This is a genomic window from Sporosarcina pasteurii (assembly GCF_041295575.1).
Classification (GTDB): domain Bacteria; phylum Bacillota; class Bacilli; order Bacillales_A; family Planococcaceae; genus Sporosarcina; species Sporosarcina pasteurii.
In genome coordinates this window covers 1,441,787-1,557,129 of sequence record NZ_CP160452.1, presented here as the reverse complement: position 1 = coordinate 1,557,129, position 115,343 = coordinate 1,441,787, and the positions used below count along the sequence as shown (strand labels likewise).

The following is a 115,343-nucleotide window of genomic DNA, read 5'->3' as shown; positions in this document are numbered from 1 at the left end:
AAGTGATTGGAAAACCTGCAACAGCGGATATAAGTGAAGGTGAGAGTATTCATATGAAAGTGTTAGAAACAAAAAAGCCAGTTCGTGGGGTCAATATGCGAATCGGCGAAAATAATAATGAAGTTATCGTAAATGTTGCACCGATACTAATGGATGATGAATTAAAAGGCAGTGTTGGGATCATTCATGATATCACTGAGATGAGAAATTTGATGAATGAGCTTGATCAAGCAAGAGCCATTATTAGAGAATTAGAATCGACAAATACATTTAACGATATACGTGGTGATTCTGCGGAGATAAAAATTGCGATTGAGCAAGCACGCATTGCCACCGATAATGATTTCACTGTATTACTTCGCGGGGAAGTTGGAAGTGGAAAAGCATTATTTGCACAAGCAATTCATAGTGAAGGTACGCGAAAGTTTAATAAGTTTATTCGGGTAAATTGTACAGCCATTCCCCCTGATGTTCTTGAAGCAAAACTTTTTGGGAAGTTTTCAGAAGGTGAAAAAGGAAAGAAAGAAAAAACTGGGTTATTTGAGGAAATAGACAATGGAACATTATTTTTAGATGAAATTGCTGATTTATCGCTTTCTACCCAACGTAAACTGCTTCACTATCTAAAAACGGGAGAGTTTTATGCAGTAGGCAGCGCGCGACCGATTCAGACATCTGTTCATATCATCACAGCAACGTGCCAAAATCTAGAAAAAGCAATTCACGACGGTACATTTTTAGCAGAACTTTATTACTTATTAAATCGTATTGCCATTCAAATTCCGCCACTTCGCAGTCGGAAAGAAGATATCGCACCAATCGTGCAACATTTACTAGTCAAATTAAACAATGAACTCGGCATGAACGTAGAAGTGATATCCTACGAAGCGAAACGATTGCTTGAGCAATACGATTGGCCTGGGAATATTAGGGAACTAGAAAACGTTATAAATCGGGCAATGATTTATATGGAGCAAAGCGAAATGATACTGGAAGCAGCCGATGTGAAAAAATCTCTTTTCTCATCCAATAGGAGTAAAGAGAAATCTAGTTTGCCAGCTAAAAGTACATTGACTTCGATGATGGATGACTATGAACGTTCTATCTTGGAACAAGCGCTGACCGAGAATGAAGGGAATAAATCAGAAACGGCTAATCGGTTAGGGATTTCACTCCGTTCTTTATATTATAAACTCGATAAATATAATCTTGCCTAGTTTGGAGGACAGAACATGGTCAGTCTCAATTCTTTAATCAATAAGGCTTCTTCTTCAAGTGTTAGTCCAACAGTTGCCGTTGCTGCTGCATGTGACAAAGAAGTGCTTAAAGCAGTGCATCTGGCAGTGGAGAAGTCACTTGCATCCTTTATATTATTCGACAATCAAGACGAATTAACACAATTGATGGAATTATATTTTCCGGACTTGCTTGATAACAAGCATGTAAGTATACAACATAGTGCGACAAAAGAAGAGGCTGCTCGAGAAACTGTGAAAGCGGTCGCTAGTGGTGAAGCACATGTTGTTATGAAAGGAAACTTACCAACTTCTGTTATTTTACAAGCTGTTTTACATAAAGAATATGGCTTACGAACGGGAAGGGTTCTTTCTCATGTGGCAGCATTTGAAGTGCCTAACTTTGAACAGTTATTTTTTATTACAGATGCGGCGATGAACATCGAGCCTGATTTAAAAGCAAAGGCAGAAATTATTCAAAATGCAGTCGAAACAGCAAGAGCATGCGGCATTGAACAGCCAATTGTTGCGCCTCTTGCTGCGGTTGAGACGATTAATCCTGCAATGGAACCCACAATTGATGCTGCCGCACTAGTCGCGATGAATAAACGAGGCCAAATAAAGAATTGTATTGTAGATGGACCACTTGCACTAGACAATGCCATTTCAATTGAAGCAGCTGCACAAAAAGGGTTAACTGGAAACACAGCGGGTAAAGCTAATATTCTACTCGTTCCCAATATAGAAGCGGGAAACATTCTTTATAAGTCACTCATTTATTTTGCAAAAGCTAAGGTTGGCGCGATCATCCAAGGAGCAAAAGCACCCATAGTTCTAACTTCAAGGGCGGATCGTGCTGAAAGTAAAGTTTATTCACTGGCACTTGCAATATTAGCTGCACAAAATCAAACAATCCTTAGGAGGAATATATAATGCAAATTTTCAAGTATATGGAAACTTACGATTTTGAACAAGTAGTACTATGTCAGGATAAAAATTCAGGATTGAAAGCAATTATTGCGATTCATGACACGACACTTGGACCAGCACTTGGCGGAGCTCGTATGTGGACTTATGCATCTGAAGATGAAGCAATTGAAGATGCATTGCGTTTAGCGCGAGGGATGACTTATAAAAATGCGGCTGCTGGCCTGAATCTGGGCGGAGGTAAAACAGTGATTATCGGCGACCCGAAAACAGATAAGAACGAAGAGATGTTCCGTGCATTTGGCCGTTATATTGAGAGTTTAAATGGCCGCTATATTACTGCAGAAGATGTGGGAACAACGGAAGCAGATATGGATTTAATTCATTTAGAAACAGACTATGTCACAGGGGTATCTGCCGAATTTGGTTCATCAGGAAACCCATCTCCAGTAACAGCTTATGGCATTTATGTCGGAATGAAAGCAGCGGCAAAAGAAGCGTTCGGATCTGATTCGTTAGAAGGTAAAACAATCGCAGTTCAAGGTGTCGGAAACGTCGCTTATACACTATGTGAGCATTTATACGAAGAAGGCGCCAAATTAGTCGTGACAGATATTAATGAAGAAGCTGTCCAACGTGCTGTTGATGCTTTTGGTGCGACAGCAGTTGGCATTGATGAAATTTATTCTCAAGAAGTAGATATTTTTGCACCATGTGCACTAGGCGCAGTGATCAATGACGATACAATCCCACAGTTGAAATGTAAAGTAATCGCTGGTTCGGCAAATAACCAATTAAAAGAAGACCGCCATGGCGACCAAATTCATGAAATGGGCATTATTTATGCACCAGATTACGTGATTAACTCAGGTGGGGTAATTAATGTTGCCGATGAACTTGTTGGCTATAATCGTGAGCGTGCGCTAAAGCGTGTTGCTGGTATTTACGATACTATTGGTGAGATTTTCAAGATTTCAAAACGCGATAATATCCCAACTTATAAAGCCGCTGATCGTTTAGCTGAAGAACGTATTGAAAGTGTACGAAGATCACGTGGCCAATTTTTAAAACAAGAAAAAAGCATTCTTTCTAAAAAAACAATAGAATAAACAAGTATTGATAATGGAATGAGGAATGACTGTGCAAACAACAAGTTATAAAGTGCTAGTCATCAATCCAGGTTCAACATCTACCAAAATTGGCGTGTTTCAAGGTGCTTCTTTGGTGTTAGAACATACCATTCGTCATGCAACTGAGAGAATCGCACAATTTCCTTCCATTATTGACCAGTATAACTTTCGTAAAGATGCGATTTTGAAAGTGCTTGATGATCATAAAATTGCACTCTCGACATTGGATGCAGTTTGTGGACGCGGTGGCTTACTTCGACCTATTGAGGGTGGTACGTATGAAGTAAATGATAAGATGATTGATGATTTAAAAGCAGGTTATTTTGGACAACATGCTTCAAATTTAGGCGGTATATTGGCTCGTGAAATTACAGCGGACTTAAATATCCCTTCCTTCATTGTAGATCCAGTTGTCGTAGATGAACTTTCACCGATAGCAAGAATTTCGGGTTCGCCTCTAATTCAACGAAAATCAATTTTTCATGCACTTAACCAAAAAGCAGTAGCCAGACGGTACGCAAATGAAGTGAATCAATCGTATGACCAATTACGGCTCATTGTTACACATATGGGCGGAGGAATCACTGTCGGCGCACATATCGGCGGAAAAGTAGTTGACGTGAATAATGGGTTGCACGGAGATGGACCATTTAGCCCTGAACGAGCAGGTAGTGTACCAATCGGGGATTTAGTTGAATTATGCTTTTCAGGAAGGTACTTTAGAAAAGACGTAATGAAATCGCTCGTTGGTGAAGGTGGGCTTGTAGGTTATCTGGGAACAAATGACGCAGTTCAAGTTGAAGAGCGAATTGTATCAGGAGACGAGGATGCAAAGCTCATTTATGATGCTATGGCCTATCAAATTGCTAAAGAAATCGGAAGTGCTGCAACAGTCCTAGAAGGGGATGTGGATGCAATTATTTTAACAGGCGGGTTAGCATACGGAAAAGAATTTATTGAACAACTATCCTCTAAAATTAGTTGGATAGCTGACGTGGCTGTCTATCCTGGGGAAGATGAACTGCAAGCTCTTTCTGAAGGGGCTATACGCGTGCTTGCTGGAGAAGAGTTAGCAAAAATCTACCCAAACGAAACGGTAGCATTTAAAGGAGGCAATTGATGTGGGAAGAGAATATGACATCGTCATTTTAGGCGGCGGAACAGGCGGTTATGTTGCAGCAATCCGTGCAGCACAGCTGGGTTTAAAAACCGCATTAGTAGAAAAGGAAAAGCTAGGCGGTACATGTTTGCATAAAGGATGTATTCCAAGCAAAGCATTGCTGAAAAGCGCAGAAGTTTATAACACTGCCAAGCATCATGCTGCAGATTATGGCGTACATACAGAAAAGGTCACGCTCGATTTCAAGCGTGTACAAGATAGAAAAAACGGCATAATTAAGCAATTACATCAAGGTGTTCAAGGTTTGATGAAAAAAGGAAAAATAGATGTCTTCAATGGATTTGGAAGAATGTTAGGACCATCTATATTCTCCCCAATGCCAGGGACCATTTCAGTCGAGATGTCAAATGGTGAGGAAAATGAAATTTTAATTCTAAAACATTTAATTATCGCGACAGGATCAACGCCAAAATCTCTACCAGGTCTTGAACTAGATGAAAAAACAATTATGTCTTCAGACGGCGCACTTGAAATGGAAGAGCTACCAAAGTCCATAATTATCATTGGCGGTGGAGTTATTGGAATTGAATGGGCTTCTATGCTGAATGACTTCGGTGTTGAGGTAACAGTTCTTGAATACGCGGACGAGATTATTCCGACTGAAGATATCGATATCTCTAAAGAAATGAAGAAGTTATTATCTAAAAAAGGTGTTAAGTTTGTAACAGGTGCAAAGGTACTTTCAGAAACTGTTGAAAAAGAGGAAGGCTCTGTTACAATTTCGGCTAAAGTTGGCGGCAATACTGAGACTTTCACTGCTGAAAAAATGCTGGTTTCTGTCGGTAGACAAGCAAATATTAATGACATAGGCTTAAACAACACAGAAATTGAAGTTGAAAATGGTGTCATTAAAACAAGGCCGACTTACCAAACGAAAGAAAATCATATTTATGCTATTGGTGATGTAATCGGGGGTCTACAACTCGCACATGTTGCCTCGCATGAAGGGATTCAAGCAGTAGAACATATTGCGGGTATCAAACAACAGCCAATAGATTATTCAAAAATTGCACGTTGTATTTATTCTAGTCCTGAAGTTTCAAGTGTTGGGATTACTGAACAACAAGCGAAAGACCAAGGCTATAAAGTGAAAACAGGTAAGTTTCCATTTATGGCTATTGGTAAATCCCTTGTAAACGGAAATTCGGATGGTTTTGTAAAAATCATTGCGGATGAAGAAACAGATGATATTCTAGGTGTGCATATGATTGGCGAGAATGTAACCGAGTTAATTTCTGAAGCAGGGCTCGCAATGGTATTAGATGCTACACCTTGGGAAATTGCTACGACAATTCATCCACATCCTTCTCTTTCAGAAGTGATGGGTGAAGCGGCGCTAGCTGTAGATAAAAAAGCAATTCATATGTAAAAGGGGGACTTTTTAATGGCAAAAAACCGTCATCAGGAACTAGGCTTAACTGACAAAGATGCTTTACAAATATATGAGACAATGGTCCGTGCACGTAGAATTGACGAGCGAATGTGGCTATTAAACCGTGCTGGAAAAATTCCATTCGTTATTTCATGTCAGGGACAAGAAGCGGCACAGGTAGGGGCTGCTTATGCGTTAGATAATCAAAAAGATTGGATTGCACCGTATTACCGTGATCTAGGGGTTGTTCTTCATTTCGGAATGACAACAACAGAATTAATGCTTTCCGCATTCGCAAAAGCGGAGGACCCAAATTCAGGTGGGCGTCAAATGCCTGGCCACTTTGGTCAAAGAAAGAACCGTATTTTAACAGGATCTTCTCCAGTTACTACACAATTACCGCACGCAGTTGGTGTTGCATTAGCAGCGAAGATGAAAAAAGAAGATTTTATTACATTTGTAACTTTAGGTGAAGGGTCATCTAACCAAGGGGATTTCCATGAGGGAATGAACTTTGCAGGTGTTCATAAATTACCTTCAATTATTATGGTTGAAAATAATAAATATGCAATTTCAGTACCGTATGAAAAACAAGTTGCGGCTGAAAATGTTTCTGATCGTGCGATAGGATACGGCATGCCTGGCGTAACAGTTGATGGCACAGATCCTTTAGAAGTTTACAAAGTAGTAAAAGAAGCGGCAGACCGCGCGCGTAACGGGGAAGGTCCAAGCTTAATTGAAACAATTTGTTACCGACTCACTTCACACTCTTCTGATGACGACCAACGTCAATATCGTCCAGCAGAAGAAATTGAGAAAGAGAAATCCAAAGACCCAATCGTTACATTCTCTGCTTATTTAAAAGAAGCAAACGTGCTGACGGATGAATTGGAACAAGAAATTGAAGAACGAATTATGAAAGAAGTAAACGAAGCTACTGACTATGCTGAAAATGCTCCATACGCAGAGCCTGAGTCCGCGCTGCTTCATGTTTATGCTGATGAAGGGGGGAACGAATAATGACGGTTATGTCATTTATCGATGCAATTACACTTGCAATGAAAGAAGAAATGGAAAGAGATGATCGTGTTTTCGTAGTAGGTGAAGACGTTGGATTAAAAGGGGGCGTCTTCAAAGCAACACAAGGCCTCTATGATCAATTCGGTGAAGACCGAGTCATTGACGCGCCACTTGCGGAATCTGCAATTGCGGGAGTTGGAATTGGTGCAGCTATGTATGGCATGCGTCCAATTGCAGAAATGCAATTCGCTGATTTCATTATGCCGGCGGTAAACCAAATTGTATCTGAAGCTGCAAAAATCCGCTACCGTTCAAATAATGACTGGTCTTGTCCGATTGTTGTTCGTGCCCCGTTCGGCGGCGGTGTCCACGGTGCTCTTTATCACTCTCAATCGGTTGAATCGATGTTTGCAAGTACACCAGGGTTGAAAATTGTGATTCCTTCAACACCATACGATGCAAAAGGACTATTAAAAGCAGCGATTCGTGATGAAGATCCTGTACTGTTTTTTGAACATAAACGTGCTTATCGTCTAATTAAAGGTCAAGTGCCTGCTGATGATTATGTTTTACCAATTGGAAAAGCAGATGTGAAGCGAGAAGGCGATGACATTACAATTATTACGTATGGACTTTGCGTTCATTTTGCATTGCAAGCGGCTGAAAGACTTGCGGAAGATGGCATTTCAGCACATATTCTTGACTTACGTACTGTATATCCGCTTGATAAAGAAGCGATTATTGAGGCAGCTTCCAAAACTGGAAAAGTACTTCTCGTAACAGAGGATAATCTAGAAGGAAGCATTATGTCAGAGGTTGCAGCGATTATTTCGGAAAACTGTCTATTTGATCTAGATGCACCGATTAAGCGTCTTGCTGGACCAGATGTACCTGCAATGCCATATGCACCTACAATGGAGCGTTTCTTTATGGTAAACCCTGACAAGGTTGAAAAAGCAGCACGTGATCTTGCAGAATTTTAATCGAGACGGAGGTAAATGTATTGGCTATTGAAAATATAACTATGCCTCAACTTGGGGAAAGTGTAACTGAAGGTACAATTGAAAAATGGTTAGTAAAACCTGGAGATAAGGTTAATAAATACGACCCATTAGCTGAAGTAAACACTGATAAAGTGAATGCAGAAATCCCTTCTTCATTTAGCGGAGTTATCAAAGAGCTTGTTGCTGAAGAAGGTGAAACATTAGAAGTTGGCGCTGTCGTTTGTACGATTGAAACGGAAGGAAGCGGAGAAACTTCTGAGAAACCAGTTGAAGCAGCTCCAGCAAAAGAAGAACCTGCGAATGAAATGCCCGCAGAAGGTTCATTAAAACCGCAATCACCAATTAAGCGCGAAAAAGGCGCAGCGAGCGGACGTTTTTCACCGGCTGTTCTCAGACTTTCACAAGAACATGACATTGATCTGTCACTTGTAGAAGGGACAGGGCGCGGTGGACGTATTACACGTAAAGACTTACAAGCGATTATTGATAGTGGGGAAATCCCTGTAGCAAAACCAGCTCAAGAAGAAGTTGCCGGAGCGAAAGAAGCTGTAAGTACTCCAGCAGCTGAACCAGCAACATCTGCAGTCTCAGCACCGAAAACTGAAATTCCAGTTGCTACAGGAGATATTGAAATACCAGTATCGGGTGTACGCCGTGCGATTGCTAATAACATGTTAAAGTCAAAACATGAAGCTCCTCATGCCTGGATGACGGTAGAAGTAGATGTGACAAATTTAGTAGCTTACCGAAATTCATTGAAAAATGATTTCAAACAAAAAGAAGGTTACAACTTAACTTATTTTGCATTTTTCGTAAAAGCTGTTGCACAAGCTTTAAAAGAGTTCCCGATGATGAATTCTATGTGGGCGGGCGATAAAATCGTTCAAAAGAAAGATATTAACTTATCAATTGCCGTAGCAACAGAGGATTCTTTATTCGTACCGGTCATCAAGCATGCTGATGAGAAAACGATTAAAGGCATTGCTCGAGAAGTGAATGAACTTGCCAGCAAAGTACGTTCAGGCAAACTCGCAGCTGCAGATATGCAAGGTGGTACATTTACAGTGAACAATACCGGTTCATTCGGTTCTGTTCAATCGATGGGTATCATTAATCACCCACAAGCGGCAATTTTACAAGTAGAATCGATTGTTAAGCGACCAGTTATTTTAGACGGCGGCATGATTGCACCACGTGACATGGTAAACTTATGTTTATCGCTTGACCACCGTGTATTAGATGGACTCGTCTGCGGTCGTTTCTTAGCACGTGTGAAAGAAATATTAGAAAATGTATCAGCTGAAAATACGTCTATTTATTAAATAGAACTAAAAGTACAATCATTAAACCTGGAGCCAGTATTGGTTCCAGGTTTTTTCACACTTACAAATTTAGTGAGTTTCATGTAAAATAGAAGTTGAAAGATTTGTAAAAGTTTGTAGGAGGGGGAGCGAGAAGTGCTAATTAACGATATAAAACAAGCAACGTTTGAGAAAAGTACATACGAAGAATGGCAAGATGTTGCCGTAAAATCATTAAAGGGGCTGCCTTTTGAGAAGTTAATTTCCAAAACGGTAGAAGGCATTAATTTATATCCATTGTATACAGAACATTCCTCAAGACTAGAATCGCTTGACCCGATCCGTGATGCGAAACAGAGACCGGGTTGGACAATCGCTCAACAACAATATACTGATGATGCACATTCATTTTTACAAAGTTTAAGAGAGTCAATTGAACGTGGTAACGAATCGATAGTTTATGATGGAAGTAATCCAATTAATTGGCATGATGATGTAATCATCGAACTAGCAAAACTTGCTATTCAATATCCTATTTATTTCTATCGTGTTTCCAAAACTGATGAGATTCTGAATGTATTCAGTCAAATCTCAGGGGAAGACAAAAAGAAAGTTACAGGTGTCGTAGAAACTGAACAGACAAACTTACTTGAAGGATTTGTGAATGTACGAACGGTTGGAGCAGATGTAATTGAAGCACATCATTCAGGGGCTGATGCTGTAACTGAATTAGCACTTGCGCTAGCAAAGGCAGCTCATCATGCAAATGATATAGATAGTTTTAAAACGTTAAATGAACAGTTTTTTGTACGTTTTGCGATTGATACACATTTCTTTATGGAAATTGCAAAACTGCGTGCTTTTAGAGTTTTATGGGAAGCGCTTTCAGTTGCATATAGCAAAGAAGATGTCGAACACATCCCAATTTTATCTGAAACATCAATGCGTTCTTATGCAACACTGGATCCGTACGTTAATTTGCTACGTGCTGGAAATAGTGCCTTTTCAGCAATTCTTGGAGGAACCGATGTTTTAACGGTACATCCGCATGACGTATTAATAAATCCAACTCCAACTTCTATTAGACTTGCTAGAAATGTTCAGCTCGTAATTAAAGCAGAAACACAAGTAACGGAAGTAATCGATCCTTCTAGTGGCTCTTACTTTATTGAATCATTAACGAAAGAATTAGTTGAAAAAGCTTGGCAACTTTTCGTAGAAATTGAAGAGTTAGGCGGATATTCAACTTATATTAACAGTAATGCGTATTCAGAACGACTAGAAAAGCTTTATACGGAGCGCATTGAGTCCATTTCGAAAGGTACTCATTCTCTAGTAGGGACGAATGTGTATGCTGATCTAGGCGCAAGTGATGAAAAAGAAGCGAAATTATCAGTTAGAAATAGACTCGCTGAACCGTTTGAGAAATTTCGAATGCTATTTGAAAAAGATCAGCCTAAAATTGGACTTCTTACATTTGGCGAACTAAAAGATTTTAAACCGAGAGCAGATTTCATTAGTGGATTTTTGGCGACTGGTGGTCTAGAGACAAAGTGGAGTTCTGAACTTTCAACAGTTGATGAAGCGATAGATTGGGTCAATGGAGAACAATTAAATTATATAATTATCTGTGCAACAAATAAAGTGACGCAAGAACTTATGATACCTTTACTTGAAAAATTACCTTGCGAAATTACGACAGACGTGGCTGGGAAATATGACGATGAATTATCAAAACAATGGATAGAAAAAGGCTTGAATGGCTTTGTTTATAAAGGACTGGACAAATTAGAGAAGTTTACTGAAATTTTGAGTCGTTGGAAAGGAGATGCGGACATTGAAAAAACCTAATTTTCGAGATATTAATCCATTAAAAGTGACAAGCCAGGTGAAAGCGACAAGCGCTTTGGATAAGAAAGCATTTCTAACGAACGAAGGCATTCAGCTTCAACCAGTTTATACAAAAAAAGACATTGAGGGTGTCAATCATTTGAATGACTTCCCGGGAATTGCACCTAATACAAGAGGACCTTATCCAACGATGTATGTAACAAGACCTTGGACGGTTCGTCAATATGCTGGTTTTTCAACAGCCGAAGAAAGTAACGCGTTCTATAGACGGAACCTTGCAATGGGGCAAAAGGGGCTATCTGTTGCCTTTGATTTAGCGACCCACCGCGGTTACGATTCAGATCACCCACGTGTTACTGGCGACGTTGGAAAAGCAGGTGTTGCAATTGATTCTGTGGAAGATATGAAAATTTTATTTGATCAAATTCCGTTGGATGAAATGTCGGTTTCGATGACGATGAATGGTGCTGTACTGCCAGTCATGGCATTTTATATTGTGGCAGCAGAAGAGCAAGGTGTTTCCCCAGAAAAATTAGCTGGAACGATTCAAAATGATATTTTAAAAGAATATATGGTACGTAACACATATATTTTCCCACCAGAAATGTCGATGCGTATTATCGCAGATATTTTCGAGTATACGTCACAAAAAATGCCGAAATTTAACTCCATTTCGATTTCGGGTTATCATATGCAAGAAGCAGGAGCGACAGCAGATATTGAACTTGCTTATACGCTTGCGGATGGACTTGAATATGTTCGAACTGGGTTAAAAGCAGGGATTGATATTGATTCATTCGCACCGAGATTATCGTTCTTCTGGGCGATTGGGAAAAATTATTTTATGGAAATCGCTAAAATGCGTGCAGCACGTAAAATGTGGGCACAACTCATGCAGTCATTTGAACCAAAAAATCCAAGGTCATTAGCACTTCGGACGCATTCTCAAACTTCTGGATGGAGTTTGACGGAGCAGGATCCTTTCAATAACGTGACGAGAACGTTAATTGAAGCGAACGCAGCAGCGATGGGGCATACCCAGTCTCTACATACAAATGCTCTCGATGAAGCGATTGCTTTACCGACAGATTTTTCAGCACGGATTGCAAGGAATACACAATTGTTTTTACAGGAAGAAACCTCTATGACGAAGGTGGCTGATCCGTGGGGCGGTTCATACTATGTTGAAAAGTTAACGGATGAGTTGATGGAAAAAGCATGGGCATTAATTGAGGAAATTGAAGAACTTGGCGGTATGGCAAAAGCGATTGAGACTGGATTGCCAAAGATGAAAATCGAAGAAGCAGCGGCAAAGCGTCAAGCGCAAATTGATTCGAAAGCTGAAATTATTATTGGTGTAAATAAATATCAATTAGATCAGGAAGAACCAATCGATATTTTAGATATTGATAATACAGTTGTTAGGCAGAAACAAATCGACCGTATTCAGCAAATGAAACAGTCGAGAGATGAAGAGAAGGTTCAAGAAATGTTAGTAGCTTTAACAGAAGTGGCACGCTCTGGACAAGGAAACTTGTTAGAAAAGGCTGTGGATGCAGCTCGAGTTAGAGCTACGATTGGGGAAATTTCAGATGCGATTGAATCAGTTTCCGGTCGACATAAGGCGGTGATTCGATCTGTGAGTGGTGTATATAGTTCTAACTTCTCGAATGAGGAAGAAATCGTGGAAGTGAAAGCAATGGCTGATGAGTTTTTAGAAAATGAAGGAAGGCGTCCTAGAATTCTGATTGCCAAAATGGGACAAGATGGTCATGACCGTGGTGCGAAAGTAATCGCAACTTCGTTTGCAGACCTTGGTTTTGATGTAGATATTGGCCCTTTATTCCAAACTCCTGAAGAAACTGCGATGCAAGCAGCAGAAAACGATGTTCATGTAATTGGTGTTAGTTCACTTGCTGCTGGACATAAAACGCTTGTTCCAGAACTTCGAAAAGCTTTAGAGAAAATTGGACGCGAGGATATATTAATCGTCGTTGGTGGTGTTATTCCGGCGCAAGATTATGAGTTCTTGAGAGAAAACGGCGCTGCTGCAATCTTTGGACCAGGAACGGTCATTCCTGTTTCTGCACAAAAAGTCATTGAGAAAATTTATGTACAACTTGGATACGAAGAAGTGACGGAAGTATGAGTCACAAAGGTGATTCAAAAGTAGATAGTGCAATGAATATTATGGATGGGATTGACTCCCAACATGATGGAATGATTGGAACGCCGAGAAAACGATTTGTTAAAAAGGATAAAAATTTATCCATTCCGAATTTAGCAGAAAAAATTTCTAGCGGGTCACGACTACATCTTGCTAAAGGCATTACACTTTTGGAAAGCATAAAATCGGAAGATCAAAAAGCAGGTCAGGAATTATTATTAAGCTTGCTCCCAAAGACAGCAAACAGCATTCGCCTCGGAATTACAGGTGTGCCTGGAGCTGGAAAAAGTACGTTTATTGAACAATTTGGCCTTAAACTTGCTGAAGCTGGGCATAAGGTTGCCGTACTGGCGATAGACCCGAGTTCAACAGTAACAGGCGGTAGCATTTTAGGTGATAAAACGCGTATGGAATCATTAGCGAAACATCCAAATGCTTTTATTCGTCCCTCGCCATCAGCGGGAACATTAGGCGGCGTGCATAAAAAATCTCGTGAAACGATGCTTTTATGTGAAGCAGCCGGTTATGATATTATTTTGATTGAAACAGTAGGTGTTGGACAAAGTGAAACAATCGTTCGCGGCATGGTTGATATGTTTATTTTGCTTGCCCTTACTGGAGCCGGTGATGAACTTCAAGGAATGAAAAAAGGCATCATGGAATTAGCCGATATGATTATCGTTCATAAAGCAGACGGAGATAATATCCCGCTAGCCAAAAAGACGGTACGTGAATATAAACAAATTTTACATTTACTACAGCCTGCTTCTCCTGGTTGGACAGGGAAAGCATTACCTGTATCCTCATATGACCGAACAGGATTCGATCAAGTGTGGGAGCATGTTTTAGCATTCAAAGAAAAGATGAAAGAAACACATTTTTGGGACACTAGACGTAGTCATCAAACGAAAGACTGGTTTCATGCGATGATCACGGATCGTCTTATCGATTCCTTTTTCTCTAAAGAAGGAAAGCAAGAAGAAGTACGAAAACTTGAACAAGCATTATTAAATGGAGAGTTAACGGTAAGTAACGCAGTGGAACAATTGTTTTAGATAAAGGGATATAGACTTCTTAGGGTGACAGGTAGCCAAACATGAATGTTTGGGGACTTGTCACCCTTGTTGATTGTTTTACATATTGTAAATGAGTCGACTTTTAAGGAGAGAGAACCTATGAATTTTCAGTCTTTTAGTGGCGTTGTTACCAACATACAAAACTTTGGTGCAAGCGCGCATGGCGAAGATTTAGGATGCACGATGTTATTTTCGGTTAGAGGTAACAGTGGAGAAACCGTCAATTTTGTCGTGACACCGCATACTTACTTTGTAGAACACGAGACGGTCAAAAGGGGAGATAGGATAACTGGATTTTACGATGCGGACGCGCCAGTACCGTTCATTTATCCGCCCCAGTACGAAGCTTGGGTCATCGCAAAATCATCGACCGATTATTTTGTGAAAGTAGATTATTTTAACGATGAATTATTGAGTCAAGATGGCAACTTACAATTGAATATTGTTCCCAAAACAGAAATTTTATTAGAAAATGCTCAACAATTCCGTGGACGCATTGCGAATCGATATTTGGTTGTTTTATACGGTCCTACTACTAGAAGCATTCCAGCTCAAACAACACCTTATAAAATAATTGTCCTTTGTATATAGAAGTAAAATGAAGATGATGAGGTTTACTTAAGGTAGGCCTCTTTTTTAATTGAGTAATGAATTCAACATATCGCTTTTAATAAAGGCATTGATTATGCACATACCATAATAATATTATGTTCGGGGCGCTGCACTTAATAGAGAATTACAAAATAAACTTTTCTCCAATTTTTACAAACAAAAATGATATCTATTCAACAGCTAAAAATATATAATAGTAGTCAAGGAAAGAGAAAATAATCATTAGTCAAAGGGGAAGCGCATATGTCTCAAACATTCACAATCTCAAATCGAAACATTGCTAGTCAATTTACGATGCATCAAGCTAAAGTTGAACATACATCAGACATTCTTGCTTTATTAGTTGAAAGTGCAAAGTGGTTACAGAGTAAAGGTTCTACACAGTGGAATGCATTGCTTGATGGCGTAGATTCACATAATACGGAAGTGGCTATTCAGCGCGGCGATGTCTTTATTTGTAAAGATGGCGAAGAAATTGCGGGTATGGTTATGCTGCTCACACAACCGAGTGAGTGGGATCGTCAACTGTGGGGGCCAAAAGCAAATCGCAACGATGGAGCTATCTATTTACATCGTTTAGCGATTCGAAGAAAGTACGCGAATTGTAAGTTAGGTGAATCAATCTTAAACTGGTGTTATGATTCGATTTCATTTGAAGGGAAAGAAATGATTCGGCTTGATTGTGTTGCGAATAATGAACATTTAAATCAGTTTTATCGTCGAAATGGTTATACATATTTGGGTGAGAAAAATGGTTATAGTTTATACGAAAAGTGAAACAATCCATGTTCAAACGCACTAGAAATGTAGTATAAAAAATACAAAGCTCTCTACTTCATTAGAAGAGATAGAGAGCTTTAAGTTTTTTACATTAATTTTGAAATAAACATAGTAGCAATTCCAAAGTATATTAATAATGATAAAATATCATTAATCGTTGTAATAAGCGGACCTGAAGCAATGGCTGGATCTGCTTTAAATTTATATAAAAGTAGGGGAATAATGGTGCCCGCCAATGTTCCAATAATTAGCGTTGCTAAAAGGGAAGAGCCAACGACAAGTCCTAAAACCAGGCTACCGCGCCAAATGAAAGCGATAATCGATATTACAATCGCACAAGTGATTCCGATAATAATACCTACAATAAATTCTCGAAATAGAAGTCTGAAGGCACTTTTCATCGTTAAATTTTCTGACACAAGCCCACGAACAACAACCGCGAGTGATTGTGTTCCCGTATTTCCTGTCATTCCTGCAATCATTGGCATGAAAAAGGCAAGCGCTACAACAGCTTCTAGCGTTTCCTCAAAACGTTCTATTATTCCGCCTGATATTAGTCCAATGAACAACAATAAAACAAGCCAAGGCAGTCTTCTCCACGCAGCAACAACAGGATTTGTGTGAAAATCAATTTCTTTACCAGATGCCAATAATTTTTCAATATCTTCATCAGCTTCTTGCCAAACAACGTCTAATATATCTTCGACGTGAATGATTCCTATTAACTGTTTGGACTTATTGACAACTGGTATAGAAACCAGATCTTCATCCCTGAATATTTGTGCAGCTTCTTCCTGATCTAAGTCTGTTGGAAAAGAGACGATATCTTTGATCATTATATCTGATACACATTTTTGCCCATCTGCTCCGAGCAGTTCACGTATCGATAATACGCCTGTTAAATGATTTGTCGGGCTGACAATATAAAGATAGTGAATATTTGTTTTACCTTGAACATTTCCGCGCAAGTGACTAACTGCTTCCTCAACCGTATATGTTTCTTGCAAAGCAATATAGCCTTTTTTCATCAAAGTCCCAGTCGTTTCCATTTTGAAAACACCGTTTTGCATAGCCGTCATGAAAATGACCTCCTTAAAGCATCCGCTCCTTCATGACAAATGGGGGAGCAGAATGAATGTAAAGTTTTTGAGAAGTAGCTGTTAAAATATCCCTACTGGGGGGCTCTGATTGACTTGTTCGACTCATTCCCATCACTTCTTTCTATAAAAATAATTAAAGAAAAGTAAAAAACACCTCTCTACGAAAGAAAGGTGTTCAACAATTAATAAATAAACAGTGAATAAACCTCCTTCGTAGAGCTTTAGCACTGCATGGCATAGGCAATAGTTTCCAGCTACATTAAAAACCACCTTAAGTCGATGGTTTCTGTTGACCCATTGGAGTCTTTCGACATTTCTGGGCAGCAGCGTATCTCCATGCAGGAGCCTCACCTAACGAGGGTGTACATTTAGTTTATGCTTCTATCTATTACCATACGTGATTGATTAATAGCTGTCAAATGAGTATAGGTAATGAGTTTAATACTGTAGGGAAACGCTCGTTCAAATTTTAAAAATTAATCTAACTGCAAGTCTTTTGCATGTCAACACGGCTCCTGTTATGATTACAATGAAAGAATGAAAGGAGCTTGGTTAATATGGGTATGGATTTTAATCTATTAATGACTGAAACTGTAAATCGAGCACGTTCTGAAATGGACGCGATTGGATATGAACAATTAACAACAGCAGAACAGGTTGAAGAGGCTGTAAAACGTTCTGGTACTATGCTCGTTATGATTAACTCAGTTTGTGGTTGCGCGGGTGGTATCGCTCGTCCTGCAGCACAGCATGCGGTTCATTATGATAAACGACCGGATCACCTCGTGACAGTATTTGCTGGGCAAGATAAAGAAGCAACAGCACAAATGCGTATGCATTTCGGTGATGATCATCTACCTTCTTCACCATCGTTTGCACTTTTGAAAGACGGAAAATTAGTTGCAGAAGTTGGTCGTTATGAAATAGAGGGGCATGACCCGATGTCAGTTGTAAATAACTTACAAAGCCACTTCGAGGAACACTGCGAAATAGTCTAAAATAAACCGATTAAATAGGTAAGTGTTATTTCTTATGTGGTCATGAGATATTACATATTACAACAAAAAAACTGTTCGTGCTCTTGCTACCAAAAATAGCAAGATCGGACAGTTTTTTATTTATGCCTATACCTACTAAAAAATTGCTCAATCAGATTGTGATATCATTTTCTTAGCGTTACATCATGCTTAGTCCCATACCGAGACCAGATAGCAACATTAAGCCAATCATAATGTATACGATCCACTTTTGAATGTTTTTATTACTCATTGTTCATACCCCTTACGCTCGTTATTTACTCTCATTTTAACAGAAAACACAAATTTCACAACTGCTAGCAGTTTTACCAATTAAAATGTACAATAAGGATAGGGGGGGGATTAGAGTGAAGAATGTTGACCATATTGGCATAGCCGTACATAGTATCGAGAAAGCGTTACCTTATTATATAGAAACGCTCGGTTTAAAGCTGCTAGCGATAGAAGAAGTAGCTTCTCAAAAAGTACGCGTTGCATTTATTGACGCGGGAAATGTTAAATTAGAGTTACTTGAAGCAACCGCAGAAGATGGACCTGTAGCGAAGTTTATTGAAAAGCGCGGAGAAGGCGTCCATCATATTGCATTTGGGGTTGAAAATATTCGAATGCGTATGCAAGAGTTAAAAGAACATGGTGTTCGTTTATTACAAGATGAACCAAAGAGGGGTGCAGGCGGTGCTGAGGTTGCATTTTTGCATCCAAAATCATCGTACGGGGTACTTTATGAACTTTGTGAAAAGACAACAATGGGGGAATGAGAAATGGATATTTATGATAAAATAAATGAACTATATGACAAAAGAAGGCAAATCGAGCTGGGGGGCGGAGACGAGCGCATAGAGAAACAACATGAAAAAGGTAAACTAACCGCTCGTGAACGTATCGAACTTTTGCTTGATAAAGGTACATTTGTTGAATTAAATCCATTTGTGACACATCGAACGCGTGATTTCGGCATGGACTCACAAGTTGGTCCGGGTGATGGTGTGGTCACCGGGTATGGGAAAATAAACGGGAAGCCGATTTATTTATTCTCACAAGATTTCACTGTTTTTGGCGGGGCACTTGGAGAAATGCATGCGATGAAAATTGCGAATGTGATGGATTTAGCCGCGAAAAATGGTGCTCCTTTTATCGGTTTGAATGATTCTGGAGGTGCACGAATCCAAGAACGCGTTGTGTCATTGGATGGATATGGCGAAATTTTTTACCGCAATGCCATTTACTCTGGTGTCATTCCACAAATTTCAGTGATTTTAGGCCCATGCGCTGGTGGGGCTGTTTATTCACCTGCCATTACAGACTTTGTCTTTATGACGGATAAGACGAGCCAAATGTTTATTACAGGACCAAAAGTGATTGAGACAGTTACTGGTGAGAAAATATCATCTGAAGCGCTAGGCGGTTCGAAAGTACATAATGGGATTAGTGGAAATGCTCACTTTAGAGGAGAGGATGAGAAAACGGTCTTACAAAGCGTACGACAATTATTATCTTACTTACCTCAAAATAATGAAGAAAAACCGCCAAGAATCCCATACGATGAAACAGATGATTATCGTCCAGATTTAGCAGATGTTGTCCCATATGAAGGCATTCGTCCTTATGATATCCGAAGAGTAGTCGAGCAAGTAGTCGATGAAGATTCTTTTATGGAAGTGCAACCTGAATTTGCGAAAAATATCGTCATTGGACTGGCACGTATAAAAGGGGAGACTGTCGGTCTTGTATGTAACCAGCCGCGCGTCATGGCGGGTGGACTTGATATTGATTCGTCAGATAAAGGGGCACGTTTCATTCGCTTTTGTGATGCATTCAACATTCCAATTATTACATTTGAAGATGTGAGTGGTTTTTTCCCGGGTGTTAAACAAGAGCACGGCGGTATCATTCGTCACGGTGCGAAAATTTTATATGCTTACTCAGAAGCTACGGTTCCAAAAATGACCGTCATTTTACGAAAAGCATTTGGCGGTGCTTATGTGGCTCTAAATTCAAAATCAATTGGTGCGGATGTTGTGTTCGCTTGGCCAAATGCAGAAATTGCGGTAATGGGACCTGAAGGAGCGGCAAATATTATTTTCGCAAGAGATATTGCGAACTCGGATGACCCAGAAGCAACACGAGCTGAAAAAATTGAAGAATATCGCGAGAAATTTGCAAATCCATATGTGGCTGCTTCTCATGGTATGGTTGATGATGTGATTGACCCACGCGAAACACGTGTGAAGTTAATTCAAGCGCTAGATATGATGCGGAATAAAAAAGAAACAAGACCTAAGAAAAAGCACGGGAATATTCCGTTATAAGGAGTTTTAAAGATGAATAAAGATAGACTAATAAACGAGTTTTTTGAACTCGTTCAAATTGATTCAGAAACGAAACATGAACGAAAAATAGCCGATATTTTAAAGGGAAAAATGACAGCACTCGGTTTTGATGTTGTAGAAGATGATTCTGCTGAGCGTAGTGGGCACGGTGCAGGTAATTTAATCGCGTCCATGAAAGGAACCGTAGCCGGTGCAGATCCGATTTATTTTACCTGTCATATGGATACAGTTGTTCCTGGGCTAGGCATTAAACCAGAACTACGTGAAGATGGTTACATCTATTCAGATGGGACGACAATTCTTGGCGCGGATGATAAAGCGGGGATTGCAGCACTATTTGAAATGATGCGTGTCGTTAAAGAGAAAAACATAGCGCATGGAGATATTCAGTTCATCATTACCGCAGGAGAAGAAAGTGGACTTGTCGGTGCAAAAGAGATGGATCCTAAGCTGATTACGTCGAAATATGGTTATGCTGTAGATAGTGACGGTAAAGTTGGCGGAATTGTCACAGCTGCACCATTTCAAGCGAAAATTTGGGCGACGATTCATGGGAAGACTGCACATGCAGGCGTTGCGCCGGAAAAGGGCGTTTCTGCGATTAACATTGCAGCAAAATCGATTGCTGCGATGAGGTTAGGTCGTATTGATGAAGAAACAACCGCGAATATTGGTAGCTTCCATGGCGGCAAAGCGACAAATATTGTGTGTGACGAAGTAACGATTGTTGCAGAAGCACGCTCCATACAGAAAGAAAAGTTAGATCAACAACTTGAACATATGGAAACAACATTTTCACGGATAGCCGAGGAAATGGGTGGTGGCGTGAATCTTGAAATCCAACATATGTATCCAGGTTTTAGTTTTACGGAAGATGAACCAGTTGTTCAAACAGCAATGCGCGCAATAAAAAATATTGGGAGAACACCTGAGTTACTTACGAGCGGTGGCGGAAGTGATGGTAATGTGTTCAACGGAGCCGGAATCCCAACTGTAACGTTGTCTGTCGGTTATGAAGAAATTCATACAACGAACGAACGTATGCCAGTTGAAGAGTTAGAGAAACTTACCGAATTATTAATTGAAATTGTTCAAGTAACCGCAAATACGCCAAAGGAGGCGTAAACAATGGATGAACTTAAAGCGGTCATCGTCCAATGTGGCAATGAAGAGTATGCCATTCCTGTCGATTCGATCGTTTCAATTGAACGGTTAGAGCAGGTCAATCCAATTCCGCATTTGCCAGACTTTGTACTTGGATTAATGAACATTCGCGGTGAACTGGTGCCGATTTTCGATTTTGAGAAAATCTTATATGATCGAAGTGCCAAAATTCAAGATGAAACACGCGTTGTTGTCGTTCAGACGGGTGTATTAACAATTGGTTTATTGGTCCTTGATGCAAAAGAAATTATAGATATTCCGAACAACTCATTAACGGATTCGGCATTAAAAGTTTATTCCAAAACGCCTTATTTTACAGCAGTGGCAAATTTAAAAGCACGTATGATTACAGTAGTAGACCCTAATGTGTTGGCACAAACACTTTCAGGGATGAATGAAATTGGCGCTTATGTTGAAGCGAAAATTTCAGAAGCAAAATAAAGTTATGGCCGAGCAGAGCAATCTGTTCGGCTGTTTTTCGGGAAGGAGCGGAACTGATGCGGAAAAACAGTCAAACAAGAGCAAGAGTGATTTTACACGTCGATATGAATAGCTTTTTTGCGTCTGTTGAACAAGCATACGATCCTTCTCTAAAAGGCATTCCACTCGCCGTTGCAGGGAATCCACAGCAACGGCGAGGCATTCTTGTGACTTGCTCTTATGAAGCAAGGGCATTCGGTGTGTATACAACGATGACTGTAGGAGAAGCAAGACGACTTTGTCCCGAATTGGTCATCGTTCCGCCCGATTTTGAAAAATATAGAATCGCTTCATCAGCGGTTTTTGACATATTACGTTCTTATACTGAGTTAGTTGAACCGGTATCTATTGACGAAGCCTATGTGGATATCACTGATATTGGTGGATTAACAAATGCTAGGGCGATAACAAAGAACATCCAACAACGGATTTTGCAAGAACTCGATTTACCTTGTTCCATTGGCATAGCCCCGAATAAATTTTTAGCCAAAACTGCTTCTGATATGAAAAAGCCAATGGGCATTACAATTTTACGGAAACGTGAAATTAAAAAGGTGCTTTGGTCACTTCCCGTTATCGACATGCATGGAATAGGGGAAAGTACGGAGAAGAAATTAGTGGAATTGAAAATCCATACAATTGGTGAGTTGGCGAATGCGAATGAACTAACGATCAAGTCCGCACTTGGGAAAAATGGTGTCCGACTTAGAGAGCGGGCTAATGGAATTGACCATCGACCCGTTGACCCGGAAGCAGCAAATGAAAGAAAAAGTGTTGGAAGTTCTACAACATTGCCAATAGATGAAACTGACTTAGAAGCTTGTTTAGAAACGTTTAAATGGCTTGCAAATAAAGTTGCGATTCGTCTCAATAAACAACAATTAGCTGGTACGGTGATCATGATTCAAATTCGTACAGCAGATTGGCAAAATCAGACGAGAAGTCGAACAGTATTAAACCCGATTTTTAAAGAAGAGCAAATTTATGAGGAAGCGAAAAACCTTTTTACAACGCACTGGGACCATGAGCCAGTACGTCTTCTAGGAATTACAATTTCAAATGTCATTCCACTGAATGAATTGTATGAGCAACTGTCCATTTATGATTACGAAAAACATGCAAAAGATGCACAAATTGAAGGGCTTGTTTCGAATTTAAATGAAAAATTTGGACAAAATGCAATTAAAAGAGGGAATGACTAAAAGCAAAGCAAGCTAATTTTTATGTGAAAGATGACGCGAGTGATGTGTTGTACTTTGTCACACTAGCATCTGGCATGATAATGAAGACAACCGAACCGTTTTTAAAGTTTAATTCTATGTATAGAACGAAAAAAGGAGTTGAAATATTTGGATTTACATTTTCTGGGTACTGGTGCAGGCATGCCATCGAAAACACGCAATACTTCTGCTTTAATCGTTAATTTAACGGCAGAAGGAAGAGGATACTGGTTATTTGACTGTGGAGAAGCTACGCAACATCAAATTTTACATACTTCATTAAAACCAAGAAAAATCGAAAAGATATTCATTACGCATTTACACGGCGACCATTTATTTGGCTTGCCGGGTTTAATCAGTTCGCGTTCTTTTCTAGGGGGCAATGAACCGCTAGATATTTACGGACCTGCAGGACTATCTACATGGCTATGGTCAACATTACAGTTGACAAATACCCATTTAAACTATGAACTGTGTATCCATGAAATCGCGGAAGAAGGCATTGTCATTGAAGATGAAGATTTTCTAGTTCGTGTAAAAAAACTGGAACATGTTATTCCTTGTTTTGGCTATCGTATTGAACAAAAACCACTGGCTGGTAAATTGCTCATTGAAAAAGCGCTTGCCGCGGGAGTACCGAAAGGCCCTCTATTAAAAAACTTAAAAGAAGGACAAGACGTAACATTAGCAGATGGGCAAGTTGTATTAAGTGAAGATGTTACTGGAGAACCACAACAAGGATTCACGATTGCGATTCTTGGAGACACCAAATATTGTGATGCTTCTGTGGAATTGGCAGAAGAAGCAGACATCGTCGTCCATGAAGCGACATTTGATAATGAAACTGGAAATCTGGCAAAAGATTACGGACATTCCACGATTGGTGATGCCGCCAAAGTCGCTAAAAATGCAAATGCTAGCGCACTGATCGCCAACCATATTAGCGCACGCTTCTTGCCGAGCGATATTGCGAAGTTAAAGAAACAAGGACAAGAAACTTTTGAAAACATTTATATCGCAGAAGACTTTGCATGCTTTGAATGGCGAGATGGTAAACTCAATGAAGTAAAAAACACTGAATAAACATAGCAGTTTTGTTTACAAATAAATGTTCAGGAGGAATATAATGGAAGTTTTCGAAGCGTTTTTAGCAAAAATTGATCACCCAGAACATAAGGAGCGAGTGGAAGAAGTCCTATGTTGGATAAAAAAGCAGTTTCCTAATTTAGAACAGGTTGTGAAATGGAATCAACCGATGTTTACGGACCATGGTACGTTTATTATTGGCTTTAGCGTTGCGAAACATCATATGTCTGTTGCCCCTGAGAGTGTAGTAATTGAACGTTTTTCTGACGATATTAAACAGGCCGGGTATGACCATACAAAGGAATTGATACGTATCAAATGGACTGATTCTGTTGATTATTCATTACTCGAGAAAATGATTGCATTTAATATTGAGGATAAAATAGATTGTACAACTTTTTGGCGAAAATAATGTTCTAACGTAGCACACTGATAGTACTTCATAGGACAACCCCCTAACATCTATCTAATTTAGATGTTAGGAGTTTGCCATTTAAGAACTTATGAAGTAGCAACATTCTAGGTCGAACCAAAATTAAGAGACTATCGCTTAAAAAAGCCATCCACGTTCATATTGTTTCGGGACTTGAATTTCCGTACGCAATTCTTTTGCTGCTCTGTAAGCCCAGTAAGGGTCCCGCAGTAGTTCTCGGCCGAGGAAAATTAAATCTGCACGATTATTTTTCAAAATTTCCTCAGCTTGAATCCCTGTCGTAATAAGCCCGACTGCACCTGTTTCAATCTCGGTACCTTGCTTAATTGTTTCTGAGAGTGCCACTTGATAACCTGGGAATGTATCAATATTTGCTAGTACAACACCACCCGAGCTGACATCGATTAAATCTACCGTTTGTTGTTTCATCCACTTTGTCATTTCTACATATTGTTCCGCTGTCATACCGCCATCAGCATAATCATGAGCGGAAATACGTACAAATAACGGGCCTTCCCATTCTGAACGAACTGCATCGATAATTTCACGTAAGACACGATACCGATTTTCAGCAGTACCACCATAATCATCCGTTCGTTTATTCGTCAAAGGTGATAAAAATGAATTAATCAAATAGCCATGTGCAGCATGAAGTTCAATCACATCGAACCCTGCTTTTTTCGCGTGAATTGTCGCTTCTTTAAAGTGTTGGATTAGTTCTTTAATTTGATTGACTGTCATTTGATTAGGCGTTTTATAGTTTTCGCTGAAAGCAATTGGAGAAGGGGCGAAAATGTCACCTTCTACTGTTGCTTTTCGACCGGCATGGGCTAACTGGATGCCTGTTTTTGCTCCATGTTGTTTCATCAGTCGAACAATTTCTGCTAGCCCATCAATTTGATCATCCTGCCATATCCCAAGATCTTGGGCGGAAATTCGACCTTGTGGATGAACGGCAGTTGCTTCTACGATAATGAGTCCAACTTGCCCAACCGCTCGGCTTGCGTAATGTGTTTTATGCCAATCTTCTACTTTTCCATCTTCGTGATGACTTGAATACATGCACATTGGTGCTTGCACGATTCGATTTTTAAATGTTACGTTTCTCACTGTAAATGATTCAAATAATTTCGCCATACACTCTTTAGCCCCCATTTATGATTCATACATATAGTATAACAAAACGGCCGTGTGAAATCGGAAAGTTTGCACTTCCATGAATCTCATGATTGCTTCATTTTACAAGTTGCTAAAGCAAGTTCTTCTGAACGTTCACTTGCTTTCTCGATACAATTGGCGATGATCTTTTTGAAATCACCATCTGCCAATGCTTGTAGACCTGCGGCTGTTGTCCCGTTTGGACTTGTGACATTCTCCCGAAGTATTGCTGGTTCTTCTCTTGTTTCTTTCAACATAGCAGTTGCACCTTCAAGCGTTTGAATAATAAGTGAACGTGCAATGTCTGGCGATAACCCTTTTTGAATCGCTACTTCTTCAAAAGCTTCAACTAAATAATATACGTAAGCCGGTCCACTTCCGGATAATGCGGTTACTGTATGGAGGTCTGGTTCATCTACTTGTTGAACAAGACCGATTGCATTCATTAATGTTAGCAATTGCGTTTCTAATATAGCATCGACCGTATGATTAAACGCGATGCCAGTAGCCGACTTTCCGATCGTGGCGGATGTGTTAGGCATTGCTCGTGCAATGGGTCTCGCGCCTAATCCTTTTGCAATTGTTTTAATTGAAATACCGGCAATGACAGATAACACCGCAGATGAACGATTTAAAAAGGGTGAAATGTCTAACATCGCTTGATGAATATCTTGCGGTTTTGTAGCAAGAACCACGAGATCCGCTTTTTTTAAAGCGTCACGTTGTTCACAAACGATTGAAATTCCATATTTTTGTTGTAAAGAAAAGAGCCTTTTATCATCTCCTTTATTCATCACAAATAACTTCTTAGGATGAATGACTGCTTTTTTTACCATTCCTGCGATAATCGCCTCAGCCATTGATCCTGCACCTACAAATACAATTGTTTGCATATAACCACTCCTTTTTCTCTGAACAGATAGGATGGTTGCGTCCTTTTAGATGCCAGTCACAACCCGTATACCTCCAAACATTTAACACTTAAAAAAACGTAAAAAATGCGCTTTCGTCCCTACAATCAGGACGAAAACGCATGTTTCCGCGATACCACCTATATTTACTGGTTAACCAGTACAACTCATCCATCTATAACGCGATGGTGACGGCCATGTTTCCATAGCGGCTCGGAAGTAGGTTCGAAGGGGGAGCGGGATTGTGGTTTTCAGCCGATGACCACATTTGCTTTTCTCCATCACCACTTCTACTAGTCCTCGTCAACGCCTGTTTATTCATCAATTATTCCGATTATTGCACAGTCTTGAAAATTCGTCAACAGATTATGGTGGATTCGTGCTTTTATAAATATATTTTTGTTGATATCAAATCTATTTATTATGTTGCTAGTAAAGGGTGACGCGGTTATGGAAAAGTTGTACAATATACTGAACAGTGATTCACTTTCCATTTAGATCAGATTGAATTGGGAGAGTCAACTTATTGTGAAAAGAGGATGATTTGATGATACATAAAATTGAGATTCCTACACCATTTGCGGTCGGTGATGTGAATGCATTTTTAGTAAAAGGTGATACACTTTCTTTATTCGATGCAGGACCGAAAACGCCTGAAGCATATGAAGCATTAAAATATGGGTTAAAAGAAGCTGGATATACTTTCAAGGATGTTGAACAAGTAATTCTGACACATCATCATCCCGATCATGCGGGTTGGATAGATGCATTTGACAATGCGGAGGTTCTTGGTCACCCGTATAATAACTTATGGCTAAAGCGAGATGAAGCTTTTTTTGACTATCATGATCAATTTTATCTTGAGCGTCTACTTGAAGAGGGCGTGCCAGAGCAATATTTGAGTTGGGTTCCCAAAATGAAAAGACCGATTGCGATGATGGGGAATAGATCATTAGATAAAAAGATCAACGAGGGCGATGTAGTTCCTGGTCACCCTGGGTGGACTGTGTTAGAAACATTGGGTCATGCACAAAGTCATCTAGCGTTTTGGAATGAAGAAACGCACGAGATGATTGGCGGCGACCTTTTACTAGGAAAAGTCTCATCAAACCCACTCATTGAACCGCCGCTAAATCGGAATGACGAGCGACCTCGTTCCCTATTGCAATACAATGCATCTTTGAAAAGATTGTTAACAATACCAATCGAAACGATTTATACAGGTCATGGTGAAGAAGTCTATGGTGTCCATTCATTGATAGAAAAGCGTCTTACTCAACAACGTGAACGTGCGATGAAAGTCCATGGTATGTTGGTTGATGGTCGACGAACGATTTTTGAATTAACGGCAGAATTATTTCCTACTGTATATGAAAAAGAGTTAGGCTTAACATTATCAGAAACAATTGGGCAAATTGACTATTTACTTGACGAAGGAATCATTCTTGAGACGCGCGATGAGCATGGTGTGTTCAGCTATGCCCAAAGTTAAAACAATTTTCATTACTGGCGCAACAAGTGGCGTTGGTTATGCACTTACGAAACGCCTACTTTCAGAAGGACATCGAGTTTGGGCAACAGGACGGTCAACCGGGCCATTGAAACAGTTACAAGCAGAGGGAGCAAAGATTATTCAAGTGGATTTGTCGAATCGGAAGGAGATGGATCGGCTTCTTCTTACAATTGAAACACCAGATGTTGTTATTTTTTCGGCAGGTATTGGGACTTTTTCATATGCCTATGATGCGACGGATGAAATGATTGAAAGTATAATGGATGTAAATGTCGTCGTTCCCATGCAATTGACACGCCGATTACTGCCGCGCATGATGAAGAGAAAGAAAGGACATTTAATGTATATCGGTTCGCAAGCGGGGAAGGTAGCAACCCCAAAAGCTTCTATTTATGCTGCTTCAAAGCATGCACTTATCGGCTATACGAATGCACTTCGCATGGAGCTTGCACCATTCAATATGCACGTAACAACCATCCACCCAGGTCCGATAGATACGCCATTTCTAGACCTTGCAGACCGCTCAGGAAAATACCGTACATCAGTGGGGCGACATTTGCTTACCGTTCAAACTGTCGTCGATGCAATTCTACGAGCCATCGAAAAACCAGTAAGAGAAGTTAATTTACCGTGGTATATGGGCATTACAAGTAAGTTATATGCACTTATGCCGTCATTCATTGAGCGGGTGGGGCGTAAATTCTTTTATAAAAAAGATTAAAACTGTAACTATTCACGTTTTTTTCAGTCTACTCTTTAAATGCGAAGAAAAGCTATAGGGGTGTTGACATTGAAAAAACATTGGTGTTTATTATTGTTCTTATTCAGTGGATTTCTATTGATCACTGCTTGCAGTGCATCTGAATCTAAGAAAGACCATATTGAATTTAGTGATTCTGAAGTTGGGTCAAATGAAATGGCAGTAGTAGAAAGCGAGTCTACTGCCTATGAATCTGACGAGCATGTAGAAGAAAGTGCGGATTCTAGTACGGAGATGCCACAAAGCGCAAACGATATTCCTGCAGTCAGAATGATCATTCATAAAGCTTTTTTACAATTCCAAGTTGCAGATTTTGAAAAGGCGCAGCTCAACATTGAAAGGAAAGTTACGAAATATAACGGCTATATCGTTGAGTCCAATGTGTATCATGCGGAAGATAAAACAATTAGCGGCAATATAATGCTAAGAATTCCCGAAAAGCATTTTCAATCTTTTTTAACGGATGCTGAAGGAGAAGCAACAGATATCTTACAACGAAATGTAACAGGAGAAGATGTTACTGAGCATTACGTCGATTTAGAAGCTAGATTAAAATCGAAGCGCGTTTTAGAAGAAAGACTACTCACTTTTATGGAGCAAGCTGAGAAAACAGAAGACTTATTAAAAATTTCATCTGATTTGGCTGTCGTCCAAGAAGAAATCGAAGTGATTGTTGGGAAAATGAAGTACCTCGAAAACCAAACAGCACTTTCAACAGTAGAAATTCATCTCTTTGAAAATCGTATCGTTATACCAGATATTGATAGTAAAGGGCTTGACACATGGGAGAAAACGAAAAAACAATTTACTACAAGCATCAACTATTTGCTTGCTTTTGCCTCTAGCCTTGTTGTCTTTTTCGTTGGCAATTTCCCGATACTTTTACTTTTACTCGTGATTATCAGTGGTGTTTATTTCTTCATTCGTCGGAAAATAAATCGTAAAGAGTGATAATCCCTACCTTTTTACGAATAGACTAATTGACAACAAACAAATTTATCAAAAGGGGACAATAGATTGAGGCGTCAGGACATCATGCGAGTAGCAGTTCTGTTCATCGGGATTGTACTCCTAATCAATGTCCTCCTTTTTCTATTTCGAGGAGGGCATGGAAGTTTAAGTAAGTCTATTCCTGGAGATGAAATTGTCAATATTCATATCACGACTGATATTGGAGATATTCAAATCGCTCCGCATGATGGAGACGATATACGTGTACATCTAGAAGGCAAAACAACCACGCAACCTGCCAAAAGTTATAAGCTTATCGTGAAAGAAAAGTACGATGAACTTACGATTCGTGCGAAAACAAAAACAAAGTGGCTTCCATTTCAAAAATCAGCGGGGAGCTACACCGTATTAATCGAATTACCAAGCAAACAGTATGAACAACTGTATGTAGAAGCAGATGTTGCGAACATCTATATGGAGGCAATTGCAGCAAGCAACTCTTTCGTAACGACAAGGGTCGGCCATATTACGTTAAAAAATGTAGCTGGCTCGCTAAATAGCACAACTGAAGTAGGAGATAATACAATTGAACTGCCTACCGTCTCCGAAAACATTTCTGCAACTTCAACAGTAGGAAATGTCATCGTGAAAATGAAAGAGGTTCCGCTAGCTCTTCAATCAGATATTCATAATAGCGTCGGAAATACAACGATTAATTTACCAAATGCAGAAGAAGGTTCTATCGGGATAGATGGTCCGCTATTGAAATTAACCGTTGAAGTCGGGAATATCTCTGTACTTCTAGTAGATGGGTAAATCATTGGTTTTCTGAGTGAAAACGCCGCCCAGGTCTTGCTACCGGGCGGCGTTTTGTATAGAAATTTATATATGAATGCTATTTTCTTGAGCTTTACTATAAAGTCTATCTCTTGCTTCCAAATATTCTTTATCCAACTTATCGACATATTTGGCTGTACTTGTCACGGCTTTAATCGCACCTATCCCTTGACCGCTGCCCCAAATGTCTTTCCATGCTTTGGCACCATCTTCACCAAAATTCATTTTAGATGGATCACTTTCAGGTAAATTGTCCGGATCTAAACCTGCAGCTTGAATAGATGGCTTTAAATAATTTCCATGGATACCTGTAAATAGATTGCTATACACAATGTCATCAGACGTACAGTCAACGATTGCCTGTTTATACGCTTTTGAAGCACGTGCTTCATCCGTTGCAATAAATGGTGAACCGATATAAGCGAAATCAGCACCCATCGCCTCTGCAGCTAAAATCGAACTTCCTGTAGCTATTGAGCCAGATAGAGCAAGCGGACCGTCGAACCACTCTCGAATTTCTTGAATGAATGCAAATGGACTCTTTACACCGGCATGTCCGCCAGCTCCAGCCGCAACTGCGACTAAACCATCGGCACCCTTTTCAACCGCCTTATGGGCAAAAGTATTGTTAATCACATCATGAAACACAATCCCACCATAGCTATGTGCAGCGTCAAATATTTCTTCACGAGCACCTAATGAAGAAATAATAATTGGAACTTTATATTTCACGCATAATTCCATATCTTGTTCTAATCGTTCATTGGATCTATGGACAATTTGATTAATCGCGAATGGTGCTGCCGGACGGTCTGGATTTTTGGCGTTATAAGCCGCCAGTTCCTCGGTAATCTCAGCCAACCATTCATCTAGTTGGGCGGCAGGCCGTGCATTCAGTGCGGGCATTGAACCAATAATGCCTGCTTTACATTGTTCTATCACAAGTTTCGGATTGCTAATGATAAACATAGGTGCAGCGATGACAGGGATGCGTAAATTTTGAAGTGATGATGGAATTTTTGACATTTATTGTTCCTCCATTCAATTTATGTGCATTTTCATTATGCCTACTCCTATTATCAAAGAACTTTATACATAACTTACGAGGGTATCTCCTCCTCGGTGAATAATTATCGGAATATAGCAACTAGTAAGAATGTAACATAGTGCAAGTGATTTGTATATAAGTAATTTGTATGCACGTGATTGTTTACTATTCTACAAATAAATCCGTGCAATGTGGCAACCTACTGTAAAAAACTTCCGATTGAATAAATGAATACTTATGGATTATACTTAAGGAAAGAACGTTTGTTCTATATTTGAGGAGGAGAGTCATGAATTTGCCAAAGCGAAATATTGTTTGCATGGATATGAGAAGTTTTTATGCAAGTTGTGCTGCGGTACTAGAAGGACTCGATGTGATGGAAACGCCTATTGCCATTATTGGTGATAAGAACCGGAAAGGGGGAGTCGTTCTCGCTGCTTCACCGCCACTTAAAGAAAAATTCGGCATTCAAACAGGAAATCGGTTGTTTGAAATCCCAGACGATCCATCCATTCGTTTAATTGAGCCAAAAATGCAATTTTTTATCGATGTATCGATGGAAATTACGCGTCTTCTGAATCAATACGTACCGAAAGAAGCAATTCATACGTATAGCATTGACGAAAGTTTTATTGACCTTGATGGAACAGAAAGATTATGGGGGCCACCAAAAGAGACGGTACGCCGTATTCAAGATGATCTTGTTCGTCAATTCGAATTAAAAGCAGCTTTCGGCATTGGACAAAACCTTCTCTTATCGAAATTGGCACTTGATCTAGAAGCCAAAAAGATAGGCATTGCCGAATGGACGTACGAAGATGTACCTGAAAAACTTTGGCCTGTCGCGCCGTTAAGTCGAATGTGGGGAATTGGCAGCCGACTAGAACGAACGTTAAATCATATGGGGATTTTTTCGGTAGGTGATTTAGCAAATACTTCTCTTGAAAAACTAGAAAAGAAATTTGGTGTCATGGGAAATCAGCTCTATTACCATGCACACGGCATCGATTTATCGGATATGGGTCCTTTGTTACTTGAAGAACAAGTTAGTTTTGGGAAAGGACAAATGCTCTTTCGGGATTACGTGAAACGTGAAGATATTTTAGTCGTCATTCTTGAGATGTGTGAAGATGTAGCGATGCGGGCAAGAAAAGCGAAAAAAGTAGGGTATACGGTTCATTTATCCGCCGATTATTCTAAAAATGCATTTGGCGGTGGTTTTAGTCGTTCACGTTCTATAGCTGAAGCAACAAACGATACGATGAAAATTTATCAAGTATGTGCAGATTTGTTAGAGAAGTTTCATGATGGACGACCGATTCGTCGATTGGCGATTAGTTTAACAAAACTAGAAGATGAACATGTGATGCAATTAAGTTTATTTGACGAACATAAATGGCGCAACCGGAAACTTGGCGAAACAATGGATTCGCTTCGAAGTAAGTACGGCTCTAACGCAATACTACGAGCTGTTTCTTATACAGAAGCAGGCACGGCAGTGGAAAGGTCAAAGTTAATTGGTGGGCATTTTCGGTGAATAACGGGGAGCAATTCGAGTTAAGAGAGGGTATATTTAATTAAAAAACCACCATATGTCCATAGACATACGGTGGGGAAATCGAACACATTAAATGAGCAGTTCAAACAATGTGCTATCTTTGTTCACTTCTTTATAGGAAAAACCGGATTGATTCATCCGTTCAATGAGTCCTTCATAATCTTCGCTATATTTTAATTCGATGCCGACAAGTCCAGGACCGCTTTCTTTGTTGTTTTTCTTTGTATATTCAAAAGTGGTGATATCGTCATCTGGTCCAAGTACATTATCCAAAAATTGTCTTAATGCACCAGCTCGTTGCGGGAAATTAACGATGAAATAATAAAGTAACCCTTCGTACATTAATGATTTCTCTTTAATTTCCTGCATTCTACCAATATCATTATTTCCGCCGCTAATGACACAAACAATCGACTTGCCTTTAATTTGTTCTTTATAAAAATCAAGTGCTGCGATTGGTAGAGCACCAGCCGGTTCTGCGATGATGGCATGCAAATTGTATAAATCTAAAATGGTAGAACAAACTTTTCCTTCCGGCACAGGTACAATATCAGATAAATACTTCTGACAAATGTCATACGTATGATTTCCGACACATTGTACGGCAGCCCCGTCTACGAACTTATCGATGGATGGTAAAAGAGTCGCACTTCCGGCCTCAAATGCTGATTTCATACTTGCAGCGCCGGCAGGTTCAACTCCAATCATCTGTGTCATTGGCGAAACACTTTTGATGTATGTACTGAGCCCAGCCGTGAGTCCGCCCCCGCCGATGCTTGAAAATACATAATCTATCGGCTTTTCAATGTCGTTCATCACTTCAATGGCAACCGTTCCTTGTCCAGCAATAATATCCAAGTCATCGAAAGGATGAATGAATATTTTATCATTATTCGTTGTAAATGCCATAGCCGAAGTAAATGAATCATCGAAAGTATCGCCAGTCAAAACGATTTCTATATGATCGCGACCGAACATTTTGACTTGATTTACTTTTTGTTTCGGTGTCGTTTGTGGCATGAAAATGGTTCCGTGAATTCCTAGCTGCGCACATGAATAAGCAACGCCTTGTGCATGGTTGCCGGCACTTGCGCAAACAATCCCTTTTTCACGGGCTGTTTGTTCAACTTTTTTTATTTTATAGTAAGCCCCACGTAATTTAAAAGACCTCACATATTGCAAGTCCTCTCTCTTTATATAGACATCACACGCGTATTTTTCGGAAAGTTGTTCATTTCTTTGTAAAGGTGTATGTGTCACTACGTCTTTTAACAGATGATACGCTTTTAAAATATCTTCCACATGTAGCGTATCAACTTCCGCTTCTTTAGTTGTCATGTTTATTCCCTCCGTCAATTCATAAAGATTTACTAATTGTAACATAAAAGTACGACCTTGTGTAAATATTCACACAAGTAATGTACGAATAATTGATGAGTAAAATATTTCATAAACCGGATAATTTCACATCCGGACCTTTTATATTGTTCAGACTTTTGTTAAAATATTAAGGTGTTCAATTTTTATAGAGAATTAGGGGGAGTTGTGTGAAGGTATTAGTGCAGTTAGGTTGGTTTTTTAAACAACAAAGAAAGCAATACATAATTGGGATAAGCGCACTTGTACTTGTATCTCTTTTACAATTACTACCGCCAAAAATCATAGGAATTATTGTAGATGACATTACGGATAGCTCTTTGACGGCTTCTGGACTGACAAAGTGGCTTCTCATTTTAGGTGTCGCAGGGATTCTTATGTATATCGCACGCTTTTATTGGCGGGTTATGATATTCGGATCGGCTGTACGATTGTCCCGTACGATGCGTGAAAAGCTATTTCATCATTTTACAAAGATGTCACCTTCTTTTTATCAAAAAAGACGTGTCGGGGACTTAATGGCGCATGCAACGAACGACATTAATGCAGTTCAGCAAACTGCGGGAATGGGTGTGTTAACATTAGTTGATTCGATTGCAACAGGGGGCTTCGTGATTTTAACAATGGCCCTCACAATCAATTGGAAACTGACGCTCATTGCACTGATTCCGTTGCCATTTATGATTTTTTTGACGAGTTACTACGGGCGTTTATTAAGACAAAGATTTCGCAACGCTCAAGAAGCATTTTCTCATTTGAATGATAAAACACAAGAAAGTATTACTGGGATTAAAGTGATTAAAACATTCGGCCAGCAAAAAGAGGATATTGAAGATTTTACTGATTTATCAACGGATGTTGTGGCTAAAAATATGCGAGTTGCAAAAGTAGATGCATTATTCGACCCGACCATTACGGGCATATTTGCGGTTTCTTACATTTTATCTTTTTTCTTTGGAACGAAGTATATTATCGCAGGAGATATGTCCATTGGTGATATGGTTGCCTTTAGTACCTACCTTGGACTGCTCGTTTGGCCAATGCTAGCATTTGGATTTCTCTTTAATATTGTAGAGCGTGGCAATGCTTCTTACAGTAGAATTACGGAGCTACTGTCCATTACGCCTGAGATTAAAGACTTACCAGGTGCGATTTCTGAACGACCAAAAGGTGATTTGGAGTTCAATGTGGAAGAATTCAAATTCCCTGGAGATGAGGCGCTTGCCCTCCGGAATGTTCATTTCACTTTGAAGAAAGGCGAAACGTTAGGCATTGTGGGCAGAACAGGGTCTGGGAAGACAGCCATCTTAAAGTTATTGCTTCGTGAATTTGAAGGATATAAAGGGAGTATTCAGTACGGCGGACATTCCATTCATCAATATAAACAACAAAGTTTACGGGCGTCTATCGGTTATGTGCCACAAGATCATTTCCTATTTTCAACAACGATTGCGGAAAATATAGCTTTTACGAATCCCAAAATTGCGAAAGAAAAAATTTATGAAGCTGCTGAACTTGCGCAAATCCATCAAGATATTCTTAGTTTTACGGAAGGATACGACACCATCGTTGGAGAACGAGGCGTTTCATTATCAGGCGGTCAGCAGCAAAGAGTGTCCATTGCACGTGCTTTAATTATGAATCCGGAATTATTAATCCTAGATGACTCACTATCGGCGGTAGACGCAAGAACAGAGGAAGCCATTTTGGAAGCATTAAAACAAGCACGTACAGATGAAACAACAATTATAACGTCACACCGGTTAAGTGCAATTCAACATGCGCATAAAATTATTGTCATGCATGAAGGTACGATAGCGGAAGCTGGCACTCATGAAGAGTTACTAGCCATGGATGGTAGATATAAAGAGATGTACGACTTGCAACAACTCGAGGTCATGGTCGAACGGGGAGGTGAGGGCCAATGAACTCAGAAAAACAACCTAAATTAACAGCAAATGATCAGTGGGTTGTCTTAAAACGATTATTGCGTTATACAACCCCTCATAAAGGTAGTATTGCCATTGCACTCATCTTACTCACATTAACGATTACGGGTACAATTATTGGTCCTTTAATTATTCAAAGATTTATAGACAATAATTTGATACCGATGAATTTTCCAAAACAAGAAGTCATGGTTATTGCCGCGACCTACATTGGTATCCAATTATTCATCGTCATCGTTTCTTACTTTCAGTTAATTCGCTTTCAAGATATTGCTTTGAAAATAATTCAACAAATGAGAATTGACGTATTTTCTAAAGTGCAAGGTCTTGGCATGACTTATTTTGATCAAACACCAGTAGGCAGTATCGTATCACGGGTGACAAACGATACGGAATCAATTAAAGATATGTTTGTAAGTGTTATCGTGACATTTCTACAGGCAATCTTTGTATTGATCGGTGTTTATATTGCCTTATTTTCATTAGATGTGAAATTAACCTTCATTTCATTATTGCTTCTGCCATTGTTTTTACTAATTGTCTCGGTATACAGACATTACAGTGCGGATTTTTATCAAGATATTCGTGAGAGACTGAGTCAATTAAACGCCAAAATTGCTGAATCCCTGTCTGGTATGGGGATGATACAAGCATTTAGGCAAGAAGAAAGACTCGAACTTGAGTTTGATGATATTAATGAAAAGCACTATAGGGCAGGTATGCGTAACATAAAATTTGACGGCATTTTACTAAGTCCGGCAATCGAGTTGCTTTATACAGGTGCCATTATTTTTACGCTAGGATATTTTGGGTTTCTTTCATTAGAAACGTCGGTGGAAGTAGGAGTTCTTTATGCGTTTACAACTTTACTCGGACGTTTATTCCAACCTGTTCAACAAGTGATGCAACGTCTATCGATTTTCCAACAAGCGCTCGTATCCGCATCTCGTGTCTTTAAGTTAATGGATGACACAAATATGGAACCTGAGCAAAAAGTAGTTCAAAATATAAAAGTAGGCGAAGGGAAAATTGAGTTTCGTAACGTGTCATTCTCGTATGATGGACAAACGGATATCTTAAAAAACATTTCCTTTACGGCAAACGCGGGAGAAACTGTGGCACTCGTTGGGCATACAGGGAGTGGGAAAAGTTCAATTATTAATTTGCTCATGCGCTTTTACGAATTCGAGCGAGGAGAAATTTTAGTTGACGGCGTTTCACTAAAAGAATATCCACCAGACGAATTACGTGAAAAAATGGGCCTCGTCCTACAGGATCCTTTTATGTTTTATGGGGATATTGCTAGTAATATACGTTTGCATAATCAAGAAATGCCGGAAGAAAAAGTTAGAGGGGCAGCGGAATTTGTAAGTGCGAATGAATTCATTGAAAAACTGCCAGATAAATATTCGCAAAGAGTAACAGAGCGCGGTGCAACATTTTCAAGTGGTCAACGCCAATTAATCGCCTTTGCGCGAACGATGGCAACGAATCCAAAAATACTTGTTTTAGATGAAGCGACCGCAAATATTGATACGGAAACAGAAATTGCAATTCAAGCGAGTCTAGAAAAAATGCGTAAAGGACGAACGACGATTGCCATTGCTCACCGATTAAGTACAATTCAAGATGCTGAACTCATCTTAGTTTTACATAAAGGTGAAATTGTTGAACGCGGCACGCACCAAGAGTTGCTAGCGCAAAAAGGTCTCTATTATATGATGTATGAGTTACAAAACAGCTCAGCGGAGAATGCGGGGTAATTATTTACTTAACTCCTAGTTTATAAGAAAATCACTCATTTTATAAAAGAGTGATTTTCTTTTTCACTTTATCGATACGTATACCAAACATACCAACCATTCTGTTTATCTTTAGTCACAAACATAATCCCTGCGGATGCGCTTGCAGACGGTAATAGCTTGGGAAATTGAACTTTAATTAACCAAGAGTTATCGGCCACCCTTTTATTGCATAGCCTTTGAGCCATCATAAAATAGGCCTCATCGTATGGGACTCCAATCAATGAGCGTAAAGGTATCGCTTCCTGTACTTCCCATTCACTGTATATATCATATGGATAGGCGTCCTGGACTAATTCATTTAGTTTTCGTAAAAGTTCCGCTTTATCCTTACTTGTTGTTTGGATTAACGCATCGGTAGCGGGGCATCTAGGTTCTAGATAGGGAAGATCCGTTGATTCGTCTTTAATATTAAAATACATTATACAAAACAAAATACACTTAAATAGTATGATTTTCTTCATAACTTCACCTATTTGACTCAGACTTTTACATTGTATCAATTATATTTTGTCTGTTATTTTAAAAAACATACTTTTAAATTAAATGTTTGTATAAAACGAACGGAATAGTTAGCAAGCTATTTTGGCAGGAGAAGGTTTAAACGCCTGTCGCGACTACCCATCGCTTTCCGCTTTTTATTCAATCCAGCTACAAGCGACAGACGCTCGGGTCATAAGCCAACTCGACTACGTGGCAAAGAACGCCACTGCGTCAATTTGTCTTATGCCTGTCGCGTCTACCCGTCGCTTTCCGCTTTTTATTCAATCCAGCTGCAAGCACCAGATGCTCGGGTCATAAGTCAATTCGACTACGTGGCAAAAACCGCCACTGCGTCGACTCGTCTTATGCCTGTCGCATCTAATCGGTGCTTTCCGCTTTTTATGATTGTTCACAAACCTTTCACAGTCAAATTAAGCGTAATATGGAGATTCTTTTGATACGATGAAAGAAGTATTGTAGTAAAGGAGACGAATTGATGGGAACTGACTTAAATATGTTTTTTGCATTTGGAGCTGGTTTTTTAAGCTTCATTTCACCGTGTACATTGCCGTTATATCCGGCGTTTCTTTCATACATAACAGGTATGTCAATCGATGATTTACAATCCGACTCCAAGCGAATGACAAGGAGAGGTATGTTACATACCCTTTTCTTTTTAATAGGTTTTTCACTTATTTTTATCGCAATGGGATTCGGGTCCACGTTCCTTGGTACGTTTTTCCAAGAAAATATTGTCATATTAAGACAAATCGGTGCAATTTTTATTGTTATCTTTGGACTTATGATTATCGGATTATTTACGCCTGAGTTTCTAATGAAAGATCGTAAACTTCAATTTAAAAATAGACCAAGTGGCTATTTAGGGACAATGTTAATTGGACTTGCCTTTGCGGCAGGGTGGACACCTTGTTCAGGGCCAATTATTGGTGCGATTATTGGCTTAGCTGGAACCAATCCAGGTTCTGGAATGTATTATATGATCGCATACGTTCTAGGATTTGCCATTCCGTTTTTCACCTTGTCATTTTTTGTAACCAAAATTGGTGCTATCCGTAAATACAGTGGACCTATTATGAAAATCGGTGGGTATATTATGATTGCCTTTGGAATCCTACTATTCTTTGACGGCATGACGTATATCATTAACTGGCTGAGTCCATTCTTTGGGGATTTCCAAGGTTTTTAACTTAGTCCTAGGTATCCCAAGAATATAAGCATAGGATAGAGCATAGGTAAATGCCATTTAGGAGGAATTAAAAATGGAGTTCATTCAGTCATACGAAGAATGGCAACTAAAAATAAATGAGCACGAAAGTGTATTGTTATTTGTTAAGACGAATAACTGCTCTGTTTGTGATGGGCTATTACCACAAGTAGAAGCGCTGGAAGAAAACAATTCACTGCCATTCTACATGCTCAACGTTTCAGAAGTGCCTGAAATGGCTGGTCAACTTTCTTTGTTTACAGCCCCGGTCGTTCTTTTATATCATCAAGGAAAAGAATATGCCCGGTTCGCTAGATTTGTACGTATGAAGGATCTTCAATACCGTTTGCAAGAATTAATTGGTGGGAGTGAGCATCGTGATTGAGGCGATTTTCATCTCTATTCCTCCAGCCTTATTAATAATTGGTACTACGGTAATGGCCCTTTTTATGGGGATACTGGCAATTATTGTACGCTCGAAATCTGCAAAACAGCCAGTTTCCGTGAAGAAAATAATTTTGCCGCCTGTTTTTATGTCGACAGGCGCACTGATGTTTATTTTTGAAGAATTTCGAGTAGCCCCTTTACAAATTATTGAAGCGCTTATCGTTGGGGTGTTGTTTTCACTAATATTAATAAAAACGACAAATTTTGAAGTGCGCGAAGAGGAAGTATTCATTAAAAAATCTAAAGCGTTTGCATTCATCCTTTTTGGCTTATTACTGATCCGTCTTATTGGAAAGTTGGTTTTAAGTAATACAGTAGATATCGGTGAATTAGGTGGTATGTTTTGGATTCTTGCTTTTGGTATGATTGTTCCGTGGCGAATATCGATGCTAATAAATTTTAAAAAGATTGAAAATACACTTCAGTTTAAAGAAGAGTTGTCCTAGCGTTATCATACGTTCGGACACTCTTTGATTTATCATAGTTTTTGAAAGACACAAAAACTCCAACGCAGTCTAATAGCGTTGGAGTTTATTTGTTTTTAAGTAGCTTTGCGACGCCATTTTTTCAGCTACTTCGCACTTAATAAAAAGAACTCTTCATATGGTTCAACATCTATTTCCATTTCCGCAAGCTTTTTGCGGAGAAACCTATGGTCACGTTTAGGTGTTGCGATGATATATCCACGAATGATTACATCTAAATCTACCTTATCTAATTTTTCCTCGAGCGCTAACTGTCCAATCTTTGCGCCTATTTTTTGTTTGGCAACAGGGCGGAATAATTCAGGAACAGGGCTACATAGTTCTTCTAATAACGCTTTTGCTTGGTCGTCCCAAAGATGGAGCGATTCATTTACATAATATTCTTCCCAGTCAATGATCGATTTCCCGTCTTCTTTCGGAAACAATTTTAAAAACTTGCGGAACATAAAAAAGCCGCCAATTGCAAACAGACCTACCAGTACAACGACCCAAAATAAGATAAACCAAAGAAACCAACCGTCAAGCAATTTAATTCACCTCTTCTATACTAGTTAATATTATAAGAGAAAAATTGAAAAAATTCACGGACAATGAATCCGTATTCTCTTTTTCCTTCTATATAAAAGCGAAAAGGGAGGTGAGTTTCATGTCAACCATCGATTTTAAACATGGGTTTGAACAAGTTTTTTTCATGTGGACATGACAAAAGATGGAAAGTTTATTCGTAAGTCAAAAACTTCTGCCGAAAGAAGCTCACTCACAAGTTTGTCAGCACATCCACTTATGGAAGTGAAAAATTTGAAAAGGATGTTCAAAAACTTCACATATTCGTCGGGCTTTGCCATACCATACGTAGTCCTTCGCTTGTTCATGAAACGTTGTTACGCTATGATGGAGTCATCATTTATTAGTGAGGGAGAAGTTAATGCGTAATATTTTTAAGGTACCTCTTGTACTCATTTTCGCACTTTTCTTAAGTGCGTGTTCAAGTAATGGATTTAAAGCCGATTATAAATTAAAAATCGAGCCATTTACTTTTACCAACCAACATCATGAGGAAGTATCGCTAGAAGATTTAAAAGGTGAAGTGTGGTTAGGGCAGTTTGTCTTTACAAATTGTGCGACTGTTTGTGGACCGATGATGGTGAATATGACCAAACTTCAAGATGAACTCATTAAAGAAAATGTTGAAGATTATAAAATCGTTTCATTTACAGTTGATCCTGCGGTTGATTCACCAGAAGTGTTACAACAATACTTAGATATATTCGAACCTGCTGATGAATCGAAATGGGAGATGTTAACAGGTTATAGACAAGATGAGATTGCAGAAATTGCTAAAAAGTCATTTGCAACAATTGTTGCCCCTGATCCAAATTCTAACCAAGTCACGCATGGTGTAAACTTTTATTTAGTTAATCGTGACGGAAACGTCGTAAAAATGTATAATGGAAGTATGGATGTCCAATATGAGGACATTGTGAAAGATATGAAAGCATTAATTAAACAAGGGACTTAAACGTTTTCGCTTGTAATTTAGGAGGAAAAGGATGAAGAAAAAAAGAAAAGGATTGTCGATGAAGACAAAGGCACTGTTGATCATTTTATTCATACCGGTCGCTGTAACAGTATTCACTTTATCTGCCATTGTCTGGACAAGCATTAATCATCCTGATCTCCTGAAAAAATCAGCAAATTCATTATTAGATTTGCAAGATCGTCATAGTCATATGAAAATACCGGAAGAATATATTCCAATATATATTGAGGCAGCTGAGACATATAACGTTCCTTGGACGTTATTGGCGGCACATCATCGAATTGAAACAAAGTTTTCGACAATGGATCCACTCCTTTCGCCAGCAGGTGCTGAAGGGCATATGCAGTTTATGCCTTGTACTTTTGTTGGATGGAGTTATCCGGGGTGTGATGGGCTCGGTAAAGGAAATATTCCGGAAGAGGATAAAACAAACCCTGAAGTGATTGAACAGCACGGCGGTTATGGAGTAGATGCAAATGGGGATGGGATAGCAGACCCTTATGATATAGAAGATGCTATCCATAGTGCGGCGAAATATTTAGCTGATAGCGGCGCTGCCAACAATGAAATAGAAAAAGCGATTTTTGATTATAATCGAAGTGAGAAATATGTAGAAGATGTGCTATGGTTCTACAATATGTTTGAAGAATCACGTGAAACGATCGAAGCAAGTTACTCTGGTAGTTAGTTCATTACTATAAATAAAGGATGAATCTCATGTAAATGGGATTCATCCTTTTAGTTTTGCATGAATTTGTTGTGGCTTATCAAATCTGCCGCTTTTTTATCATTTGCGTATGGATTTTAGGAGTAAGCTAAGAATAAATACAAAGATAAGTGCTCCGATTAAAGCCGGGAAGACATAGAAATCAGAAACTTTCCAACCCCATTGCCCCAGAAGTTTACCGCCAATCCACGCACCGATAATACCTGCAATAATATTACCAACAACACCACCTGGTATATCTCTACCCAATATAGCGCCGGCTAGCCATCCTATAATCCCGCCGATAATTAGAAACCATAAAAAACTGAACATAAAATATCCTCTCCTTTTAAGTAAGGTTATTCTATGTTATGACCGTTTTCCTAAGGTTTTAAACGAATAAAATTTAATTAACGAATGATTTTGGCATTTAACGTGTTTTCAAAATGACCTAATGCCCATTCATGACCGGCTTGATTAAAGCTTGCGACACCTTTTTCATGAATGAAAATATCGAACCCTTTATTATATGCATCTACTGAAGTATGTAAGATACAGATATCTGTACAAACGCCGACAAGATGTAACTCTGTTATTCCTCGTGCTCGAAGTTGTAATTCAAGGTCTGTTCCCGCAAATGCACTAAATCTTGTTTTGTCCATCCAAACGACCTTATCTTTATTTTTTTCATAGACCTGTAGAAGTGACCCATATAAATCTCTACCAGCTGTTCCGCGAATATTATGTGGTGGAAAAGGTTCTGTTTCTGGATGGAATGGATCATTCAATTCATGCACGTCAACAGGAAAGACAACAAACTGTTCTTCATCGATAAACTGTTCTGTTAAAGATGCAATATAAGATTCAAGAGCTCTACCAGGTTCTCCACAGCTTAATGCACCTTCTTCGGCGACAAAGTCAACTGTGTAGTCAATAACGAGTAAGGCTTTTTTCAATTTATACCAACTCCATTTTCTGTTTATTCTAATTATGTCACATTAAAGTGGCAATGTCATTATAGGTTTACCAATCGTAATAATATATTATCAAATGATCCCTTTAAAAACATGTTAGCGTTCTCATTCCTATCAATTATAATAGGTCATTAATTTTACTTATGAGAATCTATAAAGTTATTGTATTTTACTTATGTACTAGACTATTATATGATGAAGTAGAGAAGAGACGCTTTTCAACCGCCTTTTCAGTAGATTATAGGAGGAAATAAAATGGCTAAAAGTAATTTACACAACAGCCGTTCTTCTTTTGAGCTCGATGGTAAGACATATAATTACTATCGTTTAAAATCAATCGAAGAAGCTGGCATTTCAAAAATCTCTAAACTTCCTTATTCAATCAAAGTGCTACTTGAATCCGTATTAAGACAACATGATGGGTATGTCATTCAAGACAACCACGTTGAAAACCTTGCGAAATGGGGAACGGATGCTGATCCAAACGGTGAAGTTCCATTTAAACCATCTCGTGTTATTTTACAAGACTTCACAGGTGTTCCAGTTGTTGTTGACTTAGCATCACTTCGTCAAGCAATGGCTGATATGGGTGGAGACCCAGACAAGATTAATCCTGAAATTCCAGTAGATCTTGTTATTGACCACTCAGTACAAGTCGATAGCTATGGGAATGAATCAGCGCTTCAATTAAACATGGAGCTTGAGTTCAAGCGTAATGCTGAGCGTTATCAGTTCCTAAGTTGGGCACAAAAGGCTTATGACAATTACCGTGCGGTTCCACCTGCAACAGGTATCGTTCACCAAGTTAACCTCGAATACTTAGCGAACGTTGTTCATGCCGTTGAGAATGAAGACGGAACTTTTGAAGCGTACCCAGACACACTCGTTGGAACAGACTCCCACACAACGATGATTAACGGTATGGGGATTCTTGGATGGGGTGTAGGCGGTATTGAGGCTGAAGCAGGAATGCTTGGTCAACCTTCATACTTCCCATTACCAGAAGTTGTTGGGGTAAAATTAGTTGGAGAACTTCCAAACGGAACAACTGCAACTGACCTTGCACTAAAAGTAACACAGACATTACGTGAACACGGCGTTGTTGGAAAGTTTGTAGAATACTTCGGACCAGGTGTAGCAAATTTACCACTAGCAGACCGTGCAACAATCGCAAACATGGCACCTGAATACGGTGCAACTTGTGGCTTCTTCCCAGTAGATGAAGAAACACTAGACTACATGCGTTTAACAGGCCGTGAAGAAGAACAGGTTCAAGTTGTTAAACAATATTTAATTGAGAACGATATGTTCTTTACACCAGATAAAGAAGAGCCAACATATACAGACGTTATCGAAATCGATCTTTCAAAAGTTGAACCAAACCTTGCTGGTCCAAAACGTCCACAAGACTTAATTCCACTTTCGGAAATGCAACGTTCATTCAACGATGCAGTTGTTGCTCCTGAAGGAAACCAAGGATTCGGTTTATCTCCAAAAGAACTATCGAAAAAAGGAACAATCGACTTCGAAGATGGACGTAAAGTTGAAATGAAAACAGGCGACCTTGCAATCGCTGCAATCACTTCATGTACAAACACGTCCAACCCATATGTAATGCTAGGTGCGGGACTTGTGGCGAAAAAAGCTGTCGAAAAAGGTCTGAAACCAGCACCATACGTTAAGACATCACTTGCGCCAGGTTCAAAAGTTGTTACAGGCTATCTAAAAGACTCTGGTTTACTTCCATACATGGAGCAAATCGGCTTTAACTTAGTTGGATACGGTTGTACGACTTGTATCGGTAACTCTGGACCACTATTACCTGAAATTGAGAAAACAATCATTGACGAAGATCTACTCGTTTCTTCAGTACTTTCAGGTAACCGTAACTTTGAAGGACGTATTCACCCACTTGTGAAAGCAAACTACCTTGCGTCACCACCTTTAGTTGTCGCATACGCACTTGCTGGAACAGTTGATATTGACCTTCAAAACGACCCTATCGGTCAAGATAAAGATGGCAACGATGTATTCTTCAAGGACATCTGGCCAACAACTGAAGAAGTTGCAGAAGCTGTTAAAGCAACAGTTACACCTGAACTCTTCAGAGCAGAATACGCACGTGTATTCACAGAAAACGAAGCTTGGAATGCGATTGAAACAACGGACGATTCATTATATAACTTCGATGATGAGTCTACGTACATTCAAAACCCACCATTCTTCGAAGGACTTTCAAAAGAACCTGCTGATATCGAAGAACTAACAAGCTTACGAGTGATTGGTAAGTTCGGTGATTCAATTACGACAGACCATATTTCTCCTGCAGGTGCAATCGGTAAAGATACACCAGCTGGTAAATACCTAACAGAGCGCGGTGTAAACCCACGTTACTTCAACTCTTACGGTTCACGTCGTGGTAACCATGAAGTAATGATGCGTGGTACATTTGCGAATATCCGTATCCGTAACCAAATTGCGAAAGGTACTGAAGGCGGTTACACGACTTACTGGCCAACAAAAGAAATTATGCCAATTTATGATGCTGCAATGAAGTACCAAGCAGATGGCACGGGCCTTGCAATCATTACTGGTAAAGACTACGGAATGGGCTCATCACGTGACTGGGCTGCGAAAGGTACATCCCTTCTCGGCATTAAAACAGTTATCGCTGAAAGCTATGAGCGTATTCACCGATCAAACCTTGTGATGATGGGTGTTCTACCGCTTCAATTCATGAAAGGTGATAGTGCTGAAACGCTTGGCCTAACAGGCGAAGAGGAAATTAGCGTAAACATTACTGACAATGTTAAACCACGTGACATCCTAAAAGTAACAGCAACTGCGAAAGACGGTTCAGTAAAAGAATTCGACGTTCTTGCACGTTTCGATTCTGACGTTGAAGTAGATTACTACCGTCATGGTGGAATCCTTCAAATGGTTCTTCGCGACAAAATGAAAGATAACAAAGTAACTAATTAAGTGATTATAAAAACTGTAGATAAAGTCCATTGTGACTTTATCTACAGTTTATTTGTGTTTTAGAAAAAAACATGCACAAAAAGATGCGTACCGCGTCTTTTATGTTAAACTCTTGTATGATAAAGGAAGAGGTGAATCGGATGTTTGTCAGTGAAAAAGAAATAGAAATTCGCTATGCTGAAACAGATCAAATGGGTGTTGTTTATCATGCGAATTATTTAGTATGGATGGAAATTGGACGAACCGCATTGATACAGGATCTTGGTTTTACATATGCAGGGTTAGAAAAAGAAGGGTACTTATCACCTGTGACAGATTTATCAATACAGTATAAGGCCGCTATGCGTTATGGCCAAGTGGCAACGATTCGAACTTGGGTTGAAACCCATGGACGTTTACGCACAACGTACGGTTACGAAATTTTACATGAAGATGGTACGGTTGCAGCAACCGCTCTGTCAGAACATGTCTTAGTCAAAAAAGATAATTTTCGTCCCGTATCTTTAAGTAAAATAGATCCTGCTTGGGAAGCGAAATATCATGAAGTGAAAAGAGTTCAAGCGTAATGGCGTTCGGCATTAATCGACAAGAGTTGACCGCTTGGAAAAAGGCAGTTGCAGCTGGTGAAATTGCATTCCTAACGCATTATTGGTTGGATGATCGCTTTCCTAACTGTAAAACTGTTACAAAAGCAGGCTGTGGAAATATTGAAAGACTTGCGGAATGGGGCGAGCAATACGGTCTCAAGCGTGAGTGGATTGATATGCGAGATGATTTCCCTCATTTTGATTTATTTGGAGAACATGAGAAGAGAATTTTAATAAATGAAGGATTAACTGACCAACTAAAAAGATTTAATTTATTATAAATGTTTTTCATTAGGGTCAGGAATCTGTTTTTGCATAAAAAAATCGTGAGAGCATAACGTTCTCACGATTTTTTGTAGGAATAGGACAATTCTTGTAGTTTTGGATCGACTTCAACAATTAAATCATGCCCATCGAAAAACCATTCATCTCTGCTTTCGATATAATAAAGGACACCTTCTTTATCTACTTGTACAGAGGCTTCGTCAGGTTCAATTTTTGTAACACCTAAAGAAAACCCCTCATGTAGTGGACTTGAGCCACCGTATCTTGCGAAAAAACGAATGGCATCGCCTTGACTGACTTCCATTTCATCCCTAAACCACTTTAATGCTTCGTCGCTCAGAACAATATTCATTGATCATTCCCGCCTTTCACATTGCTTTACTTACTTTAACCAAGTGATTTTCGGTTCAGTTCCCGAACGGATTCTTGCAATGTTTTCACGGTGTCTATAAAAAATAAATAAAGATAGAAGACCTATGACGAGTAACAAGGAAAAATCACCTGTATTAAAATAATAAACAACACTATAAATAAAGCCAACGATTGCAACTGTCATCGAAGTAAAAGAGACCATTTTTGATAACTTTAAAACAATAAAAAAAATAATAATGACAAGTAGAAATACTGGCCAATGATACCCTAATACAACACCACCTGAAGTAGCGACTGCTTTCCCACCTTTGAAGTTCGCGAAAATCGGATACATATGTCCGACAACTGAAACCAGCCCTAAAACCAGTGGATGAATCGTTGTTTCCGAAAATAACGGAAGTAAAGGAAGTATTGTTGCAACTGTTCCTTTTAAAATATCTAATAGTGTTACGATGAAACCGGCAGTTTTACCAAGTACACGAAATGTATTCGTTGCCCCAAGGTTACCGCTACCGTGCTCACGAACATCTACTTTGTAAAACCATTTGCCAACCCATAATGCAGAAGGGATAGACCCTAAAATATAAGCGGCAAAAATTATTACGAAAAAATCCATGACATACTCCTCACTTTGTTGTCTAAGTATGCATTCAGTTTATCAGAACTATAGTCATGCGACAATGGCAGTTATATGATATGAGGCGTAAAGTTATCTCCCTCTCGTTGCAATCATAGTGTTTTTTATATACAATTAATGAAGCGAGCTTCTGCAAACGTTGATTTGACAACCTTTTCCGGAAGCGGTACGATAAAAGTTAAGAACATTCGTTTGATGGAGGCGGAATTTTGACGAAACAACAAGAAGTTTATAATTATGATGATGATTCAATCCAAGTACTAGAAGGATTAGACGCCGTTAGAAAACGGCCTGGAATGTATATAGGTTCAACCGATACACGTGGTCTTCATCACCTCGTTTACGAGATTGTTGATAACGCAGTGGACGAAGCTCTTGCAGGATTCGGTGCCGAAATAGATGTCACATTACATTCAGATGGTAGTGTCAGTGTCCGCGACTATGGACGTGGGATGCCTACGGGAATGCATCAAATGGGAAAACCGACGACAGAAGTAATTTTAACCGTATTACATGCTGGCGGTAAATTTGGCCAGGGCGGTTATAAAACGAGTGGTGGACTCCATGGTGTTGGTGCTGCAGTTGTGAACGCTTTATCAGAATGGCTAGAAGTGACGATTTACCGCGATGGGAAGAAATTTCGTCAGCGTTTTGAGCAAGGCGGGAAGCCGGTTACAACGCTTGAGGAAATTGGCAAGACGCGAGAAAAAGGAACAGATATTCATTTCAAACCAGATCCTACAATATTCTCTGCTGTTAAATATCAATATGAAACATTAAGTGAACGATTACGAGAATCGGCATTTTTATTAAAAGGATTAGAAATAAATTTAAAAGATGAAGAGACTGACAAACAAGAAACTTTTTTCTATGAGTCAGGTATAAAAGCATTCGTCTCATATTTAAATGAAGAAAAAGATGTATTACATGAAGTGGCTTACTTAGACGGAGAGTCGGAGGACATTGAAGTCGAATTTGCGTTTCAGTTTAGTGATGGCTATTCTGAAACGATATTGTCTTTTGTTAACAACGTTAGAACAAAAGACGGCGGAACACATGAGACAGGGGCACGGACGGCTCTAACTCGGGTTTTTAATGAGTATGCTAGACGCACAGGCCTTTTAAAAGATAGAGATAAAAACTTGGAGGGAGCAGATGTTCGCGAAGGAATATCTGCTATTATTTCCGTCCGAATCCCTGAAGAAATTCTACAGTTTGAAGGACAAACAAAAGGAAAACTCGGAACAAGTGAAGCTAGATCTGTTACAGAATCTGTAATCTCCCAAAAGCTATTATATTTTCTTGAAGAGAATGCAGAATTAAGTGCATCGCTTATCCGCAAAGCGATTCGTTCTCAACAAGCGAGAGAAGCGGCACGTAAAGCGCGTGAAGACGCACGGTCCGGTAAAAAGAGAAGACGCTCAGAAACACTGCTTTCAGGTAAGTTAACTCCTGCTCAATCTCGTAATGCGGCAAGAAACGAATTGTATCTTGTCGAGGGAGATTCCGCGGGCGGTTCAGCTAAACAAGGACGCGATCGCGTTTTCCAAGCGATATTGCCACTGCGCGGTAAAGTCATTAATACCGAAAAAGCAAAGCTTGAAGATATTATGAAAAACGAAGAAATTAATATGATTATCCATGCTATTGGTGCTGGCGTTGGCGCAGATTTTCATGTTGAAGATGCAGCCTATGATAAAATTGTCATCATGACGGATGCCGATACAGACGGCGCCCATATTCAAGTGCTCTTATTAACATTCTTTTACCGATATATGAAACCACTCGTTGAGGCAGGAAAAGTCTTTATTGCACTTCCGCCACTATTTAAGGTATTTAAAGGGACAGGCAAGAAAGAAAAGGTTGAATATGCTTGGACAGAAACAGACCTTGATGCGGCAGTAGAGAAAATCGGTAAGGGTTATATGTTACAACGTTATAAAGGTCTCGGGGAAATGAACGCCGAACAATTATGGGAAACAACGATGAATCCTGAAACGCGTACGTTAATCCGTGTCACGATTGAAGATGGGGCTAAAGCGGAACGCCGCATCACAACGCTCATGGGCGATAAAGTTGCGCCAAGAAGACGGTGGATTGAAGAAAACGTCGATTTTGGACAACTTGAAGAACATAATATTTTAGATAATGAATTTATCCATGTCGAGGAGGATTATGAATGACAAATGTTGAACGATTTCAAGATCTTCCACTCGAAGAAGTTATCGGGGATCGATTTGGAAGATATAGTAAGTACATCATTCAAGATCGAGCATTACCAGATGCGCGTGACGGGTTGAAACCAGTACAACGCAGGATTTTATATGCGATGCATCATGATGGCAATACGCATGAGAAAGCATTCCGTAAAGCTGCCAAAACAGTTGGAAACGTAATCGGTAATTATCATCCACACGGAGATTCCTCTGTATATGAAGCAATGGTACGGATGAGCCAAGATTGGAAGCTGCGCCATTTAATGATTGAAATGCATGGAAATAACGGGTCTATCGATGGAGACTCAGCAGCTGCGATGCGTTATACAGAAGCACGTTTATCTGCGATTGCGGGTGAAATGTTGCGTGATATCGAAAAAAATACAGTTGATTTCATTCCAAACTTTGATGATACAGAACCGGAACCAACTGTCTTACCTTCTAAATTTCCAAATTTACTTGTCAATGGTTCAACAGGAATTTCAGCGGGTTACGCTACAGATATTCCACCGCATGCACTCCATGAAGTGCTTGATGCGGTTCTTCTGCGACTCAAAAAGCCGAACGTTACAGTGGATGAACTGATGACGGTCATTAAAGGGCCTGACTTTCCAACTGGCGGCATAATACAAGGAACAGCCGGCATTAAAACAGCGTATGAAACTGGTAGAGGCCGTTTTGTTATTCGTGCCAAAACAGAGATCGAATCATTAAAAGGCGGCAAATCACAAATTGTTGTGACTGAAATACCTTATGAAGTCAATAAAGCGAACCTTGTAAAACGCATAGATGAGCTTCGAATTGATCGGAAATTGGAAGGCATTGCTGATGTGCGAGACGAGTCAGACAGAACCGGTTTACGAATTGTTATTGAATTAAAAAAGGATACCGATAGCAACGGTATTTTACAATATTTATTAAAAAATTCAGATTTACAGGTTACGTATAATTTTAATATGATTGCAATTTCTGGGCGCAGACCAACGTTAATGTCACTTCCAATGTTATTAGATGCCTATATTGACCACCAAAAAGAAATTATCACACGCAGATCAGAGTTTGACATTCAAAAAGCTCAGGATCGTCTACATATTGTAGAAGGATTAATGAAGGCATTATCTATATTAGACGAAGTGATTCAAACGATTAGAAGTTCTAAAGATAAACGCGATGCTAAAAATAATATTATCGAGAAGTTTGGGTTTTCTGAAATACAAGCAGAAGCGATCGTATCGTTACAGCTTTACAGATTAACAAATACGGATATAACGGATTTACGAAAAGAAGAAGAAACATTGAAAAAAACGATTGAAGAATTAGATGCGATATTAAAAAGCGATAAAAAGCTTACGGGAGTTATTCGGAAAGAACTGACTGCACTCCGGAAGAAATTTTCAGAGCCTAGAAGATCTGCGATTGAAGCAAAGATTGAAGAAATTAAAGTAGATATCGATATCCTAGTTCCGAGCGAAGATGTATATGTTTCTGTTACAAAAGATGGCTACATTAAAAGAACGAGCATTCGCTCATATAGTGCATCAAATGGTACTGGTCATGATATGAAGGATTCGGATTATATGTTATTTGAAGGACAGATGAATACACAGCACCATCTACTGTTATTTACTTCATTTGGAAACTATTTATATCAGCCGGTTTATGAGTTACCAGATATTAGATGGCGCGATCTAGGTCAACATATTTCAAGCATTATTCCGTTAGAGCCGAATGAAGAAATTGTAGCGGCGATTGGTATTGAAGATTTCGAAGAAGATGCGGTCATTGTAACTGTAACTGAAAATGGAAACATAAAACATTCAAGTTTATCGAATTATCCAGTCCGACGTTATAATCGAACATTTATTGCAATGGGCGTTCGCGATGGTGATCGGATGGTTGACGCCAAACTCGTGAAAGGCGATGAAGATGTAATACTCTTTACGCATCAAGCGTATGCACTACGGTTTTCATTGTCTGAAGTGAATGTAACTGGTATTCGTACCGCTGGAGTTCGGGGGATTAATTTAAAAGAAGATGATAAACTCGTCTCGATTGTTGTCGTTCGTGATACGAATGCTTCGATTATTGTAGCTACTCAGCGCGGAGCAGCGAAGAGAATGGGACTTAAAGAACTTGAGACAGCGAAGAGAGCTCAACGCGGACTTGTCGTCTTAAGAGAACTGCAAACGAACCCTCACCGGGTAATTGGTGCAGTGATGGCAACAAATGATGAAATTATTGTATTAGCGACAGAAAATGATGAAAAGGTTCCGGTTCAAGCAGGTACTTTAAGATTAGTAGATCGTCAATCGAATGGAAGTTTTATTGCCGATGAGAAAAAAGAAGGAAAAGTCACACATATATACAAAGATCCAAAAGCAATTACAGAGTCATAACCAAAGTCACGGGGTGTAAAATTCCCGTGACTTTTATTTTGCAATGCCGTATAATAATTCGAGATACGAAGTATTATAAAGTGGATGATTTTATTACGAACGGGGATAGTTTTATGTGGAGAAATCGTAACATTTGGATAATTTTAGTAGGGGAAATGGTTGCGGGTCTAGGATTATGGATGGGGATTATCGGAAACTTAGAATTTATGCAAGAGAAAGTGCCATCTGACTTTGTGAAAGCATTAATTATGTCTGTTGGATTACTTGCTGGACTTGTTGCAGGTCCACTAGCGGGAAAAGTGATTGACCAATCAAGGAAAAAGACAGTGCTCCTAATTTCAGGTTTTGGAAGAATGGTTAGTGTTGTATTCATGTTAATTGCTCTAGAGACTGGATCTATTTGGTGGATGGTTGCGTTTATGATTAGTATCCAATTGGCGGCGACTTTTTATTTTCCTGCATTACAGGCAACAATTCCATTAGTCGTAAATGAAGATGATTTATTGACGATGAACGGATTACACATGAATGTTGCTACTATTTCACGCATTATAGGGACTGCACTAGCAGGAGTCATGCTCGTCTATTGGTCGCTTGTCACTTTATACTGGGCATCCATTATTGCTTATGGGGCGCTTTTATTATTTACGATGATGTTACAAATTAATGAGGGAGATAGTATCAAAGATAGGGAAGCGAAAGTGAAAAGACCCGCTAAGTCAGGTGGGTTTATGGAAGTATTTCCAGTGTTAAAACTCTATCCGGCTGTCACGATGACATTGGTGATGACGCTAATCCCATTACTTTTTATCGGATCCTTTAATTTAATCGTCATTAATATTAGCGAGATTCAAGATTCAACGGCGATGAAAGGACTTATTTATACATTTGAAGGCGTTGCATTTATGGTTGGGGCTTTTGCTGTGAAGTATATCGCTAAAAAGTGGAAAACAACAACGATATTATTTGTTTTCGCAATGTTTGTTGCTGTTGCTGAATTTATGTTGTTTTTCGTTGAAAGTCAGGTCATTACACTAGCTTCATTTACTGTACTAGGCTTTGCCTTAGGATGTTTTTTCCCAACGGCGATGGTCATCTTTCAAAAACAGATGCCAAAAGCCTACCACGGAAGATTCTTTTCATTTCGTAATATGTTAGAACGTGTCATGTTTCAAGTTGTGTTATTAACAGCGGGTGCTTTTTTAGATATTATTGGACTCCAATTAATGGTGGTCATTTTTGGTGTCATCAGTTTAGGATTAACAGCTTTATTTTTTATCCAAATGAAGCGAAGAAATATTATACTCGAACAACCAACCGCGGAAAGCATATGACTTTTGCGGTTTTTTTAGTGAAGAATTAATATTACCATAAATAGGTGTATAATCTTACCAATATTAAATGAAATGGGTGATAAATATGGAGAATGAAACAAAAATAATCTGCAATCAACGACTCATATTAAAAGCTGCGCAATCAGTATGGGCTGCAAATAAATATTTTGTTTTGGCATGCAGTCAGCAGCAATATCGTAAAGTTCGTGAACATCTACGCCCGGACAATGTGAAGTTAGTGAGGGCTTATGAAGTACTTTCCGGTGTGTATACTGCATTTAAGGAAGTGCCAAGTGCTGATTTACCGCAAATTACAAATGCGCTGTACCATATATCTGGTTATTTTAAGAAAGTATTACCAAGTGCAGCGAGACAAGAGATGGATATGCTGATTCAAGTGAATCCAAAAGAAGCTTTACGTATTTTAGAGAGCTACACACTTCATTATCAAGTTGATTATTTATTGAATTGTAGTTTGTGGCCAAGTAAAAGAGGGAATTGTTTTAATCAAATTACTGCTCCGCTGAAAGACAAAGGAAAAACGTACCCACCGAATACACTCTATTGGAACGGTAACTCTGTCATTTTTAAACAGAAGGAAAGCAATGACATCTTTTAGAGAATCTAGAGAGTAGGGAATAGAATGAGATTATGGCATGAAGATTTATTAACAGAACTACCTAGACAACAATTATTGGGGCAACATAGAGAATGCTGTGCACTTCGTGGCTTAGGTTGGAATAAAAAGCATGCGACTGTAAATTATGTATTCGACCACTTCCCCTATAAGCTTTTTCAATACCACATGAAAGTGATCAATGAAATGAAGCGTCGAGGTTATAAGAATGATCCGTTATGGGAGAATCCAGCATATCGTGGAAAACAATGCTTACCTTATGAAGTGGTATTCATTGAGCAGGAAACTACACCGATTTATCCGGAGCATAATGAATGCTATATGAAGGAATGTCTTGAAAATCTTGCAGAGAAAGGCATTCATTTAATGATTGAAATGCCAGGTTCTTGAAATAGCAGAACCTGACACTTTATTTACGCACTTGGATTCGCAAGTCCGTCCCAGAACAGATTCATAATCTCTGTCACTAATTCATCTAATGACAAGGAAGATTGCTCAGCATTTCTGTTCATATTGTTACCAGCTGCCAACATGGAAACGAATAAAACTGCTCCTAAATGCGGGTTGCTTTGTGGAATGATTCCTTGATCCATCGCTTCTTGTAAAGAAAATGCCATGGCAGCATACATTTCATCTTCGGATTCTTGCATTAATTTCAGTTGTTCATCTGAAAGCGAAACTGCTGCTTCTTTCATGAAGGAATTAATGTCGATATCGACGGTTGCTTGCAAATGTGCTTTTGCGAGTTTAAATAATTGTGTTTTTAACGGTTCATTTGTCGATAAAATATCAACGATTTGTCTTTTAATGCGGACCATTAACTGCACCATTGCATCCGTAAAAAGATCAGCTTTTGTTTTGTAATAATAGTACACGGTTGCTTTTGTTACATCACATTGCGCTGCAACATCATCCATTGAAATAAATGAATAGCCCTTTTTTAAAAACATGTCGGTCGCTGTCCATAATATTTTATCTTTCGTAGACAGTGCGCCATGTTCTTTACGCGGTCTTCCTAAAGGTCTTTTTCGTTGTTGCATATGAATTCACTCCAAACAATAGGTTGCTTGTAGTATACCATAAACATAAAACGCTCTTGATTAATTAACCTTCCGGTATATATAATTAAGAGGAAATCAACTCAAAAGAGAAATGAGAGGATGAACCGAATGAGAAGTCTATTGAAAAACTGGGGGACAATTGTTGCGAATCCGAAAACCCGGTGGATGACGTTTTTTATATGGATTTTATTTATCGGAGTTTTTTCGTATATTTGGCCACAAGTCAATGACCGGGAAACACCAGACAATCAATTACTCCCAGAAACAGCAATGTCCGTTGAGGCAAATAAAATTTCTAAAGAAGAATTCTCAGATGATATTGGCGTTCCGCTGCTCTTAGTTTGGCACCGAGAGGAAGGACTGCAACCGTCAGATTATGAAATGATCCAACAACTTTATCAAAATCTTGATGAACATCCAATTGGGCATCAATCATTTGTTCCGCCTTTTCAAAAAGTACCGGTTGAGGCAATAGAAAACAGTGCGTCAACGGATGGACGCGCACTGATTACACCCGTCTTTTTTGATGAAAGCGCGTCTATAAAAGAACTGCAAACCGCACTCGATCAATTAGGCAATCAAATCGCACAACAATTTGGCGATGAAGTGTTGAAAGAGGAGTTAGAAGGAGACAGTCTACACGTACGGTTTTCTGGACCTGTCGGTATTCAAACAGATGCTGTTGCATTGTTTAGTAATGCAGACGTGACACTGTTAATTGCAACTGTACTGATTGTGTTTATTTTACTTATCCTATTATACCGTTCACCAATTTTAGCAATTGTCCCACTTGTCGCGGTAGGGATTGCATACGGAATCATTAGCCCGATCCTTGGATTTTTTGCGGATAAACAGTGGATTACCGTAGACGGGCAAGCGATTTCTATTATGACGGTTCTACTATTCGGGGCGGGTACAGATTATTGTTTATTTTTAATCTCGCGGTATCGTGACGAACTGCGGCGTGAAAGGGATAAATATATTGCATTAAAGCATGCAATTTCTGGTACAGGCGGCGCAATTATGATGAGTTCTCTTACAACAGTTTTAGGAATGCTGTCGCTAGGGCTCGCATATTACGCATCGTACGACCGCTTTGCAGTGCCGTTTAGCTTGTCAATCTTCATCATGGGGATTGCGGCACTAACTTTGCTTCCAGCCATTCTAGCGTTACTAGGACGTATTGCGTTTATTCCTTTTATTCCGCGTACTGAAGAAATGATGCAAGAAATTGAACAGAAAAAAAGGAAGAAAATCCGTCGACCAAAACCAAGCCATCGTTTTGGTATGAAGCTTGGTGGCGTTGTAACAAACAAACCATGGACGATTATTGTCATTTCTACCATTGTTCTCAGCACCTTGGCTGCATTTGTGCCTAAAATGCAGTTTACGTACGGATTATTAGAATCTTTCCCAGAAGATATGCCTTCACGTGAGGGCTTTACACTGATTGAGAATCACTATCCGCCCGGAGAAATTGCGCCAGTTAAGATGATTGTTAACACTAGCGGTGAGGCAATTGAATTAAAAGAAGCATTGGAGATACATCCTTATGTAGAAGAAGTACGAGATCCGATAGAAGGGTCTACTAATAAAAACTTACAACAATGGGAGTTTACACTTTCAATTAACCCTTATGCAACCCAAGCCGTTGAAAGTATTCCAGAGCTTAAAGAAATTGCCACGAAAGCCTTACAAGAGGCGGGTGTTCCGAATGCAGAGGAAGCTGTATGGATTGGTGGAGAAACCGCGACTTTATATGACACAGATGAAATCACAAGTCGCGATCAATCAATTATTATTCCCGTGCTGCTTGTCATTATCGCCGTTTTACTATTCGTTTATTTAAAATCCATTGTCGCGACAGCTTATTTACTTGCAACTGTTTTATTATCTTATTTCTCAGCACTTGGACTAGGTTGGATCGTGCTGCATCATTTCTTTGGTTTCACAGAAATCCAGGGGTTAATTCCGCTATATGCGTTCGTCTTTTTAGTCGTATTGGGTGAGGATTACAATATTTTCCTCGTCTCAAGCATATGGCAAAAACGCAAGCATATGCCACTAAAACAAGCCATTGCAGAAAGTGTAGGAGAAACTGGTAGTGTGATTAGTTCGGCTGGATTAATCTTAGCAGGGACTTTCTCAGTTTTAGCTGTGCTGCCTTTACAAGTGCTTGTCCACTTTGGCACGATTACGGCAATTGGAATACTGTTAGATACATTTATCGTACGACCACTTCTGGTTCCAGCTATTACGACTGTACTAGGTCGCTATGCATTTTGGCCAGGGAAGATGTGGAAGTTGAAGAACGATGAAAGTTATACCATGCAAGGAAAAGACGAATAAAATAGAAAAAAGCATCTCTTAATGAGGTGCTTTTTTCTATTGGAAATAATTCAAATACTTCGTACGATATGCCTTATGCTACAATAGATGCAAGAATTTAAGGCGGAGATCCTGAAAACAAATACAAGCCTCAGTGATTTAGAAGCACACGACAGGTTTGGAGAAGTGGGGGATAATTCGACTAGTATCACCTAGAAAAGAAGGATGAAAGATTATGAAAACTTATGTATTATTGAGCAAAGTAATTTTTATGTTAATCGTTGGGTTGTTGTAGAAAGTGGCATATGGTAAGAATGAGTAGTAAATCACAAGATATCGTATATATTTTTGTGTTAATTAATTATTTTACTAAATGAAGCATTAATAGTAGCCAAGTTCTAACACTAAAAAGACGTTAGAACTTGTTTTAATTTCACACAACTTAAAATGAAGAAGCCAGCAAGTCGATAACTAGAAAATAAAATTTTTTTGAAGTATTTTCGAATGAATCTTGAGTGATTGGATTTATCTTAGCCATAAAGAATTCAATTGATAAAGCCTTTGAAACTTAACAGTCTATGATCTATAAGGATAAAATCAATAAATCCTAAAAAACCACAAAATATCTCAATGTTATAAGTATACTTATCAATGAAACGTAACTTCCGATAATATATATTATGTAAACTAAAATATTTTTAAAAGAAAAGGGGTTGCTTCACCTGCAACCTACTCATCAATAAACTCTATACTCCACTCAATAACATCATTTATAAACACTCGATGTGTTTTCGCATATAGTTTTACATTCTGTAACAACTTATCATCATAAGTACTTTTAAACTGAACTTGATCGTCTAGTTTGGTACGTCTCTTAAATAAGCTTTCATTATGTGCTAATAAATTATTCAGTCCAATTTCAATTAAATGATTGAAATGCATATTTCTTTCTGCTGCAAGTAACTTTAAATGACTCAGGCTATCCTCACTAATATTTGTTCGTAAAGAAATCCTTGAACTTGAATTTATATGAATAAGCCTGCCGTCTTTTTTATCCCTTATGAATTAGACCGTCATCATCTATACAGTCCTGTGGAAACATTTATGTAGATTTGCATAATGAAACACCATTTAGAATCAAGCTAAGTTTCGACTGCAATTGGCTGCTGTTGCGTAATTTTACAAGCCCATGTTGAAATTTCCACAGCAGTTCATTGAGAAATCAACAGAAGGAACAAAAGTTCTGTGTCGTTGTAATATCGACAAAAGCGAACCGGTGATTCTCCCCCATCCCCCATAATTTGAGGATTTTTAAATATTAACATAATCATTTACTTGATTGCTTTTGCAGTAAAAGTATTTTACGCTCGACTTAGACCAACATTTCAATTATGATTAAATTATAAACTTGAGTTAATTCTTTAATTGATCTTTTTAATTCACATCATAAAGAGCACGCTTTTAGTGCGCACTTCGATTAAGAATAATTCAATTCATAACTAATACAAACAAGCGAGGTACTATGCATGAATAATTTATTAACTGGTAAAAATTTCATTATTATGGGTGTGGCGAACAAACGAAGCATTGCCTGGGGTATCGCTAAAGCCCTAAACGAAGCGGGAGCTAATTTAATCTTCACTTACCAAGGTGAACGTCTAAAAAGAGAAGTTGAACGACTAATTCCTGAGTTAAATCAAGAAAATACATTACTTGTAGAGTGTGATGTAACAAGCGATGAAAGCATTGATAATGCTTTTGGAACGATTGCCCAACAATATCCGGTTGTTGACGGTTTAGCACATTGTATCGCTTTCGCGAAAAGAGAAGAGTTAACAGGCGATTTCTCAGATACAAGCCGTGATGGTTTCCAACTTGCACACGATATTAGTGCATTCTCTTTAGTGGCTGTTTCTAAGGCTGTCAAACCGCTTCTAAAAGAAGGCGGCTCAATCTTAACGCTTACTTACTTAGGCGGAGAACGAGTTGTTAAAAACTATAATATAATGGGTGTCGCAAAAGCTTCCCTCGATGCAAGTGTTAAATACCTTGCCAACGACTTTGGACAGTATAACATTCGTGTGAATTCTATTTCTGCTGGTCCGATCCGCACGCTTGCAGCGAAAGGCATCGCTGGCTTTAATGAAAACCTTAAAGTGATTGAAGAGAAAGCACCATTAAGAAGAACGACTAATCCGGAAGAAGTCGGTAAAGCGGCTATATTTTTACTAAGTGACCTCGCGAGCGGTGTCACTGGTGAAAACCTACATGTCGATTCTGGCTATCATATTATCGGTTATTAATCTTTTCTAAAAGACCAAAACTAGGTTCTTTGTTTGACGATCATTTTATGCGTGAAGATCCAAATTCAGTAAAAAAACTGATTTTGGGTCTTCCTTTTTATTATACGACTATCTAAATCCCCCATTACTTTTCATTCTAAAAGTTTAAAGTGACTTCAGAACAAGTGTTCCTGACCCTGAAAAAGCGCATTTTGTTGTAAATAAATCAATATCTATAGCCAATAGCATCTTATAACGAATAAATATCGTTTATAATTACTTTAATTGTTGCCAATTCTAATGTTGCTCGAGTTGTATCTTCATGTTCTATTGCTTTAATAAGCCTATGAATACTAATATTTAAGCCTTCATACTCCCCTTCATCTCCTAATAATTGTAATTTCCATTGTTGGTCATCATATAGCACTTTTAAGTCTTTTGCTTGTTTTTGTAAATAACCCCAATCTTCATAATCAAGGTGTTCCTCAATTTTACTTATATTTTCGTTAAAATAAGTATGACCTGTTATATTTGAACAACCTGCCAGTAAAAGTAAGAGGATTCCAATTAACGTATATTTTTTCTTCAACTAGTGCACCTCCGCTTTGTATGTTTCTTACTATATTGCCCAATAATAAGAAAAGCATAAAAAAAGATGGAGGATTTTACGTGCCAGAATTTTTATTAATACTCATTCGATCCATTGGGGCTTTTCTAATATTATTATTAATGGCCCGCATTATGGGGAAAAAACAGCTTTCACAACTGACATTTTTTGATTATTGTGTTGGTATAACAATCGGATCTATTGCTGCGACAATGTCCGTCGATCAAAATGTTAAGATTTCTAATGGATTTGTTTCATTAATTATTTGGGGCTTGTTTCCTCTCGTTTTAGCCTATTTAGGCATGAAAAATCGAAAGTTTCTACACTTAACAGATGGGAGACCTGCCATTATTATTAAGAATGGCCAAGTGTTAGAAGAAAGTATGAAGAAAAACCAATTGGCAATTGATGAATTAATGATGTTGTTACGTGAAAAGAGTGTTTTTAAAGTAGATGATGTAGAGATGGCTATTTTAGAGACAAATGGCGAACTCAGTATTTTGTTAAAAACTGAGCAACAGCCTGTTACCCCTAAATTATTACGTTTAAAGGTTGAACCCGAAAAAGCACCAACATTGTTAATCGCTGATGGTACGGTTTTAGAACAGAACTTAGCAATGCTTGGTTATTCATCAAAATGGTTATTGAGTGAGATAAAAAAACAAGGTGCATCACAAATTAAGGATGTATTCCTAGCTCAAGTTGATTCAAATGGGAATCTGTATGTTGATTTGTATAATGATAACATGGTTCAGCCTCAAGCCGAGCAACAACCATCATTGGCAGCTCAGCTGAAGCAATTACAAGCTGATTTAGAAAAATTTGCGCCCAAAACTGGAGGTAAACAGACAAAGCAAGTGAACAATGAGCAAGCAAAAAAATTACAAAAGACAATCGAAGATATAATCCCCTACTTAAAATGATTCAAGCGTAAGTAGTATTTAGACTAAATACTATCTTTTACCTAGACTTCTTATTAAATGTAATTTCACCTAAGGTTAAACCCTATTTCAACCTTGTTTCGAGTAACTAGTTAACATGTTGTATCATTTTCCTTAAAGCCTACAAAATTGTCCAGCTAATTTTAGTCATGAATTTAGTTGTCGAAATTTCCGTACTTGAATGCTGTGTAGGTTTATTTTAATTAAAATAAGTATTAACGGCGTATGCTTCATACGCTTTTTATTTTATTGCAGAGGCAGCGCCCCGAACATAATAAGCAAAACATTCCGATTAATCGGGCAACGAGGACACTTCCCTAATAAAAAACACAAATCTAGCTAAACAATTGTGCCATATTAAAAGAATTTGTTATTGTTCAGCCACAACTTCTATTTTGGGGTTGCAATGCAAATTTTAATTCTCCTTAGTTTTAACACTTTGAGACAATAGTTAATAATAGACTTGTAAGCGTTGGTGATTAATACTTTACCTTGAACCCCCTCACCAAGCCAGGATCAATTGAGGTAGATTCATTTGACCTATTAATAGTATCCCACTACGCCAGCTAATTCCCCTTTATGCCAAATTCCCGCCTGAAAACCATCGTTATTATCAGCATGCTGCAATGTATCTTTAATATAGGCCCTTGTATCATCTATCGCTTTGGTGCGATCTATCCAAGACAGCCAATTGCGTAAGGTCTCCATGGAGGAATCAATTAGTAAAAATAAACGTCCTGCATCACACTCATCCAATAGTTTTAATTCAGTGTCTTCGTCTATAGCATAGTTAAACATTATTAATCACCTCCTAATTTTATTGACTAAAAACCTTCGGCAAGAACAAGTGTTCCGCGCCTTGAAAAAGGGCATTTTAGGGTTGATTATTCTCATTATCAATGATTATGAAAAAATATAATTTGATAGACTGATATAGAGATTCCCCAAAATGCATTAACTAGCGAGGAATCAATCATATTAGATTCCCCGCTAGTCAAAATAAATAATGTTATGTATTTTGGATTATTGTTTTATAATTAACTGGATCGGTGTCACCTTCAGTATTAATGATTAAAATACTAGAAGAATCATCAAGTCCTAGACGATACTTAATTTCATTTAATTGATCAATTGTCATTAATTCATGTAATAAACCTAATGGTACCGCCCCAGATTCCCCAGAGATGATTTTGACATCATGATGAACAGGTGAACTTAAAACGCGCATTCCCTTTGCACTAATTGAGTCATCACAAGAGAAGAAATAGTCACTAGTTCTTTTTAAGATTTCCCATCCAATTGGGTTAGGTTCTCCACATGCAAGTCCCGCCATCATCGTAGAAAGATTCCCATATACACGTTGCGCTTCTCCTGTTGTGCTTTGTGCAGATTGATAAAAACAATCCGCCTCTGACGGTTCAACTATTATGATCTTAGGGGCCGAATCTGACGCTGAGTGAGAAATAGCGGCGGCGATGGCTCCAGCAAACGAACCTACTCCAGCTTGAAGAAAAACATGGGAAATCTCACGAAATGATAATTGTTCTACTATCTCCGCAACAATTGTTGTATAGCCTTGCATGATAGCAAGAGGAGTCTTTTCATACCCTTCCCAAGCAGTATCCTGAACAAGAATCCAGTTATTCTCTTTGGCAACGCTTGCGATATGTTGAACCGTATCGTCATAATTCATATCTGTAATTTGCGCATCTGCACCAAGTTCTTGAATTGCCTTTAAACGCATTGTTGAAGAGCCTTTTGGTAAATAAACCTTTGCTTGCTGCCCAAAGAGATTTGCGGCCCATGCTACGCCCCTCCCATGATTCCCCGCAGTAACTGTTGCAAATGTGGATTTTGGTAAACTGTTAACATGTTCTAATAATATTGGAAAACTTATTTCGTTTTGATTAAGCGAAAGTTTCTCAGCAAAATGAGAGGCTATCGCATAGGAAGCCCCTAACCCTTTAAAAGCATTCAGTCCAAACCGTTTTGATTCGTCTTTTATATAAACACCTTTTAGTCCTAAACAATCTGAGAGGCCAGATAAAGAATGAAGTGAAGTAAATTCATATCCGGGTATACTAGTATGAAAGTTGAAAGCTTTTTCCATTTCTTTTTCAGAGAAACTGAGCAATTCTTGTATAGCAGGTCCTGCTTGTTTATGCTGATTATCAACCCATTTAATATGATTGTTCATTTTATAACCCCCATGCGATATCCTACAACGTTTTCTCGCTTTTCAAATACCATTTAAACCATCTGCCATGTCTAGCTTCATCAAAGACGATATAATACTGCCACATAGCACCCGTGTTCAATATTATGTTTAACTCCTTTGTACTCCTTCTCTAAATAAGTCAGAAGTTCATCTAGAATATTCTCTCTCTCTGCTTCATTAAAACCAGATAGCCAAGAAAGAGAACCGACTCTTCCGCACCATTCTTCATTTGAAAAAGTTACGTTGTAGTGAAACTTATAAGTGTCTTGTAAATCAAATTGATGTTCCCGCCATTCCTGAAACCATTCAACAGGAAAGCTGTTAATCATCTGTTTTGCTTTGGATTTGGAACCTGCAGATTGCAGTTCACCTTAAGGCATATGATTTTTAATCATGTCAAGTGTGTCTTTTACAACTTTACTTTTTGATAAAAATCCTGAATCCATAATAATCAGTGATCCGTCTTCTTTTAAAATTCTTTTAATTTCAGAAAGGGTCTTTTCGGCATCAAACCAATGCCAAGCTCTTAATACTGTTATAAGATCATATGTGTTATCAGGTAAGGACGTAGCCTCTGAGTAAGTATTTTTATACTCAATCATATATCCTTCCTCATTATCAATTTCTTTGGCTTCTTCTATTAGTTCTATCGACGGTTCCACGCCAACAACAGATGCCCCTTCCTGTTGTAGAGCCCTACATAATACGCCTGACCCAGAACCTAAATCTGTGACCTTTTTGTCATTAAATACAATTCCTCTCAGTTTTAAGCCCTCCAATAGTTCAGAAGGTAAATTATTTCTAAATCTAGCGTAATTTTTTGCGACATTACCGAAGTCAACTTTCATGGATATCCCCCTTAAACTCCATATAATTCTTCAAAATCCGATCGTAATATACTTAATAAATCCAAATCCTCAAACTCTCGCCCTTTTTTAACGTCATGCCTTAATGTTCCTTCAAATTGAAAACCTATCTTTTCCATTACTTTTCTAGAGGCGGGATTTCTGGACATACAGCGTCCGTATATACGCTCTAATCCAAGTTTTTCAAAACCGTATCCAATCATAAAAGACGCTACTTCAGTTGCGTACCCTTTCCCCCACTCATTCTTATCAATAAAATAGGCGATTTCTGCCTTTTGATGACTGTTGGAAATACTGACCAGACCGCAATTTCCTATGTATTTCTCTGGATTTCCCTTTGTAAAAACTGCAAATTCCGCCTGTGACACTACTGGATATATAACATCTGCAAATTCATGTTTATATGGTTTTAATAGCAACCGCTCTGTTTCTAATCGCATTTTTCTTCCTCCATTCAGCGTTGATCCCATCTTGGCTTGTCTCAAAACTCAAGCCCGGTGATGTGGATTAAATAGTTAGGTTAATTGCTCTGATTTTGTTTTCTTTTATAGAAATAAAAAAGATTAAAAGCACTGAAGAAAGCTACTATCAACCATAGCCATTTCAAAGGCTGGTTATAGTTAAAAGCAATAATAGAATTCGTGACTAAAAGAATGGCAACAACAACCGAGAGATTAAATCTTGTTTGATTAGACATTTCTTTCATCTCCGTTCTAGGATTGCACCAATCTGGCACTTATATTTCAGGTGGTCGCACTATTTGTTAGGAATCGCTCTCATTTGTTGAATACTCACAATTGAAGTATATTATAACATAAGGAATCCAGTTTTCAGAAAATATCTAAAACCATATATGATAGATAAGAAGAGAATTAAAAAAAGAAATGTAGAGAGGAGTCAAATATGATACAACGGCTTAAAATAGGTGACAAAATTGGCGTTTATTCACCTTCATCTCCTGCAACTGTCACGGCAAATAAACGTTACTTGCGGGCTAAACATTTTTTAGAATGGAGATATTTTATTGCTTGAGGATTGTATGAAAAATGCTTCGACCGTTGAGAAAAATTTTGCCATGTTAAAGCTGCATGGTGTATTTGACAAAGTAGCAGGCATTATTTTAGGTAAACATGAACAATATGATGATCTAGGAACAGGAAGAAAACCACTGGAAATATTATTAGAGCAACTTGACGGAAAAGATATTCCGATTTTAGCTGATTTTGATTGTTGTCATACACATCCTATGCATCCTTTAGCAATCGGTAAGAAGGTAAAGTTAGATGCAACAAAGAAGAAAGTATATTGTACGGAGAAATGGATTTAAATTAATGCGTTTAATATCTGTTTCATCCGACTCTTTAATCATGGTAATTGACTTTATTAATTATATAAGAGTTTAAACCCGAATAGAACAATTGTTCCGGAGGTTAGAAAAGGCCATTTTTACTTTCTGATTCCGCCGCTTAAGGACACTAAAAGATCGGCATGATGGTCATGATTATGCAGCATGAAGACGCTAGTTATATACATGTTTGAAGATTAGGGACGAATTAATAGATAAACGGATAGTAAAAATCAGAATAGAAAAATCATCCACTCTAGGCAATGAAGCCTCTAGTGGATGATTTTTGGAAAGGTCTTTATCGTTAACTCTCAACTCCAATAGAATCTGTCCCTTTCAGTCCCCTTTTTTCCATTGGTCTTCTACGATCAATCTTTATTATCTTAATCTCGCGTCTTCGTTGAATAAACAAGATTGAAATAATCAGCACCACACCGATCCCATCGGATAATAAACCCGGGTAAATTGTGAGAAGTCCACCAGCAATGAGTGCGATGCGTTCCACAATTGTAGCCTTTGTAATTAACCAACCAATTACACCAGCAGCTAGTATAATCACACCTATCAATGCGGTTAAGATCGAGATAATGATTTCCCCCGGCGCCCCGTCCATCAATAGTGAAGGTTCAAAAACAAACATAAATGGAACAATAAAACCGACTAAACCTAGACGAACAGCTTCCAGTCCTACTCGGTTCGGGTTACTACCAGAAATCCCTGCGGCGGCAAAGGCTGCGACCGCAACGGGTGGAGTGATTGCTGAAAAGATAGAAAAATACACAATGAACAAATGGGCAGACATCGTCGAAACACCTAATTCAATTAATGCCGGTGCCGCTAGCATTGCAGTTAATATATATGCTGCTGCAACAGGCATCCCCATTCCTAAAATGATACAAATGAGCATAACGAGTATTAAAGTAGGGAATAACATCCCTTCAGTTAAACTAAGAACAATACTCGTTAACTTTCCGCCAAGACCCGTCGACATAATCCCCGCTATGACTAATCCTGCTACAGCACATGCCGTTGAAACAGGGATAGCTGATTTTGCACCATCAATCATCGCATTGATAATTTCTTTTAACCCCATACGTGTCTTTTTACGGAACCAACTAACAATGACGATAGAAATGATGCCGTAGAATCCTGTTCTAGAAGCACTATACCCTTGCATTAGAAAAAAGACCAATACAAGTAAAGGAATAAAATAGAACCATCCTTCCCTTAAGACTGTAGAAATCTTTGGAATATCCTCCTTAGCAGCTCGGGGTAAATCTAGTCGAAGTGCTTCGAAATGAACCATCGTTAACAAAGAGGCATAATAAAGAATTCCAGGAATAATCGCAGCCATCACGATGAATCCATAGGGCACTTGTGTAACGGCTGCCATTAGAAAGGCAGATGAACCCATAATCGGTGGTAATATACTTCCACCTGTAGAGGCGGATGCTTCCACTGCTGCGGCAAAGGATGGTTTGTAACCGGTTTTCTTACTGACAGGAATTGTGAAAGATCCAGTTGTCACAACATTTGCTGTTGGGCTTCCAGATATAGAACCAAAAAATGTACTAGCAAGTACAGCAACTTTTGCGGTTCCACCCTTTGTTCTTCCTGCAACAGCTGTAGAAAGTTTGAAAAAGAACTCGCCAGCCCCTGCCTTATTTAAAAATGCACCAAACAACATGAACATAAATACGAATGATGCTGCAACGGAAATGGGCGACCCCCACAAACCATTAAAGCTAAATGCCAATTCATCTAATACATCTACAGGCGAAAATGCCCGATGCCACATAAGGCCTTCTAATCTATGGCCCCATAATGCATAACCAATGCCAACGAAGACAATCACAATAATAGGATAGCCAATCGTTCTTCGTGCAGCTTCAATACTCAGAAGCACAAACACCAAGCCAAAAAACAAGTCAAAGTTCGTTAATGGCTCCATAATTGGAATTCTTACAGCAAAGCGGTCCGCATGAAGGGTGAAATAAATCCCCGCCGCAAAAGCCAATATGGCAGAAACATAATCGATAATCGTCGGTCGTGTTAAACCGGTATTTTTAGAATAGCTGTATATCAAAAATGTAAGGCTTAAAATAAATGCCAGATGAATTGCCATTTGATTCATAGGATTTAGTTTACCCCAGACAACAGACCAAATTTGAAAAATCGCTAATGAAAATGCAAGGAGAGTAAATATCGTTAGATGAACATTCGATAATTCTCGCTTTTCTCCTTCAGTAAACCATCCGATAAATCTATTTTTAATGTTCACGACACAATCCACTTCCTTAAGAGATTCATGCTTATCTTAGTTAAGCATGCCCGCTTCCTTGAAAAACTTCTCTGCGCCAGGATGAAGGGGTACTTGCCCAACTTCCATCATATTGTCAGCTGTTAAATTTTTAAATTCTTCATGTACGGTCCCAAGATAATCAAAGTTATTATAGATTGCTTTTGTGATTTGATAGACTTCCTCTTCCGGTACATCCTTATGAACAATTAAAATCGCTGGCGTATACAATGTATCGATATCGTCTTCTAAAAAATCATAGCTACCCGCTTGAATTGTCCCAGTTGCCATTCCAAGATTGTCCGATACCGCCTGCATCACTTCTTTATCGAATGAAAGCATTTTTAAATCAATCGTAGTAGAAGCTTCAATCATACCGCTTGAAGGGACTGATACAGCATCTCCAGTAGCATCAATTCGTTTATCGGCCATCAGTTCAAATGTTTTGGAATCACTTAGGTGATCAACAGAACCGCCCCAGGAAATAATGTCTTCATAAGTAACGTTATATTCTTTTAAGATATTTCTTGTTATTATTTCCCCCGCTGAACCTTGCTGATCCACGGCCAATCGAATGGGAGCTTTTTGATTAATGATGTCATCAAATGTCTCATATGGTGTATCGACCCTAGCAATAAATTGATAGTAATTCCCAGGGATTACGACACTAATGGCGCGGATATCTTCATACGCCTCGTCATAGGGCTCCGCGCCTGTATAGGCCGCATAGGCAGTCATCGCATAAGAAATACCAAATGAAACAGCATTTGTTCCGATAGTCGGTGGATTTTCCACAATTCCGCCGGGCTCGACAGTCACGATTGCTCCCTTGTTTTCTCTACGGATAGATTCAGCTACCCCTTCCGTAAATACAGACCATGCCCCCCCTGTACGTCCACCAATGATTGTTGTTTGTAATGATTGAGATGTAACTCCCTTCTCTGATTCTCCATTATGTACTGCTTTCTCATTACTGCACGCGACGATAAACAAAATGCTGAATAACATAGTAAGTAAAATGAAGTTTCGTTTCATCGTATACTTCCTCTTTCAATCCGATTATTTTCTTCTAAGACTTGTAAACTAATATCGAGTGCTTTAACCGAATGTGTTAAAAAACCTAATGATATGTAATTGACACCAGTTCCATGGTAAGTTGCCAAATTTTCCATTGTAATTCCACCCGAAGCCTCTGTGATGATGGTTTCTGGCACATACTGAACAAACTCCTTCACTTCTTCAGGTGTTCGATTATCAAACATAATCACGTCGGCTCCTGCTTCAACTGCTTCCAGTACTTCTTCTTTCGTTTCTGTTTCTACTTCAATTTTTACCATATGGCCAATTTTATCTCGCACGCACTGCACTGCTTTCGTAATAGAACCTGCAAATGCAATATGATTATCTTTAATCATAACGCCATCATATAATCCTTGCCTGTGATTTTTTCCGCCACCGCTTACGACGGCATATTTATCAAACATACGCAGTCCTGGAATCGTCTTTCTTGTATCACAAATTTGAATGGAAGAATCATCTAGCATTGCCACGCTTTCATTTACAACTGTCGCAATACCGCTCATCCGCTGCATGAGATTTAATATGACCCTTTCCCCCGTAAGTAAATGTGCGATTGGCCCCGTCACTTCCGCAATTATATCCCCACATGTCACCGCATCGCCGTCTTTAAGATATTCAGTCACTTGAATAGAACGGTCTAATAAATGATAAGCTTCTTTAATAACCCCTAGACCCGCAATAATTCCATCTTCCTTGGCAATGAACACGCCTTTTCCTATCTCCGTTAGTGGGAAAATCGTTTGGCTAGTAATATCCTGATCACCAATATCCTCCAATAAAAAGGCTTGTAATTGTGTTCGTAATTTTAATTGATTCATAACCCATCTCCCTTTCGTTGTGAAAACCTTCACAATTCGTCAGACAGTTTTCCAATGATAACAATCAAAATACTTTTAACCACACCACTGTCTTGACACCTATATTTACATATATTTATTAAAATAGCAAGTTAATATTATGTAATAAACTTAGGAATACTTTTCAAAAAAATACAAAAAACGGCCATCGCTATCATCTAGCAAAGGCCGTTTTTTATTTAAATGACTTAAACTCTTAGTGAGCCGCGGAAACCTCTTGCAGCATAATAGGATTCCGCTCCGTTATGATAAACAAAAACAGTATCGTAGCGATAATCACAAAAAATCGCACCACCAAGTTCTCTAATTTTATCTGGCGTTTTTACCCAACTTGAAGATTTCATATCAAAATTTCCAAGGCTTTGTAACTGACGATACTGTTCTTCTGTTAAAATTTCAATGCCCATGTCTGCAGCCATATCCATTGCGTTATTTTCCGGTTTATGCTTCTTTCTTGACTCTAATGCTTCACGGTCATAACACACACTTCTGCGCCCTTTTGGACTTTCTTTTGAACAGTCATAAAAAATGTATTCACCTGTTTCTTTATCTAGGCCAACAACATCTGGTTCTCCGCCTGTATGCTCCATTTCATGAAGCGACCATAATTTTTCAGGATTTGCTGCTAATTTCTCTTCAATTTGATCCCAATCAAGTCCCTCGTGACGGTCCATATTTTTTTCAAAACGATTCTTTAATTTATTTAATAAATCTTCACTTTGATCTGCAGTCAGTTTTCTTGCATGAGTTTGTGTCATGTTTCTTTCCTCCCATATATATGTAATCGATTTTTATTTTACATGACATACTACCATCCCGCCATCCTCAAGTAGTTAATACACGGCTCTAGCTGAAATTCAATATTTATTTCCAATATGGTTCTTGCCTCTAAAGGCTATTACCCTGTAGTTCGCATGCTTAAATTAAACAAACTTGAATTTCATATAAGCTTACATCATCGAACTCTCATAAAGTTTGACGATATCATCGAACTTTTGATATATTCGACTATATAATCGAACTTGTTCGTGTAATCAATTAGGAAGGAGCTGTTTTTGCATGTCGAATGAAATCTCAGTTTTCATCATGGACGTTAGTCGCTCGTCTAAAAAAAATGTCGGGAGCGAATTGAGTGCGTATCTCCAAGAAGTAGTAGTTAATCTTAAAGACTGGACAGAAAAGGCGGGTCCTATTCACGTTTCTCACCGTGCTGGAGATGAACTAGTCGTTGTATGTAGGGGTTATGCAACCGCCTATACGCTTGCATTCTATTTAAGTCGTATTTGGAAATACCCTGAACATAAACCATATTTTGGTCTTTCATTTGGGGAGATAGATGATGACATCGACTCGTTGAATATCGAAACTTGGATACATCCATTAATGAAACAGGCTAGAAAGGCCAATGAAATTCTAAAAAGCCAACAAGTCCGAATGCAATTTCGCTTTGCACTACCAGGTTTATCTAATGGAAATAGTTACGAAGTTTTTAGCAAGCAATTCGAAACATTATTCAATACGAGCTTAACTTTAAAACAGGAACAAATTAACGAACAAACAGATATACAGTCCCTCGTTTGTTCATTGTATTTGATTGTGGGCCAACAAAATAAAGTAAGCAAATATCTGGGAAGAACAACCTCAACCATCTCAAGTCATATGAAAAAAGGTAAAGCTGAGTTGATTTTGAACACTTTTCACGACATTGTCAATGTGTTGAATTCATTAGAACAGAATACTGCCGATCATCAAATTGCTACACTACAAAAAAATATTAGACATGAGATAACCAATCGACTCCAAGAGTATTTTCCTTGGGAAAGGAGCTCGAAATGACCGTTTTATTATTGCTTCTCGCACATTTAATTGCTGATTTTTGGCTGCAGACAGACATAATGGTGAATAATAAAATAAAGCATATAAAGAAACATATCTTTCATCATGTCTTAACAGCGGGCGTTGCACTTGCTATTATTTGGCGTTATCAATACGCGTTTAGTGATTTTATAGGCTATTTCATTTTCCCTATACTATTCATTTGTTTCACTCACTTGTTAATTGATTTACTGAAAATTAAACTAGTAGATTCGATTAAACGACCGACAAATGACAATTTGAGCAAACTTGGATTTTTCTTGTTCGATCAACTTTTACATGTATTAATGATTCTTTTCGCGTGTAACCTATTCTTTCACATGCCAGTCACAGAATTACTTGAAAGCTTGATAGAATTATTTGGGACAGGCAGATTGAGTACAATAAACACATTATTTTTTGTCGTAATCATTTTTATTTTAGCGACGAGTGTTAGTGGCCATATCGTAAAATTTATCGTTGGTTCTTTGCCATCCGAACTAGCAAATTTTGAGGGGGAACTGACACTTAAAAGTCAAATGATTGAAGCGAAAGACAGAATTCGGCCTAAAATGGAAAGTAGTTTTACGGAAGAATATCATTACTATACATACTCTACCCCGCTTCGCTCGCGTGGCAAGCTAATCGGTTATTTAGAAAGATTACTCGTTATTGTTTTAACGGTCATTGGGGCATACCCATCTATCGCATTCATAATTGCTGCAAAGTCAATTGCACGATTCAAACAGCTCGATGATCGAAACTGGGCAGAATATTTTTTGTTAGGTACATTGTCTTCCATCTTCCTAGGATTGGTGCTTGGACTGATTGTTCAAGGAATCCTATTATAAATAGAGACGCGTTATACTCCTGGAGATTTAACCATAGTACGCAAGATGCATTGTACAATAAAAATAGGTCGCCGATATTAGAGCATCAGGCGACCTATTGGAATAGCTAATTCCCTTTAGGGGTTTAGTTTCATTTATGGAAATAGTTCTTAAAATTTAATTGCAATAGTTATTGTTCTTCACTTCAAAGTAAAGATAATAATGATGAGCGCATCTTTCATTGAAAGATGATTCACAGGATAAACAATGATTTATAGAGAGATATTCATTAATTGTATGTTCTCTTCTACAAACACCACAAAGAATCGCTTTTTCATTAAATTCATCTTTTGGCCATACAGCAATCGGATGATGCTCTAACTCTTCGTGACACTTGTAGCAAGGATAATATTTATTGCAACATTTAAATTTGATGGCGACAATATCCTTATCTGTATGGTAATGTTTGCATCGTGTCTGATTGTCGACAATTCGACCAAATACCTTTACCATCTAAGAATTCCTCATCATTCCACTTCTGATAAAATCTTCAAATTTGCTAATCGTTCGACTGCTTGTTCTAATGCAGTCACTTCTTGAACGAGTGCGATGCGGACATAGCCTTTTCCTTCAGATCCGAATATGCTGCCAGGAACCATCACGACCCCAGCTTGTGCAATCACTTCGAATACAAAATCGATATCATTCATCTCATACGGGTACTTTGCCCATACAAACATGCCGCCATCTGAAGGTGTGACGGTCCAACCGATTCTTTTTAGTCCATCTGTTAATGTTAGATGGCGTTGTTTAAAAGTTTGTCGTAAGCGTTCTGTAATTTCTTCAGCATTATCCAAAGCCATTGCGCCTGCTTCTTGAATAGGCTCGAATGTTCCATAGTCTAGATTAGATTTGAATTCTTTCATAATGCGAATGACTTCTGCATTCCCTACCATATAAGCGATTCGTGCCCCTGCTAAACTAAAACTTTTAGACAGTGAATTAATTTCAATTCCGACATCTTTAGCGCCAGGTATCGAAAGAAAGCTAAAAGGTCGATCTCCTTTGAAATAAAACTCAGAATAAGCTGCATCGTGCAAAACGATAATATTATATTTCTTAGCAAAAGCGATTACTTTCTCAAAAAATGCTGTTGTTGGCATGGATGGTACCGGGTTCCCTGGTAAATTTAAAATTAGCATTTTCGCTTTTTGCGCGATGTCTTCTGGAATGGCATCTAAATCAGGCAAGAAGTTATTTTCCGCGCGTAAAGGCATTTCATAGGGAAGTGCTCCTGCTAATTTTATCCCCGCTTCGTAGGCAACATAAGCAGGATTAGTCGTTAACACAATATCCCCTTCATCACAAAAGGCGAAAGGCAGATGGACAAGCCCTTCTTGAGAACCCATCGTTTTTAAAATTTCAGTATCTGGATCCAGTATTACGTTTGATCGTCTTTTATAATAATTCGCGACAGCATCATGAAAACGTTTCGTTCCCCCAAGCGTATAACCGTATGAATTTTCCAAGGCACTTTTATCTGAAAGCACTTGTCTTACTTGTTCAGCTGGAGGCAAGTCGGGGCTTCCTAAACTCAAGTTAATAATTTCAGTACCTTTTTCTTTTTTGCGTTCTGCCGCTGCTTTTAATTCTCCGAAAATGGCAGGTTTGAAAATTGACATTTTTTGTGAAGGTTCGATTCTCAATCTATTACTTCCCTTCTATGTATTTGTATATAAAAATTAGTTTACCATAAACTTTGTACTGAATGTGCGGTTGTTAAGAATTAGTGACTTATATTTTTGTACCTAACTCATTCCTCTGGCTACTGCAATCATTATTTTTAACGCTTCTTATTGACGATTCATTCGAATTCTCCATGCTTTTTAATAGCCAATCATGACTTGTATTCAAAACTTGAAACTAAAAAGTCGTTCGATGTCTATAGATCGAACGACTGATGTGATAAGTTTATAATAAAATACCGGCTTTATTCCTTTTTATCCGCGAATTTATTAACTGGATAGGCCTGCATTTTGCTAACGCGGAACTTATAAATTCCAATCAATAAACAAAACCATACAGGTGTGAAGAATAAAGCAATACGCGTATCGTCAGCAAGCCCGAGAACAACAGCTACAAATAAAAGAAAAGCTAAAATTAAGTAGTTTGTAATTGGAAAAAGCGGCAATTTAAATATACTTTTCTTCGCCAATTCAGGTCTAGTTTTACGGTATTTCATATGACTTAAAACGATAATACCCCAAATGAATATGAAACATACGGTTGCAATACTTGTAATAAGCGTAAATACGTTTTCCGGCATGACGTAGTTCAAAACAACTGAAATTAAAATGACGGCGGTTGATGTTAATAATGCATTTGCAGGCACTTTAGTCTTTGTAAGTTTTGTCATTGTCGCAGGTGCATTATTCGTTTTACCAAGCCCATACATCATACGACTCGTACTAAAAATCGCACTATTACCGGCAGAAGCTGCGGATGTTAAAACGACAAAGTTTATAACGCCAGCTGCACCTAAAATTCCGATTGCCGCAAAAACCCTTACAAACGGGCTTTCAGTAGGACTCACTTCATACCATGGATAAATACTCATAATGACGGCGAGTGATCCTATGTAGAAGATTAGTATTCTAATCGGAATATTATTGATTGCTTGCGGAATCACTTTTTCAGGATTCTTTGTCTCGCTAGCTGTTAAACCAACGAGTTCAATGCCTGCGAACGCGAATACAACCATTTGAAAGGACAGAATAAATCCATAAGCCCCATTTGGGAACATCCCATCATGTGACCATAAATTAGTAAAACTAGCTGTTCCAACGTTACTCGTAAAACCAGTGAAAATCATATACAAGCCAACGACAATCAACGCTAGAATGGCAATGACTTTGATTAGCGCAAACCAGAATTCCATCTCACCGAACAGCTTAACAGTCGCTAAGTTCATAAATAATAAAACAACAAGCGCAATTAACGCAGGCATCCATTGTGGAACAGTTGGAAACCAATACTGAATATATATGCCAACAGCTGTTAAGTCTGCCATTGCGATTGAAACCCAACAAAACCAATACGTCCATCCTGTAATAAAGGCGGCCATATTGCCAAAATAATCTTGAACAAAATCTACAAATGAATTATAGTTCAAGTTCGATAATAATAACTCGCCAAGCGCTCTCATAATGAGAAAGCCAATTATACCTGTAATGATGTAGGCAAATAAGATAGAAGGTCCAGTTAAATGTATTGATTTACCTGCACCTAAAAACAACCCTGTCCCGATTGCCCCACCAATCGCGATAAGCTGCACATGCCTATTTTTTAGACCGCGGTCTAATGTTTGCTCTTGCATATAAATTCCCCCACTTCGTTCTCCCTTTTTACAACAGATGGTATTGATCATTTACTGTACATTTAAATGATTTACCAAATTTTCCTAATAATTTCCTTAATAAAACATTATCATATAAAAGTAAAAAAATCTCTCCCATTACTAATAAACTATTATTAAAATTATTTGGAATAGTAAATACTCATAGAGTCATGAATACAATTATTCTCTTTTGTATGAAGTAACAGCAATTCGTCATAATCTGGTTATTGCGATCAAAACTATACTACCAAAATAAAACGACCATTAAAAGCGCTGTATTCATAAAAAAAGAATATGGTACAAGCGTATTTTGCTCTTAATGGGAAAAGATAAGGAATAAGAGGTGATTTATATGAGATTGAGCATAAAAACTTTAGTAGTCCTTTGTTTAATTTTTTCTAACAGTCTCCACTCAGACGCAAGCTCACATCTTGTAAAAGTAGCATTTAGTCGAGACGGCTATTTGTGGATAATAGTGGATGAGGATGAACAGAAAATTACAGATGAAAGAGCGACTTATAATTATCCACCACAATGGTCTTTTGATGGAAAAATGCTGCTCTATCAAAAAGAAGTCACACGTGAAAATTTAGAAACTCAAAATGAAATTTGGGTGTATGAACTTGAAACAGAGAGACATCGTAAAATCTTTTATGATGGGTACAATCCTAAATGGTCTCCAATAGAAAATATTATTTCCTTCAATAGTGGCGGTGTATTAAACATCTCTAATTTATCAGGATTCTACAACATTGCACTAGGTGTGGACGATTATGAGTGGCATCCGGACGGCAAAGGCTTTATTGCTTCTTCTAGCGCTTCCCTTCGTCCAGACGGTTGGACACACCCAGTCCTTTATACAATTTCGATTGAGGAAGGTTATCAGGATATTACCGATTTGACAAAACATGTTAAGAAGTTATTCGTCATTCCAAAAGAAGTGGGCATAGGAAATACTAAAATCCTTTCAATAAGCGCAGAAAAATTTGCTTATTCTCCTAATCAACAATGGATTTCTTTCATTATTTCCCCGACTGCTTCATGGTCGATGGATAGCGATATGCTAGCGATTATTTCTGCGGATGGCAAAGAATTCGAAGTAATTGATGAAGTTATCCTTGAGTTTACTCCGAAATGGGCATTCAAGACTAATTTACTCGGCTATATTGCTGGCGGCGGACGGATTGTATATGGGTTTAAAAATAAGGATTTGAAAGTGACCGAATTCCCTACAGAGAAATCAGTCAAGCTAACCCCCAAAAACTATGCGGAAATGGGGTTTACCTGGGTCAATGATTCATCACTGATTGTTTCTAGAGTGCCCGAAAGTGAATGGTCAAATTCAGCAGAAGAACGACCAGATCCCTCTTTATATTTTTTAACCCTCACTGGACAGAAACAAATCCAAATAACGACACCGCCAGAAAATGAAGGTGATTATAACCCCATATTTTTATCTGCAATCCATAAAATTACTTGGTTAAGAAAAAGTGATATTGCAAATGAAAAAGCAGATTTATATATCGCTAATTCGGATGGAAGCGATGCAAAAATTTGGGTGAAAAATATAGAATCGTATAGTTTTTTTAGTTCTAACCATTAAGTACTCAACCATTCTCGCGATTACTTAGCGGAAACCGTGATGCTCTTTTAAATACCTCAATCGATAGGCGTTCTTTGCAGTTTCCCCCAGTTGATCCAGTAAGTTATAATTCGCAAATGCGCCTACGATTGCCCCGAATCCAGGAATTAACTGAAACATTTTCACCAAATCGATATGGTCACGATATTCTTGTTGAAAGTCTCTCCAGTCCATATCAGCAATTAAGTATTTTTGTTGCTCCCAATTCTCAATCGTGGCGAGTGTCTCTCTTCGTATTACATCGCTTGAAAAAGCGAGTTGGAATACATGCAATAAGAAAAGACGCTCTTCATATTTGTTTGTATCAAATCCATAAACCGCAGCTACTTCATAGAGAAATTTCATCTTAATGGATAACAATAATGGAAAATCGGCAAGACCAAGTAAGATTCCTCCAGCTCCCGTTCCAGCACCTTCAACGACAGCTGCCTTGCGGAAAGCAACAAGTTTATCCATCATTAATTCATCACGCTCATAAAGACTAAAGCCTGTTGCCTGCTGTTTTCTCGTTGTAAAGTTTGAACCAACTAGTGTTGCTTTCACCATGTTTTTAACGCTTTCCGAAATGACATGGTGAACCTTTTCAGGAATGAATGTATTCACTTTTGTTTGAGTTTTTTTGGACATTCGACTTACAAGACTAGACCGCCTGGTTATTTTTCGTTTCCAAAGCTCTAATTCTTGCTCTACTTTTAGTGTATAGTCAATCATCCGCCAGCCTCCCTTTATCCGTTTGTACTCCTAATACTATATTTCGCATTAGTCAATTTGGGCTTTAATTACTCTTTTTTTATAATACGATGTTTATGGCCTTGTTTTTTACTATTTTCGATATCAATAAACCGAACGCTATATTCTATAACATCATTTACATAAACATTGTTTTTCACTGCAAAAGTACGTATTTTTTCTAATAAATCTCGATCGTAAGTCGTTTTATATTGCACCCGATCTTTTGGTCTTTTCTTTTTATCTATCGTAATCGCACCAAGTGTTAGTATCTCTTTTAATCCTGTTTCTAGTAAATAGTTTACATGTGTATGATTTTCTTTTGCAACATCTCTTAACTTATTTAAAATAGACTTACTAATATTTGTCCTAAATTTCACCCTAGATTCATCTGTTACATGAACGAGTTTTCCATTTATATTTTTCCACATGTTTTCATCACCTTATTTCATATATTTTCTCTTTCCTTGATAACTATAACAATATTAATTGCGTTAGTTATATAAATTGGAGTGGAGCTTTATGTATCATTATAATAGTGCAGCGCCCCGAACATAATAATATTATGTGTATGTCTTTAAAGAAGTAACTACTTTTATAAGTAGTTACTTCCTCTTATTATTGATTATACCACTTTTCTCGCTCACTTTTCTCTCGAGCATTCGGAGTCATTGGTTCTTTTTTAGGTGTCATATTGCCAATTTCAGCCAACTCTTGAGAAATTTCTTCTTTCATATTCGGCGCTTTTTTAGTGATGGCCTTGTCTGACACAACTTGTTTGGGCAGCAGGTTATATTCTTCTTCTTTCATGAACTTCCCTCCCATAATAAAATTCCTTGAATGCACATGGAGATTACGTTAACTACGAATAGCCTTTAATACTAATCCCTTGGCACAAATGTTTTACAGTCCGTTTCTTCACTACTTTTTGCACGTTTTCCTTTTTGGCTCACAACATAAATCGATTTTGCGCTACATTTATTACCGTTACTCCAAAACTTACAATTACTCACTTCACATAAAATTTCTTGTGCCATTGCTTCCACCTCCTTACTTCTATCTTGAGCTTGACATGGGTAATAAATACGTAACATTTTTTTCATCATACTTTTCGAATTATCATCCACAATATAATAGAATAATTCATTTCAAAAAAGTGTCATTTTGTTTTAACCAACAAATACTTGGCCATTAACAGTGAATGACATTGTCGTTCTTTCAATTAATCCAACTGAAACTGATTTTTGAGTTATGTTTTAAATTTTCCTTTTAGGAAATAATGTATACGACCACGAATAAATGAAATCAACAGCAAACACGATGATCCATAGGACGCCAATATGATAAGCTGTTTCATTGGCATAAGGGGACGCTTCAAACCTTCCCTCTGTAAACCAAGACCAATCTTTTATATACGGTAGCATTTCACTCATATGATTCGTCCCGTAACTCCATAGCAGCCATTGTCCCGCAATAAATATGACTGTATGGGTCATTGAAGAAATACGGTACTTCTTCGCAACGTATTTAGAGTTTTTTTGTCGTTTCAATATCCTAGTATCTTTTTCTGTTAATAAAGATGTTCCTCTCCATTCGCCAACCTTCTTTCGCATCCAGCGATCCAATTTAAGAAAGTCAAGAACACCAAATGTACAAGCATAAAGGATAAAAATGAGTACGACGATTTGAAATGTCGAAATTTCATTTGTTTCTGTATAAACGAGAATTGCAAGCAGTCCTTCTAGTAGCAGCAAAGCGATAAAAGTAAGTATCATGATTGTACTCACTTTTCGTTTATTCAAAAAATAACGAAAGACACCAAATAATAGCAATGAGACAAGTGAAAGTATCTCGATTATAATAAAAATGCCCCATTGATGACTCACGATGAATGCCAATTTCATCTCACTCCTTTCCATTTCTTCGGTAAGTACGATACAAATGCTTTCGAAAGAGATTCAAAAAAACCGTTTTGACAATTAATGCTCAAAACGGTTTAATTTAACTACTTTTCCCTACATTTTTTACAAACATCAATCGTTCCATTTTCTGTTTGGTATGGATACAATAATTTAATTCTTGTTCGATTGCATTTTGGACAGTTCCCTCTTCCACGGGCAGGAAGTTTTATTAATGATTTACCACGATTTCTTTTCGCCACTTGAATCCTCTCCTTACTAGAAAAGCGTTTCTATCTAGTAAATGACAGGTTGATGAAAAAATTGACGAAAAATAATCATTTATTTTAATTAAGAAATGGTCACCCGGTCTGTATCTTTCAATGCTCTTAAGGATTCTGCACCAATGCCAAACATCGCAATTTTCAATTCTAATTCTCGTGTTTCCATTACTTTTAATACTTCTTCTGTTGAGGCAGTCGCTTCTTTCAAAATCGAACGGCCAAATCCGACCATATCGGCACCCAACGCAATCGCTTTTGCCGCCTCTACACCATTTTTTAATCCCCCACTCGCAATGATTGGTACATGTGGCAGTTCACTTCTCACAGATTGGATACAATCTACAGTCGGGATCCCCCACTCCGTAAATGCTTCAGCCGCAATTCTTTTAACGTCTTCTGTTGTGCGGTATTTTTCTATTTGACTCCACGAAGTACCGCCAGCACCAGCAACGTCAATAAAAGAGATCCCTACGTCAGTTAATTGCTTCGCAGTCTGCCCGTCAATTCCCCAGCCAACCTCTTTTACTCCGACAGGTACAGATAAGGATGATGTCAGTTTCTCGATTTTTTTTAATAACCCTTTAAAATTTACATCTCCTTCAGGTTGAATTACTTCTTGGATGCTATTTAAATGTAATACGAGTGCGTTCGACTCTGTCCACTCTACTATTTTCTTACATTCATCTACACCAAAACCGTAATTTAATTGTACTGCCCCTAGATTTGCGATGATTGGGATTGTCGGCGCAATTTTTCTTAATTGAAACGAAGAGCGGTATGCTTCACTTTCAATCATTGCACGCGTCGATCCCAAAGCAAATGCCCAGCCTTTTTCCTCGGCTGCCTCTGCCAAATGATGATTGATTGTTCCTGCAAACTTTGCACCGCCCGTCATTGAACTAATTAAAAAAGGCGTTTTACAGTTATGCTGTAAAAAACTCGTTTCAATTGTTATTTCGTTAAAATCGATTTCGGGTAAAGCATTATGTACGAACCCGACCTTTTCAAACCCAGTCGTAATTGTAGTTCCTGTTACTTTTTCTTCTAATGAAATTTGTATATGTTCTGTTTTTCGTTGATGTATGGAATGAGACATGTAACAACGCCACCTTTTCTAAATCACTTTCGTTACTTTATTATAACCGATTTACCGGTCATCATCATGAATATGATTTTTTCACTATACATAGTATACGTTAACAATAATAAGGATTGGAGGATTTTATGCATTACCTCTCTCGTTTTGCCCATAATTTCCCAAGCAAACATAGAAGCGATGATAATCATGAGCAAAAGGCTCATCACAATAATCCTTTATTGCAAAATGAACATCCAAATCCAGAAGAACATTTATTCCCACCTGTCAATACGAGCCAATTTAATGCCTCTGCGAAAGAATATAAAGCTTTATTGAAAGAAGCTCAAATACTGATTGAAAAAATTCTCAATTCCCCAGATTTTGCACAGACACTCATGCATGAAGCGCAATTATCTAACCAGCAAAAAGTTGATGAGTTGATTGCTTCTACTGGAATTACCTTAAAGGTAAAGACAACATATAGCCCTTCTAGTGTCCACATCGAAATTTTCAGTGAAGAATCTAAAAGTGGCTGTTGTATATTAGAAATGAAATTATATTGGTGAACTTATATCGTCTTTTAGCGACGCTTCCTTTTGAAAAGTAACCACAGCAATAGAAATGTAATTAGGGCAACCCCTTCTAAAGATAGTAAATACCAAGGATAAGGGCCCAAATAATCGATTAAGCTACCATTTTTAGGTTTCCCATTTAAAAACATATAATTGCTCTTGGCGATGGTATTAAATAAATAGACAAGAATTGCGATCACATTTAGAGTGATCATCGTTTGAATAATACCTTTGAATGTAGGCCGATATCCCTTTACCCATGTAAAATAAAACGCCGTGACAATAATTCCTATATGTGTATAGAAAAAATGAAAGAATCTAAAATGAGGAAAATCGAGTTCTAAATCAGGTGTAACAATCGCTTGTAGCGCTCCACCAACTCCTGCGAAAAATACAAATGGATAAAGTTGTCGTTTATTCATCCATAATAAGACTACTGCAACATATAAACTCATACTGCATAACTCAAGTGGTAATGAATAACGAGCATCCCATTTCCCCGACATCGCCATCCATACATAATAAAGCCATTCCATCGCTAACAATGATAATGCAAAAATCTGTTGAAACCTTTCTCCGCGCTGTCGGCTCATCCCCCCGCGTTTGCTGGACACCCAGACGAGTAGAATTAAAAAAATCATGATCATAATCGCGATCACATGCGGAGTAGAAAACATAATAAACGATGTTCCACTTTTTCCACCCAACACTTTCCCTCATTTCATCTCATCTATTCTTCGCAAATTACAAGTATGTTCATTTATTATGTATGAATCATGATATCTTTCCTTCCTCTAGAATAGCATATTAGAGACGATGAATTAAGGAGAGAAATAGATGGAGATCTACGTAACTCAAAGTGGAGATACATTATCAAAAATTGCCCAACAATTTCAGGTGACAGTTGAACAAATTGTAAACGCGAATGAATTAGAAGATCCAGATGCGCTAGTTGTTGGGATGGCTCTTGTTATCCCAACACCGGACCAACAACATATCGTTCAACCAGGAGAAAGCTTATGGCAAATTGCCGCACGATATAACGTTCCGTTACAATCAATCATACAAGTAAATTTTATTCGTAATCCTACTATGATTTCACCAGGCACTAGGTTGACTATTCCACCTCGAAAGCCTGTTATCGATGTTAATGCCTATACACTCAATCCAGGAGAAGTTGGCGCGAATGAAATTCATGAAGTTGGGCCAGACCTTACGTATTGTATGCCCTTTACGTACAGTTTTAATGAAGATGGAACACTAAACGAGATGGACGACACTGCAATTATTCGAGCAGCATATGAAGAAAGAGTCGTTCCCGTATTATGCCTAACGAACTTCAGTGCAACTGAAACTGGCACCGAACTCGCTCATGCGCTTTTAACAAATCCTGATGTTCAAAATCAATTATTGACAAATCTACTAGCTGTCATGAACAATAAAGGCTATGCTGGCATTAATATCGATTTTGAAAACATCCAACCATCTGATCGTGAAAACTATAATCAGTTTTTGCAGAGAACGATAGATCGATTCCACCCTGAAGGATATTTTGTCTCCACTGCTGTTGCCCCGAAAGTAAGTAGTGAACAGCGAGGCTTGTTATATGAAGCGCATGATTACGAAGCGCATGGAAGAATTGTTGATTTCGTCATATTAATGACATATGAATGGGGTAATCGATTTGGACCGCCTCAAGCGATATCGCCAATCACTCAAATCAAAAGAGTCCTCGACTATGCCATTACAGTTATTCCAAGAGACAAAATATTTTTTGGCTTTCAAATTTATGCGCGCGACTGGCGCATCCCTCATGTTGAAGGCCAAGAAGCGGAAACATTTAGTCAGCAAGAAGCAATTCGCAGGGCAATTGAGTTTGGGACTGCGATTCAATATGATAAAGAAACACAATCTCCTTTTTTCCAGTACACCGATCATGAGGGCCAACAACATGAAGTATGGTTCGAAGATGCTCGCAGTGCACAGGCGAAATTCGATTTAGTCAAGGCATATAATTTGCGTGGCATCAGTTATTGGGTACTCGGCTATCCATTCCCTCAAAATTGGTTGCTTCTAGAAGATAACTTTATGATTAGAAAGAGAATCTAATAACACGGACCTTCTCGAAATGTTTTTTCGAAAAGGTCCTTTTTACTTACCTTCGTTTTCGAAACTATTAATCTTTCTTAAAGTCGATTACAATAGGTATTATTACTATACATGGTAGGTGGCGTATTTGGCATCAAATCAACAAAATAGAAAAATGGGTTTTATCCTTGTCATTACAGGAGCAATTTTTTGGGGTGTAGGGGGTACCGTTGCGCAAAAACTTTTTCGAGATTATTCTATCGAAGTGAACTGGCTCGTCACAACTCGATTACTAATTGCCGGTTTTCTACTATTATCCGTTCAATATTTTATGAAAGACCGCGATCAGATTCTTGATATTTGGAAACATAAGCGAACCGCTTTCCAACTTACTACTTTTGGATTACTTGGCATGTTGGCGGTCCAATATACATATATGGCATCCATTCAACATGGGAATGCCGCTGTAGCAACTCTCTTACAGTATTTGGCGCCCGCGATGATTATCATTTATTTAACTCTTAGAAAAAAAACGGTTCTGACTCGAAATGATGTTATCGCAATCACACTTGCTTTAGTCGGTAGCTTTTTCTTATTAACGAACGGCTCAATTAGTCATCTTTCAGTACCACTTCCCGCGATTGTTTGGGGAGTACTTTCCGCTGTTTCGTTAGCTTTTTATACGTTGTATGCTATTTCACTATTGAAATACTATGATTCACTTGTTGTGGTCGGTTGGGCAATGATAATCGGCGGTTTTGTGTTAAGTTTTATTCATCCCCCGTGGCAAATCGATTTAAGTAGTTTGCCGATGGAAGCATATGTATACCTAATATTCGTTATTTTGTTTGGCACGATGATTGCCTTTTGGTTTTACATAGAAAGCTTACAATCTTTATTGCCAAAAGAAACGAGTCTTTTAGGCACTTTGGAACCTTTAGCGGCAGTGCTAGCGACTGTATTTTGGTTACAAGAATCCTTTGGCATAGTTCAATGGCTTGGAACTGCGTGTATTTTTGGCTTAATTCTAATCCTTGCTTTCAGTAAAAAAACATCTAAAGAAACTTAAAGCAATACCAACTAGCAGTGAAAGTAACAGTTCAAAAATGTTAACGAATAAAATGCCCTCGCATTAGAGGGCATTTTATATGTAATTAGAAGTTAATTTTCACGAACTATCTCTTCATTCTACAGCTTGATACACTTCACTGTAGTCACTATACGAATTCTCCCCCATACGATTATTCAGATCTCGACCTTCGAAATCTCTCCATGCATCTTCTCTATCTTTAAAAACTGATTTTGTAGGCGTTTTATTTTTTTCATTCATGTCCTTATCATTTGCACAACCTCCAAGTAAAATGATTGATAATCCAACGATGAATATATATTTTCTCACATATATTCCTCCATTCTATTGTACTTGTAGGTTGAGACATTCGAGTGATCCTATACGTTTTTATGATGATTTCATTATTCATTAAAAATTGATATACAAAAAAGCTAGTTCCCCAATAAATTGGAACTAGCTTTTTTAAATTATTTCTTAATCCTTAAACAAACATACTTAAAATTAATACAAACGCAAGACCAAATATTGAAATCAGTGTTTCAAGTACTGTCCAAGTCCCAAATGTTTCTTTCATCGTTAAACCGAAAGACTCTTTAACAATCCAGAAACCTGTATCGTTTACATGGGAAGCGATGATACTACCAGCGCCTGTGGCTAATACCATAAGTTCTACGTTCACATCTGTGCCCGCCATCATTGGAATCACAAGACCAGCTGTCGTTAAAGCAGCAACCGTTGCAGATCCTTGCGCAATTCGCATAAGCGCAGCGATAAGCCAAGCTAAGATTAACGGAGATATCGTACTGCCTGCAAAAAGGTCAGCAACCGTATCTCCAACGCCACCGTCAATTAACACTTGTTTCAATGAACCACCAGCTCCAAGAATGAGTAACATCATTCCGATAGCTGCGATAGAACTTTCAGCGGATTTCATCAGTTGTTTCATAGGAATCTTTCTAGCTGTCCCCATTGTTACTAACGCTAGTAATACAGAAAGTAACATAACCGTCGTCGGTGCACCAATCAAAGCAACTAAGTCGAAGAACCAATTACCTGATAATCCCATTGCATCTTCAAGCAATATCACAATTGTAGATAGAGCCATCAAAATAACAGGGAATAATGCTGTAAATGCACTAATTCCAAATCCAGGCGTATCTTCTAATTTAAACTGCTTTGCTTCACCGATAGATGCCATACTGCCTTCTGGTTCTCTTTCAAAAGCAGATGGAACAAATTTTCTAGCAAAAATCGTAAATAATGGTCCCGCCAAAATAACAGTTGGAATCGCAATAATAAATCCATAAAGTAATACTAAACCAATATTCGCACCATATTGTTGTGCGATAACTGTAGGACCCGGATGCGGTGGTAAAAACGCATGCGTTACTGATAATGCAGTCGTCATTGGCAGTCCTAACCATAAGAAAGATATCCTTAATTGTTTAGAAATTTGATAAACAATCGGAATTAATAATACAAGACCTACTTCAAAAAACAGGGCAATCCCTAGAATAAATCCAGCAACAAGTACCGCCCACTGAATTCTTTTTTCACCAAACTTATCAATTAATGTGACTGCGATACGTTGAGCGCCACCCGCATCTGCAATTAGTTTACCTAAGATGGCACCTAATCCAAACACTAAGGCAATTCCGCCTAATGTATTCCCCATTCCGGCTTGAATCGTATTTACAATTTCATTAATTGGCATCCCTAAAGCAAATGCAATTAGAAATGAAACAACTACGAGTGAAATAAATGTATTTAAGTTAAATTTCATAATTAACACGAGCAAAACAATAATGCCCAAAGCAACTATTAATAGTGGCATTCTTTCTATCCCCTAACTTTTTTCATAATAAACTAATTTCAATTGTTGAATACAAAACCCTTGGGCATTTGTACTTTTTATTGCAAGAAATATTCCCATATATAAACTGTATTAATTAAATTCAATCACTGCTTTTCTAACCAATTGAGGGTTCTGCTCTACAAATTCAAAGGCCTCTTTTATTTGACTTAATGGAAATCTATGTGTAATTAAACCATTATGTGTTAATTTCTCGTCGTTGATGAGCTCTACCACTTTACCAAATTGATTTGTTTGAAGTCTTGAGCCTGTAATCGTTAACTCTTTTTTCGTAATAAGCATTTGAGCAATTGCGGATGGCGTCGCATTGAATCCGAGTAATACGACATTCCCTGCAGCCGACGCTACACTAACGCTTAGTTCGAAAGTTTGCGGTAAACCAACTGCATCAATGACAACATTCGCACCTTCGTCGTCTGTGATTTCGTTTACTTTATCCTCAACGTCAACTTCTGATGGATTAATCGTGTAGTCTGCTCCGTTTTCTTGCGCAAATTCTAATCTTTCATTTGTATAATCTGAAATAATAACGGTAGCACCACGAAGTTTAGCCATTTTTAATACTGTAATCCCAATGGGTCCAGCGCCTTGGATAAAGACTGTTTGTCCTTCCCCTACATTTCCTCTCCATGTAGCTTGTGCACCAATTGTATATGGCTCAGCCATGACTGCTTCATCCCAGTCAATATTGGCGTTAACTTTATGTACTTGTTTATCCGACAAAATAACAAACTCTCTCATTCCACCATCTTCATGCACACCAAAAACAGATACCTCTTTACAAACGTTGGGTCTTCCATTTTTACATGCATAGCATGTTCCACAATAACTGATGGGTTCAACAACAACATGATCTCCAATTGCTACGTTCTTAACATTTGCACCGATTGCTACAATTTCCCCTGTGACTTCATGGCCAACAATTCTTGGATATGTCGCAAGCGGATTCGTACCGTGATAAATATGCATATCTGATCCACAAATTCCGACTCTTTTAATTTTCACTTTCACTTCATTCGCTTGTTTGATTTCTGGCTCTGGGATATCTATCACTTCAATGATATTAGCTTCAGGAATTCTAACCGCTTTCATTTTCCCCACTCCTTAATGATTAAATGATTGATCATGCTGTATTATTAAGCTACTATGGCATCGCTTTCACTGGTTTTTTCAAAAATCGTAAACGATTACATTTTATATGAGTCGATATCATTATTTGCAGCCTTTTCCTCAAAAAACAGAAAGTCTAATACACCATCAAAACATATCCACAATTCTGAATTCTTAACTATTATTACGAATCGGAAGGTCGTGTAACCCTTTTCATCAAAGTTTCCATTTTCAATACGTGATATGTGAAATGTTACATGTCACACTTTACCTTCTTTTCTTTTGAAGGTCAATAGGATTTTATTTATTTATATTTTAAGAATCTTCAATACGAGTAAACTTTTATTTTCTTTTATGCGAATTCACTATATACTTAAATTGATTAATTATATAAATAGTAAAAACTTAAGTCTTATTAACAACTATTATCTTAAGATCAGTAAAGGAAGAATAAAAATGTCCAGAATTGAAACATCGCCTTTAACGAAACAAGTATATGAAATTATTCGTAAAAAAATTATTAGTCGTGAGTATGTAGCCGGCGATAAACTAGATATTCAAACGTTAGCAGATACATTTGGTGTCAGTCGATCGCCAGTAAAAGATGCCATTAATCAATTAGTTCATGAAGGTTTAATTGAGGTTATTCCACGAAAAGGCACATATGTGACCGAAATAAAATTAACTGAGTTTTTAGAAGTGCTCGATGCGCGACTGATGATTGAAAGATGGGCTGCAGAAGAAATCATTGATACGATAACCGAGGAACAAATTCAAATCTGGGACGAAATCGTCAAGCAAATGGATGCTTTACTTGAAGTAACCCCCTTCCCTTTTGAGGAGTATAGTAGCTTAGATATGAAATTTCATAAACTCCTTATTGAATGGGCAGAAAATTCACGAGTGAAGGAAATTTATTTTTCCTTAAATACACATGTTTCCTTATCCCGTGTTGTTTATTCAACTTCACTAGAAAGTACAGTCATTAGACATAAAGATCATTGGGATTTAGTTGAAGCGATGAAAAATCGTGATTTACCTACGTTTTCAAAAACATTAACAAAGCATATAAATAGTCTGAAAGTTGAAGCGGAATCGCATTGGGATGAAACAATCAATGCTTAAATAGAAGTGAATAAAATGATGCAACATTATTCAAGCAGAAATTCAACCTATATTATTTGTTATCAAATTAGCTGAATCAGAATAGGGAAGTCCTTTCTAGCAATTAGTTGGACTTCCCTTTTCGTGTTTTCAATTCTTTTTCTGTAATAATTGCTTCGCTACAAGCTTGACAGCGATAGCATCATCTAAATATCCTATCGGAAAAATATAATCTGGAATGACATCTACCGGCATTATAAAATAAATTAATGCACTTCCAATTAAAAGAAGTTTTGACGGCTGTGCCTCTTTCTTTAGATATATTTCATGAAGCTCCGTTAATTGGTCAATAAAGGGACCAATGCTGTCGAGGTTCTTCAGTTTTTCATGAAATCTATTTAAAATAAGGTGCTTTCCTTCTTCTGTTTGTGAAAATTGTTCGTAGTTCTTTAATGCTTTTCCCACTTGATCAATTGAAAATCCATCTTCATATGTATTGGAATTAATTAGACTTGATTGAAGCATATCAATTAAATCATCTATGTTTTCATGTATTGCAGACTTTGCCTGTTCAATCGATTGACTAGAACCCTTTATTAATTCAGATATTGGAACATCTAAACTGTCAGCAATTTTCTTTAAATGTTGAAGGTTTGCTTTTCGTTTACCATTAATAATTCGTGAAATTGTCGCTGTGTCAATTTCAGTTAGTTCGCTAAGTTTTCGCATGGACATTGAACGTTCTTCTAATAACTTTTTTAACAACACACCAAAATTTTTTCTTTCTCCCTTACTAGTCATAATCTCCCGTCCCTTCGATATTCGATGTATTCCCAGAACAGTAATAGATTGCTATTATAAGAAGTATAAGAATTAATTGTTAATTTGTCAATGTTCAGAAATTAAAATCATCTAATGGCATGAGTTGCTGTTTTGCGCCACATTGACAATATGACAACGCGCGGCATTACTCATGTTGTCATCTGTCACAACTCGCTTTACCAGTTACCTGCTTCCTAAAAGAAAGGTTGACAATTTGTCAAATTTCGATCCAATCTCAATTAACTGATTATTAAGTAGGTTGCTATACTAGGATATTCTTCTTTTATCCTAACTTAGCATAAGCAATTCAAAAATACTTTTGAAAAAGAATATTAAGGTGCAGCTCTGTTGTTCAAACTGCATTACGAAATATTTCTACTTTCATAACAAAGAAGGCATTTATGATTGTCATAGATTCCTGTATTTATTACATATCCCCTTCCCCAATTGGTAAAATCTTGGAGTAATAATGTACACTTCTGTCATCTTTATAAATAAGCCGAGAACACCCGTGACTTCAGTCGTGGGATGAATCGGCTTCAGTTTAAGCATAGCTTTAGCTATATTAATCAACCGATATATATTAGATTGTAAAGGCGTTTAAAATCCGTTGTTCAAGGGTATCCATCAATACATATGTAAATCAAATAATGAGGTGTTGTCTATACCTGAAATTCATTATGGGCGTGGGCGTGGGCGTGGATATGTCTATTCCATTCAATACCATCTCGTTTAGTGTGTGAAATACCGGCATGATATTTTAATAGGGTAAGTAGATGTAGACGTAGAGGAACTGTTAAAACATATCGCATTTGACAATGATATAAAAATTGTTGAAATGGAAACCGACAAAGATCACATCCATTTACTCATTGAATGTAAGCCGCAACATTATATCCCGAACTTTGTTAAAGCATTTAAAGGGGTATCAGCCAGATTCTTATTTAAGAAACATCCTGAACTAAAAAAACAATTGTGGGGCGGGCATCTTTGGAACCCTAGTTACTTTGTAGCGACCGTGAGTGAAAATACTGAAGATCAAATACGAAAGTATATACAAAGCCAGAAAAAAGTCTAGGAGGTGAGGATGAATGCTTCGACATAGAGCTTATCAGTTTCGTCTCTATCCGAATAAAAAACAAGAAATTTTAATCGCCAAAACAATTGGCTGTTCAAGATTTGTATTCAATCATTTTTTGAATCTATGGAACAAATCCTACACGGAAACTGGCAAAGGGTTATCGTATCAAGCGTGTTCTGCCATGCTTCCTAAAATGAAAAAGGAAGAGGAAACAATTTGGCTACAAGAAGTCGATAGTATCGCGCTTCAATCCTCACTTAAAAATCTAGCTGATGCTTTTTCTCGATTTTTCAAAAAGCAAAATAAAAAACCTCAATTCAAAAGTAAGGTCAATCCTGTCCAAAGCTATACAACGAAAAATGTAAACGACAATATTGAGTTAAAAGGAAAAAACATTCAGCTTCCAAAACTAGGGTTGGTTAAGTTCGCAAAAAGCCGGGAACCGAAAGGCCGTATTCTCAATGCGACGATTCGCAAATATGCCAGCGGGAAATATTTTGTTTCTATTTTGTGTAAAGAGGAAATTTACGAACTGTCAAAAACGGATGCCGCTATTGGCATTGATTTAGGAATCACTGACTTTGCAATCCTTTCTGACGGGCGCAGAATTGACAACAATCGGTTCACGTCGAAAATGGAAAAGAAATTGAAGCGCGAACAACGGAAGTTGTCAAAACGAGCACTTGTTGCCAAGCAAAATGGAATCAAACTTGCGGACGCAAAGAACTACCAAAAACAAAAGCGTGAAGTCGCAAAAATACATGAAAAAGTAATAAATCAGCGTACCGATTTTTTAAATAAGTTAAGTACAGAAATCATCAAAAACCACGATGTAATCTGTATCGAAGACTTAAACACAAGAGGCATGCTGCGCAATAAAAAACTGGCTACAAGTATTTCTGATGTTTCCTGGTCCAATTTTATCACTAAATTAGTATATAAAGCTAACTGGTATGGTCGAAAGATTATCAAAGTTGATAGATGGTTTCCATCCAGTCAAATTTGTTCAGAATGCGGTGTGCAAGATGGCAAGAAGCCACTGAATATTCGAAAATGGTCGTGTTCAGGATGCGAAACGAACACGACCGTGATATCAATGCGAGTCGAAACATTTTGAACGAAGGGCTTCGAATCCATATTCCAGTATAGTGTTAAATCTAATAACCGTAGGAACTACGGGGATAGCTTGGTAAATAAGAGAAACCGCTGATGATAGCGCCATAGCGCTTCATCAAGTATACTCTCTCCCCAAGAATCTCGTGACTTTAGTCATGATAGGTTCAAGGAATAGGTCGATTAATTAACACTTTAATTTCATCTTTATTCTCCTGTACTAATTCCTTTAATAAGTGGTGTACCTCTTCATCGATTTCTACAGTCATTTCTTCACTATTAATTTTTTTCCCTAATTTCTTTTCAACATAAGTAACGAGATAAACATTTTGTTCATTTATTCTCTTAGCATATTCCTTTTGAAATTTTTCCGGTGACATATTTAATTTTTTTGCTTGTGATTCGGCGTATTTACGAATTTGCTTTCCACCTACATCTTTTGTATTTTTAGGAGGCAGTTCAGCAAACCAAACACCGTCTACCTCTAGTTTTTCAGGAATATCGATTCCCATTTCTTTTACTTCCTGTTTTACCAATTCAATATTTATTGTCCACTCAAGATAATCCAGCGCCGTGTCATCAGGGTATAAGAACCGTAAATCACCAATCGAAATTTCCTTCCCTTTTACAATCGCTGCTGGTTCGTGATCATCATATTTGGAAATACTACTACACCCAGTTAGGAGAATAAAGAGTATCAAAAAAGAGAGTTTCAAAAGTTTTAACATTAAAACACCTCCTAATCCATTATTCTATAAGATATTTGGATAATGATCACATCATATTCGGAATAAATACTTTCATAAACAGAAAGTATCCTAGAAGACCTACGATTAAGGCGACAAAGATGATGACAAACGGTAATGTTTTAGTTCTCATGCCCCTTCTCCTTTCGTAAAAAATTAATACCCCTTGTTCAGTTCCTCACAAATGGTCGGTTTATTGAATGCATTTTTTCTCGAAGTTATTCTAATTAGTACGGCAATTATAACATTATTAATTGAAGCGATATTAAATATCTCGATAGATCTTCAAATTCTAGTCATCCCTCGTCATCTTGTGTTTTGAATAGCGCATTTTGCTCGCTATCGTTATTCTAATTTCCTAATTTAATTAGATATTGGTAAGTAACCATTTAAGTTAGATGTCAATATGATTTGATTGCAAGCAATCAAATACGATAAATCGACAAATTATATTTATTATCCCCTCGAGTACGCGCTTTTTATCGAAAAAAATAGTTGCCCGGGAAATGGCCAATCATTTCCTATCGGTTATTACGACGGCATCTTTCGTGAATTAACAGACAAAGCATTATTTGAGGATGCTTTTATGGATTATGATGTACCGATGGAAGTGAAAATCCCCTAGATGATTGGCGTAAGAGTTGTCTGAAAAGTGTCCAATTTGAGTGAGCGACAGGCACCATACCAGTCATATTTTATCGAAAAAAATAGTTGCCCGGGAAATCCTTTACGATTTTCCTTCGTATAGTGGAAATGTTATGAAGAATAGTGAACCTTATTCCATGAAAAGATCTATTGCGAAGTTCCGAGGAATTATTATCCATGTAGTGCGCATTTCTTTTCTTTCACAAGAAAAAGCCAGTTTCCGTTATGTTTTGAAACTAGCTTGTGACACAATTTTCACTGCGACTCTATTTCCTGATAACTTGTTGGACAATGAAGTATTCGATGTTAACCATTCGAGCGCTTTTCCCTTTACACTTCTGCTTCGATTAGACTAACGTGCCACGAGTATTAATGTCGTTGGACTAATTTCATGGGTTTCTGCGTCTAAAATCTTTTCTAGGTTCATCGCTGTTTCTTGCAATTCCTTATTTGCATTGACAATGAAAACAGGTGCGCCCCCGCCTTGTAGCATCTCTTTTTTTGTGGTAACAATTGCTACGATTTCCGTCTCTGTACTCATCTAGTTCCACCTCTCCTCATATAATCCCAACCTTCTAAACATCCCCTAGTGCAAAGTTTCATGATTTACCTTTATCCGCCTCTCGTGGCATACGCAGTGCGCTATCTAGCACTGGAACTTGCTCAATGACTGTTTTTATTTGTTGAAAATCTCTTTCTCTTGGCATAATAAATAAAGCAATTCTACCATCATCTAAGTCTCGTTTTGCAAGCGGAATGAGTCCTGGTTCTCCCGAATCTAAAAATGCACCTAGTACAGTTGCAACCTGATGTAAAATTGCTTGACGCTGTCCAAGATGAGATAGCGTAACAATACTATTTTGGTTATTCGGCGTCAGAATGACTCCAACTGCTCGGTCTTTAATCATTTGTCTCGTCTGTTCTAAACCGACATTTTTAATGACAATATTGTCCACATATAAGGTTGGACCTTCAAAACGAATCTCCCCTTCTGAGACATCTGCAATACTTGAGATAAGGTTACCGGACATTCTGCCTTTCGAAACGAAAAGCATAACAATTCCGCTGATAATTCCAAACCAAATTGAATACACAGTAAATAGTGAAGTCACAAGCCCCGTAAACATGACTAAGTAATTTCTACTTTCAAAAGCTTGTGCCATCCCTTCAATAAACGGAGTACCTCGTTTCACAAGTTCACTTTCATCAATTTTCTCTAATGTTTCTCTTTCCATTTTTCGAACTTCCCGAAATTGCGTTGCCGCAAGTCCAAAGAAGGTCACGGCTGTCCAATCTGATTCAAGTACAGCAGGAATTACGACGGCACCGATAAAAGCTGCAATGAACCCAAAGGATAAGTGAATGAGCCGGCCTTGCGGATAGGTTGGATATTGCCTAAAATCTGTGCGAAGTAACATAAGGCGCGACGTGAATCCAAAGAAGATTCCTAGTATAACTGGAAGTAAGTATTGGACCATCCTATAATCTCCTTTCAGTACCTCTAGGTTAACCAAATAAATAAAAGATTATAATACGGAGTACTGTGTGCGCATAGAAAAGTTAAACATTGGCAAGTATGAACACGGAAAGGATGGTTATTCATGGTGAAAATTGAAAAGCTTATTAGCAAAATCATCACGACACAAAAGGCGATGGTATTGGCAGTGATTGTCGATGGAAAAGGTTCTGCATATCAAGAAGGAACTTGGATGTTGTTTATCGAAGGTGATACACCAATCGGCAATTTAAATCAGGGTTATTGTGAAAATGATTTACATAACAGGTCAGGAAGATTATTCCGCACTGGCCAAACAGAAATTATTTCTTATGATTTAAGTAAGATAGATGAGGAAGGTTGTGGACGCGGCGCGAGCTGTCACGGCATTGTGCATGTCCTATTACGTGACATAGACGAAAACTTTCAAGAGATACTTACCTCGATGACTGAAACATTACGTAAAATGAAACCCATTTTATATATCCAGTCAATGAATGATCTTTCACAGTATATATTTTCGCATAAAGAAGAAGATACTTTTGGTTTTTGGGATAGTGATGCGGATTGGGAATGGATTTATGCAAAACCATCACAAAATATTGTTGGACAAAAAATATTTGGGACGCAAACATATTTTATACAGTTGATTTGGCCATAACTGAAGATAAACATCGTGTTTTTGAAGTTGATTTAGAAATAGTAAAACTCCCATTAAAATGAATTAAATGGGAGTTTTTTGTTAGTAACTGATGCGTGTCTTCCTTTTTCGGAAATCCATTTCAGGGTAGTGCACTGTTGCCTATTTATCATTCCACATCTTTATATTGATACCCACTATCTGTCATGTATCGATTATAGCGAAGTTTATACAACCTAAAAAAATGTTGGACAAATACTTTGAGGACTGCAAATCCTGGAATCCCGAGAATAACCCCCGCCACACCAAACAATGAGCCCGCCGTTAACAATACGAAAATAATTGTAATCGGATGGATTTGTAATGACTTCCCCATAATTTGCGGAGAAATAAATTTCCCATCAATTAATTGAACAATCGTCCAGACAATCGCAAGCTTTACAATCATAAAAGGAGAAGTGACAACTGCGATTATTACTGCAGGTGTAATTGCAATTAATGGGCCTAAGTAAGGAACAACACTTGTAAACATAGCTAGCACACCTAGTAGAAGTGCGTAATCCATACCGATAATGAAAAAACCAATCGATACCATGATTCCGATACAAATCGCTACGAGAATTTGACCTTGGATGTATGAACTAATTTGATGATCTGTTTGTTTCACAATATCTCGGGCGTCATCTCTCATACGAGGCGGCAACATATTGATAAATACTTTCGGTAATTTCTCGCCATCTTTTAATAAATAAAACAAAATAAACGGAACTGTCACTATTGCTAAAACAAATCCAGTTAGTGCGCTAACAAATGATGTGACCCCGACCGCAATCCCACCAAGTGCATCCGCAATCGTTTTTCCGATATTACTTGGCGCATTATCAACTAATGATGCGAGATTAATATCTAAACTCTCATAAAATGAGGAAAATATTGACGTTCTTAAAAAATGATCAACCGTTAATGTCAACTTTTTAAAATATGTTGGGAAATCATCTACAAGATTATGGAATTGAATCTTTAAAAATGGGACGACTAAAAATATTAATAATGTAATAACCCCTGCGGTGGCAAGAAATAAAATGAGAATTCCCCACATTCTCGGTATTTTTGCTTTCTCCAATAAACGTAATACGGGCCTTAGTAAATAATAACCTATCATTGCAAGGATTACTGGCAATACAACTGTTGAAAACAAAACAGAGAGCGGATAAAAAACAAAAGGGATTTGTTTGAAAACGAATATAATTAACCCGATAAGTAAGATGGAAACGAGTACAAAAAGTGTACTTTTCCCTCCTAGAAAGGAAATAAGATTCCCCTTTTTTTCATTTACTTGCTGACGGTCTTCTCTTCCACTATGATTCATAAATATCCCTCCCTCTTTCCTACCGAACATTTAGTTTAATGGCATGTTTAAAAATGTAGCAATGGCTTCTTTATTTTTTTCAAGATTAATTTCAATTACAGATCCCGCATGGCTATATGAATTGAATGAATAGCTACCTTTAACGGGAACGGTCATTGTTTCAACATCGACACCTCTACTGAGTATGATTGGCAATACACGTGCAATCTCATCTTTAGCCGTTAAATCTGTTTCGATAAATCCTGAAAGTGCTCCTACAAGTTTAGGCGCTCGCAGAATCATTGTCGGGTTCATCGCTTCTTTTTTAATTGCAGCAATCACTTCCTGTTGTCGGGCAACGCGACCAAAATCACCTTCTGCATCCGCCCTAAATCTTGCATAGCCTAGTAATTCTTGTCCATTTAATCTTTTTAAGCCAGGTGTTAAGGTGACACCAATTTGTTCGGACATCTCTTTTTGAATATCGATTTCCACACCTTTAGGAAAAGCGATATCAATAATCGACTCAAAATTGTCAAAGTCTACAATCGCATAATGATGGATGGGTAGTCCAAACATCCCGGTAATCGTATCTTTCGTCGTTTGAACTCCACCTAAATAATAAGCCGTATTTAATTTATAAGATTTATAGCCAGGAATCTCTGCGTAGATGTCACGCATAAATGAAATCACACGCATAGCACCTTCTTTTTTATCCCAAGATAAAACCATCATTGTATCGGTTCTTGATTTTCCACTTCCATCATCGTCAATACCTAAGAGCAAATAGTTTTCAATAGATGGAAAGTTCGGATTCAGACTATCAGCTTCAAAAGTTCCAGGCTTAATGTCATTCCCTTCAGCAATAGATTTTCCAAAATTAAATTGTATGAGCGAATAAATTCCCGCTACGAAAAAGAAAAGAAATATGAGTGCGAAAATGACTCGGCCGATGCGCAGTCTTTTCTTTCTACTTCTTCTTAATATAGGCTCATCATGATGCTCTTTCATTGTAATTCCCCCATAAATTAAACTCTTAACATAGAACGTTCTATACCTTTGAATGGTTTCATTATTCCATTTTATCATACCATGAGATAAACATTCTTATTGGTCATTTTGCTTCAAGAAAAAGACAACTAGAATGATTGATTGTTTGTACAAATCAACCAATCAATATGAATAATTTTACTTGCTTCTTAGACTGACCATGACATTCCCCCATTTTTCATTACTTACACTGCATATGCTACGGATAGGTTAACGAAAGGTGGTGGCCTTAATGGGCAATGAATACAAAGGTGGAGTTGGTTCCTCATTTGCTCTACTTGTCGTGCTTTTCATTTTATTAATCATCATTGGAGCTAGCTATATTTACTAATGGAAAAATTATTACTCAAATGAACCGCTCATAGGCACTCCAAATGATCAGGGCGCTTTTCACAAAGCGCTCTTTTTGTTGTTACAGGAAGTCTGAACGACTATCAATCCGTTTAGTCAACATAGGCAAATGAATATTTACACGATTTCACTTATGTTATACTGTTTGGTAGACAATAATTAGTTGAAAGGCGTTGTGTGAATTGACAAATCAGTTAGTAGCAAAAGCGGCATTTGCTGGTGGTTGCTTTTGGTGTATGGTAAAACCGTTCAAAGAATGGGACGGCATTATTGATGTTGTCTCGGGCTATATGGGCGGACATGTTGAAAATCCTACATATGAAGATGTGAAGAAAGGCGATTCTGGCCATTTAGAAGTTGTTGAAATTACGTTTGACCCTGCTGTTTTCCCATATGAGAAGTTACTAGATATATTTTGGCAACAAATTGATCCGACTGACGCAGATGGACAGTTTCATGACCGTGGATATTCCTATTCCACTGCCATCTTTTATTATTCTGATGAACATCGGAAAATTGCAGAGCACTCCAAGGCAAACCTCGCTGCAAGTGGTAGATTCAACAAGCCAATCGTCACCCCAATTCGACCTGCGGAGACATTTTACCGTGCGGAAGAATACCATCAAGATTACTACATAAAAGAAAAAGAACATTATGCTGAAGACCGGGCACGTTCAGGTCGTGATGAGTTTATTGAGCAACATTGGTCTTAATCAAAAGGACTTCTCTCGAGAAGTCCTTTTTGTATGTTATATTTCAAACCTAATTCTATGCAATACCAAAAACTAATCTTTAGAAAAGGACAGTGAATTTACGTAGACATTTCCTGCCCTTTATTCTCAATTAAAAACGACAGAATTAGCATCAGTACATAGAGTGCCATCATAATGATAAACGTGAAGTGATGATTCATTGTATAGTCATATACGAGCGCAATGACCAGTGGCAATAAGCCCCCCATCATAAATCCCCCTGTCTGCATCATCGCTGTCCAGGCGTTAGCATCCTGTGCGTTTTCCGTTTTATCCAGCGGTAACAGTAATGCGACCGGAAATAAACCGCCTAACGGAATCCCCATAATAAAGGCTCCTACCCACATAAATGGATACAAGCCCGTCCAGAAACAGACAATCGAAATCATTCCTGATATTAACATGAATAATAACCAAAAGCGTCGTGAACCAAAACGTTCCATTGCCAGCGGGATTAATATATTCAAAAATATTTGAACAGTTGTCATCACACTCAACAAGGTCCCTGCCTGCAATAAAGTCATCCCAGAAGCAATTGCTATCGGTGCAAGCCAAGTAATAATTGAAAAGAATGCGGAAGATTGTAATCCGAAGAACAATAAAAACAGCCAAGCTTTTTTAGACTTCCAAGGTGAAGCACTTTCCATCGATATACCTTTTTTTTCGTTTGAATTCTTTTGACTAACCTCGATATGCCCTCTCATCGTCAAAAACCAACAAACCAGGCCGATTATCGCGAGGACAGACCAAATGCTCAGTGCAAATTGATAAGATTTTGTGGATTCAAAGAAAAATGCTGTTAGTCCCGCACTTGCCGCAGATCCAACCCCCATGCCAAATGAATAGACACCAATTACAGACGCCGCACGATTAGGGAAATTTTGTTTTATCATTGCGGATAATAAAGGGCCAGTAATCGCTATTGCGATTCCAACGATAAGTGCGGTACTTAACAAAATAAAATATCCCGATATAAATCCACGTAATGCAGTCATTAGGCCAATTAGTATCAGCATGACATACATTGTACGTTTGAGTCCAAACAATCTGTTAAGAATAGGAGATAACATTGCAAAAACACCCATGCCAATGACTGGAATAGCAGTTAGCAAACTGACTTGAGCATTAGACAGTGATAGTTGATTACGAATGGTTTCTAACATCGGTCCAATTGATGTGATTGCGGGCCGTAAATTTATTGAAACTGCAAAGATGGTTATTAAAATAAGAATACTATTTGTTTTGTTATTCGTATCTGACAATAGATAAGTTCCTTTCTCATTGGAAATGTCGTAAGCGTTCATCTCGTTATGTAAGCTAACTCTTTTATTTTAACCTAGCATAGCCAACCTAGCTAGTTTTCCAATTCCGTTATTAAGTTTTATGGATTGTAGCTAAGTATAAATTTTAGACGTTCCATTCTACTAGTAAATCATGTTATAATTGTTGCATTGTGAATTTAGGAGGAGTCAAATGATTGCAGTTAATAATGTTAGTCTTCAATTTGCGGATCGTAAACTTTTTGAAGATGTTAATATACAATTCAACCCTGGTCACTGTTACGGCTTAATTGGCGCGAACGGTGCAGGAAAATCAACGTTTTTGAAAGTACTATCAGGCGAAATTGAACCACAAACTGGAAATGTAAGTATGAACCCAGACGAACGGATGGCCGTTCTTAAACAAAACCATTTCGAGTATGAGGAAAACGAAGTACTTGAAACGGTCATTATGGGACATAAAAAACTTTATGACATTATGAATGAAAAAAATGCGATTTATATGAAAGAGGATTTTTCTGACGAAGATGGTATGCGTGCAGCTGAGCTTGAGGGTGAATTTGCTGATTTAAATGGCTGGGAAGCTGAATCTGAAGCAGCGATTTTACTTCAAGGTTTAGGGATTCCTGAATCGATGCACCATTTAAAAATGTCCGAATTAAAAGGTGCGGACAAAGTTAAAGTTCTTCTCGCTCAAGCTTTATTCGGTAAGCCAGATGTCTTACTGCTAGATGAGCCGACTAACCACCTCGACTTACAAGCGATTCGTTGGTTAGAAGATTTCTTAATTGATTTCGACAACACTGTTGTCGTTGTTTCTCACGACAGACATTTCCTAAACAATGTTTGTACGCAAATTGCAGACCTTGATTTTGGTAAAATTCAAATCTACCCAGGAAACTATGATTTCTGGTATGAATCAAGTCAACTTGCCCTTAAAATGGCACAAGACCAAAACAAGAAAAAAGAAGAAAAGATTAAAGAGCTTGAAGCCTTTATTGCCCGATTTAGTGCGAACGCTTCTAAATCTCGACAAGCGACTTCACGTAAAAAGACGCTCGATAAAATTGAGCTTGATGACATTAAACCTTCATCAAGACGTTATCCTTATGTTAACTTCCAAATTGGACGTGAAATTGGAAATGACGTTGTTACAGTCAAAGATGTTTCGAAGACAATCGATGGCGTAAAATTACTTGATAACGTGAACTTTTCAATGGGACGAGAGGATAAAATCATCCTCCTCGGTAACCCACTTGCAAAGTCTGCTTTACTTGATGTTCTAGCGGAAGTAACAGAGCCAGATACGGGTTCAATAAAATGGGGCGTTACGACAACACATGCGTACTTCCCTATTGATAACTCAGAGTTTTTCCAAGGATCCGAGAGTACTTTAGTTGAATGGCTACGTCAATATTCCCCTGAAGATGAAACTGAAACATTCCTTAGAGGCTTCCTAGGCCGAATGCTCTTCTCTGGAGAAGAAGTAAAGAAAAAGCCTTCCGTTCTTTCTGGAGGCGAAAAAGTACGCTGCATGCTATCTAAAATGATGCTCACAAATGCAAACGTCCTTTTACTGGATGAACCTACAAACCACTTGGATTTAGAGTCCATTCAATCGCTAAACAATGGGTTGACTGCGTTTAAAGGTGCAATGGTATTTACATCTCATGACCATCAGTTTATTCAAACAATCGCTAATCGGATTATTGATATTCGTGAAGATGGAACAATCGTCGATAGGCTGATGACTTATGAAGAATACCTCGAATGGTCAGCACAACAAACAGCAAATAAATAATCATGATCGCCTTCCTTAATGATATGGGAGGCGTTTTTTTGTAATTGAACAGATTCACTTCGAAGTTTGCTACAAATCCACTATAGTTTTGATTATGATTATTAAAGAAAAAAATTTATAACGGTTACCTTGGGGATGGTGTCTATTATGTTGAAAAATCTGTATGAATTTATAATTTCGGGGGATAACGTAATAAAAGGAGGAAGCTAAATTGAAAAAAGCCAAATACTTACTCATTGTACTCACCTTCGCTTTATTAGTTACTGGCTGTGCTGATAAGGCAGTAAAAAATGATGATGTTTTGATAAATGATGAGACGAATAGTACTTCTAAAGAAACTGCACAGAAAAATCAAGGCGGTGAGCAAGGCACAAACGAAGGCCTTTCCCATCAAAATGACGAAGTAACCGTCCCCCTTCGTGATTTCTTTCTAGAAGATGGAACAAAAGCCCAATATAAAGGTGAAGGTAATGAATTTGCAAGCTATACAATAGAGGTTGCGCAACCATACGAAGATTATTTCATCATTTATGAAAACAATGGCGGCGTATTATTAAGAAAGATATATAAAGTGACTGATCATCAAATCTACACGTTAGACGAAGCCGCTGTTGATTCTAAAGACGAATTCCCTTCTATTGAAGAATTAGACGAGATGACACCTATAGGAATTTATTTGCAAAAACCATTCGAACAAGGAGCCACATTCGATCTTTGGACAATTATCAAAACTGATGAAATAGTTGAGACCCCTTTCCGAACTTTTGAAAATGCAATTGTCATTGAAAAGCAAGATGAAAACGCCATTAACCGAAAATATTTTGTCCAAGGTTTTGGTGAAGTGAAACGTGAAGCCATTCAAACTTCTGAAGGTAATTCTTTTACAGTCACTTCCGAGTTAGAATCCGTAGACGGGCATTAACGGCAAAAAGAGGCTATCCGATTAGGACGCCTCTTTTATTTTTGGTTTTAGTTAGATTAGACTAGTTTTACAACGTTTGCAGCTTGTGGGCCACGGTCGCCTTCAACAACTTCGAATTCAACTTGTTGACCTTCGTCAAGTGACTTGAATCCTTCTCCTTCGATAGCTGAGAAGTGTACGAACACGTCGTCTTCGTTTTCAACTTCGATGAAGCCAAAACCTTTTTCTGCGTTAAACCATTTTACTGTACCTTGTTTCATGTTGAAACCCTCCAAATAATAAATACTATAATATGAGAAAGTTCTTAAAAGAAAAATTCACATATTACAAAAAGTATCGTAAACGCCGATCACTTTTTGTAATATGTGAATACGTTGCTTCGATAACTATCTCTTTTATTTGTTAACTTAAGTATATCATTAATAAAACATTTGTCAATTCAAAAAGACAAATTATTCAATTTATTATTTCGGATTTAATTATAGCGGCTAATTAACCCATACAAAATTTTTGTATCATTAAATTTCCTTATGTATATACCACCTTTTTATATATTGGCTATATTATTCTATAGGTTTTCCATCATGCAACAAAAATATACCATGAAAAATTTGTAAATCATCATCGCAGCCTTCGCAAAATTGTTTTTCATCTTCAGACCAAAATGCGTAAAAACATTGTTTTTGCATACGCTCATGTTGATATCGCTTTCTAAATTTCATGATTAGTTCATTTAAACAGCTTTCTGCACCGCTCAGATCATGAAATGATTGGCGAGACAAAACGTTTTCTTCCCAGCCATCAAACAACCACCACGGCTCAAAATCCGCTTTCATATAGATCACTTCATACAAACTAAATCAACTCCTTTTTTCATAAGAAAAAATCTCTAACTTATGCTAATAATTATTCAAGAATATTGTATAATTTTAACAAAGTCCTGTATGAAGTCCACTAAAATGCACTTTGCAAAACAAAAGGAATGTTTGTAGACAGGTTTTCGGGTATAATTAAAGAGGAATATGAAACTTAATCGACTTTAATACGTATTACAGTTATATGATAAAAGGAGGCCTGAACATGACAGAAATCAAGCATTTTTTTATGAGACACTTCATAGCAGTCCCCATTAGTTTCGGGTCATGGATCTATTTACTATTTGGCACTAGTTTAAACTTTTTTGCAGCTACAGGCCTACTCATCGTCATTTATTTCGCTAGTTCATTTACAATAAAGCAAATTCAAATTCAGTCAATGACAAAAAAACTAGGGATGAAACGTTCTGAGTATAATTATATAAAAGGACAACTTCATGAGGCTAGACGAAAATTAAAACGCTTAAACAGTTATTATGGGAAAGTTCGATCTGTGCAAGCCTTTAGGCAATTACACGAAATGAACCTTCTTTCCAGAAAAATTATTAATATCGTTAAAACGAATCCACAAAAATTTTATCAAGTAGAGAACTTTTTCTACGCTCATTTGGATTCGGCAGTCGAATTAACATCAAAATATTCAATCCTTGTTAATCAACCACTAAAAGATAAGGAAATTCAAGTGGCATTGCAAGATACGAGAGAAACTTTAAATGACGTTAGTGAACAGTTAGAGCGTGATTTACGAAATGCGATTTCATCAGATATAGAAACATTAAAAATGGAAATCGATTTTGTAGATGTGACGATGAATAAGAATAAACCTCTTTTAGAAATGAAGGGAGATACAGATCATGACAGAAAGTAAGAATACAGTAAATGAAGTTAAAACATTTGATGATTTACTCGATAATCCTTTCGATATGAATGAACCGCTGTTGCCTAAAGAAATGCAAACAAGAAACGAACAACCCGACACATCCCTCAAGCTCATCGATCGTTTATCAGACGAAGAGCGTCAAAAGGCGGTTCAATTGGCTGACCAAATTCCTGTTGGTAATTATGAAGCAATTATCTCTTACGGTGCTAATGCTCAAGGGGAACTTTCCCGCTTTTCTCATAAAATGCTCGACCACGTCCAAAACCAAGATGTAGGACCTGTTGGTGACATACTAAAAGACTTAATGAGTAAACTCGGAGAGATTAATCCAGAAGATTTAGGCGAAAAGAAACAATCCGCCCTTAGCCGCTTGTTCGGACGTGTTTCAAAATCAATCCAAGAAATGATGACAAAATATCAAAAGTTAAGTACACAAATCGATCGCATCGGTGTCCAACTTGAACATTCAAAAATGGGATTAATGGAAGACGTAAAAATGCTCGATCAATTATACGAGCAGAACAAAACATATTTTCAAGCATTAAATGTTTACATCGCGGCTGGAGAATTAAAACGTGATGAACTTGCGAACGAAATTATTCCCAAAATGCGTAGAGAAGCTGAATTATCTAATGATCAGATGGCTTATCAAGAAGTTAATGATATGGTTCAATTTTTGGATCGACTTGAAAAACGGTTGTATGATCTACAATTGTCACGCCAAATCACCATACAAAGTGCGCCACAAATTCGTATGATTCAACAAACGAACCAAACGCTTGCAGAGAAAATACAATCATCCATAATGACTTCTATCCCCTTATGGAAAAATCAAATTGCGATTGCTTTAACGTTAAACCGACAGAAAAAAGCAGTTGAATCTCAAAAAATGGTTACGAAAACTACCAATGACTTACTTCTGAAAAACTCAGAAATGTTGAAAGTGAATTCTATTGAAACCGCTAAAGAGAACGAACGTGGTATCATTGAAATTGATACACTAAAGAAGACACAAGAAAACCTTATTCAGACGATTGAAGAAACACTCCTTATCCAAGCAGATGGACGTGAAAAACGAAAAGCTGCTGAAATTGAAATTGGGCGTATGGAAGAAGAACTTAAACAAAGGTTACTCGCAGTTCATGAAAAAACTGAAAAGCGATCTACTTAAACAACCTGGACTTTTATTTGAATACTTCTAGCTCGTAGACAAAGGATAAAGTGTCTCTAATGATTTGTCCCATTCAAATAAGTTTAGAAACTGTAAACACGGATTCCCTGTTTACAGTTTTTTATTTGTAAGAATACAACGTAGCTGTAAAGGTAGAAATGCTATAAACATACTTAACAATTCAAAACGAGCGTTGCTACGAATAAATCGTTACAACACTCGTTTTACTATTACAAGTATCCGCTTTAGTTTGTTCGAATCACAATTGCGAGTAGCTTCCGTAAAATCCTTAACGTTTGATCTGAAAATCCTTCCACTGTATGCGAAGATGCCGTTTTATTGCCAAACATCATTGAAAAAATGGCTCTTTGATCTTCGGTTGGTTCTTCCGTAGCTAAAAATAAATGAATGACTGAGATACCTCTTTTTTCTGATTCCATTACGGCTTCCGCTGTATCTACAATACCATTTCGATCGTACCCAAATGCAGAAGGTTCACCATCAGAGAAAACGAGTAAAAATTTATGTTTTTCTGGTCTTCTTGCAAGACGATCAGCCATCCAACGTATCGCAAAACCGTCACGATTATCTTCACTCGCTTCAAATGATAAAATCGGAAGCCCACTATCTGAATTTCGATCTTGAAAAGTATGCATCAAGCCAAATATATTCGGGTGAACTTCTGCCGAGGCTTTGAAAGCATCTTCCGCATACGAGGAAATTTCATGGCTCACTTGTAGTTCTCGTAACACATCATGGAATAACAACACTGCTTTTTTTGTTTCATCCAATTTATCAATCATGGATTCTGAGCCGTCAACGAGTAAGCCGAAAACTGCATCTAACCGAGTAGATGGTGCGCTTTTTCGATAAAATGGTTTTGGGCGCTCATCGATTAATAAAGTCGTTAATTTTGTTGAAAGTCGACCGTGCATGAGCCGTTCCCTTTTAGACTCTTGTTTTAAATCAATTCTTTTTCTTATTTCTTCAACAAACGAACGAACGTATGGCTTTTGCTTCTCACGCCATACTTGCAGTTTTCTTCGATTTTCAATTTCATTTTGGATTTCGACTATCTGTTCTTCATAGACAACATTGAGATGTTCTTTTCCGAACTGATGGCCTGCTTGTTTCATTGTCTCATCACGTTCACCTGTTTGTTCTCGTTCATCGTTAGCTTCTTGCTCGCTTTTATCGCCAACAGATTGACCATATCCCGTTTCTTCAATTTGCGCTTCAGCGTCTCCCTCAGTTCCTTCCCTGCCTATCGCCTTGCTTGAACGGCCGTGTTCTAATTCAAACTGTAAGTGTACGCCTGCTTCTTCTTCATTTTCCTCATGCCATGTTCTAAAGACTTCTTCGATGGACTCTTTCGGATCTTCCTCTCCACTATCTGCGTCTTTCATTCCCTCATGGTATTCAAACGGGGCGATTTCTCTTTCTGTGAAAGCGTCTCCTACTGAATAATATTGATGAAGTAAGTCAGCTTGAATCGAATCTTCAATAACAGTCATAATTCGATTCACTACATGAACATTTTCCTCCGTACTTTTCGTATCATACGTATTTTCTAAAATTGATTTTACTAAATCAAATTGAATCGGTCCCCAATCGATTGATGACTGGGCAAACATGCCTTCGTATAGAACGATGTATAATTCATTTAATAATGCATCGGCAAGATGTCCCATTCGCATGTTTGTTTGAACGCCAGTTCTGTGAAATGTCACATATGCATCTTTTCGAACTTGGAAAGCGTCGACTGTTCCAGGTCTTTCTTTCATAATTTTATCTGATAACCGAAACTCCTCGAGCATTAACAATAGTTCAAATGCTAATCGTTTGAGTGAATGATATTCATAGTTAAGCGTAAAATTTCTCCATGTTTGGATGTTAAAGTGCTTCCAAAATCCAGCTGACAATAAATAAATATCAGAGAGGCGACCAGCATGCATGATTTCACTAGGTCGATGCCGCCAAAATACAGACATCGACAATACACCTTCCTTAGGTCGAAATTCTAATAACTTTCGTTCGGTTAATTCCAAATAATTCGCATCAGCTAATGCCCTTGCTAAACGCTCGTATAATAGTAATGTACTTGTATCAACTGTTTCATCATTAAATTGGATAAATCGGTTCATTTTGACCATAATGTTCGCCTCATTTCACCCAGGTATCGACAAGTTCCATTATTAAGTTTCGCTCGATTTGGTCATCCAATTTTTCGGCAATCGCATAACGTATCGCACGTTTGACAGAAATATGCTCCGCTAGACTAATCGCATCAAGTAAACTACGAATTGAAGCGGCCTCATCGGACAATAGCCCATTCATCACTTGTTTCTTTAAATCATTACCAATATTCATCATCATATCAATCAATTGCTTAGGTGCATCCGGAAATTCAGATTCCATTACTTCTCTTAATTCTTCGCCTGATAAGTATGGTATAGAAAATGAGATAAACCGATTTTTAAGCGCTTCATTCATTGGCGAAGTACCAACATAACCTTCGTTGATTGCAGCTATCACGGTAAAATCTTCATGTGCATAAATCACTTCACCAGTAAATGGATTTGTTAACATACGGCGATGATCCAGGACACTATGTAATATCGGCAATGTTTCGGGTTTTGCCATGTTTATTTCATCAATATATAAAATATGTCCTTTCTTCATCGCTTGGACGACAGGGCCTTCAACAAACTCTATTACGGTCTCTTCATCACTTTGTACGATCGTTTTAAAGCCAAGGAGAGATTCAGCATCTAAATCGACCGAACAGTTAACGCTGTGCATCGGTTGATTGAAAAAGTGTGAAATCGATTGGGCGAGTTTTGTTTTTCCTGCACCAGATGGTCCTTTTAATAAAATAGGCTTCTTTAAGACGACACCAACCAATATATCTCCCCATAAGTATTCATCTGGTGAAATATAGCCGCCTTCTTGAATCAATCGTTGCATATGTGCGTCATGCTCTTTTTGCTGTCTTTTCTGTTGTTCGTTCTTTATAATTGACCGCATTCTTGTCACTCCTATTAAAAAAGCCCGATTATCGCATTACTGCAGATATCAGACTGATTAATTTTTATAAAATTAATGTGTATATGAATAACAGAAGCTGTGGACGCCAGATTTGTTCGCGATTTGGCGCCCTCAGTTTTTACTAGTCATTCAAAATAAGTTTTATAATAACCGCCGACTTTTCCAGTATTATCGATAACGAATATGAATTCTTCCGTTTCGTTTTTTACTTCATACTCTTTTCCGACAGTAAGTGCGTTGTTTACAACGTATTTTTCCGCGTCAGTATGTTTACATACTACTGTTTTAAGTGCGGGTACTTCTGGCCATTTTTTGAAATTCATGATATCACCTCTAATTTAAGAATACAAAATCGGCCCGCATATTGCAACGGGCCGATGTTTAATTATGAGCCAAGTAGTAGGTCTTCTGGATTTTCGATTAGATCTTTTACCATCTTTAAGAATCCTACTGAATCTTTACCGTCGATAACGCGGTGGTCATAAGAGAGTGCCACGTACATCATCGGACGAATTTCGATATTATCGCCCACAGCAACTGGACGTCTTTGAATTGTGTGCATACCTAGAATACCAACTTGCGTACCATTTAAGATTGGTGTTGACATAAGTGAACCGAATACGCCACCGTTTGTAATTGTAAATGAACCGCCTGTCATATCAGCAATTGTTAATTTGTTATCACGTGCTTTAATAGCAAGTTCGCGAATCGAACCTTCAATCTCTGCAAAGTTTTTACGATCCGCATCGACAACGTTCGGTACAACGAGTCCGCCATCTGTAGATACAGCGATTCCGATATCGTAGTAGTTTTTCAGTACGATTTCGTCACCATCGATTTCAGCGTTAACGTATGGATACTTTTTAAGTGCTGCAACAACAGCTTTCGTAAAGAATGACATAAAGCCTAAGCGTACATCATTTTTCTCGAAAAACTCATCTTTTTTACGTGAACGAAGCGCCATTACATTTGTCATATCGATTTCGTTAAATGTTGTTAGCATTGCAGTAGATTGCTTTACTTCTAGCAAACGTTTTGCAATCGTTTGACGACGACGTGTCATTTTTTCGCGTGTCACACGACCATCATCTGCTTGTGGTTCCGGTGCAGCTTGAGCTGGAGTTGCTGGCACTTTCGGCGCAGTTGCATGTGCTTCGACGTCTTGAACTTTCACGCGTCCCATTGGATCTACTGGATTGATAGCTGCTAAGTCAATCCCTTTTTCTCGTGCTAGTTTACGAGCTGCAGGACTTGCAAGTGTACGATCATCCGTTGTTGTAGTTGTAGTTGCAGTTGCTTCTGCTGCGGCCGGAACATTCTCCTTTACAGGTTGTGCTTCCGCTTCAGGTGCAGATGCTGCTGGTGCACCTGAACCTTCACCAACAATTGCAATGACTTGTCCAACTTCTACTGTGTCGCCCTCTTCTGCGAGCAGTTCTTGAACTGTTCCAGCTTCTTCCGAAATAATTTCCACGTTAACTTTATCCGTTTCGAGTTCTACGATAAACTCTCCACGTTCAACAGCTTCACCTGGTTGTTTTAACCAGCGTGAAACTGTTCCTTCTGTAATCGATTCTGCAAGTTCTGGTACGATAATCTCTGCCACAATAATTTCCTCCTTTAAATATACCGTGTTAACGGTTTAAAGCCTCATTGATAATACGCTTTTGTTCAATTGAATGAGATGCGCCGTCTCCTTCTGATGGGCTCGAACGATGTGGACGTCCAACATAGGAAACCTTTTTGTTGCCTGCAATCTCTTGAATATACGGATATGCAAATGACCATGAACCCATGTTTTTCGGTTCTTCTTGTACCCAAACAAGTTCTTTTACTTTTGAATAGCGTGAAACAATCTCTTGAATCTTTTCAGATGGGAATGGATAAAGTTGCTCAACACGAACAATATGAATATCGTCGAATCCTTCACCATCTTTTACTTGTTCAGCTAAATCGATAGCCATTTTACCGCTTGCGAATAAAATCCGTTCAACTTTAGTTTTCTTGGTTCCTGTTCCAGGTTGCTCTAGAACAGTTTGGAAACTACCTTCTGTTAAATCTTCAACATCAGCACCAACCAATGGGTGACGTAACAGTGACTTTGGAGATACGATAACGAGCGGGCGCATTGATGGCTCACCTAGCATTTTCGCTTGACGACGTAAAATGTGGAAATAGTTTGCCGCGCTAGATAGATTTGCAACTGTCCAGTTATTTTCTGCTGACATTTGTAAAAATCTTTCTAGTCTAGCACTTGTATGTTCTGGCCCTTGACCTTCATGTGCATGTGGTAATAACATAACGAGTCCAGATTGTTGCCCCCACTTCGATCGGCTGGCAGATATAAACTGATCGAACATCACCTGTGCCATATTGGCAAAGTCTCCGTACTGGGCTTCCCAAATTGATAAAGCTTTTTGGTTTTCAAGGTTATAGCCATACTCATAACCAACAATCGCTGATTCTGTAAGTGGGCTATTAAAAGCATCAAATGATGCATTTGCACCACTAATATGGTGAAGTGGCAAGTACTCTTCTCCAGTTTTCTCATCATGTAAAACGAGATGACGGTGCGCAAACGTTCCACGTTGAACGTCTTGACCTGTTATACGAATTGGATTTCCATCTTGCAAAATAGAACCGAATGCAAGTGTTTCAGCATGTGCCCAATCTATTTTCCCATTACCTTTAAATGGTTCTTCTCTTCTCTTTAATATACGAACGAGACGGCCAAAAACATTAAAGTCTTCCGGGAAATCAAGTAGTTCTTCGTTCATTGTACGTAGTTTTTCTTCAGCAACACCTGTTTCAAGTTCAGCAGGATATCCAGCTAACACTTCATCCGGGATGACAATTTCTTTACCTTCTTTATCTTTCGCGCTCGGATGATCCCTCACTACGTCATGTGCTTGCTGCATAAGCTTAAATGTATCTTCATCAAGCTTCTCTACTTCTTCAGCAGTTACAACACTTTGGGCAGTTAGTAGATTACCATACATCTCACGCACTGTTGGGTGTTGATGTACTTTATGATACATCATTGGATTTGTAACGAGTGGCTCATCCATTTCGTTATGACCGTAACGACGGTATCCAAGCAAATCTATTACAATATCTTTCCCAAACTTTTGGCGATATTCAAATGCAAATGCTGCTACTGCAATGACTGATTCTGGACAGTCGGCGTTCACATGGATGACAGGTACTTCAAAACCTTTTGCTGGGTCAGAAGAGTAATGTGTTGACCTAGAATCATAGTGTTCAGTTGTAAAACCAATCATATTGTTGGCAATTACATGAATGGAACCACCTGTTTGAAAGCCTCTGACACGGCTATAGTTAAATGTTTCAGGTACTACGCCTTGACCAGGAAATGCTGCATCCCCATGCACAAGAACCGCATACGCAGAGTTTGTATCTTGAATAGCATGACCAACGTTACTTTTGGCTTCCTGTGCAGCACGTGTTTGACCTGTTACAACTGCATTCACTACTTCTAAATGTGATGGATTGTAAGCAAGGAAACGCTTCATACCTGAAGGACTATTATATTGGGAACCATAATGATAGACAACGTCTCCGAACCAACCACGCGTTGTTTCTAATGAACCGTCTGTTGGTAGAAATGGTTGATCGGAAACCCCTGCAAAATGTGCAAAGAACATTTCGTAAGGATTTTTCAAAATATGTGCAAGCACGTTCAGACGGCCACGGTGTGCCATACCGACTAACATTTTCTTCACTTGATTCTCTTCAGAACGACGGACAAGCTCATCTAGTAAGACAACAAGTGTATCAAGCCCTTCAATAGAGAATCGCTTTGCACCGACAAACGTACGGTGTATGTACTTTTCAAATCCTTCAATTTTAGTTAATTTCTCTAAAAGCGCTTTCTTTTCATCAGCCGTTAATTGAGCGGATACTTCTCCGTTTTCAATTTTAGATTGAATCCACTGTCGCTCTTCTTCATCAATTACATGTGCAAATTCATAGGAAATCTTACCAGTATAGAGTGATTTCATATAATTGATTGCTTCGAGACCGTTTTCAATATGTGCAGGTACATGCGTTAAGAATAAACTTGCTGGCATATCTTCTAAGTCTTTTTCGGATAAACCATAATAAGATAATTCAATACGCGTTAAATCTTTTGGACGATCGCCGAGCGGATAAACGTCAGCTGCAAGGTGTCCGTATGTACGGATTGCCTCTTGTAACTTAAAAGCAGCAATC

At 38.2% G+C, this 115,343-nt stretch carries 110 protein-coding genes, 3 pseudogenes and 1 riboswitch (2 of these 114 running past the window's edge); of the genes and pseudogenes, 62 read left to right on the top strand and 51 right to left on the bottom strand.

The window, feature by feature from the left end:
• The 13 genes from AB1H92_RS07155 to AB1H92_RS07095 form a co-directional block, all read left to right on the top strand.
• Positions 1-1,217 carry the 3' portion of a sigma-54-dependent Fis family transcriptional regulator gene (locus AB1H92_RS07155; RefSeq protein WP_115361102.1) on the top strand. 823 nt of this gene lie to the left of the window's left edge, so 1,217 of the gene's 2,040 nt are visible here — the last part of the coding sequence; its start codon lies off the left edge, out of view; the stop codon is at positions 1,215-1,217.
• 15 nt (positions 1,218-1,232) lie between these two features.
• Entirely contained in the window at positions 1,233-2,168 is a 936-nt protein-coding gene (gene yqiS / locus AB1H92_RS07150; protein WP_115361104.1) for a phosphate butyryltransferase, read from the top strand.
• Positions 2,168-3,271, top strand: coding sequence for a Glu/Leu/Phe/Val dehydrogenase (locus AB1H92_RS07145; RefSeq protein WP_115361106.1), 1,104 nt, complete (start codon positions 2,168-2,170; stop codon positions 3,269-3,271). Before yqiS ends, AB1H92_RS07145 begins: the two co-directional genes overlap by 1 nt.
• Positions 3,272-3,296: 25 nt before the next feature.
• Positions 3,297-4,412: a butyrate kinase gene (gene buk / locus AB1H92_RS07140; RefSeq protein WP_370475514.1), complete on the top strand. Its 1,116-nt coding sequence runs from the start codon at positions 3,297-3,299 to the stop codon at positions 4,410-4,412.
• A 1-nt stretch (position 4,413) separates the two neighbouring features.
• Positions 4,414-5,841, top strand: coding sequence for a dihydrolipoyl dehydrogenase (gene lpdA / locus AB1H92_RS07135; RefSeq protein WP_115361110.1), 1,428 nt, complete (start codon positions 4,414-4,416; stop codon positions 5,839-5,841).
• Between the two features lie 15 nt (positions 5,842-5,856).
• Entirely contained in the window at positions 5,857-6,864 is a 1,008-nt protein-coding gene (locus tag AB1H92_RS07130; RefSeq protein ID WP_115361112.1) for a thiamine pyrophosphate-dependent dehydrogenase E1 component subunit alpha, read from the top strand.
• Positions 6,864-7,847, top strand: coding sequence for an alpha-ketoacid dehydrogenase subunit beta (locus AB1H92_RS07125; protein ID WP_115361114.1), 984 nt, complete (start codon positions 6,864-6,866; stop codon positions 7,845-7,847). The genes AB1H92_RS07130 and AB1H92_RS07125 overlap by 1 nt, the downstream gene beginning before the upstream one ends.
• Before the next feature lie 20 nt (positions 7,848-7,867).
• Positions 7,868-9,190, top strand: coding sequence for a dihydrolipoamide acetyltransferase family protein (locus AB1H92_RS07120; protein ID WP_115361116.1), 1,323 nt, complete (start codon positions 7,868-7,870; stop codon positions 9,188-9,190).
• A gap of 135 nt (positions 9,191-9,325) precedes the next feature.
• The gene (locus AB1H92_RS07115) at positions 9,326-11,020 is read left to right on the top strand and encodes a methylmalonyl-CoA mutase family protein (RefSeq protein ID WP_115361118.1); all 1,695 of its coding nucleotides are present in this window, start codon (positions 9,326-9,328) and stop codon (positions 11,018-11,020) included.
• Positions 11,007-13,169 (top strand): methylmalonyl-CoA mutase, encoded by a 2,163-nt coding sequence (scpA, locus tag AB1H92_RS07110; protein ID WP_370475512.1) that lies wholly within the window; start codon positions 11,007-11,009, stop codon positions 13,167-13,169. Before AB1H92_RS07115 ends, scpA begins: the two co-directional genes overlap by 14 nt.
• Positions 13,166-14,242 carry a methylmalonyl Co-A mutase-associated GTPase MeaB gene (gene meaB / locus AB1H92_RS07105; protein WP_243835745.1) on the top strand — a complete coding sequence of 359 codons (1,077 nt, stop codon included), beginning with the start codon at positions 13,166-13,168 and terminating at the stop codon, positions 14,240-14,242. Before scpA ends, meaB begins: the two co-directional genes overlap by 4 nt.
• A 120-nt stretch (positions 14,243-14,362) precedes the next feature.
• Positions 14,363-14,854 (top strand): hypothetical protein, encoded by a 492-nt coding sequence (locus AB1H92_RS07100; RefSeq protein ID WP_115361122.1) that lies wholly within the window; start codon positions 14,363-14,365, stop codon positions 14,852-14,854.
• Between the two features lie 264 nt (positions 14,855-15,118).
• A complete protein-coding gene (locus AB1H92_RS07095; RefSeq protein ID WP_115361124.1) occupies positions 15,119-15,652 on the top strand; it encodes an N-acetyltransferase in 534 nt (177 codons plus the stop codon).
• A gap of 89 nt (positions 15,653-15,741) precedes the next feature.
• On the opposite strand, the gene mgtE is transcribed toward AB1H92_RS07095, so the two are convergent.
• Entirely contained in the window at positions 15,742-16,734 is a 993-nt protein-coding gene (gene mgtE / locus AB1H92_RS07090; protein WP_115361126.1) for a magnesium transporter, read from the bottom strand.
• Positions 16,735-16,954: 220 nt separating this feature from the next.
• A riboswitch (M-box (ykoK) riboswitch) is annotated at positions 16,955-17,121 on the bottom strand.
• Positions 17,122-17,312: 191 nt separating this feature from the next.
• Between mgtE and AB1H92_RS07085 the strand changes: the two genes are divergently transcribed.
• Positions 17,313-17,753 (top strand): BrxA/BrxB family bacilliredoxin, encoded by a 441-nt coding sequence (locus AB1H92_RS07085; RefSeq protein WP_115361128.1) that lies wholly within the window; start codon positions 17,313-17,315, stop codon positions 17,751-17,753.
• Positions 17,754-17,931: 178 nt separating this feature from the next.
• Here AB1H92_RS07085 and prli42 read toward each other — a convergent pair whose 3' ends face one another.
• The gene (gene prli42 / locus AB1H92_RS07080) at positions 17,932-18,024 is read right to left on the bottom strand and encodes a stressosome-associated protein Prli42 (protein WP_155767510.1); all 93 of its coding nucleotides are present in this window, start codon (positions 18,022-18,024) and stop codon (positions 17,932-17,934) included.
• A 109-nt stretch (positions 18,025-18,133) separates the two neighbouring features.
• Here prli42 and mce point away from each other — a divergent pair, with 109 nt between their 5' ends.
• The 7 genes from mce to AB1H92_RS07045 all read left to right on the top strand — a co-directional run bounded on the left by mce (position 18,134) and on the right by AB1H92_RS07045 (position 24,484).
• On the top strand, positions 18,134-18,550 hold the full coding sequence (gene mce / locus AB1H92_RS07075; protein WP_172481073.1) for a methylmalonyl-CoA epimerase: 417 nt from the start codon (positions 18,134-18,136) through the stop codon (positions 18,548-18,550).
• A gap of 3 nt (positions 18,551-18,553) precedes the next feature.
• The gene (locus tag AB1H92_RS07070; RefSeq protein ID WP_115361132.1) at positions 18,554-20,101 is read left to right on the top strand and encodes an acyl-CoA carboxylase subunit beta; all 1,548 of its coding nucleotides are present in this window, start codon (positions 18,554-18,556) and stop codon (positions 20,099-20,101) included.
• 12 nt (positions 20,102-20,113) lie between these two features.
• Positions 20,114-21,247, top strand: coding sequence for a M20/M25/M40 family metallo-hydrolase (locus AB1H92_RS07065; RefSeq protein ID WP_115361134.1), 1,134 nt, complete (start codon positions 20,114-20,116; stop codon positions 21,245-21,247).
• Positions 21,248-21,250: 3 nt separating this feature from the next.
• Positions 21,251-21,727 (top strand): chemotaxis protein CheW, encoded by a 477-nt coding sequence (locus AB1H92_RS07060; protein WP_115361136.1) that lies wholly within the window; start codon positions 21,251-21,253, stop codon positions 21,725-21,727.
• 56 nt (positions 21,728-21,783) lie between these two features.
• Positions 21,784-22,968: a DNA polymerase IV gene (locus AB1H92_RS07055; RefSeq protein ID WP_115361138.1), complete on the top strand. Its 1,185-nt coding sequence runs from the start codon at positions 21,784-21,786 to the stop codon at positions 22,966-22,968.
• 147 nt (positions 22,969-23,115) lie between these two features.
• Positions 23,116-24,069, top strand: coding sequence for a ribonuclease Z (rnz, locus tag AB1H92_RS07050; RefSeq protein WP_115361140.1), 954 nt, complete (start codon positions 23,116-23,118; stop codon positions 24,067-24,069).
• Positions 24,070-24,112: 43 nt separating this feature from the next.
• Complete coding sequence (locus AB1H92_RS07045) at positions 24,113-24,484, top strand: iron chaperone (RefSeq protein ID WP_115361142.1); 372 nt, start codon at positions 24,113-24,115, stop codon at positions 24,482-24,484.
• Positions 24,485-24,622: 138 nt separating this feature from the next.
• Here the strand turns inward: AB1H92_RS07045 and namA are convergent, their stop codons facing one another.
• Together namA and proC are read right to left on the bottom strand one after the other, a co-directional pair.
• Positions 24,623-25,642: an NADPH dehydrogenase NamA gene (gene namA / locus AB1H92_RS07040; RefSeq protein WP_115361144.1), complete on the bottom strand. Its 1,020-nt coding sequence runs from the start codon at positions 25,640-25,642 to the stop codon at positions 24,623-24,625.
• 86 nt (positions 25,643-25,728) lie between these two features.
• Positions 25,729-26,556: a pyrroline-5-carboxylate reductase gene (proC, locus tag AB1H92_RS07035; RefSeq protein WP_115361146.1), complete on the bottom strand. Its 828-nt coding sequence runs from the start codon at positions 26,554-26,556 to the stop codon at positions 25,729-25,731.
• A 565-nt stretch (positions 26,557-27,121) separates the two neighbouring features.
• Here proC and AB1H92_RS07030 point away from each other — a divergent pair.
• From AB1H92_RS07030 to AB1H92_RS07015, 4 genes are all read left to right on the top strand, one after another.
• Positions 27,122-28,066 (top strand): MBL fold metallo-hydrolase, encoded by a 945-nt coding sequence (locus AB1H92_RS07030; RefSeq protein ID WP_172481043.1) that lies wholly within the window; start codon positions 27,122-27,124, stop codon positions 28,064-28,066.
• Complete coding sequence (locus tag AB1H92_RS07025) at positions 28,053-28,808, top strand: SDR family oxidoreductase (RefSeq protein ID WP_115361150.1); 756 nt, start codon at positions 28,053-28,055, stop codon at positions 28,806-28,808. Before AB1H92_RS07030 ends, AB1H92_RS07025 begins: the two co-directional genes overlap by 14 nt.
• Before the next feature lie 69 nt (positions 28,809-28,877).
• Positions 28,878-29,798: a DUF4349 domain-containing protein gene (locus AB1H92_RS07020; RefSeq protein ID WP_243835742.1), complete on the top strand. Its 921-nt coding sequence runs from the start codon at positions 28,878-28,880 to the stop codon at positions 29,796-29,798.
• Positions 29,799-29,864: 66 nt separating this feature from the next.
• Entirely contained in the window at positions 29,865-30,614 is a 750-nt protein-coding gene (locus tag AB1H92_RS07015) for a DUF4097 family beta strand repeat-containing protein (protein WP_115361154.1), read from the top strand.
• Between the two features lie 66 nt (positions 30,615-30,680).
• On the opposite strand, the gene AB1H92_RS07010 is transcribed toward AB1H92_RS07015, so the two are convergent.
• Positions 30,681-31,661: a nitronate monooxygenase family protein gene (locus AB1H92_RS07010; protein ID WP_115361156.1), complete on the bottom strand. Its 981-nt coding sequence runs from the start codon at positions 31,659-31,661 to the stop codon at positions 30,681-30,683.
• 311 nt (positions 31,662-31,972) lie between these two features.
• Between AB1H92_RS07010 and AB1H92_RS07005 the strand changes: the two genes are divergently transcribed.
• Positions 31,973-33,220 (top strand): DNA polymerase thumb domain-containing protein, encoded by a 1,248-nt coding sequence (locus AB1H92_RS07005; RefSeq protein ID WP_115361158.1) that lies wholly within the window; start codon positions 31,973-31,975, stop codon positions 33,218-33,220.
• Between the two features lie 90 nt (positions 33,221-33,310).
• On the opposite strand, the gene ilvA is transcribed toward AB1H92_RS07005, so the two are convergent.
• A complete protein-coding gene (gene ilvA, locus AB1H92_RS07000; RefSeq protein WP_115361160.1) occupies positions 33,311-34,579 on the bottom strand; it encodes a threonine ammonia-lyase IlvA in 1,269 nt (422 codons plus the stop codon).
• A gap of 209 nt (positions 34,580-34,788) precedes the next feature.
• Here ilvA and AB1H92_RS06995 point away from each other — a divergent pair, with 209 nt between their 5' ends.
• Both AB1H92_RS06995 and AB1H92_RS06990 read left to right on the top strand, forming a co-directional pair.
• Positions 34,789-36,546, top strand: a complete 1,758-nt coding sequence (locus AB1H92_RS06995; RefSeq protein ID WP_115361162.1) for an ABC transporter ATP-binding protein — start codon at positions 34,789-34,791, stop codon at positions 36,544-36,546.
• Entirely contained in the window at positions 36,543-38,330 is a 1,788-nt protein-coding gene (locus tag AB1H92_RS06990) for an ABC transporter ATP-binding protein (protein WP_115361164.1), read from the top strand. The genes AB1H92_RS06995 and AB1H92_RS06990 overlap by 4 nt, the downstream gene beginning before the upstream one ends.
• Positions 38,331-38,398: 68 nt before the next feature.
• On the opposite strand, the gene AB1H92_RS06985 is transcribed toward AB1H92_RS06990, so the two are convergent.
• Complete coding sequence (locus tag AB1H92_RS06985) at positions 38,399-38,833, bottom strand: hypothetical protein (RefSeq protein WP_115361165.1); 435 nt, start codon at positions 38,831-38,833, stop codon at positions 38,399-38,401.
• A 515-nt stretch (positions 38,834-39,348) separates the two neighbouring features.
• Here AB1H92_RS06985 and AB1H92_RS06980 point away from each other — a divergent pair.
• From AB1H92_RS06980 to AB1H92_RS06970, 3 genes are all read left to right on the top strand, one after another.
• Complete coding sequence (locus AB1H92_RS06980; RefSeq protein WP_115361167.1) at positions 39,349-40,059, top strand: cytochrome c biogenesis CcdA family protein; 711 nt, start codon at positions 39,349-39,351, stop codon at positions 40,057-40,059.
• A 73-nt stretch (positions 40,060-40,132) separates the two neighbouring features.
• Positions 40,133-40,462, top strand: coding sequence for a thioredoxin family protein (locus tag AB1H92_RS06975; RefSeq protein ID WP_115361170.1), 330 nt, complete (start codon positions 40,133-40,135; stop codon positions 40,460-40,462).
• Between the two features lie 52 nt (positions 40,463-40,514).
• On the top strand, positions 40,515-40,970 hold the full coding sequence (locus AB1H92_RS06970) for a CcdC family protein (RefSeq protein WP_172481074.1): 456 nt from the start codon (positions 40,515-40,517) through the stop codon (positions 40,968-40,970).
• A gap of 125 nt (positions 40,971-41,095) precedes the next feature.
• Here AB1H92_RS06970 and AB1H92_RS06965 read toward each other — a convergent pair whose 3' ends face one another.
• Positions 41,096-41,536 carry a DUF2621 family protein gene (locus AB1H92_RS06965; RefSeq protein ID WP_172481044.1) on the bottom strand — a complete coding sequence of 147 codons (441 nt, stop codon included), beginning with the start codon at positions 41,534-41,536 and terminating at the stop codon, positions 41,096-41,098.
• Positions 41,537-41,934: 398 nt separating this feature from the next.
• On the opposite strand from AB1H92_RS06965, the gene AB1H92_RS06960 reads away from it, so the two are divergent.
• Positions 41,935-42,528 (top strand): SCO family protein, encoded by a 594-nt coding sequence (locus tag AB1H92_RS06960; RefSeq protein WP_115361174.1) that lies wholly within the window; start codon positions 41,935-41,937, stop codon positions 42,526-42,528.
• Positions 42,529-42,559: 31 nt separating this feature from the next.
• Entirely contained in the window at positions 42,560-43,237 is a 678-nt protein-coding gene (locus AB1H92_RS06955) for a lytic transglycosylase domain-containing protein (RefSeq protein ID WP_115361176.1), read from the top strand.
• A 99-nt stretch (positions 43,238-43,336) separates the two neighbouring features.
• On the opposite strand, the gene AB1H92_RS06950 is transcribed toward AB1H92_RS06955, so the two are convergent.
• Both AB1H92_RS06950 and AB1H92_RS06945 read right to left on the bottom strand, forming a co-directional pair.
• Positions 43,337-43,588, bottom strand: a complete 252-nt coding sequence (locus tag AB1H92_RS06950; protein ID WP_115361178.1) for a GlsB/YeaQ/YmgE family stress response membrane protein — start codon at positions 43,586-43,588, stop codon at positions 43,337-43,339.
• Between the two features lie 77 nt (positions 43,589-43,665).
• Complete coding sequence (locus tag AB1H92_RS06945) at positions 43,666-44,211, bottom strand: cysteine hydrolase family protein (protein WP_115361180.1); 546 nt, start codon at positions 44,209-44,211, stop codon at positions 43,666-43,668.
• Positions 44,212-44,484: 273 nt separating this feature from the next.
• Here AB1H92_RS06945 and acnA point away from each other — a divergent pair, with 273 nt between their 5' ends.
• The 3 genes from acnA (at position 44,485) to AB1H92_RS06930 (ending at position 48,079) form a co-directional block, all read left to right on the top strand.
• Positions 44,485-47,211 (top strand): aconitate hydratase AcnA, encoded by a 2,727-nt coding sequence (gene acnA, locus AB1H92_RS06940; RefSeq protein WP_115361182.1) that lies wholly within the window; start codon positions 44,485-44,487, stop codon positions 47,209-47,211.
• Positions 47,212-47,351: 140 nt separating this feature from the next.
• Positions 47,352-47,777 (top strand): thioesterase family protein, encoded by a 426-nt coding sequence (locus AB1H92_RS06935; RefSeq protein WP_115361184.1) that lies wholly within the window; start codon positions 47,352-47,354, stop codon positions 47,775-47,777.
• Entirely contained in the window at positions 47,777-48,079 is a 303-nt protein-coding gene (locus tag AB1H92_RS06930) for a hypothetical protein (RefSeq protein ID WP_115361186.1), read from the top strand. The genes AB1H92_RS06935 and AB1H92_RS06930 overlap by 1 nt, the downstream gene beginning before the upstream one ends.
• A 62-nt stretch (positions 48,080-48,141) precedes the next feature.
• On the opposite strand, the gene AB1H92_RS06925 is transcribed toward AB1H92_RS06930, so the two are convergent.
• Positions 48,142-48,435, bottom strand: coding sequence for a HesB/YadR/YfhF family protein (locus AB1H92_RS06925; protein ID WP_115361188.1), 294 nt, complete (start codon positions 48,433-48,435; stop codon positions 48,142-48,144).
• A 30-nt stretch (positions 48,436-48,465) separates the two neighbouring features.
• Entirely contained in the window at positions 48,466-49,071 is a 606-nt protein-coding gene (gene plsY / locus AB1H92_RS06920; protein WP_115361190.1) for a glycerol-3-phosphate 1-O-acyltransferase PlsY, read from the bottom strand.
• Positions 49,072-49,301: 230 nt separating this feature from the next.
• Here plsY and parE point away from each other — a divergent pair, with 230 nt between their 5' ends.
• The 5 genes from parE (at position 49,302) to AB1H92_RS06895 (ending at position 56,065) form a co-directional block, all read left to right on the top strand.
• The gene (gene parE, locus AB1H92_RS06915) at positions 49,302-51,275 is read left to right on the top strand and encodes a DNA topoisomerase IV subunit B (RefSeq protein WP_115361192.1); all 1,974 of its coding nucleotides are present in this window, start codon (positions 49,302-49,304) and stop codon (positions 51,273-51,275) included.
• A complete protein-coding gene (gene parC / locus AB1H92_RS06910; RefSeq protein ID WP_115361194.1) occupies positions 51,272-53,704 on the top strand; it encodes a DNA topoisomerase IV subunit A in 2,433 nt (810 codons plus the stop codon). Before parE ends, parC begins: the two co-directional genes overlap by 4 nt.
• A gap of 113 nt (positions 53,705-53,817) precedes the next feature.
• A complete protein-coding gene (locus tag AB1H92_RS06905; RefSeq protein ID WP_115361197.1) occupies positions 53,818-55,038 on the top strand; it encodes an MFS transporter in 1,221 nt (406 codons plus the stop codon).
• An 85-nt stretch (positions 55,039-55,123) separates the two neighbouring features.
• The gene (locus AB1H92_RS06900; protein WP_166739494.1) at positions 55,124-55,657 is read left to right on the top strand and encodes a DUF1722 domain-containing protein; all 534 of its coding nucleotides are present in this window, start codon (positions 55,124-55,126) and stop codon (positions 55,655-55,657) included.
• 24 nt (positions 55,658-55,681) lie between these two features.
• Positions 55,682-56,065 (top strand): TIGR02328 family protein, encoded by a 384-nt coding sequence (locus AB1H92_RS06895; RefSeq protein WP_115361201.1) that lies wholly within the window; start codon positions 55,682-55,684, stop codon positions 56,063-56,065.
• A gap of 23 nt (positions 56,066-56,088) precedes the next feature.
• Here the strand turns inward: AB1H92_RS06895 and AB1H92_RS06890 are convergent, their stop codons facing one another.
• Positions 56,089-56,715 carry a TetR/AcrR family transcriptional regulator gene (locus tag AB1H92_RS06890; RefSeq protein ID WP_115361203.1) on the bottom strand — a complete coding sequence of 209 codons (627 nt, stop codon included), beginning with the start codon at positions 56,713-56,715 and terminating at the stop codon, positions 56,089-56,091.
• A gap of 129 nt (positions 56,716-56,844) precedes the next feature.
• Here AB1H92_RS06890 and AB1H92_RS06885 point away from each other — a divergent pair, with 129 nt between their 5' ends.
• The gene (locus tag AB1H92_RS06885; protein ID WP_115361205.1) at positions 56,845-59,085 is read left to right on the top strand and encodes an MMPL family transporter; all 2,241 of its coding nucleotides are present in this window, start codon (positions 56,845-56,847) and stop codon (positions 59,083-59,085) included.
• A gap of 1,505 nt (positions 59,086-60,590) precedes the next feature.
• Positions 60,591-61,367 (top strand): enoyl-ACP reductase FabI, encoded by a 777-nt coding sequence (gene fabI, locus AB1H92_RS06880; RefSeq protein ID WP_115361209.1) that lies wholly within the window; start codon positions 60,591-60,593, stop codon positions 61,365-61,367.
• A 229-nt stretch (positions 61,368-61,596) separates the two neighbouring features.
• On the opposite strand, the gene AB1H92_RS06875 is transcribed toward fabI, so the two are convergent.
• The gene (locus AB1H92_RS06875) at positions 61,597-61,935 is read right to left on the bottom strand and encodes a DUF4363 family protein (protein WP_115361211.1); all 339 of its coding nucleotides are present in this window, start codon (positions 61,933-61,935) and stop codon (positions 61,597-61,599) included.
• An 80-nt stretch (positions 61,936-62,015) separates the two neighbouring features.
• On the opposite strand from AB1H92_RS06875, the gene AB1H92_RS06870 reads away from it, so the two are divergent.
• Positions 62,016-62,876: a DUF421 domain-containing protein gene (locus AB1H92_RS06870; RefSeq protein ID WP_115361213.1), complete on the top strand. Its 861-nt coding sequence runs from the start codon at positions 62,016-62,018 to the stop codon at positions 62,874-62,876.
• Between the two features lie 561 nt (positions 62,877-63,437).
• On the opposite strand, the gene AB1H92_RS06865 is transcribed toward AB1H92_RS06870, so the two are convergent.
• The 5 genes from AB1H92_RS06865 to AB1H92_RS06845 all read right to left on the bottom strand — a co-directional run bounded on the left by AB1H92_RS06865 (position 63,438) and on the right by AB1H92_RS06845 (position 66,418).
• Entirely contained in the window at positions 63,438-63,692 is a 255-nt protein-coding gene (locus AB1H92_RS06865) for a hypothetical protein (protein ID WP_115361215.1), read from the bottom strand.
• 211 nt (positions 63,693-63,903) lie between these two features.
• Positions 63,904-65,091 carry a diaminopropionate ammonia-lyase gene (locus AB1H92_RS06860; protein WP_115361216.1) on the bottom strand — a complete coding sequence of 396 codons (1,188 nt, stop codon included), beginning with the start codon at positions 65,089-65,091 and terminating at the stop codon, positions 63,904-63,906.
• A gap of 80 nt (positions 65,092-65,171) precedes the next feature.
• A complete protein-coding gene (locus tag AB1H92_RS06855; protein WP_115361218.1) occupies positions 65,172-65,441 on the bottom strand; it encodes a hypothetical protein in 270 nt (89 codons plus the stop codon).
• A gap of 42 nt (positions 65,442-65,483) precedes the next feature.
• Positions 65,484-65,960, bottom strand: coding sequence for a class I SAM-dependent methyltransferase (locus AB1H92_RS06850; protein WP_115361220.1), 477 nt, complete (start codon positions 65,958-65,960; stop codon positions 65,484-65,486).
• A gap of 11 nt (positions 65,961-65,971) precedes the next feature.
• Positions 65,972-66,418: a GNAT family N-acetyltransferase gene (locus AB1H92_RS06845; RefSeq protein WP_115361222.1), complete on the bottom strand. Its 447-nt coding sequence runs from the start codon at positions 66,416-66,418 to the stop codon at positions 65,972-65,974.
• 572 nt (positions 66,419-66,990) lie between these two features.
• On the opposite strand from AB1H92_RS06845, the pseudogene AB1H92_RS06840 reads away from it, so the two are divergent.
• A pseudogene (locus AB1H92_RS06840) lies at positions 66,991-67,305 on the top strand (LD-carboxypeptidase); the annotation flags it as partial.
• A gap of 322 nt (positions 67,306-67,627) precedes the next feature.
• Here AB1H92_RS06840 and AB1H92_RS06835 read toward each other — a convergent pair.
• The 4 genes from AB1H92_RS06835 to AB1H92_RS06820 all read right to left on the bottom strand — a co-directional run bounded on the left by AB1H92_RS06835 (position 67,628) and on the right by AB1H92_RS06820 (position 72,317).
• Positions 67,628-69,604, bottom strand: a complete 1,977-nt coding sequence (locus AB1H92_RS06835; RefSeq protein WP_166739493.1) for a TRAP transporter permease — start codon at positions 69,602-69,604, stop codon at positions 67,628-67,630.
• A 36-nt stretch (positions 69,605-69,640) separates the two neighbouring features.
• Positions 69,641-70,657, bottom strand: a complete 1,017-nt coding sequence (locus tag AB1H92_RS06830; RefSeq protein WP_115361225.1) for a TAXI family TRAP transporter solute-binding subunit — start codon at positions 70,655-70,657, stop codon at positions 69,641-69,643.
• Positions 70,654-71,520 carry a carboxylating nicotinate-nucleotide diphosphorylase gene (gene nadC / locus AB1H92_RS06825; RefSeq protein ID WP_115361227.1) on the bottom strand — a complete coding sequence of 289 codons (867 nt, stop codon included), beginning with the start codon at positions 71,518-71,520 and terminating at the stop codon, positions 70,654-70,656. Before nadC ends, AB1H92_RS06830 begins: the two co-directional genes overlap by 4 nt.
• 227 nt (positions 71,521-71,747) lie before the next feature.
• Positions 71,748-72,317, bottom strand: coding sequence for a DUF4256 domain-containing protein (locus AB1H92_RS06820; RefSeq protein WP_115361228.1), 570 nt, complete (start codon positions 72,315-72,317; stop codon positions 71,748-71,750).
• A gap of 301 nt (positions 72,318-72,618) precedes the next feature.
• Between AB1H92_RS06820 and AB1H92_RS06815 the strand changes: the two genes are divergently transcribed.
• A complete protein-coding gene (locus AB1H92_RS06815; protein ID WP_115361230.1) occupies positions 72,619-73,395 on the top strand; it encodes a hypothetical protein in 777 nt (258 codons plus the stop codon).
• On the top strand, positions 73,392-74,264 hold the full coding sequence (locus tag AB1H92_RS06810) for a DUF3307 domain-containing protein (protein WP_115361232.1): 873 nt from the start codon (positions 73,392-73,394) through the stop codon (positions 74,262-74,264). The genes AB1H92_RS06815 and AB1H92_RS06810 overlap by 4 nt, the downstream gene beginning before the upstream one ends.
• 156 nt (positions 74,265-74,420) lie before the next feature.
• Here AB1H92_RS06810 and AB1H92_RS06805 read toward each other — a convergent pair whose 3' ends face one another.
• The 3 genes from AB1H92_RS06805 to AB1H92_RS06795 all read right to left on the bottom strand — a co-directional run bounded on the left by AB1H92_RS06805 (position 74,421) and on the right by AB1H92_RS06795 (position 77,619).
• A complete protein-coding gene (locus AB1H92_RS06805; RefSeq protein ID WP_115361234.1) occupies positions 74,421-74,756 on the bottom strand; it encodes a CHY zinc finger protein in 336 nt (111 codons plus the stop codon).
• A gap of 14 nt (positions 74,757-74,770) precedes the next feature.
• Positions 74,771-75,949: an aminotransferase class I/II-fold pyridoxal phosphate-dependent enzyme gene (locus AB1H92_RS06800; RefSeq protein ID WP_115361236.1), complete on the bottom strand. Its 1,179-nt coding sequence runs from the start codon at positions 75,947-75,949 to the stop codon at positions 74,771-74,773.
• Positions 75,950-76,233: 284 nt separating this feature from the next.
• Entirely contained in the window at positions 76,234-77,619 is a 1,386-nt protein-coding gene (locus AB1H92_RS06795; protein WP_115361238.1) for an amino acid permease, read from the bottom strand.
• A 484-nt stretch (positions 77,620-78,103) separates the two neighbouring features.
• Here AB1H92_RS06795 and AB1H92_RS06790 point away from each other — a divergent pair, with 484 nt between their 5' ends.
• Positions 78,104-79,243, top strand: a complete 1,140-nt coding sequence (locus tag AB1H92_RS06790; RefSeq protein WP_134268490.1) for a TolB domain-containing protein — start codon at positions 78,104-78,106, stop codon at positions 79,241-79,243.
• Positions 79,244-79,267: 24 nt separating this feature from the next.
• Here AB1H92_RS06790 and AB1H92_RS06785 read toward each other — a convergent pair whose 3' ends face one another.
• From AB1H92_RS06785 to fni, 7 genes are all read right to left on the bottom strand, one after another.
• On the bottom strand, positions 79,268-79,993 hold the full coding sequence (locus AB1H92_RS06785) for an EcsC family protein (RefSeq protein WP_115361242.1): 726 nt from the start codon (positions 79,991-79,993) through the stop codon (positions 79,268-79,270).
• Between the two features lie 68 nt (positions 79,994-80,061).
• A complete protein-coding gene (locus AB1H92_RS06780; protein ID WP_115361244.1) occupies positions 80,062-80,442 on the bottom strand; it encodes an rRNA methyltransferase in 381 nt (126 codons plus the stop codon).
• A 187-nt stretch (positions 80,443-80,629) separates the two neighbouring features.
• Positions 80,630-80,821 (bottom strand): hypothetical protein, encoded by a 192-nt coding sequence (locus AB1H92_RS06775; RefSeq protein WP_115361246.1) that lies wholly within the window; start codon positions 80,819-80,821, stop codon positions 80,630-80,632.
• A 71-nt stretch (positions 80,822-80,892) separates the two neighbouring features.
• Positions 80,893-81,048 (bottom strand): DUF1540 domain-containing protein, encoded by a 156-nt coding sequence (locus AB1H92_RS06770; protein WP_115361248.1) that lies wholly within the window; start codon positions 81,046-81,048, stop codon positions 80,893-80,895.
• Positions 81,049-81,267: 219 nt separating this feature from the next.
• Positions 81,268-81,915 (bottom strand): hypothetical protein, encoded by a 648-nt coding sequence (locus tag AB1H92_RS06765; protein WP_166739492.1) that lies wholly within the window; start codon positions 81,913-81,915, stop codon positions 81,268-81,270.
• Between the two features lie 101 nt (positions 81,916-82,016).
• Complete coding sequence (locus AB1H92_RS06760) at positions 82,017-82,172, bottom strand: hypothetical protein (RefSeq protein WP_166739491.1); 156 nt, start codon at positions 82,170-82,172, stop codon at positions 82,017-82,019.
• Positions 82,173-82,260: 88 nt separating this feature from the next.
• Positions 82,261-83,289 carry a type 2 isopentenyl-diphosphate Delta-isomerase gene (gene fni, locus AB1H92_RS06755; RefSeq protein WP_115361252.1) on the bottom strand — a complete coding sequence of 343 codons (1,029 nt, stop codon included), beginning with the start codon at positions 83,287-83,289 and terminating at the stop codon, positions 82,261-82,263.
• A gap of 128 nt (positions 83,290-83,417) precedes the next feature.
• Between fni and AB1H92_RS06750 the strand changes: the two genes are divergently transcribed.
• On the top strand, positions 83,418-83,837 hold the full coding sequence (locus AB1H92_RS06750) for a hypothetical protein (RefSeq protein WP_115361254.1): 420 nt from the start codon (positions 83,418-83,420) through the stop codon (positions 83,835-83,837).
• 14 nt (positions 83,838-83,851) lie between these two features.
• On the opposite strand, the gene AB1H92_RS06745 is transcribed toward AB1H92_RS06750, so the two are convergent.
• The gene (locus tag AB1H92_RS06745) at positions 83,852-84,550 is read right to left on the bottom strand and encodes a TIGR02206 family membrane protein (RefSeq protein ID WP_115361257.1); all 699 of its coding nucleotides are present in this window, start codon (positions 84,548-84,550) and stop codon (positions 83,852-83,854) included.
• Between the two features lie 130 nt (positions 84,551-84,680).
• Here AB1H92_RS06745 and AB1H92_RS06740 point away from each other — a divergent pair, with 130 nt between their 5' ends.
• Together AB1H92_RS06740 and AB1H92_RS06735 are read left to right on the top strand one after the other, a co-directional pair.
• Positions 84,681-85,952 carry a LysM peptidoglycan-binding domain-containing protein gene (locus tag AB1H92_RS06740; protein WP_115361259.1) on the top strand — a complete coding sequence of 424 codons (1,272 nt, stop codon included), beginning with the start codon at positions 84,681-84,683 and terminating at the stop codon, positions 85,950-85,952.
• 154 nt (positions 85,953-86,106) lie between these two features.
• Positions 86,107-87,000, top strand: coding sequence for a DMT family transporter (locus AB1H92_RS06735; protein WP_115364086.1), 894 nt, complete (start codon positions 86,107-86,109; stop codon positions 86,998-87,000).
• 114 nt (positions 87,001-87,114) lie between these two features.
• On the opposite strand, the gene AB1H92_RS06730 is transcribed toward AB1H92_RS06735, so the two are convergent.
• From AB1H92_RS06730 to AB1H92_RS06720, 3 genes are all read right to left on the bottom strand, one after another.
• The gene (locus AB1H92_RS06730; protein WP_115361261.1) at positions 87,115-87,330 is read right to left on the bottom strand and encodes a hypothetical protein; all 216 of its coding nucleotides are present in this window, start codon (positions 87,328-87,330) and stop codon (positions 87,115-87,117) included.
• A gap of 154 nt (positions 87,331-87,484) precedes the next feature.
• Positions 87,485-88,837 (bottom strand): gluconate:H+ symporter, encoded by a 1,353-nt coding sequence (locus tag AB1H92_RS06725; RefSeq protein ID WP_115361263.1) that lies wholly within the window; start codon positions 88,835-88,837, stop codon positions 87,485-87,487.
• Between the two features lie 111 nt (positions 88,838-88,948).
• Entirely contained in the window at positions 88,949-89,968 is a 1,020-nt protein-coding gene (locus AB1H92_RS06720) for a zinc-binding alcohol dehydrogenase family protein (RefSeq protein ID WP_115361268.1), read from the bottom strand.
• A 474-nt stretch (positions 89,969-90,442) separates the two neighbouring features.
• On the opposite strand from AB1H92_RS06720, the gene AB1H92_RS06715 reads away from it, so the two are divergent.
• A complete protein-coding gene (locus AB1H92_RS06715; protein WP_115361270.1) occupies positions 90,443-91,111 on the top strand; it encodes a GntR family transcriptional regulator in 669 nt (222 codons plus the stop codon).
• A 129-nt stretch (positions 91,112-91,240) separates the two neighbouring features.
• Here the strand turns inward: AB1H92_RS06715 and AB1H92_RS06710 are convergent, their stop codons facing one another.
• Complete coding sequence (locus AB1H92_RS06710) at positions 91,241-91,891, bottom strand: helix-turn-helix domain-containing protein (RefSeq protein WP_115361271.1); 651 nt, start codon at positions 91,889-91,891, stop codon at positions 91,241-91,243.
• Positions 91,892-92,585: 694 nt separating this feature from the next.
• Here AB1H92_RS06710 and tnpA point away from each other — a divergent pair.
• Positions 92,586-92,990: pseudogene (gene tnpA, locus AB1H92_RS06705) on the top strand (IS200/IS605 family transposase).
• A gap of 13 nt (positions 92,991-93,003) precedes the next feature.
• Positions 93,004-94,142: pseudogene (tnpB, locus tag AB1H92_RS06700) on the top strand (IS200/IS605 family element RNA-guided endonuclease TnpB).
• A gap of 131 nt (positions 94,143-94,273) precedes the next feature.
• On the opposite strand, the gene AB1H92_RS06695 reads toward tnpB, so the two are convergent.
• Positions 94,274-94,834, bottom strand: a complete 561-nt coding sequence (locus AB1H92_RS06695; protein ID WP_115361274.1) for a hypothetical protein — start codon at positions 94,832-94,834, stop codon at positions 94,274-94,276.
• A gap of 433 nt (positions 94,835-95,267) precedes the next feature.
• Between AB1H92_RS06695 and AB1H92_RS06690 the strand changes: the two genes are divergently transcribed.
• Positions 95,268-95,477, top strand: a complete 210-nt coding sequence (locus tag AB1H92_RS06690; RefSeq protein ID WP_115361276.1) for a hypothetical protein — start codon at positions 95,268-95,270, stop codon at positions 95,475-95,477.
• A 372-nt stretch (positions 95,478-95,849) separates the two neighbouring features.
• Here AB1H92_RS06690 and AB1H92_RS06685 read toward each other — a convergent pair whose 3' ends face one another.
• The gene (locus AB1H92_RS06685) at positions 95,850-96,038 is read right to left on the bottom strand and encodes a capping complex subunit for YIEGIA (RefSeq protein ID WP_115361280.1); all 189 of its coding nucleotides are present in this window, start codon (positions 96,036-96,038) and stop codon (positions 95,850-95,852) included.
• Positions 96,039-96,096: 58 nt separating this feature from the next.
• Positions 96,097-96,975 (bottom strand): YIEGIA family protein, encoded by an 879-nt coding sequence (locus AB1H92_RS06680; RefSeq protein WP_115361282.1) that lies wholly within the window; start codon positions 96,973-96,975, stop codon positions 96,097-96,099.
• 123 nt (positions 96,976-97,098) lie between these two features.
• Between AB1H92_RS06680 and AB1H92_RS06675 the strand changes: the two genes are divergently transcribed.
• Positions 97,099-97,653 carry an XdhC family protein gene (locus AB1H92_RS06675; protein ID WP_115361284.1) on the top strand — a complete coding sequence of 185 codons (555 nt, stop codon included), beginning with the start codon at positions 97,099-97,101 and terminating at the stop codon, positions 97,651-97,653.
• Between the two features lie 148 nt (positions 97,654-97,801).
• On the opposite strand, the gene AB1H92_RS06670 is transcribed toward AB1H92_RS06675, so the two are convergent.
• On the bottom strand, positions 97,802-99,001 hold the full coding sequence (locus AB1H92_RS06670; protein ID WP_115361286.1) for an AI-2E family transporter: 1,200 nt from the start codon (positions 98,999-99,001) through the stop codon (positions 97,802-97,804).
• Between the two features lie 30 nt (positions 99,002-99,031).
• Positions 99,032-99,991: an LCP family protein gene (locus tag AB1H92_RS06665; protein WP_115361288.1), complete on the bottom strand. Its 960-nt coding sequence runs from the start codon at positions 99,989-99,991 to the stop codon at positions 99,032-99,034.
• Positions 99,992-100,262: 271 nt separating this feature from the next.
• Here AB1H92_RS06665 and AB1H92_RS06660 point away from each other — a divergent pair, with 271 nt between their 5' ends.
• The gene (locus AB1H92_RS06660) at positions 100,263-100,361 is read left to right on the top strand and encodes a YjcZ family sporulation protein (protein ID WP_115361290.1); all 99 of its coding nucleotides are present in this window, start codon (positions 100,263-100,265) and stop codon (positions 100,359-100,361) included.
• A gap of 202 nt (positions 100,362-100,563) precedes the next feature.
• On the top strand, positions 100,564-101,094 hold the full coding sequence (gene msrA / locus AB1H92_RS06655; protein WP_256594307.1) for a peptide-methionine (S)-S-oxide reductase MsrA: 531 nt from the start codon (positions 100,564-100,566) through the stop codon (positions 101,092-101,094).
• Positions 101,095-101,192: 98 nt separating this feature from the next.
• Here the strand turns inward: msrA and AB1H92_RS06650 are convergent, their stop codons facing one another.
• Positions 101,193-102,395, bottom strand: a complete 1,203-nt coding sequence (locus AB1H92_RS06650; protein WP_166739490.1) for a CynX/NimT family MFS transporter — start codon at positions 102,393-102,395, stop codon at positions 101,193-101,195.
• A 211-nt stretch (positions 102,396-102,606) separates the two neighbouring features.
• Between AB1H92_RS06650 and AB1H92_RS06645 the strand changes: the two genes are divergently transcribed.
• Positions 102,607-104,214 carry an ABC-F family ATP-binding cassette domain-containing protein gene (locus AB1H92_RS06645; RefSeq protein ID WP_115361295.1) on the top strand — a complete coding sequence of 536 codons (1,608 nt, stop codon included), beginning with the start codon at positions 102,607-102,609 and terminating at the stop codon, positions 104,212-104,214.
• A gap of 211 nt (positions 104,215-104,425) precedes the next feature.
• Positions 104,426-105,136, top strand: coding sequence for a hypothetical protein (locus AB1H92_RS06640; RefSeq protein WP_115361296.1), 711 nt, complete (start codon positions 104,426-104,428; stop codon positions 105,134-105,136).
• A 56-nt stretch (positions 105,137-105,192) separates the two neighbouring features.
• Here the strand turns inward: AB1H92_RS06640 and AB1H92_RS06635 are convergent, their stop codons facing one another.
• Positions 105,193-105,396, bottom strand: a complete 204-nt coding sequence (locus tag AB1H92_RS06635; RefSeq protein WP_075527843.1) for a cold-shock protein — start codon at positions 105,394-105,396, stop codon at positions 105,193-105,195.
• Between the two features lie 303 nt (positions 105,397-105,699).
• Entirely contained in the window at positions 105,700-105,981 is a 282-nt protein-coding gene (locus AB1H92_RS06630) for a DUF1033 family protein (RefSeq protein ID WP_311157234.1), read from the bottom strand.
• A 235-nt stretch (positions 105,982-106,216) separates the two neighbouring features.
• Here AB1H92_RS06630 and AB1H92_RS06625 point away from each other — a divergent pair, with 235 nt between their 5' ends.
• Together AB1H92_RS06625 and AB1H92_RS06620 are read left to right on the top strand one after the other, a co-directional pair.
• Positions 106,217-106,879, top strand: a complete 663-nt coding sequence (locus AB1H92_RS06625) for a 5-bromo-4-chloroindolyl phosphate hydrolysis family protein (RefSeq protein WP_115361300.1) — start codon at positions 106,217-106,219, stop codon at positions 106,877-106,879.
• Positions 106,866-108,062 (top strand): toxic anion resistance protein, encoded by a 1,197-nt coding sequence (locus AB1H92_RS06620; protein ID WP_115361302.1) that lies wholly within the window; start codon positions 106,866-106,868, stop codon positions 108,060-108,062. The genes AB1H92_RS06625 and AB1H92_RS06620 overlap by 14 nt, the downstream gene beginning before the upstream one ends.
• Before the next feature lie 245 nt (positions 108,063-108,307).
• Here the strand turns inward: AB1H92_RS06620 and AB1H92_RS06615 are convergent, their stop codons facing one another.
• The 5 genes from AB1H92_RS06615 to AB1H92_RS06595 all read right to left on the bottom strand — a co-directional run.
• Positions 108,308-110,215 (bottom strand): nitric oxide reductase activation protein NorD, encoded by a 1,908-nt coding sequence (locus AB1H92_RS06615; RefSeq protein WP_115361304.1) that lies wholly within the window; start codon positions 110,213-110,215, stop codon positions 108,308-108,310.
• A 10-nt stretch (positions 110,216-110,225) separates the two neighbouring features.
• Entirely contained in the window at positions 110,226-111,089 is an 864-nt protein-coding gene (locus AB1H92_RS06610) for an AAA family ATPase (protein WP_115361305.1), read from the bottom strand.
• Between the two features lie 146 nt (positions 111,090-111,235).
• Positions 111,236-111,433 (bottom strand): DUF6501 family protein, encoded by a 198-nt coding sequence (locus AB1H92_RS06605; protein ID WP_115361307.1) that lies wholly within the window; start codon positions 111,431-111,433, stop codon positions 111,236-111,238.
• A 62-nt stretch (positions 111,434-111,495) separates the two neighbouring features.
• Positions 111,496-112,716, bottom strand: coding sequence for a 2-oxoglutarate dehydrogenase complex dihydrolipoyllysine-residue succinyltransferase (odhB, locus tag AB1H92_RS06600; protein WP_115361309.1), 1,221 nt, complete (start codon positions 112,714-112,716; stop codon positions 111,496-111,498).
• 28 nt (positions 112,717-112,744) lie between these two features.
• A protein-coding gene (locus tag AB1H92_RS06595) for a 2-oxoglutarate dehydrogenase E1 component (protein WP_115361311.1) crosses the window boundary here: on the bottom strand, positions 112,745-115,343 show its 3' portion. It continues 215 nt past the right edge of the window; the window shows 2,599 of its 2,814 coding nt (coding positions 216-2,814); its start codon lies beyond the right edge, outside the window — the gene reads right to left on this strand; it ends in the stop codon at positions 112,745-112,747.

Coding starts and splice junctions, on each gene's coding strand:
- AB1H92_RS07025 (WP_115361150.1), top strand. CDS start 28,053: ATGCCCAAAGTTAAAACAATTTTCATTACTGGCGCAACAAGTGGCGTT.
- AB1H92_RS06960 (WP_115361174.1), top strand. CDS start 41,935: ATGCGTAATATTTTTAAGGTACCTCTTGTACTCATTTTCGCACTTTTC.
- AB1H92_RS06815 (WP_115361230.1), top strand. CDS start 72,619: ATGTCGAATGAAATCTCAGTTTTCATCATGGACGTTAGTCGCTCGTCT.
- AB1H92_RS07065 (WP_115361134.1), top strand. CDS start 20,114: ATGAATAAAGATAGACTAATAAACGAGTTTTTTGAACTCGTTCAAATT.
- fabI (WP_115361209.1), top strand. CDS start 60,591: ATGAATAATTTATTAACTGGTAAAAATTTCATTATTATGGGTGTGGCG.
- AB1H92_RS06675 (WP_115361284.1), top strand. CDS start 97,099: ATGGTGAAAATTGAAAAGCTTATTAGCAAAATCATCACGACACAAAAG.
- AB1H92_RS06615 (WP_115361304.1), bottom strand. CDS start 110,215: ATGGTCAAAATGAACCGATTTATCCAATTTAATGATGAAACAGTTGAT.
- AB1H92_RS06895 (WP_115361201.1), top strand. CDS start 55,682: ATGAGATTATGGCATGAAGATTTATTAACAGAACTACCTAGACAACAA.
- AB1H92_RS06685 (WP_115361280.1), bottom strand. CDS start 96,038: ATGAGTACAGAGACGGAAATCGTAGCAATTGTTACCACAAAAAAAGAG.
- AB1H92_RS06820 (WP_115361228.1), bottom strand. CDS start 72,317: ATGACACAAACTCATGCAAGAAAACTGACTGCAGATCAAAGTGAAGAT.
- AB1H92_RS06990 (WP_115361164.1), top strand. CDS start 36,543: ATGAACTCAGAAAAACAACCTAAATTAACAGCAAATGATCAGTGGGTT.
- namA (WP_115361144.1), bottom strand. CDS start 25,642: ATGGCGAAATTATTTGAATCATTTACAGTGAGAAACGTAACATTTAAA.
- AB1H92_RS07005 (WP_115361158.1), top strand. CDS start 31,973: ATGAATTTGCCAAAGCGAAATATTGTTTGCATGGATATGAGAAGTTTT.
- AB1H92_RS06670 (WP_115361286.1), bottom strand. CDS start 99,001: ATGAATCATAGTGGAAGAGAAGACCGTCAGCAAGTAAATGAAAAAAAG.
- AB1H92_RS07145 (WP_115361106.1), top strand. CDS start 2,168: ATGCAAATTTTCAAGTATATGGAAACTTACGATTTTGAACAAGTAGTA.
- AB1H92_RS06645 (WP_115361295.1), top strand. CDS start 102,607: ATGATTGCAGTTAATAATGTTAGTCTTCAATTTGCGGATCGTAAACTT.
- AB1H92_RS06890 (WP_115361203.1), bottom strand. CDS start 56,715: ATGCAACAACGAAAAAGACCTTTAGGAAGACCGCGTAAAGAACATGGC.
- AB1H92_RS06710 (WP_115361271.1), bottom strand. CDS start 91,891: ATGACTAGTAAGGGAGAAAGAAAAAATTTTGGTGTGTTGTTAAAAAAG.
- AB1H92_RS07070 (WP_115361132.1), top strand. CDS start 18,554: ATGGATATTTATGATAAAATAAATGAACTATATGACAAAAGAAGGCAA.
- AB1H92_RS06955 (WP_115361176.1), top strand. CDS start 42,560: ATGAAGAAAAAAAGAAAAGGATTGTCGATGAAGACAAAGGCACTGTTG.
- AB1H92_RS06660 (WP_115361290.1), top strand. CDS start 100,263: ATGGGCAATGAATACAAAGGTGGAGTTGGTTCCTCATTTGCTCTACTT.
- AB1H92_RS06625 (WP_115361300.1), top strand. CDS start 106,217: ATGACAGAAATCAAGCATTTTTTTATGAGACACTTCATAGCAGTCCCC.
- AB1H92_RS07060 (WP_115361136.1), top strand. CDS start 21,251: ATGGATGAACTTAAAGCGGTCATCGTCCAATGTGGCAATGAAGAGTAT.
- AB1H92_RS06735 (WP_115364086.1), top strand. CDS start 86,107: ATGGGTTTTATCCTTGTCATTACAGGAGCAATTTTTTGGGGTGTAGGG.
- AB1H92_RS06810 (WP_115361232.1), top strand. CDS start 73,392: ATGACCGTTTTATTATTGCTTCTCGCACATTTAATTGCTGATTTTTGG.
- AB1H92_RS06885 (WP_115361205.1), top strand. CDS start 56,845: ATGAGAAGTCTATTGAAAAACTGGGGGACAATTGTTGCGAATCCGAAA.
- AB1H92_RS06845 (WP_115361222.1), bottom strand. CDS start 66,418: ATGCGATTAGAAACAGAGCGGTTGCTATTAAAACCATATAAACATGAA.
- AB1H92_RS07130 (WP_115361112.1), top strand. CDS start 5,857: ATGGCAAAAAACCGTCATCAGGAACTAGGCTTAACTGACAAAGATGCT.
- AB1H92_RS06980 (WP_115361167.1), top strand. CDS start 39,349: ATGGGAACTGACTTAAATATGTTTTTTGCATTTGGAGCTGGTTTTTTA.
- nadC (WP_115361227.1), bottom strand. CDS start 71,520: ATGAATCAATTAAAATTACGAACACAATTACAAGCCTTTTTATTGGAG.
- AB1H92_RS06695 (WP_115361274.1), bottom strand. CDS start 94,834: ATGTTAAAACTTTTGAAACTCTCTTTTTTGATACTCTTTATTCTCCTA.
- AB1H92_RS06605 (WP_115361307.1), bottom strand. CDS start 111,433: ATGAATTTCAAAAAATGGCCAGAAGTACCCGCACTTAAAACAGTAGTA.
- fni (WP_115361252.1), bottom strand. CDS start 83,289: ATGTCTCATTCCATACATCAACGAAAAACAGAACATATACAAATTTCA.
- AB1H92_RS07095 (WP_115361124.1), top strand. CDS start 15,119: ATGTCTCAAACATTCACAATCTCAAATCGAAACATTGCTAGTCAATTT.
- AB1H92_RS06930 (WP_115361186.1), top strand. CDS start 47,777: ATGGCGTTCGGCATTAATCGACAAGAGTTGACCGCTTGGAAAAAGGCA.
- meaB (WP_243835745.1), top strand. CDS start 13,166: ATGAGTCACAAAGGTGATTCAAAAGTAGATAGTGCAATGAATATTATG.
- AB1H92_RS06775 (WP_115361246.1), bottom strand. CDS start 80,821: ATGAAAGAAGAAGAATATAACCTGCTGCCCAAACAAGTTGTGTCAGAC.
- AB1H92_RS07100 (WP_115361122.1), top strand. CDS start 14,363: ATGAATTTTCAGTCTTTTAGTGGCGTTGTTACCAACATACAAAACTTT.
- AB1H92_RS06750 (WP_115361254.1), top strand. CDS start 83,418: ATGCATTACCTCTCTCGTTTTGCCCATAATTTCCCAAGCAAACATAGA.
- AB1H92_RS06805 (WP_115361234.1), bottom strand. CDS start 74,756: ATGGTAAAGGTATTTGGTCGAATTGTCGACAATCAGACACGATGCAAA.
- yqiS (WP_115361104.1), top strand. CDS start 1,233: ATGGTCAGTCTCAATTCTTTAATCAATAAGGCTTCTTCTTCAAGTGTT.
- AB1H92_RS06715 (WP_115361270.1), top strand. CDS start 90,443: ATGTCCAGAATTGAAACATCGCCTTTAACGAAACAAGTATATGAAATT.
- parC (WP_115361194.1), top strand. CDS start 51,272: ATGACAAATGTTGAACGATTTCAAGATCTTCCACTCGAAGAAGTTATC.
- AB1H92_RS06780 (WP_115361244.1), bottom strand. CDS start 80,442: ATGTGGAAAAATATAAATGGAAAACTCGTTCATGTAACAGATGAATCT.
- AB1H92_RS06900 (WP_166739494.1), top strand. CDS start 55,124: ATGGAGAATGAAACAAAAATAATCTGCAATCAACGACTCATATTAAAA.
- AB1H92_RS06665 (WP_115361288.1), bottom strand. CDS start 99,991: ATGAAAGAGCATCATGATGAGCCTATATTAAGAAGAAGTAGAAAGAAA.
- AB1H92_RS06855 (WP_115361218.1), bottom strand. CDS start 65,441: ATGATTAACAGCTTTCCTGTTGAATGGTTTCAGGAATGGCGGGAACAT.
- AB1H92_RS06680 (WP_115361282.1), bottom strand. CDS start 96,975: ATGGTCCAATACTTACTTCCAGTTATACTAGGAATCTTCTTTGGATTC.
- AB1H92_RS06725 (WP_115361263.1), bottom strand. CDS start 88,837: ATGCCACTATTAATAGTTGCTTTGGGCATTATTGTTTTGCTCGTGTTA.
- AB1H92_RS06620 (WP_115361302.1), top strand. CDS start 106,866: ATGACAGAAAGTAAGAATACAGTAAATGAAGTTAAAACATTTGATGAT.
- AB1H92_RS06865 (WP_115361215.1), bottom strand. CDS start 63,692: ATGTTTAACTATGCTATAGACGAAGACACTGAATTAAAACTATTGGAT.
- AB1H92_RS07010 (WP_115361156.1), bottom strand. CDS start 31,661: ATGTCAAAAATTCCATCATCACTTCAAAATTTACGCATCCCTGTCATC.
- AB1H92_RS06950 (WP_115361178.1), bottom strand. CDS start 43,588: ATGTTCAGTTTTTTATGGTTTCTAATTATCGGCGGGATTATAGGATGG.
- AB1H92_RS07085 (WP_115361128.1), top strand. CDS start 17,313: ATGGGTATGGATTTTAATCTATTAATGACTGAAACTGTAAATCGAGCA.
- AB1H92_RS06635 (WP_075527843.1), bottom strand. CDS start 105,396: ATGAAACAAGGTACAGTAAAATGGTTTAACGCAGAAAAAGGTTTTGGC.
- AB1H92_RS07125 (WP_115361114.1), top strand. CDS start 6,864: ATGACGGTTATGTCATTTATCGATGCAATTACACTTGCAATGAAAGAA.
- proC (WP_115361146.1), bottom strand. CDS start 26,556: ATGCAAACAATTGTATTTGTAGGTGCAGGATCAATGGCTGAGGCGATT.
- AB1H92_RS06860 (WP_115361216.1), bottom strand. CDS start 65,091: ATGAACAATCATATTAAATGGGTTGATAATCAGCATAAACAAGCAGGA.
- AB1H92_RS06925 (WP_115361188.1), bottom strand. CDS start 48,435: ATGAATATTGTTCTGAGCGACGAAGCATTAAAGTGGTTTAGGGATGAA.
- ilvA (WP_115361160.1), bottom strand. CDS start 34,579: ATGACAACTAAAGAAGCGGAAGTTGATACGCTACATGTGGAAGATATT.
- plsY (WP_115361190.1), bottom strand. CDS start 49,071: ATGGATTTTTTCGTAATAATTTTTGCCGCTTATATTTTAGGGTCTATC.
- AB1H92_RS07045 (WP_115361142.1), top strand. CDS start 24,113: ATGGAAGTTTTCGAAGCGTTTTTAGCAAAAATTGATCACCCAGAACAT.
- AB1H92_RS06850 (WP_115361220.1), bottom strand. CDS start 65,960: ATGAAAGTTGACTTCGGTAATGTCGCAAAAAATTACGCTAGATTTAGA.
- AB1H92_RS06905 (WP_115361197.1), top strand. CDS start 53,818: ATGTGGAGAAATCGTAACATTTGGATAATTTTAGTAGGGGAAATGGTT.
- AB1H92_RS06975 (WP_115361170.1), top strand. CDS start 40,133: ATGGAGTTCATTCAGTCATACGAAGAATGGCAACTAAAAATAAATGAG.
- AB1H92_RS06770 (WP_115361248.1), bottom strand. CDS start 81,048: ATGGCACAAGAAATTTTATGTGAAGTGAGTAATTGTAAGTTTTGGAGT.
- prli42 (WP_155767510.1), bottom strand. CDS start 18,024: ATGAGTAATAAAAACATTCAAAAGTGGATCGTATACATTATGATTGGC.
- AB1H92_RS06985 (WP_115361165.1), bottom strand. CDS start 38,833: ATGAAGAAAATCATACTATTTAAGTGTATTTTGTTTTGTATAATGTAT.
- mgtE (WP_115361126.1), bottom strand. CDS start 16,734: ATGACGGCTATGCAAAACGGTGTTTTCAAAATGGAAACGACTGGGACT.
- AB1H92_RS07030 (WP_172481043.1), top strand. CDS start 27,122: ATGATACATAAAATTGAGATTCCTACACCATTTGCGGTCGGTGATGTG.
- AB1H92_RS06785 (WP_115361242.1), bottom strand. CDS start 79,993: ATGATTGACTATACACTAAAAGTAGAGCAAGAATTAGAGCTTTGGAAA.
- AB1H92_RS06935 (WP_115361184.1), top strand. CDS start 47,352: ATGTTTGTCAGTGAAAAAGAAATAGAAATTCGCTATGCTGAAACAGAT.
- AB1H92_RS06765 (WP_166739492.1), bottom strand. CDS start 81,915: ATGAAATTGGCATTCATCGTGAGTCATCAATGGGGCATTTTTATTATA.
- AB1H92_RS06720 (WP_115361268.1), bottom strand. CDS start 89,968: ATGAAAGCGGTTAGAATTCCTGAAGCTAATATCATTGAAGTGATAGAT.
- buk (WP_370475514.1), top strand. CDS start 3,297: ATGACTGTGCAAACAACAAGTTATAAAGTGCTAGTCATCAATCCAGGT.
- AB1H92_RS06795 (WP_115361238.1), bottom strand. CDS start 77,619: ATGCAAGAGCAAACATTAGACCGCGGTCTAAAAAATAGGCATGTGCAG.
- AB1H92_RS06610 (WP_115361305.1), bottom strand. CDS start 111,089: ATGCGGTCAATTATAAAGAACGAACAACAGAAAAGACAGCAAAAAGAG.
- AB1H92_RS06830 (WP_115361225.1), bottom strand. CDS start 70,657: ATGAAACGAAACTTCATTTTACTTACTATGTTATTCAGCATTTTGTTT.
- AB1H92_RS07055 (WP_115361138.1), top strand. CDS start 21,784: ATGCGGAAAAACAGTCAAACAAGAGCAAGAGTGATTTTACACGTCGAT.
- AB1H92_RS06740 (WP_115361259.1), top strand. CDS start 84,681: ATGGAGATCTACGTAACTCAAAGTGGAGATACATTATCAAAAATTGCC.
- acnA (WP_115361182.1), top strand. CDS start 44,485: ATGGCTAAAAGTAATTTACACAACAGCCGTTCTTCTTTTGAGCTCGAT.
- AB1H92_RS06970 (WP_172481074.1), top strand. CDS start 40,515: ATGGCCCTTTTTATGGGGATACTGGCAATTATTGTACGCTCGAAATCT.